The 112,354-nt window shown below is 71.9% G+C and carries 107 protein-coding genes, 2 tRNA genes, 2 rRNA genes and 1 pseudogene; 40 read left to right on the top strand and 72 right to left on the bottom strand.

Going from position 1 to position 112,354, the window contains the following annotated elements; genetic code table 11:
* The first annotated feature begins 331 nt into the window (after nt 1–331).
* Nucleotides 332–958 (top strand): hypothetical protein, encoded by a 627-nt coding sequence (locus tag ABD907_RS16650; RefSeq protein ID WP_345217571.1) that lies wholly within the window; start codon nt 332–334, stop codon nt 956–958.
* A 141-nt stretch (nt 959–1,099) separates the two neighbouring features.
* On the opposite strand, the gene ABD907_RS16645 is transcribed toward ABD907_RS16650, so the two are convergent.
* A complete protein-coding gene (locus tag ABD907_RS16645) occupies nt 1,100–2,578 on the bottom strand; it encodes an HNH endonuclease (protein ID WP_345217570.1) in 1,479 nt (492 codons plus the stop codon).
* Between the two features lie 336 nt (nt 2,579–2,914).
* Between ABD907_RS16645 and ABD907_RS16640 the strand changes: the two genes are divergently transcribed.
* Complete coding sequence (locus ABD907_RS16640; RefSeq protein WP_345217568.1) at nt 2,915–3,715, top strand: alpha/beta fold hydrolase; 801 nt, start codon at nt 2,915–2,917, stop codon at nt 3,713–3,715.
* A 16-nt stretch (nt 3,716–3,731) separates the two neighbouring features.
* On the opposite strand, the gene ABD907_RS16635 is transcribed toward ABD907_RS16640, so the two are convergent.
* The 6 genes from ABD907_RS16635 to rplU all read right to left on the bottom strand — a co-directional run bounded on the left by ABD907_RS16635 (nt 3,732) and on the right by rplU (nt 9,543).
* Nucleotides 3,732–4,139 (bottom strand): nuclear transport factor 2 family protein, encoded by a 408-nt coding sequence (locus ABD907_RS16635; RefSeq protein WP_345217566.1) that lies wholly within the window; start codon nt 4,137–4,139, stop codon nt 3,732–3,734.
* 70 nt (nt 4,140–4,209) lie between these two features.
* Nucleotides 4,210–5,343 (bottom strand): glutamate 5-kinase, encoded by a 1,134-nt coding sequence (gene proB / locus ABD907_RS16630; RefSeq protein ID WP_345217564.1) that lies wholly within the window; start codon nt 5,341–5,343, stop codon nt 4,210–4,212.
* A 108-nt stretch (nt 5,344–5,451) separates the two neighbouring features.
* Entirely contained in the window at nt 5,452–7,089 is a 1,638-nt protein-coding gene (locus ABD907_RS16625) for an ABC transporter permease (RefSeq protein ID WP_345217562.1), read from the bottom strand.
* Between the two features lie 143 nt (nt 7,090–7,232).
* On the bottom strand, nt 7,233–8,747 hold the full coding sequence (gene obgE, locus ABD907_RS16620) for a GTPase ObgE (protein ID WP_345217560.1): 1,515 nt from the start codon (nt 8,745–8,747) through the stop codon (nt 7,233–7,235).
* A 114-nt stretch (nt 8,748–8,861) separates the two neighbouring features.
* A complete protein-coding gene (rpmA, locus tag ABD907_RS16615) occupies nt 8,862–9,125 on the bottom strand; it encodes a 50S ribosomal protein L27 (protein ID WP_345217558.1) in 264 nt (87 codons plus the stop codon).
* Between the two features lie 94 nt (nt 9,126–9,219).
* Nucleotides 9,220–9,543, bottom strand: coding sequence for a 50S ribosomal protein L21 (rplU, locus tag ABD907_RS16610; protein WP_345217557.1), 324 nt, complete (start codon nt 9,541–9,543; stop codon nt 9,220–9,222).
* Nucleotides 9,544–9,733: 190 nt separating this feature from the next.
* On the opposite strand from rplU, the gene ABD907_RS16605 reads away from it, so the two are divergent.
* Nucleotides 9,734–10,471 carry a Type 1 glutamine amidotransferase-like domain-containing protein gene (locus ABD907_RS16605; protein ID WP_345217554.1) on the top strand — a complete coding sequence of 246 codons (738 nt, stop codon included), beginning with the start codon at nt 9,734–9,736 and terminating at the stop codon, nt 10,469–10,471.
* Between the two features lie 127 nt (nt 10,472–10,598).
* Here the strand turns inward: ABD907_RS16605 and ABD907_RS16600 are convergent, their stop codons facing one another.
* From ABD907_RS16600 to ABD907_RS16585, 4 genes are all read right to left on the bottom strand, one after another.
* Nucleotides 10,599–11,387 carry a carbohydrate ABC transporter permease gene (locus ABD907_RS16600; RefSeq protein WP_486334125.1) on the bottom strand — a complete coding sequence of 263 codons (789 nt, stop codon included), beginning with the start codon at nt 11,385–11,387 and terminating at the stop codon, nt 10,599–10,601.
* Nucleotides 11,388–11,484: 97 nt separating this feature from the next.
* Nucleotides 11,485–12,432 carry a carbohydrate ABC transporter permease gene (locus ABD907_RS16595; protein WP_345217551.1) on the bottom strand — a complete coding sequence of 316 codons (948 nt, stop codon included), beginning with the start codon at nt 12,430–12,432 and terminating at the stop codon, nt 11,485–11,487.
* Nucleotides 12,429–13,781: an ABC transporter substrate-binding protein gene (locus ABD907_RS16590; RefSeq protein ID WP_345217548.1), complete on the bottom strand. Its 1,353-nt coding sequence runs from the start codon at nt 13,779–13,781 to the stop codon at nt 12,429–12,431. The genes ABD907_RS16595 and ABD907_RS16590 overlap by 4 nt, the downstream gene beginning before the upstream one ends.
* Before the next feature lie 21 nt (nt 13,782–13,802).
* On the bottom strand, nt 13,803–14,870 hold the full coding sequence (locus tag ABD907_RS16585; RefSeq protein WP_345217546.1) for a glycoside hydrolase family 172 protein: 1,068 nt from the start codon (nt 14,868–14,870) through the stop codon (nt 13,803–13,805).
* Nucleotides 14,871–15,073: 203 nt separating this feature from the next.
* Between ABD907_RS16585 and ABD907_RS16580 the strand changes: the two genes are divergently transcribed.
* Complete coding sequence (locus tag ABD907_RS16580; protein WP_345217544.1) at nt 15,074–16,051, top strand: LacI family DNA-binding transcriptional regulator; 978 nt, start codon at nt 15,074–15,076, stop codon at nt 16,049–16,051.
* A gap of 81 nt (nt 16,052–16,132) precedes the next feature.
* On the opposite strand, the gene ABD907_RS16575 is transcribed toward ABD907_RS16580, so the two are convergent.
* From ABD907_RS16575 to ABD907_RS16550, 6 genes are all read right to left on the bottom strand, one after another.
* Entirely contained in the window at nt 16,133–16,789 is a 657-nt protein-coding gene (locus tag ABD907_RS16575) for an SDR family oxidoreductase (RefSeq protein WP_345217542.1), read from the bottom strand.
* 89 nt (nt 16,790–16,878) lie between these two features.
* The gene (locus ABD907_RS16570) at nt 16,879–17,565 is read right to left on the bottom strand and encodes an alpha/beta fold hydrolase (RefSeq protein ID WP_345217539.1); all 687 of its coding nucleotides are present in this window, start codon (nt 17,563–17,565) and stop codon (nt 16,879–16,881) included.
* A 91-nt stretch (nt 17,566–17,656) separates the two neighbouring features.
* Complete coding sequence (locus ABD907_RS16565) at nt 17,657–18,475, bottom strand: carbohydrate ABC transporter permease (protein ID WP_345217536.1); 819 nt, start codon at nt 18,473–18,475, stop codon at nt 17,657–17,659.
* Nucleotides 18,472–19,302 carry a carbohydrate ABC transporter permease gene (locus ABD907_RS16560; protein WP_345218896.1) on the bottom strand — a complete coding sequence of 277 codons (831 nt, stop codon included), beginning with the start codon at nt 19,300–19,302 and terminating at the stop codon, nt 18,472–18,474. Before ABD907_RS16560 ends, ABD907_RS16565 begins: the two co-directional genes overlap by 4 nt.
* Nucleotides 19,303–19,400: 98 nt before the next feature.
* The gene (locus ABD907_RS16555; protein WP_345217535.1) at nt 19,401–20,789 is read right to left on the bottom strand and encodes an extracellular solute-binding protein; all 1,389 of its coding nucleotides are present in this window, start codon (nt 20,787–20,789) and stop codon (nt 19,401–19,403) included.
* 136 nt (nt 20,790–20,925) lie between these two features.
* Entirely contained in the window at nt 20,926–23,874 is a 2,949-nt protein-coding gene (locus ABD907_RS16550) for an AfsR/SARP family transcriptional regulator (protein WP_345217532.1), read from the bottom strand.
* A 153-nt stretch (nt 23,875–24,027) separates the two neighbouring features.
* On the opposite strand from ABD907_RS16550, the gene ABD907_RS16545 reads away from it, so the two are divergent.
* Complete coding sequence (locus tag ABD907_RS16545; RefSeq protein ID WP_345217529.1) at nt 24,028–25,419, top strand: FAD-binding oxidoreductase; 1,392 nt, start codon at nt 24,028–24,030, stop codon at nt 25,417–25,419.
* A gap of 48 nt (nt 25,420–25,467) precedes the next feature.
* Here the strand turns inward: ABD907_RS16545 and ABD907_RS16540 are convergent, their stop codons facing one another.
* The 5 genes and pseudogenes from ABD907_RS16540 to ABD907_RS16520 all read right to left on the bottom strand — a co-directional run bounded on the left by ABD907_RS16540 (nt 25,468) and on the right by ABD907_RS16520 (nt 31,176).
* Nucleotides 25,468–28,794 (bottom strand): Rne/Rng family ribonuclease, encoded by a 3,327-nt coding sequence (locus tag ABD907_RS16540; RefSeq protein ID WP_345217527.1) that lies wholly within the window; start codon nt 28,792–28,794, stop codon nt 25,468–25,470.
* A 352-nt stretch (nt 28,795–29,146) separates the two neighbouring features.
* A complete protein-coding gene (locus ABD907_RS16535) occupies nt 29,147–29,725 on the bottom strand; it encodes a thymidine kinase (protein WP_345217525.1) in 579 nt (192 codons plus the stop codon).
* Nucleotides 29,726–29,776: 51 nt separating this feature from the next.
* Nucleotides 29,777–29,863: pseudogene (locus ABD907_RS21145) on the bottom strand (hypothetical protein); the annotation flags it as partial.
* 237 nt (nt 29,864–30,100) lie between these two features.
* Nucleotides 30,101–30,457 carry a phosphotransferase gene (locus ABD907_RS16525; protein ID WP_345218894.1) on the bottom strand — a complete coding sequence of 119 codons (357 nt, stop codon included), beginning with the start codon at nt 30,455–30,457 and terminating at the stop codon, nt 30,101–30,103.
* A 149-nt stretch (nt 30,458–30,606) separates the two neighbouring features.
* Nucleotides 30,607–31,176, bottom strand: a complete 570-nt coding sequence (locus tag ABD907_RS16520; protein ID WP_345217523.1) for a TetR/AcrR family transcriptional regulator — start codon at nt 31,174–31,176, stop codon at nt 30,607–30,609.
* Between the two features lie 110 nt (nt 31,177–31,286).
* Between ABD907_RS16520 and ABD907_RS16515 the strand changes: the two genes are divergently transcribed.
* On the top strand, nt 31,287–32,561 hold the full coding sequence (locus ABD907_RS16515; protein ID WP_345217521.1) for an MFS transporter: 1,275 nt from the start codon (nt 31,287–31,289) through the stop codon (nt 32,559–32,561).
* A gap of 49 nt (nt 32,562–32,610) precedes the next feature.
* On the top strand, nt 32,611–32,979 hold the full coding sequence (locus tag ABD907_RS16510) for a hypothetical protein (protein WP_345217519.1): 369 nt from the start codon (nt 32,611–32,613) through the stop codon (nt 32,977–32,979).
* A gap of 211 nt (nt 32,980–33,190) precedes the next feature.
* Here ABD907_RS16510 and mutM read toward each other — a convergent pair whose 3' ends face one another.
* Genes mutM through ABD907_RS16495 form a run of 3 tightly spaced genes read right to left on the bottom strand, consistent with a single transcriptional unit; the run spans nt 33,191 to nt 35,619 of the window.
* Nucleotides 33,191–34,216: a bifunctional DNA-formamidopyrimidine glycosylase/DNA-(apurinic or apyrimidinic site) lyase gene (gene mutM, locus ABD907_RS16505; protein ID WP_345217518.1), complete on the bottom strand. Its 1,026-nt coding sequence runs from the start codon at nt 34,214–34,216 to the stop codon at nt 33,191–33,193.
* Between the two features lie 9 nt (nt 34,217–34,225).
* Nucleotides 34,226–34,990: a ribonuclease III gene (rnc, locus tag ABD907_RS16500; protein WP_425555784.1), complete on the bottom strand. Its 765-nt coding sequence runs from the start codon at nt 34,988–34,990 to the stop codon at nt 34,226–34,228.
* Entirely contained in the window at nt 34,987–35,619 is a 633-nt protein-coding gene (locus ABD907_RS16495) for a YceD family protein (protein ID WP_345217517.1), read from the bottom strand. Before ABD907_RS16495 ends, rnc begins: the two co-directional genes overlap by 4 nt.
* A gap of 144 nt (nt 35,620–35,763) precedes the next feature.
* Between ABD907_RS16495 and ABD907_RS16490 the strand changes: the two genes are divergently transcribed.
* Nucleotides 35,764–36,582: an alpha/beta fold hydrolase gene (locus ABD907_RS16490; RefSeq protein WP_345217515.1), complete on the top strand. Its 819-nt coding sequence runs from the start codon at nt 35,764–35,766 to the stop codon at nt 36,580–36,582.
* 54 nt (nt 36,583–36,636) lie between these two features.
* On the opposite strand, the gene ABD907_RS16485 is transcribed toward ABD907_RS16490, so the two are convergent.
* The 4 genes from ABD907_RS16485 to ABD907_RS16470 form a co-directional block, all read right to left on the bottom strand.
* Nucleotides 36,637–37,176, bottom strand: a complete 540-nt coding sequence (locus tag ABD907_RS16485) for an SPFH domain-containing protein (RefSeq protein ID WP_345217513.1) — start codon at nt 37,174–37,176, stop codon at nt 36,637–36,639.
* Nucleotides 37,173–37,661 carry a pantetheine-phosphate adenylyltransferase gene (gene coaD / locus ABD907_RS16480; RefSeq protein ID WP_345217511.1) on the bottom strand — a complete coding sequence of 163 codons (489 nt, stop codon included), beginning with the start codon at nt 37,659–37,661 and terminating at the stop codon, nt 37,173–37,175. Before coaD ends, ABD907_RS16485 begins: the two co-directional genes overlap by 4 nt.
* A 159-nt stretch (nt 37,662–37,820) precedes the next feature.
* Nucleotides 37,821–38,384 (bottom strand): 16S rRNA (guanine(966)-N(2))-methyltransferase RsmD, encoded by a 564-nt coding sequence (gene rsmD, locus ABD907_RS16475; protein WP_345217509.1) that lies wholly within the window; start codon nt 38,382–38,384, stop codon nt 37,821–37,823.
* A 15-nt stretch (nt 38,385–38,399) separates the two neighbouring features.
* Nucleotides 38,400–38,807 carry a transferase gene (locus ABD907_RS16470; RefSeq protein WP_345217507.1) on the bottom strand — a complete coding sequence of 136 codons (408 nt, stop codon included), beginning with the start codon at nt 38,805–38,807 and terminating at the stop codon, nt 38,400–38,402.
* Between the two features lie 221 nt (nt 38,808–39,028).
* Between ABD907_RS16470 and ABD907_RS16465 the strand changes: the two genes are divergently transcribed.
* On the top strand, nt 39,029–40,018 hold the full coding sequence (locus ABD907_RS16465; protein WP_345218890.1) for an LLM class flavin-dependent oxidoreductase: 990 nt from the start codon (nt 39,029–39,031) through the stop codon (nt 40,016–40,018).
* Here the strand turns inward: ABD907_RS16465 and ABD907_RS16460 are convergent.
* Genes ABD907_RS16460 through ABD907_RS16450 form a run of 3 tightly spaced genes read right to left on the bottom strand, consistent with a single transcriptional unit; the run spans nt 39,970 to nt 44,541 of the window.
* The gene (locus tag ABD907_RS16460; RefSeq protein ID WP_345217505.1) at nt 39,970–41,511 is read right to left on the bottom strand and encodes a DUF6297 family protein; all 1,542 of its coding nucleotides are present in this window, start codon (nt 41,509–41,511) and stop codon (nt 39,970–39,972) included. The two genes, ABD907_RS16465 and ABD907_RS16460, sit on opposite strands and share 49 nt — an antisense overlap.
* A 13-nt stretch (nt 41,512–41,524) precedes the next feature.
* On the bottom strand, nt 41,525–42,217 hold the full coding sequence (locus ABD907_RS16455; protein ID WP_345217504.1) for an ABC transporter ATP-binding protein: 693 nt from the start codon (nt 42,215–42,217) through the stop codon (nt 41,525–41,527).
* A gap of 5 nt (nt 42,218–42,222) precedes the next feature.
* A complete protein-coding gene (locus ABD907_RS16450; protein WP_345217502.1) occupies nt 42,223–44,541 on the bottom strand; it encodes an ATP-dependent DNA helicase RecG in 2,319 nt (772 codons plus the stop codon).
* A 466-nt stretch (nt 44,542–45,007) separates the two neighbouring features.
* On the opposite strand from ABD907_RS16450, the gene rpmB reads away from it, so the two are divergent.
* A complete protein-coding gene (gene rpmB / locus ABD907_RS16445; RefSeq protein ID WP_345217501.1) occupies nt 45,008–45,199 on the top strand; it encodes a 50S ribosomal protein L28 in 192 nt (63 codons plus the stop codon).
* 83 nt (nt 45,200–45,282) lie between these two features.
* On the opposite strand, the gene ABD907_RS16440 is transcribed toward rpmB, so the two are convergent.
* A complete protein-coding gene (locus ABD907_RS16440) occupies nt 45,283–46,287 on the bottom strand; it encodes a thiamine-phosphate kinase (protein ID WP_345217498.1) in 1,005 nt (334 codons plus the stop codon).
* An 84-nt stretch (nt 46,288–46,371) separates the two neighbouring features.
* On the opposite strand from ABD907_RS16440, the gene ABD907_RS16435 reads away from it, so the two are divergent.
* Together ABD907_RS16435 and ABD907_RS16430 are read left to right on the top strand one after the other, a co-directional pair.
* Nucleotides 46,372–46,989: a GyrI-like domain-containing protein gene (locus ABD907_RS16435; protein WP_486334124.1), complete on the top strand. Its 618-nt coding sequence runs from the start codon at nt 46,372–46,374 to the stop codon at nt 46,987–46,989.
* 133 nt (nt 46,990–47,122) lie between these two features.
* Nucleotides 47,123–47,482, top strand: coding sequence for a GntR family transcriptional regulator (locus tag ABD907_RS16430; protein ID WP_345217494.1), 360 nt, complete (start codon nt 47,123–47,125; stop codon nt 47,480–47,482).
* Between the two features lie 3 nt (nt 47,483–47,485).
* Here ABD907_RS16430 and ABD907_RS16425 read toward each other — a convergent pair whose 3' ends face one another.
* On the bottom strand, nt 47,486–48,307 hold the full coding sequence (locus ABD907_RS16425; RefSeq protein WP_345217491.1) for an NAD(P)H-dependent oxidoreductase: 822 nt from the start codon (nt 48,305–48,307) through the stop codon (nt 47,486–47,488).
* A gap of 79 nt (nt 48,308–48,386) precedes the next feature.
* Between ABD907_RS16425 and ABD907_RS16420 the strand changes: the two genes are divergently transcribed.
* Both ABD907_RS16420 and ABD907_RS16415 read left to right on the top strand, forming a co-directional pair.
* The gene (locus ABD907_RS16420; protein WP_345217489.1) at nt 48,387–48,734 is read left to right on the top strand and encodes a winged helix-turn-helix transcriptional regulator; all 348 of its coding nucleotides are present in this window, start codon (nt 48,387–48,389) and stop codon (nt 48,732–48,734) included.
* Between the two features lie 65 nt (nt 48,735–48,799).
* Complete coding sequence (locus tag ABD907_RS16415) at nt 48,800–49,303, top strand: DUF3515 family protein (protein ID WP_345217488.1); 504 nt, start codon at nt 48,800–48,802, stop codon at nt 49,301–49,303.
* Nucleotides 49,304–49,419: 116 nt separating this feature from the next.
* Here the strand turns inward: ABD907_RS16415 and ABD907_RS16410 are convergent, their stop codons facing one another.
* The gene (locus tag ABD907_RS16410) at nt 49,420–50,565 is read right to left on the bottom strand and encodes a D-alanine--D-alanine ligase family protein (protein WP_345217486.1); all 1,146 of its coding nucleotides are present in this window, start codon (nt 50,563–50,565) and stop codon (nt 49,420–49,422) included.
* Nucleotides 50,566–50,644: 79 nt separating this feature from the next.
* Here ABD907_RS16410 and ABD907_RS16405 point away from each other — a divergent pair, with 79 nt between their 5' ends.
* Both ABD907_RS16405 and ABD907_RS16400 read left to right on the top strand, forming a co-directional pair.
* Nucleotides 50,645–51,814, top strand: coding sequence for a trans-sulfuration enzyme family protein (locus tag ABD907_RS16405; RefSeq protein ID WP_345217483.1), 1,170 nt, complete (start codon nt 50,645–50,647; stop codon nt 51,812–51,814).
* Nucleotides 51,815–51,894: 80 nt separating this feature from the next.
* A complete protein-coding gene (locus ABD907_RS16400) occupies nt 51,895–52,632 on the top strand; it encodes an AMIN-like domain-containing (lipo)protein (RefSeq protein ID WP_345217481.1) in 738 nt (245 codons plus the stop codon).
* 37 nt (nt 52,633–52,669) lie between these two features.
* On the opposite strand, the gene ABD907_RS16395 is transcribed toward ABD907_RS16400, so the two are convergent.
* The 7 genes from ABD907_RS16395 to ABD907_RS16365 all read right to left on the bottom strand — a co-directional run bounded on the left by ABD907_RS16395 (nt 52,670) and on the right by ABD907_RS16365 (nt 59,055).
* A complete protein-coding gene (locus ABD907_RS16395; RefSeq protein ID WP_345217479.1) occupies nt 52,670–52,879 on the bottom strand; it encodes a dodecin in 210 nt (69 codons plus the stop codon).
* A 64-nt stretch (nt 52,880–52,943) separates the two neighbouring features.
* The gene (locus ABD907_RS16390; RefSeq protein ID WP_345217478.1) at nt 52,944–53,780 is read right to left on the bottom strand and encodes a lysophospholipid acyltransferase family protein; all 837 of its coding nucleotides are present in this window, start codon (nt 53,778–53,780) and stop codon (nt 52,944–52,946) included.
* A gap of 93 nt (nt 53,781–53,873) precedes the next feature.
* Nucleotides 53,874–54,479 (bottom strand): response regulator, encoded by a 606-nt coding sequence (locus tag ABD907_RS16385; protein ID WP_345217476.1) that lies wholly within the window; start codon nt 54,477–54,479, stop codon nt 53,874–53,876.
* On the bottom strand, nt 54,476–55,759 hold the full coding sequence (locus ABD907_RS16380) for a sensor histidine kinase (RefSeq protein WP_345217474.1): 1,284 nt from the start codon (nt 55,757–55,759) through the stop codon (nt 54,476–54,478). Before ABD907_RS16380 ends, ABD907_RS16385 begins: the two co-directional genes overlap by 4 nt.
* A 94-nt stretch (nt 55,760–55,853) precedes the next feature.
* Nucleotides 55,854–56,708, bottom strand: a complete 855-nt coding sequence (locus tag ABD907_RS16375; RefSeq protein WP_345217472.1) for an ABC transporter permease — start codon at nt 56,706–56,708, stop codon at nt 55,854–55,856.
* Nucleotides 56,709–56,750: 42 nt separating this feature from the next.
* On the bottom strand, nt 56,751–57,713 hold the full coding sequence (locus ABD907_RS16370; protein ID WP_345217471.1) for an ABC transporter ATP-binding protein: 963 nt from the start codon (nt 57,711–57,713) through the stop codon (nt 56,751–56,753).
* Nucleotides 57,714–57,909: 196 nt separating this feature from the next.
* On the bottom strand, nt 57,910–59,055 hold the full coding sequence (locus ABD907_RS16365; RefSeq protein WP_345217468.1) for a serine hydrolase domain-containing protein: 1,146 nt from the start codon (nt 59,053–59,055) through the stop codon (nt 57,910–57,912).
* 80 nt (nt 59,056–59,135) lie between these two features.
* On the opposite strand from ABD907_RS16365, the gene ABD907_RS16360 reads away from it, so the two are divergent.
* The 5 genes from ABD907_RS16360 to ABD907_RS16340 all read left to right on the top strand — a co-directional run bounded on the left by ABD907_RS16360 (nt 59,136) and on the right by ABD907_RS16340 (nt 64,381).
* Entirely contained in the window at nt 59,136–59,675 is a 540-nt protein-coding gene (locus ABD907_RS16360; RefSeq protein ID WP_345217466.1) for a PadR family transcriptional regulator, read from the top strand.
* A gap of 89 nt (nt 59,676–59,764) precedes the next feature.
* Nucleotides 59,765–60,205, top strand: a complete 441-nt coding sequence (locus ABD907_RS16355) for an NUDIX hydrolase (RefSeq protein WP_345217464.1) — start codon at nt 59,765–59,767, stop codon at nt 60,203–60,205.
* A gap of 84 nt (nt 60,206–60,289) precedes the next feature.
* Nucleotides 60,290–61,918, top strand: coding sequence for a LuxR C-terminal-related transcriptional regulator (locus ABD907_RS16350; protein ID WP_345217462.1), 1,629 nt, complete (start codon nt 60,290–60,292; stop codon nt 61,916–61,918).
* A gap of 129 nt (nt 61,919–62,047) precedes the next feature.
* Complete coding sequence (locus tag ABD907_RS16345) at nt 62,048–63,151, top strand: flavin-containing monooxygenase (protein ID WP_345217460.1); 1,104 nt, start codon at nt 62,048–62,050, stop codon at nt 63,149–63,151.
* A gap of 135 nt (nt 63,152–63,286) precedes the next feature.
* Nucleotides 63,287–64,381 (top strand): hypothetical protein, encoded by a 1,095-nt coding sequence (locus ABD907_RS16340; protein ID WP_345217459.1) that lies wholly within the window; start codon nt 63,287–63,289, stop codon nt 64,379–64,381.
* Here the strand turns inward: ABD907_RS16340 and ABD907_RS16335 are convergent.
* From ABD907_RS16335 to leuC, 6 genes are all read right to left on the bottom strand, one after another.
* On the bottom strand, nt 64,348–65,007 hold the full coding sequence (locus ABD907_RS16335; protein WP_345217457.1) for a response regulator: 660 nt from the start codon (nt 65,005–65,007) through the stop codon (nt 64,348–64,350). The genes ABD907_RS16340 and ABD907_RS16335 overlap by 34 nt on opposite strands.
* A complete protein-coding gene (locus ABD907_RS16330) occupies nt 65,004–66,320 on the bottom strand; it encodes a sensor histidine kinase (RefSeq protein ID WP_345217455.1) in 1,317 nt (438 codons plus the stop codon). Before ABD907_RS16330 ends, ABD907_RS16335 begins: the two co-directional genes overlap by 4 nt.
* Nucleotides 66,317–66,823 (bottom strand): mycothiol transferase, encoded by a 507-nt coding sequence (locus ABD907_RS16325; protein ID WP_345217453.1) that lies wholly within the window; start codon nt 66,821–66,823, stop codon nt 66,317–66,319. Before ABD907_RS16325 ends, ABD907_RS16330 begins: the two co-directional genes overlap by 4 nt.
* Nucleotides 66,824–66,931: 108 nt before the next feature.
* Nucleotides 66,932–68,257, bottom strand: a complete 1,326-nt coding sequence (gene murA, locus ABD907_RS16320) for a UDP-N-acetylglucosamine 1-carboxyvinyltransferase (protein WP_345217452.1) — start codon at nt 68,255–68,257, stop codon at nt 66,932–66,934.
* 181 nt (nt 68,258–68,438) lie between these two features.
* Nucleotides 68,439–69,122, bottom strand: a complete 684-nt coding sequence (gene leuD, locus ABD907_RS16315) for a 3-isopropylmalate dehydratase small subunit (protein ID WP_345217448.1) — start codon at nt 69,120–69,122, stop codon at nt 68,439–68,441.
* 19 nt (nt 69,123–69,141) lie between these two features.
* Nucleotides 69,142–70,569, bottom strand: a complete 1,428-nt coding sequence (gene leuC, locus ABD907_RS16310; RefSeq protein WP_345217446.1) for a 3-isopropylmalate dehydratase large subunit — start codon at nt 70,567–70,569, stop codon at nt 69,142–69,144.
* A 108-nt stretch (nt 70,570–70,677) separates the two neighbouring features.
* On the opposite strand from leuC, the gene ABD907_RS16305 reads away from it, so the two are divergent.
* A complete protein-coding gene (locus tag ABD907_RS16305; protein ID WP_345217444.1) occupies nt 70,678–71,400 on the top strand; it encodes an IclR family transcriptional regulator in 723 nt (240 codons plus the stop codon).
* A gap of 15 nt (nt 71,401–71,415) precedes the next feature.
* Here ABD907_RS16305 and ABD907_RS16300 read toward each other — a convergent pair whose 3' ends face one another.
* On the bottom strand, nt 71,416–72,393 hold the full coding sequence (locus ABD907_RS16300) for a hydroxyacid dehydrogenase (RefSeq protein WP_345217442.1): 978 nt from the start codon (nt 72,391–72,393) through the stop codon (nt 71,416–71,418).
* 213 nt (nt 72,394–72,606) lie between these two features.
* On the opposite strand from ABD907_RS16300, the gene ABD907_RS16295 reads away from it, so the two are divergent.
* Together ABD907_RS16295 and ABD907_RS16290 are read left to right on the top strand one after the other, a co-directional pair.
* Nucleotides 72,607–73,743: a substrate-binding domain-containing protein gene (locus ABD907_RS16295; protein ID WP_345217440.1), complete on the top strand. Its 1,137-nt coding sequence runs from the start codon at nt 72,607–72,609 to the stop codon at nt 73,741–73,743.
* 375 nt (nt 73,744–74,118) lie between these two features.
* On the top strand, nt 74,119–75,834 hold the full coding sequence (locus ABD907_RS16290; RefSeq protein ID WP_345217438.1) for an acyltransferase: 1,716 nt from the start codon (nt 74,119–74,121) through the stop codon (nt 75,832–75,834).
* A 70-nt stretch (nt 75,835–75,904) separates the two neighbouring features.
* Here ABD907_RS16290 and ABD907_RS16285 read toward each other — a convergent pair.
* Together ABD907_RS16285 and ABD907_RS16280 are read right to left on the bottom strand one after the other, a co-directional pair.
* Nucleotides 75,905–75,977: transfer RNA gene (locus tag ABD907_RS16285), tRNA-Glu, on the bottom strand.
* Nucleotides 75,978–76,033: 56 nt separating this feature from the next.
* Nucleotides 76,034–76,105, bottom strand: a tRNA-Gln gene (locus ABD907_RS16280).
* A gap of 224 nt (nt 76,106–76,329) precedes the next feature.
* Here ABD907_RS16280 and ABD907_RS16275 point away from each other — a divergent pair.
* A complete protein-coding gene (locus ABD907_RS16275) occupies nt 76,330–76,977 on the top strand; it encodes a hypothetical protein (RefSeq protein WP_345217437.1) in 648 nt (215 codons plus the stop codon).
* Between the two features lie 54 nt (nt 76,978–77,031).
* Here ABD907_RS16275 and gltX read toward each other — a convergent pair whose 3' ends face one another.
* The 3 genes from gltX to ABD907_RS16260 all read right to left on the bottom strand — a co-directional run bounded on the left by gltX (nt 77,032) and on the right by ABD907_RS16260 (nt 80,196).
* Entirely contained in the window at nt 77,032–78,582 is a 1,551-nt protein-coding gene (gene gltX / locus ABD907_RS16270; RefSeq protein WP_345217435.1) for a glutamate--tRNA ligase, read from the bottom strand.
* 26 nt (nt 78,583–78,608) lie between these two features.
* Nucleotides 78,609–79,382 carry a fumarylacetoacetate hydrolase family protein gene (locus ABD907_RS16265; RefSeq protein ID WP_345217433.1) on the bottom strand — a complete coding sequence of 258 codons (774 nt, stop codon included), beginning with the start codon at nt 79,380–79,382 and terminating at the stop codon, nt 78,609–78,611.
* A 73-nt stretch (nt 79,383–79,455) separates the two neighbouring features.
* Nucleotides 79,456–80,196 (bottom strand): SDR family oxidoreductase, encoded by a 741-nt coding sequence (locus tag ABD907_RS16260; protein WP_345217430.1) that lies wholly within the window; start codon nt 80,194–80,196, stop codon nt 79,456–79,458.
* A 121-nt stretch (nt 80,197–80,317) separates the two neighbouring features.
* Between ABD907_RS16260 and ABD907_RS16255 the strand changes: the two genes are divergently transcribed.
* The 11 genes from ABD907_RS16255 to ABD907_RS16205 all read left to right on the top strand — a co-directional run bounded on the left by ABD907_RS16255 (nt 80,318) and on the right by ABD907_RS16205 (nt 91,820).
* Complete coding sequence (locus ABD907_RS16255; RefSeq protein WP_345217429.1) at nt 80,318–81,130, top strand: helix-turn-helix transcriptional regulator; 813 nt, start codon at nt 80,318–80,320, stop codon at nt 81,128–81,130.
* A 243-nt stretch (nt 81,131–81,373) separates the two neighbouring features.
* Entirely contained in the window at nt 81,374–82,252 is an 879-nt protein-coding gene (locus tag ABD907_RS16250) for a 3-methyladenine DNA glycosylase (protein WP_345218888.1), read from the top strand.
* Nucleotides 82,253–82,460: 208 nt separating this feature from the next.
* The gene (locus ABD907_RS16245; protein ID WP_345217427.1) at nt 82,461–83,006 is read left to right on the top strand and encodes an AMIN-like domain-containing (lipo)protein; all 546 of its coding nucleotides are present in this window, start codon (nt 82,461–82,463) and stop codon (nt 83,004–83,006) included.
* 96 nt (nt 83,007–83,102) lie between these two features.
* Nucleotides 83,103–84,371 (top strand): APC family permease, encoded by a 1,269-nt coding sequence (locus ABD907_RS16240; protein WP_345217426.1) that lies wholly within the window; start codon nt 83,103–83,105, stop codon nt 84,369–84,371.
* 9 nt (nt 84,372–84,380) lie between these two features.
* Nucleotides 84,381–85,595, top strand: coding sequence for a heparan-alpha-glucosaminide N-acetyltransferase domain-containing protein (locus ABD907_RS16235; protein ID WP_345217424.1), 1,215 nt, complete (start codon nt 84,381–84,383; stop codon nt 85,593–85,595).
* Between the two features lie 271 nt (nt 85,596–85,866).
* A complete protein-coding gene (locus tag ABD907_RS16230) occupies nt 85,867–86,715 on the top strand; it encodes a hypothetical protein (RefSeq protein ID WP_345217422.1) in 849 nt (282 codons plus the stop codon).
* The gene (locus tag ABD907_RS16225) at nt 86,712–87,167 is read left to right on the top strand and encodes a phage holin family protein (protein ID WP_345217420.1); all 456 of its coding nucleotides are present in this window, start codon (nt 86,712–86,714) and stop codon (nt 87,165–87,167) included. Before ABD907_RS16230 ends, ABD907_RS16225 begins: the two co-directional genes overlap by 4 nt.
* Nucleotides 87,164–87,793, top strand: a complete 630-nt coding sequence (locus ABD907_RS16220; protein WP_345217418.1) for a DUF3618 domain-containing protein — start codon at nt 87,164–87,166, stop codon at nt 87,791–87,793. The genes ABD907_RS16225 and ABD907_RS16220 overlap by 4 nt, the downstream gene beginning before the upstream one ends.
* A gap of 178 nt (nt 87,794–87,971) precedes the next feature.
* Nucleotides 87,972–90,632, top strand: a complete 2,661-nt coding sequence (locus ABD907_RS16215) for a DEAD/DEAH box helicase (protein ID WP_345217416.1) — start codon at nt 87,972–87,974, stop codon at nt 90,630–90,632.
* A 4-nt stretch (nt 90,633–90,636) separates the two neighbouring features.
* Nucleotides 90,637–91,146, top strand: a complete 510-nt coding sequence (ybaK, locus tag ABD907_RS16210; protein WP_345217415.1) for a Cys-tRNA(Pro) deacylase — start codon at nt 90,637–90,639, stop codon at nt 91,144–91,146.
* Between the two features lie 38 nt (nt 91,147–91,184).
* The gene (locus tag ABD907_RS16205; protein ID WP_345217413.1) at nt 91,185–91,820 is read left to right on the top strand and encodes a pentapeptide repeat-containing protein; all 636 of its coding nucleotides are present in this window, start codon (nt 91,185–91,187) and stop codon (nt 91,818–91,820) included.
* 102 nt (nt 91,821–91,922) lie between these two features.
* Here ABD907_RS16205 and ABD907_RS16200 read toward each other — a convergent pair whose 3' ends face one another.
* The 5 genes from ABD907_RS16200 to ABD907_RS16180 are packed head-to-tail and all read right to left on the bottom strand — an operon-like array spanning nt 91,923 to nt 94,330.
* Nucleotides 91,923–92,294, bottom strand: coding sequence for a fluoride efflux transporter FluC (locus ABD907_RS16200; RefSeq protein ID WP_345217411.1), 372 nt, complete (start codon nt 92,292–92,294; stop codon nt 91,923–91,925).
* Nucleotides 92,291–92,719 (bottom strand): DUF190 domain-containing protein, encoded by a 429-nt coding sequence (locus tag ABD907_RS16195; RefSeq protein ID WP_345217409.1) that lies wholly within the window; start codon nt 92,717–92,719, stop codon nt 92,291–92,293. Before ABD907_RS16195 ends, ABD907_RS16200 begins: the two co-directional genes overlap by 4 nt.
* Nucleotides 92,716–93,150 (bottom strand): fluoride efflux transporter FluC, encoded by a 435-nt coding sequence (locus tag ABD907_RS16190; RefSeq protein ID WP_345217408.1) that lies wholly within the window; start codon nt 93,148–93,150, stop codon nt 92,716–92,718. The genes ABD907_RS16195 and ABD907_RS16190 overlap by 4 nt, the downstream gene beginning before the upstream one ends.
* Nucleotides 93,151–93,170: 20 nt before the next feature.
* Entirely contained in the window at nt 93,171–93,752 is a 582-nt protein-coding gene (locus tag ABD907_RS16185) for an HhH-GPD-type base excision DNA repair protein (protein ID WP_345217406.1), read from the bottom strand.
* Nucleotides 93,749–94,330: a hypothetical protein gene (locus ABD907_RS16180; protein ID WP_345217405.1), complete on the bottom strand. Its 582-nt coding sequence runs from the start codon at nt 94,328–94,330 to the stop codon at nt 93,749–93,751. The genes ABD907_RS16185 and ABD907_RS16180 overlap by 4 nt, the downstream gene beginning before the upstream one ends.
* Nucleotides 94,331–94,389: 59 nt before the next feature.
* Here ABD907_RS16180 and ABD907_RS16175 point away from each other — a divergent pair, with 59 nt between their 5' ends.
* Nucleotides 94,390–95,349, top strand: coding sequence for an endonuclease/exonuclease/phosphatase family protein (locus ABD907_RS16175; protein ID WP_345217403.1), 960 nt, complete (start codon nt 94,390–94,392; stop codon nt 95,347–95,349).
* A 9-nt stretch (nt 95,350–95,358) separates the two neighbouring features.
* Complete coding sequence (locus ABD907_RS16170; RefSeq protein ID WP_345217401.1) at nt 95,359–96,087, top strand: YggS family pyridoxal phosphate-dependent enzyme; 729 nt, start codon at nt 95,359–95,361, stop codon at nt 96,085–96,087.
* 130 nt (nt 96,088–96,217) lie between these two features.
* Here ABD907_RS16170 and ABD907_RS16165 read toward each other — a convergent pair whose 3' ends face one another.
* The 3 genes from ABD907_RS16165 to cimA all read right to left on the bottom strand — a co-directional run bounded on the left by ABD907_RS16165 (nt 96,218) and on the right by cimA (nt 99,801).
* Nucleotides 96,218–97,009 carry a class I SAM-dependent methyltransferase gene (locus tag ABD907_RS16165; protein WP_345217400.1) on the bottom strand — a complete coding sequence of 264 codons (792 nt, stop codon included), beginning with the start codon at nt 97,007–97,009 and terminating at the stop codon, nt 96,218–96,220.
* 77 nt (nt 97,010–97,086) lie between these two features.
* Nucleotides 97,087–98,133 carry a lipoate-protein ligase LplAB gene (gene lplAB / locus ABD907_RS16160; protein ID WP_345217399.1) on the bottom strand — a complete coding sequence of 349 codons (1,047 nt, stop codon included), beginning with the start codon at nt 98,131–98,133 and terminating at the stop codon, nt 97,087–97,089.
* 138 nt (nt 98,134–98,271) lie between these two features.
* Nucleotides 98,272–99,801 (bottom strand): citramalate synthase, encoded by a 1,530-nt coding sequence (gene cimA, locus ABD907_RS16155; RefSeq protein WP_425555798.1) that lies wholly within the window; start codon nt 99,799–99,801, stop codon nt 98,272–98,274.
* A 548-nt stretch (nt 99,802–100,349) separates the two neighbouring features.
* On the opposite strand from cimA, the gene ABD907_RS16150 reads away from it, so the two are divergent.
* The gene (locus ABD907_RS16150) at nt 100,350–101,105 is read left to right on the top strand and encodes a class I SAM-dependent DNA methyltransferase (RefSeq protein WP_425555797.1); all 756 of its coding nucleotides are present in this window, start codon (nt 100,350–100,352) and stop codon (nt 101,103–101,105) included.
* A 9-nt stretch (nt 101,106–101,114) separates the two neighbouring features.
* Here ABD907_RS16150 and ABD907_RS16145 read toward each other — a convergent pair whose 3' ends face one another.
* Nucleotides 101,115–102,269, bottom strand: a complete 1,155-nt coding sequence (locus ABD907_RS16145) for a branched-chain amino acid aminotransferase (RefSeq protein ID WP_345217396.1) — start codon at nt 102,267–102,269, stop codon at nt 101,115–101,117.
* A gap of 169 nt (nt 102,270–102,438) precedes the next feature.
* Complete coding sequence (locus ABD907_RS16140; protein ID WP_345217395.1) at nt 102,439–103,494, bottom strand: 3-isopropylmalate dehydrogenase; 1,056 nt, start codon at nt 103,492–103,494, stop codon at nt 102,439–102,441.
* Nucleotides 103,495–103,671: 177 nt separating this feature from the next.
* On the opposite strand from ABD907_RS16140, the gene ABD907_RS16135 reads away from it, so the two are divergent.
* On the top strand, nt 103,672–104,103 hold the full coding sequence (locus ABD907_RS16135) for a DUF4870 domain-containing protein (protein ID WP_345217393.1): 432 nt from the start codon (nt 103,672–103,674) through the stop codon (nt 104,101–104,103).
* A gap of 153 nt (nt 104,104–104,256) precedes the next feature.
* Here the strand turns inward: ABD907_RS16135 and ilvC are convergent, their stop codons facing one another.
* The 8 genes from ilvC to ABD907_RS16095 form a co-directional block, all read right to left on the bottom strand.
* Complete coding sequence (gene ilvC, locus ABD907_RS16130; protein ID WP_345217391.1) at nt 104,257–105,285, bottom strand: ketol-acid reductoisomerase; 1,029 nt, start codon at nt 105,283–105,285, stop codon at nt 104,257–104,259.
* A 58-nt stretch (nt 105,286–105,343) separates the two neighbouring features.
* Nucleotides 105,344–105,871 carry an acetolactate synthase small subunit gene (gene ilvN / locus ABD907_RS16125; protein ID WP_345217390.1) on the bottom strand — a complete coding sequence of 176 codons (528 nt, stop codon included), beginning with the start codon at nt 105,869–105,871 and terminating at the stop codon, nt 105,344–105,346.
* 33 nt (nt 105,872–105,904) lie between these two features.
* Nucleotides 105,905–107,752: an acetolactate synthase large subunit gene (locus tag ABD907_RS16120; protein WP_345217387.1), complete on the bottom strand. Its 1,848-nt coding sequence runs from the start codon at nt 107,750–107,752 to the stop codon at nt 105,905–105,907.
* Between the two features lie 305 nt (nt 107,753–108,057).
* Nucleotides 108,058–108,732, bottom strand: a complete 675-nt coding sequence (locus ABD907_RS16115; protein ID WP_345217385.1) for a 4a-hydroxytetrahydrobiopterin dehydratase — start codon at nt 108,730–108,732, stop codon at nt 108,058–108,060.
* A 69-nt stretch (nt 108,733–108,801) separates the two neighbouring features.
* Complete coding sequence (gene ilvD, locus ABD907_RS16110) at nt 108,802–110,511, bottom strand: dihydroxy-acid dehydratase (RefSeq protein ID WP_345217382.1); 1,710 nt, start codon at nt 110,509–110,511, stop codon at nt 108,802–108,804.
* Nucleotides 110,512–110,737: 226 nt separating this feature from the next.
* Nucleotides 110,738–111,613 carry a potassium channel family protein gene (locus tag ABD907_RS16105; protein ID WP_345217381.1) on the bottom strand — a complete coding sequence of 292 codons (876 nt, stop codon included), beginning with the start codon at nt 111,611–111,613 and terminating at the stop codon, nt 110,738–110,740.
* A gap of 319 nt (nt 111,614–111,932) precedes the next feature.
* Nucleotides 111,933–112,049, bottom strand: a 5S ribosomal RNA gene (gene rrf / locus ABD907_RS16100).
* A 172-nt stretch (nt 112,050–112,221) separates the two neighbouring features.
* A 23S ribosomal RNA gene (locus tag ABD907_RS16095) occupies nt 112,222–112,354 on the bottom strand; the annotation flags it as partial.

Here is a 112,354-nt window from a genome sequence, read left to right as displayed (position 1 = left end):
CAGGGCTGACGCGTCGGCGCGCACAGAGGCGCCGGGGCGTCGCGGGAATGTCGTCAGGCGGACATTCGCGAACGAACACACATGGACATGCACATCATGAACTCAGCGCGGCGGGTCGACTGCCACTGCCTGGAGCTCACGAGCGTGTTCATAGGTCGTTCGGTTCCTTCGTGCTGGATGCACAGACATGCACAGGTTCACTGGCACCGCCGACGCTAAGCGAGCCTCATCGCCATGTCAACTCCCGGACACGTACCCTCGAGAACTGAGACGTATGCGCCGGCTACCCAGCTCGAAGCGGCACCCGCGAAACTACCCGTGGGGCGGTCCCGTGACGGCTCCGACCGTGATGGGGCCGGCGGGGGCGTCCGGCTCGTGGCCGTCGCCCACGAAGCTGGACCGGCTCACTGCCGTGGTCGCCGTCGGGTCGAACGCCTCCCCCGCGGTCCTGCGCGAGAAGTTGGCGGACCTGCTCGACGGTGGTGTGCCGCTGGCACCGGCCGCGGTCGAGGGGCTTGGCGTCGGGCACTCGTCGCACGTCAGCGCCGGCGGCTACATCGCCGCCGCACCGTTCCGGGACGACGACGCCCGCTCCGCCGTGTCGGTGTGCTGGCTCGACGGCGAACAGCTGGCCGCCCTCGACGCCACGGAGCCCAACTACAGCCGTCGGCGCGTGGCCGCCGGCGCGCGGTGCACGCTGGCGGACGGGACGCTCGTGCCGGATGCCGAGGTGTACGACTCCCGGCACGGCGTGCTCGGTGACGCCGGCCGGCCACTGTCCCTGGGCACCCAGGCCGATGTGCTGACGTGGCTCTGCGACCGGTTGCCGGAGGCGTCCCAGTACGGCCTCACCGGCACCGTCTCGGACCACGACGTACTTCTCGACGGCGACGTGCGCGAGAAGGTGCGCCGGGCCGTTCTCAGTCACAACCTGGTACGACTGTCGGAACTGGCATGACACACGCCTGGTCGCCGGTTCGTACGTGACGGACGAGGTCGCCGTCTGTACGTGATGGACCAGGTGGTGGCGGCCGGCGGGGACACTGCCGGAACAGCGCCGCGACGTGGCTAGGCGGATCAGGCCGCGTGGTCTTCCGGGTCAGGCCGCGCGGTCTTCAGCCGTGGGATCTCGTGCACCGCTTGCGGGTCCTTGCTGGCCGGCCGGCCGGTGCTGCGTCCCGGGCTGGGACGGGGCGACGGAATAGTAGGTATGCCCGGTCGGGGTGCGGGTCCTGACCGTGTGCCGGGTGTGCGTCGGCCGGTCGGGAACCTCTTCGCGCCAGCCCGGGGCCTGCTTGGCGTGGTTGCATGCGACGCAGGCGCCTTTGCCGTTCTCGCTGGTGGTCTCGCCATCCGCATCCACTGGCGTGATGTGGTCCAGATGGCGGATCGGCGCGTCGCAGTACGGCGTGCGGCAGGTGCCCGCATCGCGCAGCGCGAGATAGTCGCCAAGCCCACGGGGGAAGAACCGCTGCTTGGAGGTCAGCGCGACCAGCTGCCCACCCGGGTCGGTGTACAGACGCCGGATCCAGGCCGCCGCGGTCGAGTCGAGAGTGCTCGCGACGAGCAGGCGGGCCACCGCGGCCGGAACGGCCTGGGGCGGAACGCCGTCTGCACCGACCAGGGCGGGGTCATGCCCGCCGGCGAGCAGCGCCGTGTCCGAGAGAGTGATGTTGACGGTGACCGGCACCGCCGGCGGTCCAGGCACGTCGGGCGCAGCCGGAGGGCCCTGGACGCCTACGCCTGCGCCGCTGCCTGTTCGTGTGCCTGTACTTGCGCCTGCGCCGCTGCCTGTACCTGTACCGGGCGGTGCTGCGGGGTCGGCCGGTTCGGGCAGATCGAGGCCTGCTGCGCGGGCGGTGAGCAGATCCGCCATCAGTTGCCCCTTCCCGCGCGGGTCGCCGGACATGCCCATCGCCTCGGCGTCCTTGGTCAGCGCGGCATAGGCGGCCACGCCCTGGCCGACGGGCAGCAGGGCGGTCAGATAGCACATCGTGTCCGGTGCGGGCCGGATGCTGACCCGTCGTTCGTTCTCGGCCCGCTTCGCACGCTCGACCAGAGCGCCCTGGTCGAGCTCGACCGCTCGAGACCGAACCCGGGCAACCAGCTCACCCGTGCCGACGCCCGCGAGCGTGGCGGGATCGTCGCACAGCTCAGCATCGACCGCCTCGCGGTGCTCCCGGGTCAGGCATGCGGTCTCGCGGGCCAGCACCATGGCTCGCCACTCGCTGAGCTCCCCAGCTCGGGACCTGGCGAGGGTGTTCGGCATCTCGGTGCGCAACATCTTCGCCAGCGACAGCAACTTCTGCCCGCGGTTCGGCGACTCGCGCCGCGCCAGCGCGATCTCGGAGGCCACCCCGCGGCCCCGGCGCCGCGCGGGGACACCGAGCTCGGCCTCCTGCAGGCGGCGCCCGGCATCCAGCGCCACGGCGGCGTCCGCCTGAGGGGCGCACGCGGTGTCCTTCAACGCCTCCAGACCGCTCAGCAGATCGACCAGCTCGCCGGGGTGCTGGCCGATGTCGGCTTCGGCCAGAACCGCACGGAGCTCCTCGACCTGACCCGCGATCGTCGTCGTCATCGACACTCACCTCCCGCCCGGACCGATTCGTTCGTATGTTCGAATTGTGTCAGGCACCACTGACATGACCATGTCGCTGGTGACTGACCGGGCCGTGGGAGGGCACGTGAGCGCCCATCAGCCGCTCCCGGGCAACGCCCGACCGCATCCTCGCCCGACGCACGGTGAACTGGGGGCAACACTCGGTTGCGGTATCTGTCGCCCGCCGGTATATGCATGAGATGGCGGCCGGGGGGCCGGTCGGGTTGTGCGCGCGACCGGGGAACGGTTGACTCCGCTGAGGCACCGACGGCGGCACCGTCGCCGACCGCAGGGAACGACGACCGAGGAGCGACCATGCCCACCGTGGTGTCCCAGGATGGCACGCCCATCGCCTACATGGCGGGTGATACCGGCGGCCAGGCGGTCGTTCTCGTCGGTGGAGGCTTGGACGCCGGCGAGGAGAACGCCGGCCTCATCGACGAGCTGCCGGGCTGGACGGCGGCCACGTACGCGCGACGAGGACGGGGCGAGAGCGGCGACAGCCAGCCGTACGCCGTCGAGCGGGAGATCGAGGACATCGCGGCCCTCATCGAGGAGCTCGGCGGCACCGCTCACCTGTTCGGTGCCTCCTCCGGCGGCGCGCTGGCCCTCGCCGCGGCCGCCGCCGGCCTGCCGGTCCAGAAGGTCGCCGTCTACGAGGTTCCGTACATGACGGACGAGCCCATGGTGGCCGGCTGGGCCACCTACCGCGCCCACCTCGCGACGGCCCTGGAGGACGGCCGGCGGGGCGACGCCGTCGCCCTATTCATGGCCCTGGCGGGCGCCTCGGAGGCTGACATCGCGGGCGCGCGGGCGTCGGAATACTGGCAGCCTCTGGAGGCGCTGGCTCACACGCTCGCCTACGACGCGGCCTGCCTCGGCGACGGTCGGGTGCCGACCGAGATGCTGGCCCGTATCGGCAATCCTGTCCTGGTGGCGACCGGTGCCGCCGCGGACCCCGTGATGGGCGGTCTCCAGCCCGGCTTCTTCGACGACGCCGCGGACGCCCTGGTGGCCGCATTGCCCCGTGCGGAACGCGCCGTCATCCCGCTGTCGGGGCACCAGGTGGACCCGGCCGCGCTCGCACCGGTTCTCGAGGAGTTCTTCGAACGGTGACCGCCGGAGCCGGAAGCTACTTGTAGTCGTTCTCCTGCAGCGGCACGACGTACGCGCGGCGCTCGGCGATGAGGCCGTCACGCATGAGGAAGGCCGCGCCCATCGCCGCCCGCATGACCACGCCGTTCTTCAGGCGCTGCTGCAGAGTCAGCTCCGCCATCACGACGTCCGCCTCCTCGACGAGGGAGACGACCGTCAGGTGCGGCGGCTCGACGGCCTCCGGGTTCTCGATGTTGGCGTCGTAAGCCTCCTTACCCTGGATCCGGAACGCGCCGTAAACCGTCCAGCGGATGTCCTCGGTCAGGCAGGACAGAATCTGCTCGTGGTCGGACTTGTTGAAGCCGTCCAGGTATCGCTGGACGGTCCGCTTGTTCTCGGTCACAACGGTGTTCTCGGGCAAGGGCGTCAGGCTCGTCTCGGGCATCGTTGGGCTTCCGGTCAGGGTGCGTGGGCGATTTCGAGGTACAACCGGTCAAGGGTGTCCCCGGGGGACCTCAACGGGCAAGCGCCCGGCGATGCACCTGGGCCAGATCATCGCGGTGGACCACGGCTCGCGGCAGCGCGTCCCCGTCCTCGCGCAGCTGCGCCGAGGACTTGCCGAGCATGGCGGGCAGCTCGGCGGAACCGTAGGCGACGAGACCGCGGGCCACGACGCCGTCCGGCCCGACGAGCTCGACGGCGTCGCCGGCCTCGAACTCGCCGTCGAGGCCGGTGACGCCGGCGGCGAGCAGGGACCGCTTGCCGTCGGTGACCGCACGCGCTGCACCGGCATCGATGTGCAGGCGTCCGCGGATCTGGGCGGCGTGCGCGAGCCAGAGCCGCCGCGCCGAGGTGCGGCGCCCGGTCACGGCGAACCAGGTGCCGACGTCATCGCCGGCCAGCGCGCGCGAGGCGTTGGGCGCGGAGGTGAGCACGACGGGGATGCCCGACCCCGTGGCGATCGATGCGGCGTCGAGCTTGGTGACCATGCCACCCGTGCCGATGTCGCTGCCGCGGCCGGTGACCTCCACCGCGGCGAGGTCGGCCGGTGAGGTCACCTCCGGCACCAAACGGGTGCCCGGCTGCGACGGCGGACCGTCGTAGAGTCCGTCGACGTCGGTGAGCAGGACGAGGGCGTCGGCGCGCGCGAGGTGCGACACGAGAGCGGCGAGGCGGTCGTTGTCCCCGAACCGGACCTCGTCGGTGGCCACGGTGTCGTTCTCGTTGACGACCGGCACCACGCCCAGCGCCAGGAGCCGTTCGAGGGCTCGCTGGGCGTTCGCGTAATGCTGACGGCGGATCAGGTCCCCGGCGGTGAGCAACACCTGCCCGACGGTCAGGTCGTGCTCGGCGAAGGCCGCCGTGTACCGCGCGACGAGAAGTCCCTGCCCCACGCTCGCGGTCGCCTGGGCCGTGGCGAGGTCCCTCGGCCGGCCCAGCCCGAGAGGGCCGAGACCCGCGGCGATCGCGCCCGAGGACACGAGCACCACCTGGCGTCCCGCCCGGCGCGCCGTCGCCAGCACCGAGACGAGGTCACGCAGTGCCGCGACATCGAGGCGGCCGTCTGCTCCGGTGAGGGAGGACGACCCGACCTTGACGACGATGCGCCGGGCGCGCGCGAGGTCGGACCGGCTGGTGGGCGCGTTCACGCGCCCATCCTCCCGCACCGGAGAGATGTGGTGCCGAGGTGTCCGCGGCGCGGCTGCGGGCGCGACCGCCGTCGCTGCGGCGGCCGCACCCGAAGGCCGAGCAGGCCCTCAGACCTGACGTGGGCTGCGGTGGCCCTTGTCCGTGCCGCCGCTCGAGTCCTCCTCGGCACCGGCCGCGGGGTCGCCCCCGCCCTCGGTGCCGTGCACGTCCTCCGACGGCGAGAGCGCCTCGCCGGTGCGGTCGTCCTCGGAGGTCTGGGGCCGGGAGTCGGCCTCGGCACCACCTTCGCGCAGCCAGTCGCTCTGGGTGGGGTGCGGGTCGTTCTGCTCACTCATGGCGTCAACAGTGTCACCGTCGGACGCCTCGGGCACCTTGGCGGCGTCGGCCTCGTCGTCGTGCCCGTCCTCGTCGTCGCGGTCGGCGGAGTCCGCGGACGCGGTCGCGGTCGTGGTCGTGGTGACGTGCTCCTCGTCGTCCACCGCGTCCTCGCCCTCGTCGTCGTCCTCGTCAGCCTCGGCCTCGGCGGCAAGCGCCGCCTCGAGAGCGGCTGTCCGTGCCGCGGCGCGGCGTGCCCGGAGACCACCGAGCAGGACCAGGAGCACGCCGAGCACGGTCCAGCCCAGCAGAATGAGCGCGGGCTCCAGCGCGCCGCCACCGAAGTAGGCCGTGGCCTTCATCATCGTCCCGGTGGCGCCGGCGGGCAGGTACTGCCCGACCGTGCCCCAGATCGACGGGATCGCCTCGGGCACGGTCCAGAGACCGGCCAGGCCGATGCCCGGCAGGACGATGAGGAGCAGCACGATCGCGGCCCCTGCCATGCCGGCGAGGTTGATCAGCCCGACGGCGACGAGCGTCGTGGCGAGGAACCCGAGCCCGACAGAACCGGCGAGGCTCCAGAAGGCACCGGTGACCGAGCCGAGGCCGTGGAGGGCACCCGAGCAGGCGAGACCGACGACGACCGCGAGCGCGACGGCGCCGAGCGCCTGGGCCCGCACCCGGCCCCGAAGCTGCATGCGCAGGCCCACGGCTCCGGCCAGGGCCACGAGCCCCAGGATGACGACCGTGGCGGTGATGCCGACGGCGTCGGGGTCCTCAGACGTCGTTTCGGCGACGTCGGTGACGTTGGTCAGACCGAGCTGCGAGCCGAGGGACTGCAGGAACTGGGCCTGCTCCGGGCTCGCGCCCGAGGCGACGAAGAGCGCCGGGGCGTCCTGGTTCAGGACGAATCCGCCGTACACCTCGCGCTCCTGGGTCGCGGCCCGCAGTGCCTCGGCGTTGTCGAAGGTCTGCACGTCGTAGGCACCGGGCCGGGCCTGTCCGAGCACGTCCCTGAGCTGGGTGACGGTCTGCTCGGGACCGACCATGCCGATCGGCACGTCGCTGGGCGCCGAGCCGGCGGTCGGTGCCACGACCGCGAGGAGCGCCACGAAGACCGCGACGACGAGGCCGATGGCGAGGTTGAGGACCCGAGCGATCGTCTCCGACGGCGTGGTCTCGTCCACCTCGTCGTCGTAGTCGTCCTCGTCGTCCTCGTCGTCGAGCTCCGGCACCCCGTAGGACTCACGCTCGGGAGCCGTCTCGTCGGCGCCGGCCGAGTCGGAGTCGACGATGTCGACCTCGACCGTCTCGGTACCTGCGTCGACCGTCTCGGTACCTGCGTCGACCGTCTCGGTACCTGCGTCGTCGGGCGTGCGGGTCTGGGCGTCCTCCGGACCGGCGTCGGACCGGTCATCGCGAGTGGACATGCCTCTCCTTCGTGGTGCTGGACTGCTCCGCGGACGCACTGCTGCTCCGTGGTCGAGGTCGACCGTACGTCAACGACGCGGACTGCCGTGCTCAGCCGGCGCTCAGGTTCGAGACCTAACGGCACGGCCATCTGTGGTCAGAATCACACCGGATCATCGTCCGGGTCGCTCCAGTGGCCGGCCTCTCGCTCGGTCCACATCTCCTCACGCGTGGCGGTCCGAGCGTCCATGAGGTCGTGGTAGCCGCGGCGCTTGTCGACCCTGGTCGGCCTCGTGCCCTCCTCCACACGCAGGTCGGTGCCGCGCGGGCCGAGCATCTCGGCGCCGGTCTGCATGGTCGGTTCCCAGTCGAAGACGACGCCGCCCTCGTCGGGCCCGATCACGACCGTGTCCCCCGCGACGGCTCCGGACCTGAGGAGCTGGTCCTCGACGCCGAGCCGGGCCAGGCGGTCGGCGAGGTAACCGACGGCCTCGTCGTTGCTGAACTCGGTCTGGCGCACCCACCGCTCGGGCTTGGAGCCGCGAACCTGGTAGTAGACGCCATCCCCGCTGGTCCGGCGCATAACCGTGAACCCCGCGTCGTCGACGGCCTTGGGGCACAGCACGGTCCGTGGCGCCTCGGCCATGGGCGCCTCGGCGCGGGCCTTCGCGACGATCTGCGCGAGCGCGAAGGACAGCGGCCGCATCCCCTCGTGGGACGCCGTCGAGACCTCGAAGACCGACAGCCCGCGCGCCTCGAGGTCCGGTCGGACCATGTCGGCCAGCTCGCGGGCCTCGGGCACGTCGATCTTGTTGAGGACGACGACGCGCGGCCGCTCCCCCAGCGGCACGCCGCCGGAGAGGTCCGCCGCGTACTCCGCCAGCTCGGCCTCGATCGTGTCGAGGTCGGTGATCGGGTCGCGATCCGGTTCGAGCGTCGCGCAGTCGAGCACGTGGACGAGGACGGCGCACCGTTCGATGTGGCGGAGGAACTCCAGCCCCAGTCCCTTGCCCTGCGAGGCTCCCGGGATGAGGCCGGGCACGTCGGCGATGGTGTAGCGCTCGTCCCCCGCCTGCACGACACCGAGGTTCGGTACCAGGGTCGTGAACGGGTAGTCGGCGATCTTGGGGCGGGCCGCGGACATGGCGGCGATGAGCGAGGACTTGCCGGCGCTCGGGAAGCCCACGAGCGCGACGTCGGCGACCGACTTCAGCTCCAGGACGAGGTCGGCGCTCTCGCCCTCCTCGCCGAGCAGCGCGAAACCCGGTGCCTTGCGCCGGGGCGAGGACAGGGCGGCGTTGCCGAGGCCGCCGTTGCCGCCCCTGGCAGCGATGTACCGGGTGCCGGCACCGACCAGGTCGGCCAGGACCTCGCCGTCGGGGCTCTTGACCACCGTGCCCTCGGGGACGGTCAGGACCAGGTCGGAACCGGTCTTGCCGGCGCGCATGTCGCCGGCACCCTGGGTGCCCGACTCCGCCTTGCGGTACGGGCGGTGGTGGTAGCCGAGCAGCGTCGTCGTCTGCGGGTCGACGACGAGGACGACGTCGCCGCCCTTGCCGCCGTTGGCGCCGTCGGGACCGGCGAGCGGCTTGAACTTCTCACGCCGGATGGAGGCGCAGCCGTGCCCACCGTCTCCGGCGGCGACGTGCAGCACGACGCGGTCCACGAATGTGGCCATGTGCTCCTCCTGCCGTGTCGGCCGTGGTGGGGTGGTCCAGATGGGCCGCCCCAAGCATGCAGCAGGGGCGGACGGCTCGCGCCGCCCGCCCCTGCCAAGAATCTGTGGAGTGACTCAGACCGTTGCCGGCTCCGACACCACGTCGATCACCTTGCGGCCGCGGCGGCTGCCGAAGGCCACGGAGCCCGGCTCGAGGGCGAACAGCGTGTCGTCCTTGCCACGGCCGACGTTGTTGCCGGGGTGGAAGTGGGTGCCGCGCTGACGCACGAGGATCTCGCCGGCCTTGACGACCTGGCCGCCGAACCGCTTGACACCCAGTCGCTGGGCGTTGGAGTCGCGGCCGTTCCGGGAGGAGCTGGCGCCCTTCTTGTGGGCCATCTCGAACCTCTCTACTTCTTCGCTCGTGAGGAGGGCACCCGTCCGGGGACTCCTCGTGTCTGGTGCTGGGAACGGACCCGTACGGGCCGCTGGACTACTTGATGCCCGTGACCTTCAGCCGGGTCAGGCTGCTGCGGTAACCCTGGCGACGGCGGTAGCCGGTCTTGTTCTTGAACTTCATGATCGAGATCTTCGGGCCCTTCTCCTCCCGGACGACCTCGGCCGTGACCTTCACCTTGGCGAGGTCGTCGGCACCCGTGGTGACCTTCTTGCCGTCGATGAGCATGAGGGGCTCGAGCTCGACGGACTCGCCCACCTGTCCGTTCTTCAGACGGTTGACGACGACGACGTCGCCGACGGACACCTTCTCCTGTCGGCCGCCGGCCTTGACGATCGCGTAGACCACGTTGCTGCTCATCTCTGTCGCTTCTGGTCGAGCGGCCGGTACGCCGACGACAGCCGGCGAGGCGCTCGAGACTCACGGAACGGTGCACGCTCCCGCTACGGGAGGGCACCGACGCTCTAGGTTACGCGCCGCGGTGTCTCCGGGCAAACCTCCCGACGGCGCCGCAGGCCCAGAACATTGTGGCATCTGGCACAGTACGACCGTGCCCGCCGACTCCCCCACCATCCTCGCCACCTCCGGCGGATACGTGCCCGGCCGGCGCACGCGCGTCGAGCTCGGCCCGCTGGTGCGCCTCGCCGTCGAACTCTCCGGCGTCGACGGCCGCACGCCGCGCCTCGGCTACCTGGGTACGGCCAACGGCGACCAGGCGCACGCGATCGCGGAACGGTCGGAGGCGGCCCGGGTGGCCGGGTTCGAGCTGAACCCCCTGCGGCTGTTCACGATGCCGAACGTCGACGACGTCGAGGGCTACCTGCTCGAGCAGGACGTCGTCTGGGTCGACGGCGGGTCGGTCGCCAACCTGCTCGCCGTCTGGCGTGTGCACGGGCTGGACGCGATCTTCCGCCGGGTGTGGGAGGCGGGTGTGGTGCTGGCCGGCGTCAGCGCCGGCTCCATCTGCTGGCACACCTCCGGCACGACCGACTCCTTCGGCCCAGAGCTGCGTGCCGTCCAGGACGGCCTCGGCCTGCTCCCGTACGGCAACGGCGTCCACTACGACTCCGAGGACCGTCGTCGTCCCACCGTCCACCGGCTCGTCGCCTCCGGCGAGCTCGGGCTGACCTACTGCACGGACGACGGCGTGGGGCTGGTCTACCGGGGCACCGACCTCATGGAGGCGGTCACCGAGCGTCGCGGCAAGGGCGCCTACGTCGTCGCCCGGGGTGCGGACGGCGAGGCCGTCGAGGAGCGGATCGAGCCGCGCGTGCTACCCGGCGCCTGACCTACGACCGCAGACGCAGACGCAGACGCAGACGCAGACGCAGACGCAGACGAGAGTGTTGATCTGGTTGCTATAGCGACCAGATCAACACTCTCGTCCCGGTCCGGCGGCCGGACCGTGCCCGGGTCTACTTGAAGCCGGCCGTCTTGATCGACTCCACGATCTGCCGCTGGAAGAAGAAGAAGATCAGCAGCGTCGGAAGCGCCGCGACCGTCGAGGCCGCCAGCACGTAGTTCCAGTCGGAGGCGTACTGCTGCTGGAACGTGGCGATGCCGAGCTGCACCACGCGCAGGTTCGGGTCCGAGGTGATCGTCAGCGGCCAGACGAAGGAGTTCCAGTTGGCCAGGAAGAAGAACACCGCGAGCGCCGCGAGGATCGGGCGTGAGAGCGGCAGGATCACGCTGCGGTAGATCCGCCAGTAGCTGGCGCCGTCGACCAGCGCCGCCTCTTCCAGCTCCGCCGGCAACGAGACGTAGAACTGGCGCAGCAGGAAGATGCCGAAGGCGTTGAAGATCGCCGGGATGATCAGGCCCGCGTAGCTGTCGACCATGCCGAGAGTCCGCACCACGATGAACATCGGGATGAGGATCACCGGCAGGCTCACGAGCAGCGTCGAGAAGATCAGCAGAAAGACGGTCTCCCGTCCCCGGAACTTCAGCCGGGCCAGCGCGTAGGCGGCCATGGAGTGGAACCACAGGGCGATCACCGTGATCGTCGCGGAGACGAAGAAGCTGTTCCACATGTACCGCAGGAACGGCACCTGGGTGAACACGTAGCGGAAGTTCTCCACGGTTGGTTCCGCCGGGATCAGGTCGACGCTGTTGACCTCGGCGGGGCCCTTGAAGGAGCCGGAGACCATCCACACGATCGGGAAGACGGTCAGCAGCCCGATGACGAGCCCGAGGATCAGCAGCATGACGCGCCGTCGCGTCCACGGGCTGTCGCCCCTGGCGCGGCGATCCCGGCCGGTGGTCGCCGCCCCGGGCCGTGCCGGTGCGGTGGCGGTGGCGGTGTCACTCATTGTCGAATCGCCCTCCTCGGGTGACGGCGAACATCAGGCCGGACCAGGCGAGCATCACGAGGACGAGGACGGAGCCGACCGCCGCGGCGTAGCCCAGCTCGCCGAAGAGGAACGCCTGCTCGTAGACGTAGAAGATCAGCAGGGTCGTCGCGCCGGCAGGTCCGCCTCCCGTCAGGACGAACACGAGGTCCAGCCCGCCGGTGATGACGGCGACGGTGGCCGTGATGAGGACGAAGAAGCTCGTCGGGCGCAGCAGCGGCAGCGTGATGTGGCGGAAACGGTTCCACGCGCTGGCCCCGTCGATGCGCGCGGCCTCGTAGTACTCGCCCGGGATGTCCTGGAGCCCGGCGAGGAAGATGATCATGTAGTAGCCCATCTGAAACCAGACGGTCACCACCACCACGGCACCCAGCGCGAGGCTGGGGTCGCCCAGGAACGAGACGTTCTCGAAACCGAGCAGGCCGGCCAGCCGGCTCATCACGCCGGTCCGGTCGCCCAGCATGAACTGCCAGACCATCGCGACGACGACGAGGCTGATGACGTACGGGACGAACAGCATGCTGCGCACGAGCCCGACGAACGGGAACCTCTGCTGGACCAGCAGCGCCAGCCCGAGGCCGAGCACGAAGATCGCCGGGACCACACCGATGAGGTACAGCAGCGTGATGCGGACGCTGCTCCAGAAGGCCGGGTCACCCACCATGCGGACGTAGTTGTCCACGCCGATGAAGTCGAAGGACCCGAACCCGTCGACGCGGAAGAAGCCGAGCACGACGGCGAGGACCATCGGGATCGCGACGAAGATCAGCAGGCCGAGCGAGTCGGGCAGCAGGAACCAGAACGCGGCACGCCGCTCGCGCCTGGCCTGCTCGGCCTTGCCCTTCGGCGCTGCGGGAGCTGCTCGTCGCCCCGCGGTGCGAGAGACAGAGACGGCACTCATACGAGGGATCCTCCTTCGTAGGTCTCGAGGTAGCTCTCGATGGCGCCCTGTGCGATCTCGGCCTGGTCTCCCGGATCCGCCCCGGCGAGCATGGATTTCTGGATCGCGTTGGACACGGCCTTGTAGATCACCGGCGGGTAGCGCGGCTCGCCGCGTCCGGTCGGGAGGATCTCGTCACGGAAGCGCTGCAGGATGGGATTCTCGAATGCGCCGGTGTTGCCGATCGCCTCGGTCACGGACTTCCGGGCCGGGATGTTGCCCTTGGCGACGCCGTTCCACCGGACGGCCGCCTGGATCGACTCCTGGCTCATGGAGCCCATCAGGTCGACGGTGAACCGGGCCGCGGCGTCCGGGTCGACCCCGCGGCTGTTCACGACGAACGCCCAGCCACCGAGGATCGTGGTCGGCTCGCCACCGGGTGGCGTCGGCATGGGGAAGATGCCGTACGGGTGGTCGGGGGCGTTCTGCCGCATGGCCTCGACCTGCCAGATGCCGGTGTGCCACATGGCGGCGTAGCCATTCGTGAACGCACCCACCAGGTCGCCGCCGGCCGGCAGCGTGCGTGGCGACGCCCCGCTCTCGACCGCCTCCTGGTACATCGCCAGCGCCTGGACGCTCGCCGGCGAGTCGAAGACGGGCTGCTGCGTCTGCGGGTCGATGACGTCACCGCCGCCCTGCCACACCCATGGATAGAACGTGAAGTTCTGGTAGTAGCTCGGCGTGGTGTCGAGCACCAGCCCGGCGCGCTGCCCGCTGGAGAGGCGGCGCCCGAGCTCGAGCATCTGGTCCCAGGTCTGCGGGAGGTCGCCCTCTGACATGCCGGCCTCTTCGAAGGCGGGAATGTCGTAGAAGATCGCCAGGGGCTCCTGCTCCATCGGCAGGCCGTAGATCTTGCCGTCGACCGTGCGGGTCGCGAGCGCCTCCGGGTAGAAGTCGTCGATCGCCGCCTCGTCCATGTACGGCGTGAGGTCGGTGAGGACCCCACCGTTGTAGTAGCGGAGGAAGTCGCCGGGCGAGATGAGGAAGAGGTCGGGTCCGTCCCCGGAGGCGAACGCCGTCGTGATGCGGGTGTTCGTCGGGTCCGTGTACCCGGGGATGTACATCATCTTGACCGGGCGCTCGCCGCCCTCCGCCCACCGTCTGGTGGCATCGAGGAACCAGTCGCTCTGGGCGACGATGTTCGGGTCTCCCGACGACTGCGGCGAGTAGTTGTTCCAGAACTGCATGGGGGCACGCTCTGAGGCGCTGCTCGGCGAGCAGCCGCCGAGCGCCCAGGCCGTGCCCAGTCCGCCGGCGGCGGCGGCGCCGAGGCGCAGCGCCCCACGCCGGCTGAGGTTTGTCGATGTCATCGTTGTGGCTCCTCGGACGGTCTAGAGCACCTCGAGGGCGTCGGCGTCCGGTGTCTGGGGACGCTGCGCCGTCGGGCGGTCGAGGTAGAAGAACGCGGTCGAGGCGATGTCGTCGTGCAGCGGTAGGTAGCGGTGCCCGGACCGCCAGCCGAGCGCCTGGATGTCCACGCTGAGGTCCGAGGCGAAGTAGATCGGATCGGCCACGTTCCAGCGGTACATGCCGAACCGCTGCTGGGATCGGTAGAGGCCATCGGGCCGAAGGATCTGGTGCAGCCCGAGATAAGGGGTGGTGAACTCGGTGTATCCCTGTCCGGGGACGTCGAAGTTCCAGGCGCCGCCGAAGTAGTCCTCGGTGCCGGTGCCGCAGATCGTGGGAAACTCCGCGTCGCCGTCGAGGTAGTGCTTGATCTCGCCCTCGCCCCACCAGCCGGAGCTGTTCACACCCCAGGCCATGTACGTGCCGACATACTGGCCCTGCCCGCGGATGTCGCGAAGGATCGGGTGGGGCGTGCGGTCGGGAAGCGGGTTGGACCGCCGCCACTGGGCGTGGAGGTAGCCGGCGTCGTCCTGAGCCCGCTCGTCCCCGCCCGTCTCGTAGGTGACCTGGTAGTACACGACGGCGGGCTTGGCGCCGAGATTCTCGATCGTCAGCCGGGCACCGCTGCGGAAGGGCATCGGCCAGTAGCTGTTGAAGCCGCCGTGCGGGTTCACGGCCACCATCGCCGAGCTGAGCTGCGCGAAGGCGCCCCAGCCCTGGCCGAAGAAGTCGCCGACGGGCACCTCGATCGCCGGCTCGTCCGCCCCGTCCCAGTAGGCACGCAGCAGCAACGAGCGCCAGTGGTCGGTGTGCGTGGTCAGCCAGATGTGGGTGATCCGTCCCGGACCGTCGATCGCGGCGACGTCGAACGTCTCGCCCGCCGCGATCTCGACGCTCGGCGAGACCTTCCAGCCCTGCCCGAGGTCACGGGCCGGGCCTGCACCGGTGCCCTCGGTGGCACGGCCGCCGCCGCCCTTCGCCCCGGTGAAGTTCTCGGGGCTGATGGACCGGGTGGTGGCCGGTCGCAGCGTGGCGATGTCTGGTCGGATCATCACGCGTTCCTCTCGTTGCGGCATCGGGCGGAGCGGAGTCCGGATCGGCTCGATCAGGTGGCGATCCGCGCTTGCGCTGAAATCGATTACACGACCGTAAGTGCCGCCTCGAGCCGTGTCAACACGGCGGGCGACGCCGCATGGCGGACGTCTGGGCGAGCCGTTGCTGCCTAAGGTGAAGCCAGTTTCGGGGAGGGGAGAAGATGGCGAGGATCGTGGACGTGGCCGCCTTGGCTGGTGTCTCGACGGCGACCGTCTCACGGGTGCTCAACGGCAAGCCGGTGCGGGCGGACCTCGAGGCAGCGGTGCGGCGCGCGGTCGACGAGCTCGGCTACTCCCCCAACCGGACGGCACGTTCACTGCGGCGCCAGCACTCCGAGGTCCTCGCCCTCGTGCTGCCCGACATCGAGAACCCGTTCTTCACCTCGCTGGCCCGCGGCGTGGAGGACGTCGCGCAGGAGTCGGGACTGTCCGTGGTGCTTTGCAACACCGACGAGGACCCGGACAAGCAGGAGCAGTACCTCCAGATCGCGGAGGACGAGAACATGGTCGGCGTCATCCTCGCCCCGGCAGGGCGCTCGCCCCTGCTCGCGCGGCTGGTAGAGCGGGACCGCGCGGTCGTCATCGTCGACCGAGCGGTCCCCGACGACGTCGACCAGGTGACCTTCGACAACCTCGAGCTCGGGCGGCGCGCGACGCAGTCGCTCATCGACCGTGGATACACGCGGATCGCGTGCGTGACCGGCCCCGAGGAGACACCGACCGCCGTCGCCCGCGCCCAGGCGTGGCGGGAGACGCTCGAGTCGGCGGGGCTGCCGGCTCCCGACGACCTGCTCGTCCACGCGAACTTCCGGGTCGACGGCGGACAGTCGGCGATGACCGAGCTGCTGGAGCTGTCCAGCCCGCCCGACGCCGTGCTGGCGACCAACAACCTCGTCGGTGTCGGTGCGCTGCGGGTGCTCGCCGCGACCGAGCGCGGCGACGTCGGTCTGGGCATCATCGGCGACCTGCCGTTCGTGACCTCGAGCGTGGACAACGTCTCGCTGCTGCAGCTGCGGCCCCGGGAGATGGGACTGACCGCGGCGCGGATGCTCGTCGAGCGCATTCGTGGCGACGCGGGTCCCGCGCGCCGGGTGGTTCAACCGACCCTGCCGGTCACCCTCGGATCGCCCGGCACCTGATCGGCGAGCGAGCCGGCCGTCGAGCCACCATCGGAGGCCCTTTCAGGGCCACGGAGGGTGATCGGGCACCGTACGGGACGCTCAGCCCTTCTGGGCGGCGAGGGCGTCGGCGATCGGCTCGTTGCCCGAGATGACCTCGGTCACGACACCGGCGGTGCCCGGGTCGTCGAGGGCGACGCGCAGCACGGTGGCCACGTCCTCGCGCGGGATCTGGCCGCGCCCGGTTTGCAGCGCCATCCGCACCAGGCCGGTCCCGGGCTCGTCGGTCAGGCCGCCGGGCCGGATGACCGTCCAGTCGAGGTTCCGCGCCATGAGTTCGTCGTCGGCGGCCTTCTTGGCGTCCTGGTAGGCGGCGAACACCTCGTCCTCGATACCGGCCCCTCCGGTGGCCGCGCCCATCGAGGAGACCATCAGGTATCGGCGCACGCCGGCCGCCTCGGCCGCGTCCGCCAGCAGCACGGCCGCGCCACGGTCGACCGTCTGCTTCCGGGCGGTCCCGCTGCCCGGTCCGGCTCCCGCGGCGAAGACGACCGCGTCCGCGCCGGCTAGGACGGCGGCGACCTCCTCGGCACCGGCATGTTCGAGATCGAGGACGACCGGCTCGGCGCCGTCGTCGCGCAGGTCGGCGGCCTGGTCGGGATTGCGGATGAGTCCGGTGACGGAGTCCCCGCGTCCGGTGAGCTGACGAGTGAGGTGTCGGGCGATCTTGCCGTGCCCGCCGGCGATGACGATGCGCATGAGGACGACCGTACTTCCCGACGCCTGCGTCGGCACGGGCGCCCGGTCCGTTTCCGACCGCAGCGGAGTCCATCGGCCGCCGCCGATCGTCACGCCTCGTCGGCAATCCCCGCCAGCAGCTCCGCCAGGTCGGCCGGCACGGTGAGCATGGGCCAGTGACCGGAATCGATGTCGACGTAGGACACGTGCTTGGCCCTGGCGAGCTCGGGCACCTCGCCCGCCTCGATCCACCCCCGGGCGTCCGCAGGCGTGTACTCCGGGCACACGAGGACGACAGGGACGTCGTCGCGGCGTTCATCGGTGAGCCTGACGACTCCCTGCGCGACGCCCTGCGGCACCGGGATCGCCGCGGCCGCGAAACTCTCCTTCGTCGCGTCGTCGAGGTCCGCCGAGTCCGGCCCGACGAACGGCTCCCAGCCCGGGAACGCCATGGCACCGTCCTCGACGGGGAAGAAGTCGGCGTACCTCATGCCGTCCGAGGCCGGAAAGCCGCCGACGAGCGCGACCGTCGCGACCCTGTCCGGGCGTGCGTCGGCGGCGAGCCACGCCAACGTGCACGCCGCCGAGTGCCCCACGACCGTCGGTCGACCGTCGGCAGCATCGACTGCGGCGAGCACCGCCGCGACCTGATCCTCGAGCGTCGCCTGCGCGTTCCCGCCACCCTGACCGGGAAGCGTGACCGGTACCGCCCGGTGGCCGCGACGTTCCAGCTGGGCGGCGGTGTCCTCCCACACGGATCCGTCCAGCCACAGGCCGCCGATGAGCAGGAGGTCCATCTCTCAGGTCCTTTCGTGCGGGGCTGGTCGGTTCTGACGGTAGCGCCGGCCTCTGACGTGGGCGCTCACCGCCCTGGCATGTCGGCGCCCGTCACTCCCGCACGGCGCCGGAGAGCATGCCCGCGATGAAGTGCCGCTGGAGGAACAGGTAGAGCACCACGACGGGCAGCGCGACGAGCACGGCGCCGGCCGCGAGCAGGGTCGTGCCTTGGACGTACTGGCCCTGGAACAGGGCGAGCCCGAGCGGCGCGGTGCGCAGCTGCGCCGTCGGGGACATGACCAGCGGGATGAGGAACTCGTTCCAGGTCCACATGAACATCAGCAGGATCATCGTCACCATCGCCGGCCGGGCGACCGGGACCAGCACCTGCCACAGCACCCGGTGGTGGCCGGCGCCGTCGAGCCGGGCAGCCTCGATGATCGATCGGTTCGCGCCCCGGAACGTCGCGCGCATCCAGAACGTCCCGAACGCCACCGACTGGGCCACCTGCGGCAGGGAGATCGCCCACACGGTGTCGGTGAGGCCGAGGTAGCGCAGGTCGAAGAAGAGGGGCACCACGATCGCCTCGGTCGGCACCATGATGCCGAGCAGGAAGACGTAGAAGATCACCTGGGAGCCGGCGAACTCGAAGGCCCCGAAGGCGTAGCCGGCCATCACCGAGAGCACCGTGGCGAGGGAGACGACGATCAGCGCCACCACGACCGAGTTCCACATGTACTCGCTGAACCGGCCCTGCTCCCAGGCTCGGGCGAAGTTCTCCCAGTGCAGCGGCCCGCCGGTCTGCGCGTCGGCCGGCGTCTCCGGAGAGAACGCGGTGACCAGGATCGTGACGATCGGGGCCAGCGCCACCGCGGCGAAGGCGATGAGGATGACGTAGTTGGCGGTCCGCTCCCCCGCCGAGACCCTCACAGCTCCCGCTCCCCGATGCGGTTCACGGCCAGGTTCAGCAGGAAGATCATCCCGGTCAGCACGACGGCGACGGCCGCGGCCGAGCCCACCTCACCCAGCTCGAAGGCACGCCGGTAGACCTCGAAGCTGGGCACCGTCGTCGTGCTGCCCGGCCCGCCGCCCGTGGTGACATAGACGAGGTCGAAGGTCTTCAGGGCGGCGATGATCGTCAGGGTCAGGGCGACGACGATCTCCGCGCGTACCGAGGGCACGGTGATGGAGACGAACGATCGGACGGGGCCCGCGCCGTCGAGCGTGGCGGCCTCGTACAGCTCCGGCGGCACCCGGGACATGCCTGCCATCAGCAGGACGGTGACCAGGCCCGTGGACACCCATGTGCCGATCAGTCCGACGGCCGGCAGGGTCAGGGTGAAGTCACCCAGCCAGGTGCGGGTCAGAGCGTCGAGCCCGACGGCGCGTAGCGCGGTGTTGAGGTGCCCGTCGGGGGCGTAGATCTGCCGCCATGCCACGGCGACGACCACCATCGCCACGACCTGCGGCAGGAAGACGACGGTGCGGAAGAACCCGAGCCCACGCACCCGTGACCGGGTGAGCAGGGCGGCGAGGACGAGACCGACGCCGAGCGGCAGGACCGCGAAGAAGAAGATCAGCACGAAGGCATGGCCGAACGCCGCGCGCAACGCTGCGTCGGCGAGCACGTCGACGTAGTTGGCGAAGCCGGCGAACGTCGCGAGCGTGAGGCCGTCCCACTCGTAGAACGAGATCTGGACGGCCCGGCCGAGCGGGTAGAGCAGGAAGACCGCGTAGACCACGAACGCGGGCAGCAGGAACCAGTACGGCGTGGCTCCGTAGAGGCTGCGCCGCCGGCGCGACCGCCCGTTCTGCGGCCGCTCGTCTTGCGGCCGCCCGCTCTGCGGCCGCTCGCTCACTGGTTGGAGGCGACGAACTCGGCGTAGTCGGCCTGGACCGTCTGGGTGAACTCCTCCGCGTCCATCTCCCCGCCCATCAGCGCCTGCAGCGCCTGCCCGAGCGTCTCCCCCATCGTGGGGGTCGCCCAGTCGAGGTACGGGAGCAGCTCGCCCTCGGACACGGCACTGTCGTACGCCTCGTAGACGTCGGCGTTCAGGGGGTCGGGCGCCTCGTGCTGGCTGGTCTCGACCACCGGCATGTTGCCGGTCTCCGCGATGACGCCCATGGCCTCCTCGCTGGTGATGAAGTCGATGTAGGCCGCGGCGACGTCGGGATGCTCAGTCTGGGACGTCACGGCGAAGGGGATGCCGGTCGCCCCCGTGGTCGTCGGCCCGGCGCCCTCCTCGGTGGGCGGCGGCGCGAAGAACCCGGCGTCCTCGCCCATGGCGGCGTGGATGTCCGCGGCCAGCCAGGACCCGGCCATGAGGTAGACCCCCTGTCCCTCGGTGAAGGACTGCCAGACGGCGTCGTAGTCCGCACCGTTGAAGCCGTCGTTGAAGTAGCCGGAATCGACCCACTCACGAAGTGTGGTGGCGGCCTGCACGTTCGCGTCGTCGGTCCAGGTGGCGCCGGCATTGCCGAAGCCGAGGTCGCGGATCTCGGCGGCCGGGACGTACGCGCCCTGGACGGGCCCGAAGACGTGCAGCGCCGGCCACTGGTCGAGGTTGCCGAGCATCAGCGGGGTCTCGCCCGCCTCCTCGATGGTGGCGAGCTGGTCCTCGAACTCCGCCCAGGTCTGGGGCAGGTCGAGGCCGATCTCGTCGAGCTTGGTCTGGTTGTAGTAGACGCCGACCACCTCACCGACCTGCGGCAGACCGTAGATCGACCCCTCACCGAAGGTGACGCCGTCGGGGCTGTACCTGCTGTTCTGCAGGACCGACTCGGAGAACCGGTCGGTCCACCCGTACGCCTCGGCGTAGTCGTCGAGTGCCAGCAGCTGACCGGAGGCGACGTACTGGCCCATCTGGGAGCGGGAGTTGTTGACCTGGGTGACGTCCGGGGCGTCCTCACCGGACAGCGCGAGGCGCAGGGTGGCGTTGAGGTCGTCGGTGGACTGGGTCTGCCGGTCGATCTCGACGTTCGGGTACGTCTCCATGAACTGCTCGTTGAGCTGTTCGATCTGCTCGTTCTGCCCGCCGCGGACCTCCTGGTCCCACACGGTGAGGGTGACGTCACCGACGTCCGAGATGTCCGTCCGGACCTCGGCGGGTTCGCTCGTGCCCTCCGTGGGGGTCTCCTCGGGGGCGTTGTTCGAGCCAGGCGTGCACGCGGCGAGGGCGAGTGCGGCGGTCAGGGCGAGCGCGCCGAGTCCGGCGGCGCTCCTCCGGCGCGGTGACGTGGTCATGTGGGTCTCCTGTGTGCGACGACCCCCTCATTGTGGCGGACGAGGGGGTGCGGGCACGCATCTGCCCGCTCCGTGGCGGAAGGTCGCGGGGCGAGAGCCCGTCGCGGGCGCGCCCATGAGGTCGGGCGAACGGTGGTCAGTCGGTGGAGGGAGAGGCCGCAGGCCCGACGATGCCAGCCGTGCCGGCGATCGTGCGATCGTGCGACGCCGCCCGCGCCCGGTCGACGACCTGTGTCCGGGGCAGCATCGCGGCCAGCTCCGTGATCCGCCCGAACGCGGCGGGATCGATCCTGGCGCGCAGGGTCGCCGTGAGCTCCGCGTAACGCACGACGTCCGCACCGGTGACCGCGGGTGCCGAAGGGGCGTGGTCCGCGGCCGCGAGGAGCAGCATGGCGAGCTCCGGCCGGTCCCGCGCGAGCAGCTCGGCGAAGATCCGTAGCGTCGTCCACAGCTGTGGCCAGACAGCCAGCCGCAACCAGCGATCGAGCAGCGGCCGCACGACGGCGAACGCCTCGTCCCGGCGGCCGAGCCTGATCAGCGCGGCGAGGCGGGCCGTGTTCGCCAGTCCCCCCACGAACCGGGCGCCGACGGCGTCGGCGTCCTGCGTGGCTGCGGCGAGCAGCGGGACGGCCGCCGCGAGGTCCTCGCCGGAGACCACCTCCGCCGCCGCGTACCGGGCGTAGCCGCGGTGGGCGACCGCACCGGCGATCTCGCCCGCCGACAGGGCCCGGGCGGTGAGCTCCTGGGCCCCGGAACGGTCGCCGCCGTAGTGCGCCACCAGCGCCAGCGACGCCTGGGCGGTGGACAGGCGCGCCAGCGGTAGGCCTTCGAGCCCGAGGATCTGCTGGAAGGAGCGACGGGACTGCGAGTGGTTGCCGCCGTACAGGGTGCTGACTCCGAGCGCGCCGAGGGCGAGGAACCGCTCGTCGACCGTCCGCGCGAGAGCGAGCGCTGACCGTGCCGCTCGCTCACCCTCGGCCACGTCGCCCTTCGCGGCCGCGACCATGGCGCCCGCGGCCTGCGCCAGCCGGCCCGACGCCGTCGCCCGAACGCCCTCGTCGCCCGCCACCTGCCGGACGACCGCGGCGATGTCCGGCCGCACCTGCCACATCGTCGACGCGAGCGTCAGGGTCCCGGTGATCTCTCCCGCCAGGTCCGCGCGGTCGTTCTCGAGCGCCCACGTCACCGCGGTCCGGATGTCGACTGCGTGCGCGTCCAGGTCGGCGGCCGCGGCGGCGTCCTGCGGACCGGACGACGCGGCCTCCACGGCGGTGACCAGAGAGCGGACCCAGTACGCGTGCGCCCGACGGATGTCCGCCTCGCCGTCGAGGCGCAAGCGTTCGAGGGCGAAGGACCGGACGATCTGCAGCAGGCGGTACCGCCCGTGGCCGTTGCCGGGGCCCACCACGAGCGAGGCGTCGACGAGACCGGCGAGCTCCCCGGCCACGGAACCGGCGGCTCGCTGTGTCGCGACGTGCTCGACCGCCGTCAGGTCGAAGGGACCCTCGAACACGGCGAGCGCGCAGAGCAGGGCCTGCTCGGAGTCGCTCAGGAGGTCGTAGGACCAGTCGAGGGCGCTCCGCAGCGACCCGGTGTCCGGGTCCTGGAGCAGGTCGAGGCAGCGATCGAGGCGTTCCTGCACCGCCTCGACGCCGAGCGTGGCGGCGCGAGTGGCGGCCAGCTCGATGGCCAGCGGCAGCCCGTCGAGGGCCTGACAGATCGCCCTGACGACCTCGCGCTGGCGGCGGCCGATCGTGAGGGTCGGGCGCAGTCGGCGTGCCCGGTCGACGAAGAGAGCGGTCGCCGGGTCGGCGCTCACGTGGTCGGAGGTCGCCGAATCCTCCGGACGCTCGGCGCCCACCGCGAGCGGCGGCAGGGGAAGCACCTGCTCTGCGTGGATGCCGAGACGACGGCGGCTCGTCACCAGCAGACGCGCCCGCGAGCAACGCCGCAGGAGGATCGCGGCGAACGCGGCGACGGCGTCGCGGGCGTGCTCGCAGCCGTCGAGGACCAGGAGCATCGGGGTGACCTCGAGGTACTCGACCACCGCCGAGGTCACGTCGTCGCCGACGTGGCCGATGCCCAGCGCCGCAGCCACGTCGAGGTCGATCCGCCCCAGGGCTCCGACCTCGACGACCGTCACGGGCAGGGCGAGGCGCCGGCTCAGCGGGCCGATGGCCTCGGCCGCGAGCCGTGACTTCCCGACGCCGCCGGTACCGGTGACGGTCGTCAGGCGGTTGGCCACCATCGTGTCCGCGAGCTCGGCGAGCGCGTGCTCACGGCCGACGAAGGTGGTGTCGTCGGCGAGCCAGCGGGGCACGTGGTGCCGCTCCGTCGGCCGGACGCTCCTGGGGATGCCGTGGTCGAGGATCTGCAGCTGGAGGTCGCACAGCTCCGGCGATGGGTCGAGGCCGAGCTCGTCGGCGAGGAGGCTGCGGTGCTCCTGGAATCGCTCCAGCGCCTCGCTCGGTCGGCCGGCGAGGTACAGGGCTCTCATCAGCAGCGCGCAGGCACGTTCGCGCAGCGGGTGGGCGTGGACCATCGCCGTCATCCCCGCCACCGCGGCTTCGACGTCCCCGAGCTGGATCTGCAGGGCGGCACGTTCCTCCTGGGCCACCAACCGGCGTTGAGCCAACCGTGAAGCCTCGGCCTCGACGAACTGACGGTCGGCAAACTCCGTCAGGACGTCGTCACGCCAGAGCCGCAGCGCTCGGTCGATGAGACCGGCGGCCTCTCCGGGCGGCGCGTCCGCCGCCCGGTCGCACAGGGTCTCGAAGATCTCGGAGTCGAGCGCCGCGCCGTCCAGCACGAGCCGATAGCCGTTCGGTGCGCTCTCGATCACGCCGGGACCCAGGAGGCTGCGCAGCCTCGACATAACGGTGTGCAGTGCGGCGCGAGGAGCGTTCGGGAGGCGCCCTTCCCAGGCGGCCTCGACCAGGTGGTCGACGTCGATCACCTGGTCGTGACGAAGCAGCAGCGCCGCCAGGACGGCGCGCTGCCGTGTGCTCGGCACCGCCACCTCGGCACCGTCACGGTGCACCTGGAGCGGCCCGAGCACACCGAAGGTCCGGCCGTCCGCGGCCATCTGCCCAGGGTAGCCACGGACCGGCTCGCACGGTGCCTTTCGGCACCGCCGCCCGCGACGGGCAAGCAAGCGGGGTGAAAGAGCTGTGAAAGGGAGGTTCGCCATCGTGAGACCTGGCCGGCAGATCCCTCGACGTCCCGAAAGGGGAGACCCATGAGCGCTCCGATCCACCACCAGAGCACGACCACGAAGCTCGACGCGTTCACCGACCTCGACACGAGGCTCGGTGGGCGTGCGTTCCGGCCGGGTCACCCGGAGTTCGAGTCCGCCGTCCGCCTGTGGAACGGCATGATCGAGGACCGGCCCGCCGTCGTCGTCAGACCCACCACGACGGCGGACGTCTCGACCGCAATCCGCTACGGGCGGGAGAACGACCTCGAGATCTCGATCAAGGGCGGGGGGCACAACGTCGCGGGCTTCGCCACCAACCGCGGCGGCATGATGATCGACCTCGAGCACATGCGACAGGTGCAGGTCGACGCCAGTGCCCGATCCGCCCGGGTCGGGGCCGGCGCCCGGTGGTCCGACGTCGACGCCGCGACGGGCGCTTTCGACCTGGCCACCACCGGGGGCGTCATCTCGACCACCGGGGTCGCGGGAGTGACGCTCGGCGGCGGCGTGGGCTGGCTGGTGGGCAAGCATGGGCTCACCATCGACAACCTGCGGGCGGTCGACCTCGTCACCGCCGACGGGCAGGCCCTCACCGCCAGCGCGGACTCGCACCCGGACCTGTTCTGGGCACTGCGCGGCGGTGGCGGGAACTTCGGCGTCGCCACGTCCTTCGAGTACGAGGTCCATCCGCTCCGGACGGTCTTCGCCGGCATGGTCGCTCATCCGCCGTCAAGAGCACGCGAGGTGCTGGAGTTCCACCGTGAGATCACAGCACAGGCACCGGACGAGCTCACCGTCTACTGCGGGCTCATGGCGGAGCCCGAGCACGGCAGCCGCGTCGCGGCCCTGGCGTTCTGCTGGTCGGGTGACCCCGCCGACGCCGAGGCGGTCGTCGGACCGATCCTGACGTTCGGCCCGCCGATCATGACGATGGCCGACACCATGCCGTACGCCGCCTGGAACGGCGGCAACGACCCGCTCTTTCCATACGGCCGCCGGTACTACTGGAAGGGCGCGCTTATGCGCGACCTCGACAACCGGGTGCTGGACGCAGTCGCCGCGTTCGCCGCGGACCCGCCGCTGCCCTGGCTCAACGCCACGATCGAGCACTACGGCGGCGCGATGAACCGGAAGCCCACGGGAGCGACCGCGTTTCCGCACCGCGACGCCAGGTACCAGCTGGTCATCGTCGGCGCGTGGGACGAACCGCACCAGGACGCGACCGGGATCCGCTGGGCACGTGACCTGCACGCGGCCGTAGAGCCCTTCGGCACGGCGGGCGACTTCCTGAACTTCACCGCCGGGGACGGCGCGGACGCCGAGCGCGTGGCCCGTGCCGGCTACGGCCCCAACTGGGAAGCGCTCACCCGGGTCAAGCGCGAGTACGACCCCGACAACATCTTCCACCGGAACCACAACGTGACGCCGGCCTGACCTGACCTGCCGACGGCCGTGGCCGTCGGCAGGTCACGCCGGAGGCGGTCAGTCGCCGGTCGACCCCGCGCTCGACCCGGAGCCGCCCTCCGACCCGTCAACGGTGGTGATGCTTGTCTGGCCCGGGGTGACCACGCCGGTGGAGACGGCCCGGCGGCTGCGGCGTGGGCGCCGCGCCGGGGTGCCGGGCTGAGCCGGTTCGGCCGTCTCGGCGGCCTCCTCGGCGTCGGTGGGCACGACGACGGAGCCGCCCGACGGTGCACCGACGACGCCGGTGGCCGGCGGCTCGTCGGGGGTCGCGGGCGCGCCCTGCTGATCGGCCTGATCGGCCTGGGCGACCTGACCGCCCTCGGCATCGCGAGTCGAGCCCTCGTCGGAGCCGTCATCCTGATCGTGGGCGTTGGCCGCCGCAGCGGCGATCGTGGCGAGGGTGGCCTTGACCGCCTCGCGGGCCGCCGCGCTCTGCGGGTCCTCGGCGGTGGCCTCGGCCGGCGACGACGGCGACTGCGACACCGCGGGCTGCCCGCCGCCACGGCGCCCCCCGCGGCGGCGCGATCCGCCGTCGTCCTGGCTGGTGCGGCCGCCGTCGGAACCGCGCTCGACCGGCTGGTCGTGGACGACGAAGCCGCGGCCGTTGCAGTGCTCGCACGTGGACGAGAACGCCTCGATCAGTCCCTGGCCGACCCGCTTGCGCGTCATCTGGACCAGGCCGAGTGAGGTCACCTCGGCCACCTGGTGGCGGGTGCGGTCTCGGCCGAGGCACTCGAGGAGGCGCCGCAGCACGAGGTCACGGTTGGACTCAAGCACCATGTCGATGAAGTCGATGACGATGATGCCGCCGATGTCCCGCAGGCGGAGCTGGCGGACGATCTCCTCCGCGGACTCCAGGTTGTTCCGGGTGACCGTCTCCTCCAGCGTGCCGCCGGAACCGGTGAACTTGCCGGTGTTGACGTCGATGACGGTCATCGCCTCGGTCCGGTCGATGACCAGCGAGCCGCCGGAGGGCAGCCACACCTTGCGGTCCATGGCCTTGGCGAGCTGCTCGTCCACGCGGTGCTCGGCGAAGACGTCCTTGTGGGAGGTCCAGTGGTGCATGCGGTCGGCGAGCTCCGGGGACAGGTCCTCGACGTACGTCGAGATGGTCTTCCACGCCGTGTCGCCGGCCACGGTGAGGGACTCGAAGTCCTCGTTGAAGACGTCGCGGACCACACGCACCGCCAGCTCCGGCTCCCCCTTGAGGAGCGTCGGGGCGGCCTTGGTGTTCTTCGCCTTCGCCTCGATGTCGGCCCACTGCTTGGTCAGTCGATCGACGTCCGCACGCAGCTGCTCCTCGGTGGCGCCTTCGGCCGCGGTGCGCACGATGACGCCCGCACCGTCCGGGACCATCTCCTTGAGGAGCTTCTTCAGCCGGCTGCGCTCGTTCTCGGGAAGCTTGCGAGAGATCCCGGTCATGGCGCCGGACGGGACGAGCACCAAGTGCCGGCCCGCCAACGTGATCTGCGAGGTCAGGCGGGCACCCTTGTGACCGATCGGGTCCTTGGTGACCTGGACGAGCACGGTGTCGCCCGACTTCAGCGCCTGCTCGATGCGGCGGGGCTGGCCCTCCATGCCTGCGGCGTCCCAGTTGACCTCGCCGGCGTACAGCACGGCGTTGCGGCCCTTGCCGAGATCGACGAACGCCGCCTCCATCGAGGGCAGCACGTTCTGCACGCGCCCGAGGTAGACGTTTCCGACCATCGAGGTCTGCGTGTGCCGGGCCACGTAGTGCTCGACGAGCATGTCGTCCTCGAGGACCGCGATCTGGTTGAGCCCGTCCTTCTCGCGCACGATCATCTTGCGATTCACCGACTCGCGGCGCGCCAAGAACTCCGACTCGGACAGGCTGGGGCGGCGACGGCGGCCGGCCTCGCGACCCTCACGGCGGCGCTGACGCTTGGCCTCCAGCCGCGTGGAGCCCTTGAGCGCGGTGACCTCGTCGCGTGCGGTGCGCCCCTCGCTCTCGTTCTCGCTTCGGGAGGAGCGGCGGCGACGACGACGCCGGCGGGAGCCGGAGCTGCCCTCGCCCTCGTCCGACGAGCTGTCCTCGCCCTCGTCGTTCTGCTCGGGGCGCTCGCGGTCCCCGTCCTGCTGCCGGTCACGGTCCCCGGTCTTGTCCTTGGCGGGACGGTCGGACTGGCCCGCCTTCTCGTCCTGGCCGTTGTCGTCACCCTGGCGGGCGTCGTCGCCGTTCTCGTCGGAGTCGTTCTGCGCGCTGCGGTTCCGACGGCCGCGGCCGCCGCGACGGCGACGGCGACGCGACTGCTGCTCGTCGCTCTCGCCCTGGTCGGCCTCCTGCTCGTCCGGCTTCTCGCCCTGGCCGGCTGCCTGCTCGTCCGGCTTGTCGGCCTGGTCTGCGGCCTGGTCGCTGCTCACGGGCAGCGGGGTCGGCTCGCCGGCCGGCGCCTGGGCGCGACGGCGGCGGGGACGGGCGGCCGTGGTGTCGGGAGCCTGGAACAGCAGGGCCGCGGCCGGCAGACGAGGACCATCCTCGGCGTTGTCCTCGTCAGCCCCCTCCTCGTCGGGCTCGTCCTCGCCGGTCCCGGACTCGGCGGTCTTGTCGCCCGTGCCGACACCAAGCTCGGCGAAGACGTCGAGCTCCTGCTCCTGCTCGCGCTTACGCTGCGCCGCGCTGGTGCGGCGGCCGCGGCCCGAGCGCTTGGGGGCCTCCGCCTGCTCCGTCGACGCGTCACCGGCCTCCGTCGACGCGTCACCGGCGGCCCCGGCCTCGCCTTCGATCTCGACCTCGGACTCGGGCTGCGCCTCCGTCCGGACCTCGGTCTGGGCGTCGGCCGCCGGGCTGTCCACGGCCTCGGGCGCGCTCGCCTCGGTCTCGGCGGCCGGCTTGGCGGTCTTCTTCGCGGCCGGCCTCCTGCCGCCCTGCTTCTTGGCCTTCGCTGGGGCCTGGGCCTCGGCGGCCGGCTCCTCGGTGGACGTCTCCGTGGCGGCTGGCTCGGCGGGCTCGTCGGCGTCAGGGGTGCTTGCGGTACCGCTGTTTGCTGCGTCTGCTGCGTCTGCGGTGTCGACGGCCTTGCGGCTCCTGCGCTTGGCCGGTGCCTTCCGGGCCCGGGCGGGCTTCTCGGCGACGGCCTCGGCTGGCTTCTCGGCCGCGGCCTCGGCGGCCTTCTCGGCGACGGCGGTCAGCGCCTCACCCTCCGGCGAGCCGACCGTGGTGGCCTCGCCGGTCTCGGGCTGCTGCGCCGTCGTCGGCTCGGTGGCGGGGGCCGGGGCGGTCGTCGGGCTGGTGGCACGGCGAGAGCGGGAGCGGCGCGGCTTCTGCTCGGGCGCCTGCTGCTGGTCGTCCTGGGCGCCGGATTCGGTGGTGTTCTGCTCTTCCATGGGGTGTGCCCCTCCACCCAGGGCGCCTCCACACCCTGCGGCGCCCATGGGCGATTCGTCATCCCCGGCTTCGCCGAGGACGGAAGTCCTGTGTGTACGACCGACTGATCGGCCGCCGACCGACGGGCGGCCTGCCGCGCCCTGCGCGGTGACCCCGAACTACCGGCCTCTGCTGCAGCGCGTACACCAGGCTGGTGAAGCGGCGCGAGATGGACCGGGTTCGAGGAGGTCACGTCGTCGTTCGGACCGGAGAAGCGGGGTGTGGTACAGCCCCTCCGGCCTCGTTCAGTATCGCACAGGGACAGGCACCATCCGTCCGGCGACGCACCGTCCGACTGGTGGGACAACCGGGTCAAGGGCTGTACCGGTGGCTGCGGCACCGCGCCTCGTACGCCTCCGACCCGCCGACGTGCGCGGCGACCGGGTGCAGCGCGTCGGGGGTCGGCTCGTCCTGGACCCGGACGTGGTACGCGGCGTCGCGGCCGCACACGCCGCACACGGCGGTGAGCCGATTGACGTCCTCTGCGAGTGCCATGAGCGCCGGCAGCGGTTCGAACGGGCGTCCGTCGAAGGTGACGGACAGGCCGCCGACGACGACCACCAGCCCGTCGTCTGCGAGCCGCTGCACCACCTCGACGAGGTCGTCACCGAAGAACTGCGCCTCGTCGACCGCGACCAGCTCCGTGCTCGGCTCCAGCAGGGCGGGGATGTCGTGGGCGGACCGCACAGTCCGCGAGGCGACTCCCAGGCCCGAGTGCGACGCCACACGCCCCGTCCCGCCGCGCGTGTCGAGGTCGTGGCTCACCACCAGCACGCCCCGGCCGGCCACCTGCGCCCGGCGCACGCGGCGCAGCAGCTCTTCGGACTTGCCGGCGAACATCGGCCCGGCAATCACCTCGAGGCGTCCGGCGCCCAACCCGTCGTCCCTCATACGGTCCAGTGAAGCACCGGGCGCCGACATCGCGTCGCGAACGACCACGACTCACCGTGCGGCGGGCCGCCGCTGGCAGCGCGGGCAGGAGAACGAGCCGCCGTTCATGAACTCCTCGCGCCGGATGATCGCCCCGCACCGTGCGCACGGCCGGCCGGCCCGGCCGTAAACGGCGAGCGAGCGGGCGAAGAATCCCTTTTCCCAGGTTAGATACGTTGACCTTCAGCAGGGAGGCGTCGTCGCCGCTGGGACGTCGCGCAGTCGTCGCCACGTCTGACGGACCCTTCGGGGATCGAACACGTCGGACAGACGATCCGCCACGTCGTCAGCCCATCCGTAGATCGTGTCGGTCATAGGCTCGCCGGAGCGGTACCCTCAGTGCTCGGCACCCTCAGGGATGCCGGACCTGCCGACCGCGTGCCGGCTTTGCATGAACTGGCCGAGCGTCGTGGCGAGTTCGGCCTGCTGCGAGCGCTGCAGGCCGACCGGCGAGTCACCGGGCACCCACGACACCACTGCCCATGGCCGGGGAAACAGGTCCGACGCCTCGCCGACGAACTCGATGTTGGGCACGGGCACAGATGCCGCCGGGCCCAGTCGCAGGAGCCAACGAACCTCCTTGAGGAAGTCGTGCGTGTAACCGTCCGAGCGAGGCAGGCGCACAGCATGGGCATCACCGAGGCGAAACACCCAGTTGCTGCTCCCTGACGCATGGCTGGGTCTGACCGTCATGTCGGCGAGATGCGGTGCCTGCTCGCGGAGCAGTCGAACAACCAGGTCGCAGTCCGGGACCACATCGCGCAGAGCGGCACATTCCTGATTCATCTTCCTCACCGCAGATGCGCACTACGCCGACGCACCAGGTTTGAGCGTGCCAGACTTCAGCGCCGGACGATCGCGGCCACGGTCTGCGGGACCCAGATGGTGGCGTCCTGCTCTGACACTCGGCCGGTGCGCACGTCGCCGGCCGCGCCGTGCACGATCGCGAGATAGCACGACGTCAGCCAGTCCGGGGACTGGTCCGTGCGGAACGCTCCCCTGGCCTGGCCGCGTTCGACCACACCTCGGACGCGGCCGAGCGCGTGCTCCATGTGCGCGCGGACGGCGTCGTCGCCGAGCTCGTCGCGCGCCGCGCCGAGCAGCGCGTGCAGCTCTGCGACGATCCGCCACGAGGACCGGGTGAGCTCATCCAGAGCATGGGCGGGCTCGCCGTCGAGCGGCACCGACTCCAGTGCCGCGTCGGCCTCGGCAACGGTACGGGCGAACAGCGCCGCGACGAGGGCGTGCCGCGTCTCGAAGTGACCGTAGAGCGTCATTCGCCCCACACCAGCGGCCCGCGCGATCGCCGCCATCGTCGCGTTCGGATCATCGGCCAGGGCCCGCAGTGCCGCCACGAGGATCTTCTCGCGGTTCCGGGTCGAGTCCGACCGCAGCGCGCGCTGTCGCGGCATCTGTCACTCCTTTCAAACGGTGCGCCCCGGTGCCGAGGCTTGCTTTTCTCGTACATCAATGTATACGTTAGCGGCACTACATCAAACATCCCTGTACGAGTTAGGAAACCGTGACGCAGTCAACCCACGGCCTGGCAACTGCCGCCAACCACCCGCCCCCTCGTCCGCAACCGGCGGGAGCGCGGCGCTGGTGGGCGCTCGCGCTGATCTGCGCGGCGCAGTTCATGTTGATCCTCGACGTCACCGTCGTGAACGTCGCGCTGCCCACGATCGACGCCGAGCTCGGCCTCGGCGCGCAGCTTGGCTGGGTCATCGCCGCGTACTCGCTGCCGTTCGGCGCGCTCCTGATCGTCGGCGGGATCATCACCGACCGGATCGGGCTGCGCACCTCGTTCCTGATCGGACTGGCCGTGTTCACCCTCGCGTCCCTCGGCGCGTCGGCGGCCAGCGCCGCCGGCGTGCTGATCGCGGCGAGGGTTGCCCAGGCGTTAGGCGCGGCGCTGCTGTCGCCGGCTGCTCTCAGCATGGTGATCTCGCTGTTCGAAGGCGCGGCGCGCCATCGCGCGTTGGCGGTCTGGGCAGGGATCGGCGGTGCGGGCGCGGCCATCGGCGCGGTCGTCGGTGGGGTGCTCACCCAGTTGGGAGGCTGGCGCTGGGCATTCCTGGTCAACGTCCCCGTCGGGCTGCTGATCGGTGTGCTGGTGCTGCTCGTCATCCGCACCGCGATGCTGGTCCGCTCCGAGCACGGCGGTGCGCCCGCGCACCCCGTTGTGTCGACGCTGCGGCTGCTGGGCACCCGCTCGGTGGCCGGCGGGGCGATCACGATGCTGCTGGCGAGCATGTTCCTGATCGGCTCGTTCTTCGTTCTTACGATCGCGCTGCAGGACGGTGCGGGCGTCGACCCGCTCGGAGCGGGTCTGGCGTTCCTGCCCGCCGCCGTCGCCGTCGTGCTCGGCGCGCAGCTGGCCGCGCACCTGCTGGGCCGGATGACCGCGAGGGCCGTGGGCGCGATCGCCTTCGGCACCGTCGTGGCGGGCTTCGCGATCGCCTGGTTGCTGCCGGACAGCCTGCCCGCCCTCATCATCGGCGTCGGCGTGGCCGCACTCGGGATCGGTCCCGCACTGGTCACAGCGACCGCCACCGCGACCACAGGGGTCTCGCACGGCGAGTCGGGCGCGGCCTCGGGAGTCGTCAACACCATGCACGAGATCGGCGGCGGCCTCGGAGTGCTCATGGCCTCGATGCCGATGCTCGTCGCGCTCAGCGCCGCAGGCGATACCGCCGTCTTCGGCTACGCCGCCGCCGGAGCGGTCCTGGCCGGCGTCATTGTCGCACTCGCGCTGCCCCACGGCCGCATCCACGCCTCCGGCGGGATGCACCACTGACCGGGATCGCCGCACCCTGCGGCGTTCTCACCCAAGAAAGGAAGAACCCATGTCCACTCCACTGATTCTCACCACCACGCACCGCGCACACGACGGCAAGCGCGACGAGCTTCGCCGCGCCGCCGACGCGTACGCCGCATTCGTCGAGCACTCCGAGCCGGGCCTGGTCGCGCTCGCCGTCACGACCGACGACGCATCAGTCACGTTCGAGCACGTGTTCACCGACGCCACGGCGGCCGACGAACACCTGACTACCTCCTCGGGGCACATCGCCGACAGCTTCGCGATCGCCCAGACCGCGCGCATCAGCGCCGTTGGGACCCCGGGCCCGCGGGTGACCGGACTGCTCGCGGCGAATCGGGAAGCCGGAGTCCCCGTCGACGCGGTCGACTCCGTGAACGGTTTCGTGCGCGACTGACCCCTCAGCACGCTACGAAGGCTGGCCCGGCCGCAGGAGCGGCCGGGTCAGCGGCGTGCTGCTGGAGCTCCGCGACCACTGACGGACCCAGCCTCTCCGATCGCGCGTCGATCGGTTCACGCGACTGGATCGTCGTCCAGGCTGGGATGTCGGCTTCGCGACGTGACTGAGCGGACACGGAAACATGTGCCCGGCGTCAGTCAGTCGTCGACTAACGTTCTCGCTGGCACTGCGGGCAAGAGTGGCTCGAGCGGTTCATGAAGCGCTCCCGTACGATAGGGGTGCCGCAGCGCTTGCAGGGATGGCCCTCAAGCCCATAGACACTTAGGCTCCGCTCAAAAAATCCGGACGCTCCCTCCACGTCGACGTACAGCGCGTCGAAGGACGTCCCGCCGACCGCGAGCGCGTCGCGCATCACAGCGGCGGCGTGGTCGTAGAGCGCGCGCAGCCGCGCCGGGCGAAGCACGTCGGTGCGCCGCGTGCCGTGCAGCCTGGCGCGCCAGAGCGCCTCGTCGGCGTAGATGTTCCCGACGCCGGAGACCAGGGTCTGGTCGAGGAGGGCACGTTTGACCTCGGTTCGGCGGATGCGGGTTCGGCGCACGAGGGCGACGGTATCGAGATCGGGGTCGAGAAGGTCGCGGGCGATGTGCGCGACCGGCTCCGGGAGCACCGGTGCGTCGGATCCCGCGCCGCCGGGGGCGCCGTCGCCGCTGGGCACCGTGTCGACGGCCATGACGTGGCCGAAGGTGCGCTGATCGACGAACCACAGCTGGCCGCCGTCGTCGAAAGTAATGCGCACCCGCAGGTGCGCTGTGGTGGCCGGGATGTCGCGGACCGTGGTGGGCAGCCGGGCGGCGGTCAGGTCCATCGGGGGCCCGCCGTCGGCGGCGAGCACGGGCGCGGGATGCATGAGGTCGAGGACGTCGCGTCCGTCGCGGGCTTCACGGGCGCGAGACCCGGGCGGTTCCTGCACGAGGAGCTGGCCGCTCATGCCGAGGTGCGCCAGGAGCGCCTCGTCGGGATGCGGTCCGGGCCCCACGGTCAGCCACAGGTACTTGCCCCGACGCACAGCGGCCGTGAACGAGCGCCCGACGAGGCGGGCCGCCAGCTCGTCGGCGCCACCGGACTGGCGGCGCACGGCACGCGGGTGGCGGACCTCGACTGCGGCGACGGGCCGGCCGAGGACGCGGCGGGCCAACCCGGCGCGGACGGTCTCGACCTCGGGCAGCTCGGGCACGGCGGTCGGTCAGGCCCGGTGCTCTGCGGACGAGGTGCCGTCGTCGGCGGGGGCGGCCGCCAGGCGGACGTAGGTGTCCTCGGCTGCGTTCTGCTCCGCGAGCTTCTTGGAGCTGCCGGTGCCGAGACCGTACTCGTCGCCGTCGAGGACGACCGTCGCGGTGAAGGTTCGGGCGTGGTCGGGGCCTTCGCCGGTGACCAGGTAGCTCGGCATGCCGAGGCCACGCTCCGCCGCCAGCTCCTGCAGGGAGGTCTTCCAGTCCAGGCCAGCACCGAGGTCGGCGGCGCGCGAGAGCAGCGGGCCGACGAGGCGCTCCACCATCGCCCGCGTCCGCTCGAGGCCGTGGCACAGGTAGGTCGCGCCGATGATCGCCTCGACCGTGTCGGAGAGGATCGAGTCCTTCTCCCGCCCGCCGGTGACGAGCTCGCCGCGGCCGAGCAGGATGTAGTCGCCGAGCCCGAGCTCACGGGCGACGGACGCGAGCGCCTTCTGGCTCACCGTGGCGGCGCGCATCCGGGCCAGGTCGCCCTCGGGCTCACCCGGGTGCGTCCGGTACAGGTGCTCGGTGACGATGACGCCGAGGACCGCGTCTCCGAGGAACTCCAGCCGCTCGTTGGTCGGGATGCCGCCGGCCTCGTGCGCGAACGACCGGTGGGTGAGGGACAGCACGAGGAGCTCGGGATCGATGGGGGTGCCGAGCGCGCCGGTCAGGGTCTCGACGTCGGTGCGGGCCGGTTCGGCCTCGGCTTCCGACTTCCGGCGGCGCCCGCTCACCGGGTGCCGTCCTCGTCGGTGCGGGCGCGCTCGTCCGTGCGGGCGGGCTCCCTGCGGGCGGTCTCGCCCGTCAGACCACCGGAGCCGTCCTCCAGCAACGAGCCCAGGGCGGACCAGCGCGGGTCGAGCTGCTCGTGGTGGTGGCCCTCCTCGAGGTCGTCCATCCGCTCGCCGCACACGCTGCACAGCCCGGCGCAGTCCTCCCGGCACAGCGGCTGGAAGGGCAGCGCCGGCACGATGGCGTCGCGCAGCACGGGCTCGAGGTCGATGTGCTCGGCCTCCACGGTCGGCAGCTCTTCGGCCTCCTCGTCACCCTCCTTGACCAGCGAGTTCTTGACGTCGGCATAGTAGAAGAGCTCGGAGACGTCGACCTCGAGGTCCTCCTCGAGGTCACGGAGGCAGCGCACGCACTGGCCGCGAGCGACCGTGTCGGCGGAGCCGGTGACGAAGACCCCGTCCATGACGGAGTCGAGCCGCAGGTCGAGCGCGACGTCGGAACCCTCGGGAACGCCGATCACGGCGGTGCCCAGATCGGCCGGGGCGGGCACCGTGCGGGCGAAGGCGCGCGTCGCCCCGGGACTGCGGCCGAGCTCGTGCGTGCTGACGACGAGCGGCGAGCGGGTGTCCATGACACTCCTTCTGCGGCGCCGGAGGGCGCGGAACTTCTCGGGGACTGACGGCGGCCCCGGGCATTGCCGGGGCGCGATAGATGCTACCCACGGCTGCCGGTACGAAGGCCACCCGGCAGCGCGCCTACCTGGCACGATGGGGCTGTGCAGGTGGACCGGACACTGAGCTGGCGGGGTCGCCGGGTGGCCTGGAGCTGCGCCGGTTCCGGACCGGCCGTGGTGCTGTGCCACGGTACGCCGTGGTCCTCGGCGCTGTGGGCACCGTTCGCCGAGGCGCTCAGCCGCGACCACACGGTGTACCTGTGGGACATGCCCGGGTACGGGGCGTCCTCGATGGACCCGGAGCATCCGGTGGACCTGGGCCTCCAGGGCGAGCTGCTGGCGGACCTGCTGGGCATCTGGGGCCTCGAGCGCCCGCACCTGGTGGCGCACGACTACGGCGGCGCCGTCTCGCTGAGGGCGCACCTCCTGCACGGTGCGCCGCTGGCGTCGCTGTGTCTGGTCGACGTCGTGGCGCTCTCGCCGTGGGGCTCGGACTTCTTCCGGCTCGTCCGCGAGCACGCGGACGTGTTCACCCGGCTACCCGCACCGGTACACCGCGGCGTCGTGGAGAGCTACATCGCGGGCGCGAGCCACCGCGGACTGCGCCAGGAGGACCTGGATGCCCTCACCGCGCCGTGGCTGACGACGGCCGGGCAGGCCGCGTTCTACCGGCAGATCGCGCAGGCGGACGAGCGGTTCACAGACGACCTCGAGCCGCGGCTCGGTGACCTCGCGGTCCCGGTGCAGGTGGTGTGGGGCCGGGAGGACGCGTGGATCCCGCTCGACCGGGCGCACCGCCTCGTACGCGCCATCCCGGGGGCCGGTCTGAGCGTGGTCGACGACGCCGGCCACCTGATCCAGCTCGACGCTCCGGTGATGCTCGCCACCGAGCTCGGCAGGTGGCTCGCCTCCGTCCGGTGAGCTCGCTCGCCTCCGTCCCGTGCGAGTGGCCCGCCGGCGCCGACCAGCCGACGCTCAGGCCTCCGAGCTCTCCTCGTCGGCCGCCGCCTCCCGGCCGGCTCGGGCCGCGAGCGCCTCGCGGCCGGCACGCACCTGGGTGGCGATGGAGTTGAGGTCGACCTCGAACTGGCCGAGCTTGCGGTCGCAGTAGTCGTTGGCGTCGGCGGCGAGCCTGGCGGCCTCCTTCTCGGCGTCGGCCACGATCTGCTCGGCCCGCTGGGTGGCGAGGGCGACCACGTGCTCGCTGGACACGAGCCGCTCGGCCTCGGTGCGGGCCTCCTCGACGATCTTGTCGGCGCGGCGCTTGGCGCGCTCGATCATCGCCTCGACGTCGGCGACGATGTCGTCGGCCGTGCGGATCTCCTGCGGCACGACGGTGCGGGCTGCGTCGAGCAGGTCGAGCGCCTCGGCCCGGTTGACCAGCACGGAGGCCGACATGGGCATGGTGCGGGCCTGGGTGACGAGCTCGGAGAGCTCGTCGAGGATGGAGATGAGCGACGCACCGTCCTCGGCGTGCCGCTCCGCGGCGGTGGTCGGGTCTTCGATGGCGGTCATCGTGTCTCTCCTATGGACGGCGCCTCGCGCAGGGCGGCGGCGACGGCGGGCGGGACGAGTCCCGTGACGTCGCCGCCGTAGCGGGCGACGTCCTTGATGAGCGAGGAGGCCACGTGCGCGAGGGCGGGGTCGCCCAGGACGAACACGGTCTCCACGCCGGTGAGGTGGCGATTCATCAGGGCCATGGACTGCTCGGCGTCGAGGTCGGCCGGGCCGCGAATGCCCTTGACGACGGCCGACGCGCCGACGTCGGCGCAGTAGGTGGCGAGCAGCCCGGGAACGACGTCGACCCGCACCCCGTCCAGCCCGCCGAGTGCGTCACGGGCGAGGTCGGCGCGCCGCTCGACGTCGAGCAGGTACTTCTTGGCGGGGTTGTGCGCCACGGCGACCACGACCTCGTCGAACATGACGCGTGCACGCCGCACCACGTCGACGTGACCGACGGTGATCGGGTCGAAGGACCCAGGGCAGACGGCCAGGCTCATCGCCGTTCTCGCAACATGCAGAACATGTCGTCACGCTAGCCCGCAAGGCGCCGATGCTGGCGTTCCCACGCTGGGGCGTGCCGCGTCGGCCCGTCGGCGAGCGCGACGCTGTCTCCGTCGCCGTCGCCGGGACCGCGGTAGGAGGCCTCGGTCGTGGCGTCACGCGGGGCGGCCGGGCGAGGGCTCGGCGAACCACATGCGGGTGTCGCCGTAGGTGCGCTCGTCGAGGCGGGCGAGCCCGAGCGGCCACGCCGGCTCCGGGCTGCGGCGGGAGCGTTCGACCACGACGACCGCGTCGTCGGTCAGCCAGCCGTTCGCGAGCCGGGTCAGGACCTCGCCGAGCCGGCGCTCGTCCAGGTCGTACGGCGGGTCGAGCAGGGCCAGGTCGGCCGGGCGTGCGGCGCCGCCGAGGAAGGTCTCGACCCGCGAGGCGGCGACCTCGACACCCGCAAGGCCGAGCGCCGCGACGTTGCGCCGGATCAGCGCGGCAGAGGGCCGGGAGTACTCGACCAGCGTGACCCGCGCGGCCCCACGGCTCGCCGCCTCGAGGCCCAACGCGCCGGAGCCGGCATAGAGGTCGAGCACCTCGGCGCCGACGACGACACCGAGGTGCTGCAGCCGCGAGAAGAGCGCCTCCCGGACCCGCTCGGATGTCGGTCGGGTACCGGAACGCGGCACCTGCACGGTGCGGCCTCCGGCTGCGCCGGCGACGATCCTGGTCACCGGGACAGCCTAGGGTCAGGCCGCCCGGCTGCTCCGGGCGTCCTCGAGCGTGCCACCGTCCGCCACGACGTCGTCCGCCACGATCCTCGCGCCCTCACCGATGCGGGCCTTGGCCCCCACGGTCGCGCGAGCGCCGACCACGGCGCGGCTGCCGACGAAGGCCGCCTGGCCGACGTGAGCATTTTCACCAACTTCTGCGCCGGGTGCGATCACGGCGCTGTGGTCGATCCACGCGCCGGAGCCGATGCGGGCACCGTGGTGCACGCGTGCGGCGGGGTCGACGTAGGCGGAGGCGTGAACGTAAGCCGTCGAATCGACGACGGCGGAAGATTCGACGAGGCCGCCACCGTTGCTGTGGTGGAAGTACCGACGGGTGATCCCGTGGTCGTCCTCGAACTCCACATAGTTCTTCTTCCTGCGCATGTCTGCCTCCTCTCCCCTCCGGTGATATCCCGGTCGGGCAAAAACCGTACAGATGTACAACGCGCAGGTCGAGGGAATGATTCCATCGTCTACCTCACACCCGCCGAACACCCACCGAGCAGCGAACCGATCCCCGGAGGTCCACCGTGCCCCACGCCACCAACCACCCCATCACCGACGCCGCCGGCGCGGAGTCCGAGCTGCCGCAGGCGGTGCGCGCCCTGCCGGTGTCCGTCCTGGACCTGGCCACCGTCCGGCCGGAGGAGGGGGTGCGGGCGACGTTCGAGGCCAGCGTGGCCCTGGCCCGCGACGCCGAGCGCTGGGGGTACACGCGCTACTGGTTCGCCGAGCACCACAACATGGCGACGGTGGCCTCGTCGGCGACGGCGGTCCTCATCGGCCACATCGCGGAGCACACATCGACGATGCGGGTCGGCGCGGGCGGGATCATGCTCCCGAACCACTCCCCGCTGGTCATCGCCGAACAGTTCGGCACCCTCGAGACGATGTATCCGGGCCGGATCGACCTGGGTCTGGGGCGCGCGCCGGGCGGCGACATGGCGATGCTGCGGTCGCTGCGCCGCGAACCCCACGACTCCGACCGGTTCCCGCAGGACGTCGCCGAGCTCCAGTCGCTCCTCGGACCCGAGCGACCCGGTCAGGAGGTCCGTGCGACACCCGGCACCGGCACCGAGGTCCCGCTGTACATCCTCGGATCCTCACTGTTCGGCGCCCGGCTCGCGGCCGCGATGGGCCTGCCCTACGCGTTCGCCTCGCACTTCGCGCCGGCCGCGCTGGTCGACGCCGTCACCGCCTACCGCACGGAGTACCAGCCGTCGGAGAAGCACCCTGAGCCGTACGTCATCGCCGGCCTGAACGTCTTCGTCGCCGACACCGACGACGAGGCGGCCGACCTGCACCACGCCGCCCTGCGGACCATGGTGACCCGCCTCGTGCGCCGAGGGACCGAGCTGTCGGAGGCCGACGCCGACGCGATCCTGTCCTCCCCCGCCGGCGACCAAGTGCGCACGATGCTGCGCTACTCCGCCGTCGGCTCCCCCGCCGCGCTGCCGGAGCAGGTGGCGAGCTTCGTCACCCACGCGCAGGCGGACGAGGTCATCGTCACCTCGAACACCCCGACGGCGCAGGCTCGGCACCGCTCCTACGAGCTGCTCGCCGAGGCGCTGGGTCTGGAAGCCCGCGACGCGTAGCCCGCGATGGCGAGCGCCACGACGGCGAGACCCGCCTGGACCCCGATCAGCACCGGTGAGACCGTGCCGATGAGCACGGCCACCAGGCTGGGGGCGGAGAACAGGATGGCGATGTCGGGGCCCTTGCTGAACGCGGCGGCGGCGCCGGGCGGGACGGCACCCATCGGGGTGTGGATCAGGCCGCCGCTGAAGTCCGGCGGCTCGCGGTACGCGGCCCGGACAGCGCCGGCAGCCCACACCGGTGCCGCGACCATCCCGAGGACCAGCCACTCGGGCCCGGTGTAGCGCCACGCCAGCACCGCGAACACGACCACCGACCAGCCGGCGTGCGCCATCGAGGGGACGAGCAGGCGCAGGAGGCGTACCTGTTGCGCCCCGAGCGGCAACAACGCATCGAGCATGGGCGCGTTCTCCGCCCGGCGCGCTCCCTCGGTGACGGCCAGCGCCGCCGTGTAGGCCCCGACCACCAGCAGGATCAGCGTCACGAACGGGACGGGCTGCGCGACGCTCAGCGCCAGCGCCGGCAGGCAGGCGGCGACCACGAGCTGGACGAGGTGGCGGCGGCTGCGCAGGAGCAGCAGGGCGTCGGACGTGACGACCGCCGCCTGCGGCGCCAGGCGTCGCGGGACCGCACGCAGCCACCGCATCCGCGCCGTTCGAGCTCGCTCGGGCGGGCTGGTCGCGGCGCTCAGCGCGCGGCCGAGGGCACGGGTGTCGGCCGACATGGCGGCGCCGAGCGCCTCGCCGGCCACCGCGCCGCGCTCATGCAGGCCGGAGTCCGCCAGCGAGCCGAGTCGCCGGTCCAGGGCGATCCCCAGCGCGGCGGCGAGGACCATGACCAGGACAGCCGTCGCCGTCATCGCGGTGTCGGGCATGGCCGGCACCGGCGGGTCGAGGACGACCAGGACGAGGGTCAGGACGGGAAGCGCCGCCAGCGCGACGTCAGCAGTGAGACGGGCGCGCCGGTGCGCGACGGGCGAGACCTGGGTCAGGCCGACGGCGAGCACGCACGAGGTGGTCAGGCCGGCACCGGCCGCGGCGCCCGAGACCAGCGGCGCCGAGACGATCAGGCTGACGGCCGTCCCGAGGATGGTGCCGAGCGCCGCCGCCGCGAGTGGCCACAGCACGGCCGCGGGACGGAGCAGGCCGCGGCGGTCCACCGGCAGCGGCAGCCACCACGCGGTCTGGGCCGGCGACAGGGCGACCGGGCCCAGCCGGGCCGCAAGCCCGGTGACGGCGGCGATGCACGCGAGCACCGCCAGGACGGCCAGCCAGGTGACGTGCAGCCCCAGGCCCGATCCCACGGTCGACGGCCCGGTGGCGAGGTCGGTGCCGATCCGGTCCGAGGCGGCCAGCACCATGGACGCCGAGATCGCGACGGCGAGCATGCCGCTGTAGAGGTCGTAGAGCAGGTCCGACGGGCTGGCGGGGTCTCGCAGCCGGGTGCGGCGCCTGGTCCAGCGCCGGACGTCGCGGCCCCTCGGGGCGCTCACAGGTGCCCCACCCTCACAGGGCCGCGACGGCGGCCGCGCCGGCGTCCCGGCCGAGGGTGCGCACCTCCGCCTCACCGATGTGCAGCACGCCGGTGGCCGCACCGGTCACGACGGCGGGGTCGTGGGTGGCGAGCAGGACGGCGCCGCCGGCCTCGCGCTCCTCGGCGAGCCGTTCCACGAGGTGTTTGCGCATGCCGACGTCGAGGCGCTGCTCGGGCTCGTCGAGGACCAGCAGGGACCGGGGCCTCGCCAGTGCGGCGGCGAGCAGCAGCCGGCGGCGCTGACCCGAGGACAGCGCGGCGGGCAGCGCGGCGGAACGCTCGAGCAGGCCGAACTCCTCGAGCAGGCCGTCCACCACGTCGGACGCCCCGGTGACGCGGTGGCCGTAGCAGGTCAGGAGGAGGTGCTCGCGCACGGTCAGCGCCGGGAAGAACGCATCGTCGCCGAGATCCTGGGCCACCGCCGCACGCACCTCGACCGAGCGGGGGTCCACCTCGACGCCGAGCAGCTCGGCGTGCCCGCCCAACGGTTCGAGATGGCCCAGGAGCGTGCGCAGCAGCGTGGACTTGCCGGTGCCGTTCGCACCGACGACGGCGAGGACCTCCCCCGGCCGCACGGCGAGGTCCACGGGCGGGCACACGGGAAGGCCGTAGCCGACCACGAGGCCACGGGCGGCGAGGAGGGGCTGAGGGGGTGTCGGTGGCATGCAGGTCAGGTCCGTTCGAGGTAGGCCGCGGCCTCCTCGTCGAGCGAGTCCGCGACCATCCGGGCCAGCCCGGCCTCGCCGGTGAGGCCCGGATCGCGGGCGACGAGGTCTCGTGCGGCGGTGCGCGCGGCCTCGATGATGGCGGCGTCGGTCAGCACGCGCAGCAGTCGCAGCGAGCTCGACCGGCCGGACTGGGAGGCGCCGAGGATGTCGCCCTCGCGGCGCAGCCTCAGATCGGTCTCGGCGAGCTCGAACCCGTCGTTGGTGCCCGCGAAGGCCGAGAGGCGCTCGAAGGTCGTCGAACCCGGCGCCGCCGTGGTCACCGCGAGACAGATGGCCGGCCTCGTGCCCCGCCCCACGCGGCCCCGGAGCTGATGGAGCTGGGAGAGACCGAACCGGTCGGCGTCGAGGATCACCATCATCGTGGCGTCCGGCACGTCGACGCCGACCTCGATCACGGTGGTCGAGACGATGACCGGGGTGCGGCCCGACGAGAAGTCCGCCATGGCGACGTCCTTCTCCTCGGGGCTGAGACGCCCGTGCATCTGTCCGACCGCGACCCCCTGCAGCGCCGGGAGCGCCCGGAGCATCGGGAGGACGTCCTCGACGGCGGACATGGTCGGCCGGTCCTGCTTGGGCGTCTGGACGTCGGCGACCACCTGCTCGGCGCCGCCGACCATCTCGACGGCGAGCTCCGCGACGTCCTCGCCGTCCGGGTCTTCCCCGCTCACGACCGTCCCGGTCGAGGTGATGCGCGGGCAGACGACGTAGGCGCGTCCGCCGTCGTCGATCTCCTGGCGGAGCCGCTCCCACGTGCGCTCGACCCAGCGCAGCTTGTCGGCCGGCACCACCGTGGTGGTGGTGACGCCGGCGCGGCCGCGGGGCAGCTCTCGCAGGGTGGAGGTCTCGAGGTCCCCGAAGCTCGTCATGGCCACGGTGCGCGGGATCGGGGTCGCGGTCATCACGAGCAGGTGGGGCGTGACGTCGGCCTTGGCGCGCAGCGCGTCCCGCTGCTCCACGCCGAAGCGGTGCTGCTCGTCGACGACCACCAGGCCGAGGTCGGGAATCTGCACGACCTCGCTGAGCAGGGCGTGGGTGCCGATGACGATGCCGGCTTCGCCGGACGCCGCCGCCGCGAGCGCCTTCCGCCGGGCCGACACACCCATGGAACCGGTCAGGAGGACCACCCGGGTGCCCTCGGCGGCGCCGCCGAGCATGCCGGCCTCGGCGAGCGGACCCATCAGCGCCATGACGGTCCGCAGGTGCTGCTGGGCGAGGACCTCGGTGGGTGCCAGCAGGGCGGCCTGGCCTCCGGCGTCGACCACCTGGAGCATCGCCCGAAGCGCGACGACGGTCTTGCCCGACCCGACCTCGCCCTGCAGGAGCCGCATCATCGGTACGGGTTCGCCGAGCTCCTCCTCCAGGACGGCGCCGACGTCGCGCTGGCCGGCGGTGAGGTCGAACGGCAGCCGTGCGTCGAACGCCTCCCTGATGCCTCCGGAGCGTGCCGGCCGGGCGACGGCGGGCTCGGCCAGGGCGGCTGCGCGGCGCTGCGCGAGCGCGGCCTGCAGGACGAAGGCCTCCTCGTGCCGGAAGCGCTTCATGGCCTGCTTCCACTCACCGTCGGTGCGCGGGGCGTGGATCTGGTGCAGGGCAGTGAACGCGTCCGGCAGCCCGTGCTCACGGCGGTAGTGCTCGGGGAGCGGCTCGGGGACGTCGTCGGCGTCGAGGGTGTCCAGCACGGCCGCGACGCTCGTGCGGATCTTCCACGTGGGGATGGACTGCCCGGCGGGATAGATCGGGATGGGCCGCTCGGCCCGGTCGACGGCGGCGAACTCGGCGTCCAGATCCTCGAACGTCTCGTAGTCGGGATGGAGAAGCTGGCGGCTGCCGCGGTAGTTGCTCACGTCTCCGGTGAACATGCCGGTGAGGCCCGGGCGGAGCTTCCTCGCATGGAACTCGAGCGAGCCGCGGTGCTTGCCGAAGAACGTCAGCGTGACGACCTCGGTCCCGTCGGTGATCTGGACGGTGAGGATGGCGCCGCGTCGGTTCCGCATGGGCCGGATGTCGGACCTGGCTACCTCGGCGATCACGGTGACGTGCTCGCCGAGGCGCAGGTCCCGCAGCTCGCTCAGGCGTCCGCGGTCGGCGTACCGGCGCGGGTAGTGGCGCAGCAGGTCGCCGACGGTGCGGATGCCGAGCTTGCCGAGCGCCTTCGCGGTCTTCGCCCCGACCCGGCGTTCGACGCTCTGGGCCAACGGCCCACCCCCGGTACCGACGACGGCATGGTCGTGCCGGGTCTCGCGCGCTACCGGCTCGCCCATCTCACCTCCGCCCCGTCGGTCCTTGGTCCGAAGTTCCTCTCGGTGCCCAAGCTGGCCCTGAGCTGGCCTCAAGGCTAGCGGCGACGGCCCACACCTCCGGTCCCGTCCACAACAGCCATGCGTCCCAGCCCTCGCGCGTCCAGCCCCGCCCGCCGACTTGTCACGCGCGCGCCGACTCGTCACGCGCGCGCCGACTGGTCAGTCTCGTGGCGAGACCTCCCTTCCGCGGCGACACGCGTCGGCCCCGGCCCAGATCTGTGCGAGGAGGCAAGCTCCACGACGGCCGTGTGGCGGATGCCACCCGGCGGCGAGAAAGGCCCGATTGAGTCCTCGAGCGTGTCTCGGGTACTCTTGAGCGGTTGCCCGAGGCCCGCGGAGCGGTCCGCGACCGGGCTCACCGACCAAATTCTGACAGGCACCTGCCCGACCAGGGCGGTGCGTCAGCGAGAAGATCAGGAGAACGACCGTGGCTGCCACCTGCGACGTTTGCGGCAAGCACCCGAGCTTCGGGAAGCGCGTCTCGCACTCCCACGTGCGGACCTCCCGCCGCTGGAACCCCAACATCCAGCGGGTGCGCGCCCTCGTCAACGGTGCCCCGAAGCGACTCAACGTGTGCACCTCGTGCCTCAAGGCAGAGAAGGTCACCCGCGCGGTCTGACTGACCGACGCTGAAGGCCGTCGTCCCGAACGGGACGGCGGCCTTTGTCGTGCACTGATGACGACTCGGCCGGGAATGACGACTCAGCGGCGGAAGTGGTCCCAGCCGGTCGACGCCACCTCCGGGACGGCACCGCCTATGAGCACCGTGCCCGCCGGACGGGCCTGGCCTGCGACCTGCCACGCACCCGGAGCGCGCACCGTGCCGAGGCGGCGGAAAGGCTCCGGTAGCGGCGTGCCCTGCGGGAACGTGGCCAGCATCCCGTGGTCCTCTCCCCCGGTCAGCACCCAGGTGGCAGGGTCCTCGCCCATACGCGCCGCAGCGTCGGCGAGTCGTGCCACGTCGTCGGGGACCGAGGTCTCCGGCCGCTCGAGATCCAGGACGACGGCGGAGGCCAGGGCGAGCCGGCCGGCGTCGCGCAGCAGGCCGTCCGAGACGTCCATCATGGCGGTGGCCCCGGCGTCGGCCGCGAGGGGCCCTGCCTCGAGAGCCGGCACGGGCCGCAGGAACGCCGCCACGAGCTCCTCGTCCGACCCGCCGCGCCGCCCGGACTCGAGCAGCGCGTAGCCGGCCGCCGCAGGTCCGAGCACGCCGGCGTGAGCGACGACGTCTCCCGCCCGGGCGCCCGAGCGCAGAACCGGCATGCGTCCGCCGAGGTCACCGTGGACGGTGACGGCGACAACGATCTGCTCGCCGGCGGACAGGTCGCCGCCGTCGACGCCGATACCGAGCGGCGCGCAGATCTGGGACAGCCCGCGGCACATGTCGTGGACCCATGCGACCGGCGTCTGCGGCGGCAGCACGAGCGAGATCACGATGCTGGTGGGCGCGGCCCCCATGGCGGCGACGTCGGCGATGTTCTGCGCCGCGGCCCGCCAGCCGACGTCGGCGCCGCTGCCCCAGTCGGTCCGGAAGTGCCGACCCTCGACGAGGACATCGGTGGAGACGCAGAACCGGCCGTCCGGCGCGGCGACGACCGCGGCGTCGTCGCCGGTGGGCACGACCGTGCTGGACCCGCGCGGGAGCAGGGCCACGAAGGAGGCGATGAGCTCGTCCTCGGAGAGGTCGGCGACGCTGCGCTGGTCCACGAGGGTCAACCTATCGGCGCGGACCGCTTGGCGAGCGTGGACAGGCCTCCCGACCGGTGGGAGTCTCGGCGCGTGGAGCAGAGCGTGGAGAAGTACGACGTCAAGAAGGTCCACCGGGACCTGTACTCGCCGCGACGGGGCGACTTCGCCGTCGTCGAGGTGCCGCCGATGCGCTACCTGGCGATCGACGGCCACGGCGACCCCAACACCTCCGAGGAGTACGCCGACGCCGTCGGTGCGCTGTACGCCGTCGGCTACACCCTGAAGTTCGCGGATAAGAAGGCGACGGGACGAGACCTGGCCGTCGGACCGCTGGAGGGCCTGTGGCGCGCCGCCGACCCCCAGGCGTTCGTGCGCCGGGACAAGACCAGCTGGGAATGGACCATGCTGGTGCCGCTGCCCGAGTGGATCGGCTCCGAGCAGGTCGAGCAGACCGCTGCCGCCGTCCGCGAGAAGAAGAACCTGCCGGCCGCCGCTGCCGTGCGGGTGCTGGCGCTCGCCGAGGGCACCAGCCTGCAGATCCTGCACGTGGGCTCCTACGACGACGAGGGTCCGGTGCTCGCGCGCCTGCACGACGAGGTCATGCCCGACGGCGGGTGGACGTTCGGCGGCGACCACCACGAGATCTACCTCAACGATCCCCGGCGCACCGAGCCGTCACGACTGCGGACGATCCTGCGGCAGCCCGTCCGACCGATCTGAGGCTCCGACACCCGTCGCGTCCCCAAAAAGTGCAGTCTTTGCTGCTCGCAGCCGCACAGACAGCACACTTTGTCACCTCGCTCCAGGTGCGGTTGTGAGGCAGCGCCGGGTATCGCCGTGATGGACTGTCGCGATGGACCCGATCGTGATCGACGCCGCCTCGGCGACGCCGCCGTACGAGCAGGTGCGCGCCCAGCTCGCGGGTCAGATCACGGCCGGGACGCTCGTGGTCGGGACGCGGTTGCCCACGGTGCGCGGGCTCGCCGGTGATCTCGGGCTCGCGGTCAACACCGTCGCGCGGTCCTACCGGCAGCTGGAGGAGGCCGGGCTGGTGGAGACCCGCGGGCGCGCCGGCACAGTGGTCAGCTCTGCCGGTGTCCACGCCCTCGATGTCGCCGAGGCGGCCGCACGCCGCTATGCCGAGACGGTCCGCGGCGTGGGCCTGGACCGGGAGCAGTCGCTGCAGATCGTGCGCACCGCGCTCGAGGCGTGAACCTCACGCGTCCTGCAGGTGCACCGACAGCCCGGACTCCCCCGGTCTAATGTGCGGGACCAGCTCCCAGTCGGCGGTGTAGTCACCGGTGAACTGCGGCCGGTACGGGATCGGTCGCTCGTCGAACAGGTCGGCGAGCCGGCCGAGCAGGTCCGCGCTCGCCGCCTGGTACTCCTCCGGCGTCGTGAAGTCGGCGCTCGGGAGTGCCCACGGGCGCAGCACGCTCATCCCGGTGTACGCGAAGGTCCCGTGCAGCAGCCCGAAGAGCGTCTCCGTGAGCTCGCCGCTCTTGCCGCGCGGCCCGATCGAGCCCTCGCGGTCGCCCAGCGTGGTCACGACGAGCGCCCGCTTGCCGGTGAACGGGCCCTGCTCGAAGCGCAGGCGCCGCCCGGTGTACGGGTCTTTACCGAAGGCGAAGCCGCTGACGAAGACGCGGTCGATCCACCCCTTGAGGATCGCGGGCAAGCCGTACCACCACAGCGGGAACTGGACGACGACGGCGTCCGCCTCGCGCAGCTTGTGCTGCTCGGCCGCCACGTCCGGCTGTTGCTCCCCGGCTAGGTAGGCGCGCCGGGTGTCCTGACTGACGCGGAAGCGGCCCTCGTGCTCGCCGCGGGCACCGTTGTCCGCGGAGACGGCACCGTCGCGGGGACGTAGGACGGGGTCCCACCGCATCGCGTACAGGTCCGACTCGATGACCTCGTGCCCCCGCTCGCGCAGGAACGCGATGCCGTCCCGTCGCAGGCTCCCGGAGAGCGAGCGGGGCTCGGGATGGGCGCTGATCCAGTGAACTGTGCTCGGGTGAACTGTGCTCGGGTTCTTCATATGTCCATCTTGGACCGTTAGGATCGGATGCACTAGTACGGACATTTTTGTCCCTATCCCTCAACTCGAGGAGTCGACCATGCGCCTACCGGTCCAGCGGGCGATCCAGGTGTGCCCCGTCGAGGTCGCCGTCTCGGTGCTCGGCGGCGCCTGGAAGCTCACGGTCGTCAAGCACCTGCTCGGCGGCACCAGGCGGTTCGGCGAGCTGCAGCGCCTGGTGCCGCTGGCGAACACGAAGACCCTCACCCGGCAGCTGCGGGAGCTGGAGGAAGACGGCATCGTCCGCCGCGTCGTCTACCCCGAGGTGCCGCCGAAGGTCGAGTACTCGCTCACCTCCCTCGGGGCGAGCCTGGAGCCGATCGTGGCGTCGATGGATGTCTGGGGCGCGCAGTTCTCCGCCCAGCTACCGGCGGAGCAGCCAGCCTGACGACGGCCCTCCACGCCGCCCGCGGACGTGTTCGACGCCTGCGTGCCGGGTCGTAGAGTGACCGGGTGCCACGTCCGCCTCGGCCACGCCTCGCCGCTGTCGTCGTCCTTCTCGTGCTGATGGCGGGCTGCTCCGCACCGGTCGACGTGACGGCCGGCCCGCACGCCGCCGCCCCGGCCTGCGGCCAGGTCATGGTGGCCAGCCCGGACACCCTGCTGGGCGCTGATCGCCGGGACACCGCGTCCCAGGCGACGACGGCGTGGGGAGACCCTCCCGTGACGCTGCGCTGCGGCGTCGAGGTCCCGGGCCCGACGACGGACCGCTGCATCAGCGTCGAGACCTCTGGCGGCAGCTCCGTCGACTGGGTCTCGCTGCAGCAGACCGACGAGCTGGAGGACGGTGGCGAATGGACCTTCGTCACCTATGGGCGCGAGCCCGCCATCGAGGTCGTCGTGCCCGTCGAGCAGGTGGGTGGAGGCCAGGTGACGGCGTACCTGGCCGAGCTGGGCGAGGCGGCGAGCCTCGTCCCGGCGGAGCGCTCCTGCGTCGGCGCGGAGGACGTCAGCTGAGGCGCCGGCAGCGATGTCAGCTGAGGCGCCGAGCGGTGGCTACTCGCAACACCGAGGGCTACTGGTGCAACTGTGGCCTTCGGCGCGGGGGGTAGCCCTCGCTCGCTGCAGCCGGGCTACCGCAGGCCTGCCGGCCGCTCGCGTGCGAGGGCGATGAGCTCGTCGACGAGGTCTGGGTAGCTGAACCCGCTCGCACCCCACAGCGCCGGATACATCGAGAACGGCGTGAACCCGGGCATGGTGTTCACCTCGTTGACGACGACCTCACCGTTGTGGGTGTAGAAGAAGTCGACCCGCGCGAGTCCCTCGCAGCCGAGCGCCTCGAACGACTGCGCGGCCAGGTCCCGGACCTGGGCGGTGACCTCCTCGGGCAGGTCGGCCGGGATCGCCATGGTCAGCGGCGCGGTGTCGAGGTACTTGGTGTCGTAGTCGTAGAAGCCGGAGCCCGGGTCGTCCAGGACGATCTCTCCCGGCACGGAGGTGCGCGGCGGGTCGTCCCCACGGCCCTCGAGGACCGCGCACTCGATCTCGCGGCCGTTCAGGGGGGCCTCGACGATCACCTTGGGGTCGTGCTGCTGCGCGGAGACGACGGCGGCCTCGACGTCCTCCGCGCGGTCGACCTTCGTGACGCCGAGGGAGGATCCGGCGCGCGCGGGCTTGACGAAGACCGGCAGCCCGAGCGAGGCGACGGCGTCGAGCACGGCGGGCCGGTCGGTGCGCCACCGCCGCGGCGTGATGACCGTGTACGGCCCGACGGGAAGGCCGTGCCCGGCGAGCACGATCTTCATGTAGTGCTTGTCCATCGCGGCGGCCGAGGCGAGGACGCCGGAGCCGACGTAACGGGTGCCGGCCATCTCCAGCAGCCCCTGGATGGTGCCGTCCTCGCCGAAGGGTCCGTGGAGCAGCGGCAGGACGACGTCGACCGCTCCGAGCTCCCGCGGGACCTGGCCTGACTCGGCCACGATCAGCGGGGCGGGGCTGTCGCCGAGAGGCACGAGCACCTGCGAGGTGTCGGCGTCGATCTCGGCACGGCCGCCCTCGAGCAGGGCCGGCTCGTCGGGGGCGAGCACCCACCTGCCGTCGCGGGCGATGCCGACCGGTACGACGTCGTAGACGTCCCGGTCGATCGCGCGCAGCACGCCGGCAGCCGTGGCGCAGCTGACCGAGTGCTCGCCGCTGCGGCCGCCGAAGACGACGGCGACGCGCACCTTGCGGCTGCCGCCGCTCTCGCCGGGGTCTGTCGTTCCGTGCTCGCTGTCCATCGCCGCGACACTACCGCTCGCCCGGGCCGCAGCCCGGCAGCAGCGCCGAGGGGCCTCGCGCGCGGCCTAACCTTGGCCCGTGACCACTCCTGACTCGCGCCAGCACCGCCTCTCCCCCGCCACGATCGCCGTCGCCGGCGGCCGGCCGGCGCGCACCCAGGGTGCGCCGGTCAACCCGCCCGTCGTGCTCTCGAGCACGTACACCTCCACGGGCGAGCCCGGCGACGACCGGTTCTACGCCCGGTACGACACGGAGACGTGGGGGCCGCTCGAGCAGACCCTTGCCGCGCTGGAGGAAGCCACGCTCCCGGCGCTGGTGTTCTCCTCGGGGATGGGCGCCATCGACGCGGTGCTGCGGCTCGCCGAGCCCGGGAGCGCGATCGTGGCTCCACGGCACGCCTACCTCGCCACGCTCACGGCGGCCCGGGAGCAGGCGGCACGGGAGGGGTCGGTGGTGCGCGAGGCCGACATCGCGGACACCGACGCCGTCGTCGCGGTCCTCGCTCCCGAGGGTGAGCCGGCCGCGAGCGTGCTGTGGGTCGAGTCGCCGACCAACCCGATGCTCGAGGTCGCCGACGTCCCCGCCCTGGCTGCCGCGGCCCACGAGGTCGGAGCCTTGTGCGTCGTCGACAACACCTTCGCCACCCCGCTGGGTCAGCGGCCGCTGACCCAGGGCGCCGACGTCGTCGTCCACTCGGTGACCAAGCACCTCGCCGGCCACTCCGACGTCGTGCTCGGCGCCGCGGTGACGAGCGACGGCGAGATCCGCGCGCGCCTGCACGCACGGCGCACCTCCGGCGGGGCTGTCCCGGGACCGTTCGAGACGTGGCTGGCGCTGCGCGGGCTGCGCACCCTGGCGCTGCGGGTCGAGCGGTCGCAGGCGAACGCCCTCGAGCTGGCGCGGCGCCTCGGCGACCACCCGCTCGTCGTGGCGGTCGGGCATCCGGGCCTGCCGACGCACCCTCAGCACGAGCGCGCCGCCCGGCTGATGGACGGGTTCGGATCGATCCTCACGCTGCGCCCGGCGGGCGGGACGGCGGCCGCCGAGGCACTGAGCAGGGCCGTCGAGGTGTGGCTGCCGGCCACCAGCCTGGGCGGGGTGGAGTCCAGTCTGGAGCGCCGCCGTCGTCTCGCCGCCGAGGCACCCACCGTGCCGGAGGACCTGCTGCGGCTGAGCGTCGGCGTGGAGGACGTCGAGGACCTGTGGATCGACCTCGACCGGGCGCTGCGGGCGACGGCAGCCGGCTGAGGCGCCCGTCCCAGCGAGAAGCACTGTCGACCGGCCACTAGCCTGACCAGGAACGACGCATCCGACCGGAGGAGGCAACCGTGAGAAACGCACGTACCGGGCTCGCGGGCGCCGCCGTCGCACTGCTGCTCGTCTCCTGCACGGACGAGCCGACGACGGACCCGGGGACCGACGACCAGACCACCGAGGCGTCGGAGGAGACCACGACCCCATCGGACGGGACCACCGAGCCGTCGGAGGAGACCACGACTCCCTCGGAAGACCAGACCGCCGAGGACGGCGACGGCGACGACGGGGCCAGCGACGACGGCAACGGCTCCGCCGCCCCGGAGGACCCCGCGACGATCGACGTGCCATGGGGAACGGACACGAGGAGGGACCCGGACTGGCCGTCGGGCGGCGGGGACCTGCTGCCCACGAACGTACGCACCGGCGCCCACCTGGAGGAGGAGCACCCGGAGCCGTTCGAGCGGGTGGTCTTCGAGCTCGAGGGCAGCGGCGAACCCGGCTACCAGGTCGAGTACGTCGACTCCGCCGTCGAGCAGGGACGGGGCCGGGAGATCGACGTCGAGGGCGACCACGTCCTCGAGGTCGTCATCACCGGCACGCGGTACCCGAGCGAGGACGAGAGCGACCGCATGGCCCAGGGGTCGTACGCGAGCGAGGACACCGACCTCGTCGAGGAGGTCGTCGTCACCGGCGTGTTCGAGGGCCAGACGCAGGCCTTCATCGGCACGGACGAGGCCGCGCCGTTCCGGGTCCTGACGCTCACGGACCCGGCCCGGCTGGTCGTCGACGTCCGAACCGGCGAGGGCTGACGCGCGACGCACGCACGCGCCAGGGCGCCCGCGCGGGTCAGGCGAGCTTGAAGCCGATCTTCATGGTGACCTGGTAATGGGCGATCTGGCCGTCCTCGAGATGGCCGCGCACCGAGACGACCTCGAACCAGTCGAGGTTGCGCAGCGTCGCGCTCGCCCGTTCGATACCGCTGCGGATGGCGTCGTCGACTCCCGTCGGGGACGTGCCGACGATCTCGCTGACCTTGTACGTGCCGTGCTCGGACATGCCTGACCTCCTCGTCGTGGTGACGCCAGTCTGGTCCCGCAGGGGCGGACCGACAAGCGCTGGGCTACGACCGGCGACGGCTGCCGGGCCGGAACCGGCCCAGCCTGCCCCGCAGGCCGCGGCGCCGGACGGGCGCCGCGCCGCCGTGCCCGGTGGCCGGCTGCCCTGCCCGCCGTCTGGTCGCGGCCACGGGATCGCCGTCGAGCCGGATGTCGAACGGCTTCGGCGGCGGATCCTCGCCGCGGATCTCGGCGAGCTGGCCGGTGATGGCCGCCATGATCCGCTCGGTGGCCTCGCGCAGAACGTCCGGATCCAGCGGCCGGTCGTACAGGTCGTCCAGGTCGATCGGCGGCCCGGCGACGACGGTCACCGGCTTCGGCGGGAAGGGCCGCAGGAGACGGCCGTACCGGGGCAGGACGCGGTGCGCGCCCCACTGCGCCACGGGAACGACCGGGACGCGGGTCTTCAGGGCGAGACGGGCGGTGCCGGTGCGTGCGGTCATCGGCCACAGATCGGGATCGCGGGTGAGCGTGCCCTCGGGGAACAGGCCCACGCAGGCTCCAGCCGCGAGCGCCTCCTCGGCGGCCACGAGCGAGTCGCCGGCGTGCGTGGTTCCCCGGTGGACCGGGATCTGCTCGGCGTTGGCGAACATGCGGCCGAGCACCGGGATGTCGAAGAGAGAGTGCTTCGCCAGAAAATGTGGCGGCGCGCCGTTGTCGAAGAGGAAGTGCCCGAGACTCAACGGGTCGAGGTGGGTGACGTGGTTGGCTACCGCGATGAAGCCGCCGGAGGTGGGGAGGTGCTCGCTGCCGCGCCAGGTGCGCCTGGTGACTGCCGACATGAAGGGCAGCAGCACACGGATGAAGACCATGTAGGTCCTGGTCACCTCGCGTCCGGCCACCTCGCGATGCTATCCGCGCGGATGCGTCGTCGCGCGGACGTGTCGCCGCGCGGGTGCCACGTCGCGTCCGCGTCGGGCAGGACCAGCGGCCGGTCAGATCCAGCCGTGACGGCGGGCGACCTGGACCGCCTCGTGCCGGTTGGCCGCACCGAGCTTCGCCGCGGCGGAGGACAGGTAGTTCCGCACCGTGCCGGGGCTCAGGTACGCGCGCTGGGCGATCTCCTCGGCCGGTGCGCCGTCGGCCGCGAGCTCGAGGACGTCGGCCTCCCGCGGCGTCAGCGGTGACTCGCCGGCGCTGATGGCCTCGGCGGCAAGCTCGGGATCCACGTACCGGCCGCCGCCGTGGACCTGGCGCACGGCATCGGCGAGGACGCGTGCCGAGACGGTCTTGGGCAGGAACCCGGCCACGCCGGCCGCCAGCGCCCGCTTGAGATACCCGGGGCGCCCGTGGCTGGTCACGATGACGGCGCGGCAGCCCGGTACCTCGGCCTCGATCCGACCAGCCGTGTCGATGCCGTCACCGTCGGGCATCTGCAGGTCGAGGACGACGACGTCGGGCGTGTGCTTGCGGGCCGCGGCGAGCGCCTCGACCCCGGATGCGGCGGTGGCGACGACCGTGATGTCCTCCTCGAGCCCCAGGAGACCCGCGAGCGCGTCACGGATGAGCATCTCGTCGTCCGCGAGCAGGATCCGAATCATCCCGGCATGGTGTCAGAGGCGGGTGGTCCCGACGTTGTTCGGTCCGGCCGGTCGCCCGAGTGGCGTGCCCCGAGCGGGACGACGGCCGTCAGGACGAACGTCTCCCCCTCCACAGTCGTCAGCTCGCCCCCGAGCGGCGCAAGGCGCTCCCGCAGACCGACGAGGCCGGAGCCGCTGCGGACCCGCGGGTCTGCGGTCACGCCGTCGTTGGCAATCGTCAGACGTGCCGTGCTCGTACCCCGGCCGCGCCCGTCACCATCGATCTCGAGATCGATGGTGCAGCTCGTGGCCCTGGCGTGCCGGATCACATTGGTCACTGCCTCGCGCACCACCCAACCGAGCGCCTCCTGGACCAACGGGGGCAGCGCCGCCTCATCGCCGGTGACCCGGGTGCTGACGCCGGCCGAGCGCAGGACGGACCGGGCGCCGTCGAGCTCGGCGGCGAGGTCCGCGGTCCGGTATCCGGCGACGACGCCGCGCACCTCCTTGAGGGTGTCCTGCGCGAGGCTGCGCACCTCGGTCATCTGGTCGGCGGCACCGTCCTGGCCACGTCTCGCGAGCTCGGCACCCAGCTCGCTCTTGACGGCGATCGCCGACAGCGCGCGGCCGACGACGTCGTGCAGGTCGCGGGAGAACCGCAGGCGTTCCTCGGCGACGGCGAGGCGGGCATGGACGGCGCGCGTACGCTCCTGCTCCCAGACCACGTTGAGCATCCAGGCCGAGACCCGGACGCTGAGCACCAGGCCACCGCTCATGGCCCCGACACTGATGAACGTCGCGACGGGATGCAGGTACTGCTCGTCCGGCTCACGCACGGCGGGGACCTCGCCGGCGGCGACGGCTGCCGTGACCGTCGCGACCAGTACGGCACCGGCGGCGATGACGCCCGGGCGGAGGACCGCCGACACGGCGACGAGAGCGAGGGCGAGGGCAAGCGCCACGGCGCCGATCCGGCCGGACAGGCTGTCGGTGACGGGCAGCTGCAGCGCCGTCACGACGAGCGCGAGAGCAAGGACGAGCAGGGCAACCAGCCACCCGCGGTTCATCCGCCGCCCACCGGTTGCCTCCGTGATCGCCTTGGCCGTGACGACGAGCGCAAGCGCGGCCTCGACGACGCTGCCGAGGCCGAACACCGCGGCCGGCGCGGCATCCGCGCGAACCGGGGTGACGATGGCGAGCGCCAGCAGCGGGACCAGCAGGTAGATGGTGTAGATGGACCACCGGGTGTACGTGTCGAAACGTTCGGGGTCGGTCCGGCGCCCGGTCGTCAGTGTTGTCACGGTCCTCAACTCTTCCAGGGTTCGGGGCTCTTCGTGGTTCGTCGACGCAGTGGGCCGGGGCGCCCGTCCTGCGCCCCGGCCCGGTCCGACGCCGTCAGCGGCGCGGCTCCCAGCGCATCCAGCGCCGCGTGGCGGCGAGACCGATCAGCGCCCACACCGCCAGACAGGCGAGCGGCTGCGCGACGTCGACGAGGTCACCGGAGGCGACCGTGCCGTCCGGTCGCATGGTCCCGAAACCGTGCTGGACGAGCGCGACCACCGGGTGCAGCGGCGTCCACGACGCCACCTGTGACACGACGTCGGGCATGAGCTGCAGCGGCAGGGTGAAGCCCGAGAACAGCATCGCGATCCCGAGCATCGGCATCGTGGTCAGCTGGGCCGTCTCCACCGTGCGGGTCAGGCCCGAGCTCGCGACGGCGAGGAGCGCGAAGACGGCTGTCCCGCCGGCCAGCGCGGCGAGGAGCCAGAGAGCGTTCTGTACGGCGACGGGCTCGAGGAGGAGGGCGGCCGCCCCGTAACCGAGGGCCAGCTGTGCCAGGGTGATGAGCAGGCCGGGGAAGGCGTAGGCCATGACGATCTCGGGCCGCGTGACCTCGCCCGTGATCAGCCGCTTGAGAACGAGCTCCTCGCGGCGGGCCACGAACGTGGTGGTGAGGTTGTAGTAGACGACCATGAGCAGCGCGATGCCTAGCAGCGTGGCCACGATCGACGCCGCGGCGGTGGCGGGGTCGTTGCCGAAGAAGTTTCCTCCGACGAGGGCGAGGAACGCGACGAGGCCGGGCGCGAGCACGACCGCGTTGAACAACGCGGTCTTGTTGCGGACAAGGAGTATCAGCTCGGCGCGGGCGAGGGCGAGCAGGCGGCCGGTGCGGCTCGCGCGTACGGCGGCCGGCGGTGCGGATCGGCCCGGCGGTGCGGTCGGTGACGTCTGTGCAGAGGTGGTGGTCATGTCGAAGGTCTCCTTGGTCGTGTGCGTCGTGGTGCCAGCCGGTCAGGCGGCGGCCGCGGGGACGCTCTCGGCGTCGCGGCCCTCGGCGATGGCGAGGAACGCCCGCTCGAGCGACGCCGGGCTCGCCTCGAGGTTCTCCAGGGCGCTGCCTCTCTCCCGGGCGCGCAGCAGCAGTGCGGTGAGGGTGGCCTGGAGGTCGGTGGTTTCGAGGTCGACGGTGGTTGCCTCGGAGCGCGGGCGTCCGGTCAGTGCCGGCAGGGCCGAGAGGGCGACCGGGTCGGAGAGCTCGGGGTCCGTCGTGCGGTAGCGCACGCGGGCCGGCTCGGCGGCGACGACGTCCGCCACGGTGCCGGTGCGCACCACCTGACCCTCGTTCATGATCGCGAGTCGGTCGGCGAGCTCCTCGGCCTCCTGCAGGTAGTGGGTGGTCAGCACGACCGTGGTGCCCTCGCCGAGGAGCGTCCTGACCAGGTCCCAGGCGCTGCGCCGGGACTGCGGGTCCAGGCCGGTGGTCGGCTCGTCCAGGAACAGGATCTCCGGGCGCCCCATGATCGCCAGGGCCAGGTCCAGTCGGCGCCGTTCCCCGCCGGAGAGGGAAGAGACGCGCACACCCGAGCGGTGGCTCAGCCCCACCATCGCGAGGCACTGCTCGACCGGGCGCGGCTTGCCGAGGGTGCCGTGCCACATGCGGGCGGTCTCGGCCGTGGTCAGGTCGGCGGGGAAGCCCGCCTCCTGCAGCATGATGCCGGTGCGTGGACGGACCTCGAAACGCTCCCGGTACGGGTCCTTGCCGAACACCCGGACGGTGCCGCCGGTGGCCGGTGCGATGCCCTCGACGATCTCGAGGAGCGAGGTCTTGCCGGCACCGTTGGTGCCCAGGAGGGCGAACAGCTCGCCGCGGCGGATCGACAGGTCGACGCCGCGCACGGCCTCGAAGGTGTGCTGGCCGGTGCCGTAGGTGCGGCGCAGGCCCTGGACGCTGATGACGGGCTCTTCGGAGTTCATGTCTCAAGCCTCTACCCGGTTCGACACCGGCGGCAGTGCAGCCGGTCATCGGTCCGGGTGAGGGGTGCACCCCCCACCCATGACAGATGTCATCTCCGTCCGGCGAGGCGCTCCCGCGCCGAGACGTCGCTCCCGCGCCGAGGTGTCTTGGGCGGCGCGCCGGGTCGACACCTCGCGCGGGTGGATTGCCGCGACTTCAGGCCAGCCAGGCGTCCAGGCATCGAGCCATGAGCCGGAAGGGCGCGGCCTGCCCCTTGGTCTGGTCGACGGTTCCGGTCAGGTGGAGGTCCACCTCGGGGCAGTGGAAGAGCCACGTCCCGGTGACACCCGAGTGACCGACGAGCGTGAGGCGCCTCGGCGACCTGAGCCGGCGGTACGTGAAGAACATCGTGCCCAGCCCGTATCGCAGGACGGGGATGTTGCGCAGCCGGTTACATCGCTCGGTGAGCGCTTCCAGCGAGCGTTGCTCGCGAAGGAGCCGGCCGTCGAGGAGCCCTCGCTGGAAGGTGAGGAGGTCTGCGGTGGTGCTGAACAGGTCGTTGGAGGCCTCCATCATCGAGCCCAGGTCGGTACGGCGCCGCCGTGCGTAGATCGGTGAGGGCGCCGGCGTCGTCGGGTCCGGCGCAGCCCGCCCGGGCTGCCAGGTTCGTGTCAGGTCGAGCGGGGCGAGGATCCGGTCGGTGAGCAGGTCGGCGAACGAACGGCCGGTCACGACCTCCAGGATGCGGATGAGGAGCTGGAAGCCGGTGTCGGAGTAGCGGGCCTTCTGATGCGGCCTCGTGAGGTCCTGGGGCACGAAGTGCGGCCGCTGCTGCTCGCGTGTCATGCGGACCATGTCGTCGAAGGTCCAGCCCTCGTCGTGCCCGGCAGCGAGGTGCTCGTACCGGCTGGGGCCGCCGCGGCGCCTCTCGAAGTGGTCGGGCAGCCCGGAGGTATGGCCCGCGAGATGGCGCACCGTGATCGCCGACGTCCGGTCGACCCCGTGCAGCACATGGAGCCCGACAGTCGCGTCCGCGGGCAGGTGCCTGCCGATCGGCGCGTCCAGATCGAGCTCGCCGCGCTCGTGCGCCTGCAGCACCAACGTGATGACGAAGCGCTTGGTCACGCTCGCGATGAAGAACGGCGTGCCCGGGTGCAGCGTGCCTTCGTCGGTGCCGGTGCCGGTGCGGCAGGACGCGGCGGACCAGCGCCGTTCGCCGTTGCCGCTCACGAGGGCGACGTTGGCGTGATGCATGCCGCGCCGCGCGACGTGCCTCTCCAGCAGCCTCGTCAGACGTCCGTCGACATCAGCGGGTACGCGGTTGTCTGGGGAGGCGGTCGTGCTGGGTAGTGGCGACTCCATGTGGATGCTCCCGGTGCTCGATCACAGGTAGACATACCTACTAGACATATCTAGAAGAGTCAATGCCCTAGTGTCGTCCCATGGCGCACGTTGTCCTTGGGCTCCTCCTGATCGCCCAGCGGAGCCTCTACGACCTCATCAAGGGATTCGAGGGCGGCGTCGCGCTCTTCTACAGCGCCAGCTCCGGCAGCATCAAGAGAGCGCTGGACGTGCTGCTGGAGCGCGGGCACATCGAGGTGGCCAGCGTCGAGACCGGCGGCCGGGGCAAGAAGATCTACCGCGTCACCGCCGCCGGCCACCGTGAGTTCCGCGCCTGGATGACCGGCGAGCTGACCGGCACCGACCTGGAGACCGCGGCGCTGTCGCGGCTGTACTTCCTCGGTCTGCTGGAGCCCGCCGAACGCGAGCCGGTGCTTCGCCGCATCACGGCTCGCATGGAGTCGGACCTTTCCCGGCTCACGAGCCTTGATGAGCACCTCGACACCCTCGAGTTCCCCGAGGAGGTCCGGGGCGTGCTCGCCTACCAGCGGGCCACGCTCGACTACGGCATCGCTGCGCAACGTTTCGCACTCGACTGGTTCCGCCAGCACCTCGAGCGCCAGTCGCCACCAAGCGGCTGAGCCACCCGCGCTGAGCCGCTGAGCAGGCACGTCGTCCCGGCACGTCGCTCCTGCGCCGGGATGTCGCCCTGCCGCCGTAGCCTGTCGCGGTGACTACCCGCACCACGCTCCGCATCGCCGCCGCCTGCTTCCGTGACGGCGACGGCCGCGTCCTGACCGTGCGCAAGCGCGGGACCACGGCGTTCATGTTTCCGGGCGGCAAGCTGGAGCCGGGCGAGACGGCGGTCGAGGCCGCCCGCCGGGAAGTCCGCGAGGAGATCGGCGTCGAGCTCGCCGCCGAGGACCTGAAGCATCTGGGGTCGTGGACAGCGACGGCGGCGAACGAGCCCCAGACCGACGTCGTCGCCCAGGTCTTCACGACGACGGCCCGCATCGCACCGGTGGCCGCGGCCGAGATCGCCGAGCTGCGGTGGACGACCCCGGACGCGACGGACCCGACGGACCCGACGGACACGGCGCCGACCCTGGCGCCGCTGCTGCGCGAGCACGTGTTCCCGGCCCTGCGGCGCGTCAGCACTCCCACAGGCTGAACGAGACGCGAACCGCGTCCGGCACCCGATCCGCCGTCGCCCGGCCCGCTCCCCGACTATCGTCGGACGCGGAGAGGATGCCAGATGGGCGTGCTGGAGGATCTCGTCCGGGCCCGCGAGGCCTACGAGCGCCGGGAGTGGGTCTCGGCGTACCGCGCCCTGTCCGACCTCGACGACGAGGCCCTCTCGCCCGACGACTTCGTCGCGCTCGCCTCGTCGGCGTACCTGCTCGGACGGCGCAACGACAGCGTCCAGGCGTTACAGCGGGCGTTCCAGGCCTACCTCGACCGCGAGGACGTCCTCGGCGCCGTCCGGGCGGCGTACTGGCTGACGACCGCGCTCTGGTCCGGCGGCGAGACGGCCATCGGCAACGGCTGGCTGGCCCGCGCCACGCGCCTCCTCGACGGTGTCGAGAAGGACGTCGTCGAGCGCGGCTACCTGCTGGAGCTCGAGGCGTTCGGGCACGTCCTGCGCGGCGAACCGGGAGCCGCCCTCGAGCTTGCTCCCGGGGTCACCGAGTACGGCCGGCGTTTCGATGACCGAGACATACTCTCTCTCGGACTGATATTGGAGGGCCGCCTGGCGATCTACTCCGGACGAGTCCCGGAAGGCGTGCGGATCCTCGACGAGGCGATGGCCGTCGTCATGGCCGGCAGCCTGTCCGAGGTGACCGCCGGGCAGGTCTACTGCGCCGTCGTCGAGGCGTGCCAGGAGATCAGCGACTTCGGCCGTGCCGGCCAGTGGACGCACGCCCTGACCACCTGGTGCGACGACCAGCCCGGCCTCGTCGCCTACACCGGGCAGTGCGCGGTCCACCGCGGGCAGCTGATGCGGCTGCAGGGCGCCTACGCCGAGGCGCTGGAGGAGCTCCGCCGAGCCGTGGAGCGGTACGCCGCGACGGGAGGCGGCCCCGCCGTCGGGCTCGCGCAGCGGGAACGCGGCGACGTCCTGCGCCTCATGGGCCGCTACGACGACGCCGCGCACGCCTACGCGGAAGCGGCTGCCGCCGGCGACGAGGCACAACCGGGACGAGCGCTGCTCCGGCTGGCACGCGGCGGCACCGAGCCCGCCGCCGCGAGCGTCCGGCGTCTGCTCGACGAGGTCAGGGACCCGATCGGGCGTAGCCGGCTGCTGCCGGCCGCGGTGGAGATCCTGCTGGCGGACGCCGCGGTCGACGAGGCCGATGCCGCCGCGACCGAGCTGTGCGGTATCGCCGAGGCGTTCGGCAGCCCGGCCCTCCACGGCGCCGCCGGTTACGCAAGCGCCGCGGTGGCCCTGGAGAGGGGGGACGGCGGCGGTGCGCTGGCGGCCGGCCGACCCGCGCTGACCGCCTGGCAAGGGCTCACGGCACCGTACGAGGTGGCCCGGTCCCGTGTGCTGATCGGTCGCGCCCTGCGCCTGCTCGGCGACGAGGAGTCGGCGACGGCGGAGCTGACCCAGGCACGTGAGGCCTTCACCGCGCTGGGTGCCCGGCCGGCCGAGCGCGCCGTCGCAGGCCTGCTAGGGGAGCTCCGGCCCCCGGGCGGGCTCAGCCCGCGGGAGGCCGAGGTGCTGCGGCTCGTGGCGGCGGGCCGGACCAACCCGGAGATCGCCGCCGCCCTCGTGCTCTCGGAGAAGACGGTCGCACGGCACCTGTCGAACATCTTCACCAAGCTCGACGTCGGGTCGCGGACCGCGGCGGCGGCCTTCGCCTACGAGCACCGCTTGGTCTGAGCTTCGTCTGCAGCGACATGGGTGTTCTCACCCACTGCCCCCCGCCCGCAGATTGGGCATCGTGCCCGATGTGGCGTGCACCACGCCGCTCCTAGCGTCGAGGCCTCACCTCAGAGAAGGAGCGGAACCATGAACACCTATGTCGAGACCCTCGTGATCGGGGCCGGACAGGCCGGCCTCGCCACCGGCTACCACCTCCAGCGTCTCGGTCGTGATTTTCTCGTCGTCGACGGCAGTGAACGCGTCGGCGACGGGTGGCGGAGCCACTGGGACTCGCTCACGCTCTACTCCCCGGTCCGGTACGACGCCCTGCCGGGCATGCCGTTCCCGGGCGAGCCGTGGTCCTTCCCGGGCAAGGACGTGGTCGCGGATTACCTCGAGCAGTACGCGGTCGAGATGGATCTCCCGGTTCGGCTGCGAACCCGGGTCGAGAGCCTCCGTCGGCTCGACGACGGCACGTACACGGCCACGATCGGTGAGGAGACGATCGCGTGCGACAACGTCGTCGTCGCCACCGGATCGTTCGGCCGCGTGCCGGCCGTGCCCGACTTCGCCGGTGATCTCGATCCAGGGATCTTGCAGCTCCACTCGAGCCGTTACCTCCGCCCGAGCCAGCTCCAGGACGGCCCGGTGCTCGTCGTCGGTGCGTCGCACACGGGCTGTGACCTCGCGTACGAGCTTGCCGCCGATCGCCGCACCATCCTCGCCGGCCCGGACCGCGGGCAGCTCCCGCTCTCCTGGGACTCCCCGGCCCTCAGGATTGCGCTCCCGGTCATCGTCTTCGCGTGGAAGCACGTGCTGACCCGGCGCACCCCGATGGGCCGCAAGGAGCTGCCCAAGGTGCGCCACCACGGCGCCCCGATGCTGCGGGTCAAGCGCAAGCACCTCGCCGAGCGCGGGGTGGAGCGGATCACCGGGCGGGTGAGCGGTGTCTCGGGCGGGCTGCCCCGGCTCGACGACGGACGCGTCCTCGACGTCGCGAACGTCCTGTGGTGCACCGGTTACGAGCAGGACTTCGACTGGATCGAGCTGCCGATCATCGGCGCGGACGGCTGGCCGCGGGAGTACCGCGGAGTGGTGGCGGACGCCCCGGGACTGTTCTTCTGCGGGCTGTCCTACCAGTACGCGTTCTCCTCGATGGTGCTGCCCGGCGTCGGGCGCGACGCGGCGTACGTTGCTGCCGCGATCGCGGACCGTGCCGGCGCGCGTGCACCGGCGGCCACGCACCGGTGACCGAGATCCGCCAGGGTCATCCTCGAGGCGTACGTGATGTCGACTCGCGGGCGATGACCGGCAGCCCGGCCTCGCCGGACGCTGGACGCGATCCCGGCACCACGCCGGGCAGTCCGGAACCCAGGAGTGCCTGCCATGTCGTCATCAGCCGCCATGACCCGCCCCACCACCGAGCGCGTCGCGGTCCGCTCTCGATGGGTGGTCCTCGCCCGTGCCGTCGCTGCCGGCTGGTCCTTGGTCTACCTCGTCCTCGGTATCGGCTGGCTCGCCGGCGCACGCGGCAACCCGGCCGACCCGGCCGTCGACCAGGCGGCGGTGCTCAACCTGCTCGGCATGCTCGGCCCGACGGCGGGCGCCGCGACGCTCACGGTGCTGGCAGCCGCCGGCGTGGTGCTCACCGTGTTCATCTCTCGCCGGCACCGCTCAGCACGCACGGACAGGATCGTGGGGACGGTCGCCGTCGCGCTCGGTCTGGTGCTCGCCGTCGCCATCCCCGACTCCCGCGTCCTGCAGAGCCTCGGCTACGCGCCGATGGTCCTCGTTCTGGCCGTCACCGGGCAGCTGCCGGAGGGCGCCGAGGTCATGAACTGGGGAATGGCGAACCTGCTGATCCTGACCGCCGCCGGGGTGGCGTGGGCCGGCGTCGGAGCCGCCAGGCTGACGGCGGCCTACCGGAGCACCGGCCGACCGGGGTGGACGCGACCGGAGTCGGTGGCGCGGTGGGGTAACTGGGTGACGTGGATCGCCATGGCAGTGCCGCTCGGTTACGCCGTCACGCGGTACGCCTGGGCGCTCGGCATCCCGCTCGGCCTCACCCAGGAGACCTTCGAGGACGTCCGGCAGATCGCCGGCATCGGCGCGGTTCTGGCGACCGGCGGGGTCCTCGGCGCGTTCCTCACGTGGGGGCTCACCCGGCCGTGGGGCGCGGTCTTCCCCCGCTGGGCCCCCGGTGTCGGTGGTCGGCGGGTGCCGGTGGCGCTCGCCGTCGTACCCGCGGGCGCCGTGGCCGCCGCGGTGACGTCGGCCGGGTTGATGTTCGTCCGGGTGGCCATCGACGGTCGACTCGCCGACTTCTTCCCCGTCGGGATGGACGACGTCGCGGGCTGGCTGCCCGAGATGTTCTGGCCGCTGTGGGGCGTGGCGCTGGGCGCGGCGACGCTGGCGTACGTGCTGCGCCGCATCGACGAGGACACGGATCAGCGGCCCGGCCGCACCAGCCCGCTCTCGTAGGCGAGCACCACCGCCTGGACCCGGTCGCGCAGCCCGAGCTTGCCGAGCAGCCGACCGACGTGGGTCTTGACGGTCGCCTCGGAGAGGTAGAGCCGCTGGGCGATCTCCGCGTTCGAGGCGCCGGTGGCCACCTCGAGCAGGACTTCACGCTCCCGCTCGGTGAGCCGGGCGAACGGGTCCGGTCCGGCCCGTGGGCCGGGCAGGTCCTCCACGACCCGCTCCACGAGCCGCCGGGTGGTCGAGGGTGCCAGGACGGCGTCGCCGTCGCGCACGGCCCGGATCGCCGCGAGGACCTCGGCGGCCGGGGCGTCCTTCAGCAGGAAGCCGCCGGCACCCGCCTTGAGCGCGGCGTAGGCGTAGTCGTCGAGGTCGTAGGTGGTCAGCACGATGACCCGCGGCCCGTCGGGGTGGCGCTCGAGGATCCGGCGGGTGGCGCTCACGCCGTCCAGGCCCGGCATGCGCACGTCCATGAGGACCACGTCGCAGGGTGTGGTGGCGACGAGGTCGAGCGCGGCCGCACCGTCCGCGGCCTGCCCGATCACCCGCATGTCCTCCTGGGAGTCGACGACCATGGCGAGCCCGGTGCGGACCAGCTCCTGGTCGTCGACCAGACCCACTCGAATCATGAGTCGTCCTCCTGCTCGTTCCGCCGGCGTCGGTCGGCACCCGAGGGTATCGACGCGCGCACGACGAAACCTGGCTGTCCGTCGTCGGCCGGACCGGTGGCCAGGTTCCCGCCTTCGAGGGTGACCCGCTCGCGCATGCCGAGCAGCCCGTGCCCGGCGGCACCGGTCGACGAAACGTCTTCGGCCGCACCACCGAAGTCCCGGACGGCGACGTCGGCGCCGCCGCGGGCGTAGGCGATACGGACCTCGGCCCGCGCGCCGGTCCCGGCGTGCTTGACCACGTTCGTCAGCGACTCCTGCACCACGCGGTAGACCGCCAGCGACGCGGTCCGTGAGAGCCCCGCGGGTGTCCCGGCGATCTCGAGGTGGACGGGCAGGCCGGCCTCCTCGACCCCCGCCACCAGGACCGGCACGTCCTCGGCGCCACGCTGAGCCTCACCGTCGGCGCCGTCGCCGCGCAGCCGGCCGAGGACGGAGCGAGTGTCGTCGAGCGCCTCCCGACCGGTTCGGGCCACGGTGTCCAGGGTGCTCAGCGCGACGGCGGGCTCCCGCTCGCCGGCGAGCCGGCCGCCCTCGGCCTGGCGGACGATGACCGCGAGCGCGTGCGCCACGACGTCGTGCATCTCCCGGGCGATGCGGGTGCGTTCCTCGGCGGCGACCCGGGCGGCGTGCCGCTCCCGGTCGGCCTCGGCGCGCACCGCCCGGTCCTCGAGCTGCGCCAGGTACGCGACCCGGACGCTGCGGTACCGCCCGAGCGCCCATGCAGCCAGCACGAGGGCGGCCAGCACGCCGAGCACGGCGCTGCGGGCGACCAGCGTCGTCGGGTCGAAGCCGCCGAGACCGGGAGCCGGCCACACCGGGGAGAACCAGAGCCGGACCGCGGTGAGCACCGCCCCGGACAGCCCGAGGACCAGCCCGACGGTCGGCCAGGGGCGCGGCGCGTGCGCGGCGACGGAGTACAGCACCACCAGGAAGACCAGCGAGCTGGGCAGCAGGATGGCCGGGAACGGGCCGAACGAGCCGGTCTCGGACGAGACGGGCCCCAGCCCGGGGACGGCGACCAGCACCGCCATCGCCGCCGAGCACAGCGCGAGCCCCGCAGGGTGGCGCCGCAGCAGCACGCTGAGGTGGGCGACGACGAGCGCGGCCGTCGTGACCGGCCACCACGCGCCGTTCGTCCCCGGGGCGGTCGCCAGCGAGCTGGGCAGGAGGACGACGGCGAGGGCGCCCGCGAGGAGAACCTCGACCGGCCACTCCCGACGCACCGCTCCCGGTGGCGGACGCTCCCGGCCGCCGTGCTGGGCTTCGGTCACATCCGCTCGATCAGGCCGCGCACGTACGCGGCCTGGCCGAGGTGCTGCAGGTCGTCACCGACGATGCTGACGAGCCGCACGCCGAGAGTGACGGGCGGGTCCCAGGCGTCGTCGACGACGCGGTCGAGGTCCTCCTCGGCGAGGGTGGCGAGGAACTCGATCGAACGGTGGTGCACGTCGTCGAGATAGCCGAGCAGATCCTCCGCACCGACCCGGATCTGGGCGACCTGGGCGCTGGTCTGGCCGAACCCGGTCTCGGACGCGTCGAACGGCAGCCCCATGCGGGCCGCCCAGCCGTCCGCCGTCCACGCCTGCTCGGTGCCGGCGACGTCGGCCACCTGGGCGTCCTGGCCGCGGGCGAGGTGCCAGATCAGCCAGGCGATCGAGTTCGCCTCGGCGTCGGGCCGGTAGGTCAGTGCGCTCTCGTCGAGGCCGTCGAGGACACGGGCCGCCTCGTCCGGGACGCGGGAGTAGGACTCGATGAGGAGCTCTGCGACGTTCATGGCCACCAGTGTGGTCCGCCCGTCAACGGGGCGCACGTGACTTTTGGCGCCGGACGCTTCCGCGGAAGCGTCGGAGGCGGACCGGGCGTCCGATCGCGCCGGTCGAGCTCAGGCGATGGCCACCATCGACGCCCGCGCGTCGAGCGCCTCGAGCTTGCCGAGGAAGTTCTCGTAGCCCCGGTTGATGATGCTGATGCCGCGCACGCGTGACGTGCCCTCACCCGCGAGCGCCGCGATGAGGTGGGAGAAGCCGCCGCGCAGGTCCGGCACCTCGATGTCGGCGGCCTGCAGCGGCGTCGGGCCGGAGACGACGGCGGAGTGGAAGAAGTTGCGGCGCCCGAACCGGCAGGACAGCCCGCCCAGGCAGTCGCGGTAGATCTGGATCTTGGCGCCCATGCCCCGCAGCGGATCGGTGAAGCCGAACCTGTTCTCGTAGACCGTCTCGTGCACGATCGACAGACCGTTCGCCTGGGTGAGGGCGACGACGAGCGGCTGCTGCCAGTCCGTCATGAAGCCGGGGTGCACGTCGGTCTCGAGGACGATCGCGTCGAGGTTGCCGCCCGGGTGCCAGAACCGGATGCCGTCGTCGCGGATGTCGAAGGCGCCGCCGACCTTCCGGAAGGTGTTGAGGAACGTCATCATGTCGGGCTGGGAGGCGCCGCGCACGAAGATGTCGCCCCGGGTGGCCAGCGCGGCCGATGCCCAGGAGCCGGCCTCGATGCGGTCCGAGAGCGCGGTGTGCCGGAACCCCACGAGGTGGTCGACGCCCTCGATGCGGATGACGCGGTCCGTGTCGACGGAGATGAGCGCGCCCATCTTCTGCAGGACGGCGATGAGATCGGTGATCTCGGGCTCGATGGCGGCGTTGCGCAGCTCGGTCAGACCCTTGGCGCGCACGGCGGTGAGCAGGGTCTGCTCGGTCGCGCCGACGGAGGGGTACGGCAGCTCGATCACGGTGCCGCGCAGGCCGCGCGGGGCGGAGATCTGGATCCCCTGGCTGCCCTTGTCCACAACGGCACCGAAGCTGCGCAGGATGTCGAGGTGGTAGTCGATCGGCCGGTCGCCGATGCGGCAGCCGCCCAGGTCGGGGATGAAGGCCTCGCCCAGGCGGTGCAGCAGCGGTCCGCAGAAGAGGATCGGGATACGCGAGGACCCCGCGTAGGCGTCGATGTCGGCCACGTGCGCGGACTCGACCTCGCTCGGGTCGAGGTGCAGCACACCGGCCTCGGTGTCGTGGTCGACCGTCACCCCGTGCAGCCGCAGCAGATCGGCGACCACGTCGACGTCCCGGATGACCGGGACGTTCGACAGCCGCGACGGCGTCTGCCCCAGGAGGGAGGCGACCATCGCCTTGGAGACGAAGTTCTTGGCTCCTCGTACGGTGATCTCGCCGCTCAGCGGCGTGCCACCCTCGACCGTCAGCAGCCCGTCCATACACACCTCACCCGCCCGGCCGGTGCCGGGGCGTCTGGTCGCGGACCCGGCCGGGTCCGCGCCCGGCCAGGATACGGTCGCCGGCTCGGCAGCCTGGGCAGGTGCACGTGTCGCCTCGGACACGGCCGCCGCCGGCCACGCGTCCCGGCTGGTCAGGGACGACGACGAGTCGCCGCTGCGGTCAGCTCAGGGGTGCGTCCGCGTTCGCGGGCAGCCCTTCACCGTCGACCCCGACCGGACGGGCGGCCATGATGTTCACGGGCGCCAGATGCTTGGCCGGCAGGGTCTTCGGCCGCCAGCTCGACCGCGTGGCCTCGTACGCGGCGATATCGTCCGCGCTCTGCAGCGTCAGGCCGATGTCGTCGAAGCCCTCGATGAGACGCCAGCGGGTGTAGTCGTCGATGTCGAACGTGCAGTGCACGTCCCCCGCGACGACGGTGCGCTGCTCGAGGTCGACGGTCACCTCCGTGCCGGGGGACGTCTCCAGCACCTTCCACAGCATCTCGGCGTCCTCCTGGCTGATGGCTCCGGCCACGAGGCCCTGCTTGCCGGCGTTGCTGCGGAAGATGTCCGCGAACTTCGGCGAGAGCACCACCTTGAAGCCGTAGTCCTTCAGTGCCCACACGGCGTGCTCGCGGGAGGACCCGGTGCCGAAGTCGGAGCCGGCGACCAGGACGGAGCCGCCCGAGTACGCGGACTGGTTGAGGACGAAGTCCTCGTCGCCGCGCCAGGCGGCGAACAGCGCGTCCTCGAACCCGGTGCGGGTGACCCGCTTGAGGTAGACGGCCGGGATGATCTGGTCGGTGTCGACGTTGCTGCGGCGCAGCGGGACACCGACGCCGGTGTGCTGGGTGAACTTCTCCACGACGGTTCTCCTCGGCGCTTCAGGCGAGAGCCGGCTCGCGCGCCGGCTCCAGGTCGGACGGGGCGGACAGGGTGCCGCGCACCGCCGTCGCCGCGGCGACGAGCGGGGACACGAGGTGGGTGCGTCCACCCTTGCCCTGCCGGCCCTCGAAGTTGCGGTTCGACGTCGAGGCGGCCCGTTCCCCCGGCTTGAGCTGGTCGGGGTTCATGCCGAGGCACATGGAGCAGCCGGCGTTGCGCCACTCGGCGCCGAAGTCGAGGAAGATCCGGTCCAGGCCCTCGGCCTCGGCCTGGAGGCGGACGCGCGCCGAGCCGGGCACGACGAGGACGGTGACGTCGTCGTGCTTCTTCCGGCCCTCGATGATCTCGGCGACGGCGCGCAGGTCCTCGATCCGGCCGTTGGTGCACGACCCGATGAACACGGTGTCGACCGCGATCTCCCGCAGCGGGGTGCCGGGGGTGAGCGCCATGTACTCCAGGGCACGCTCGGCGGCCTTGCGGGCGGACTCGTCGGCGATGTCGACGGGGTCGGGCACGCGGCCCGAGAGCGGCAGGCCCTGACCGGGGTTGGTGCCCCAGGTGACGAACGGCTCGAGGTCGTTCGCGTCCAGGTGGACCTCGGTGTCGAAGACGGCGTCCTCGTCGCTGCGCAGGGTCTTCCAGTACTCGACGGCGGCGCCGAAGTCCGCACCCTCGGGCGCGTGCGGGCGGCCCTCGAGGTAGGCGAACGTGGTCTCGTCCGGGGCGATCATGCCCGCGCGCGCACCGGCCTCGATGGACATGTTGCAGATGGTCATCCGCGCCTCCATCGACAGGCTCCGGATGGCTTCGCCGCGATACTCCAGCACGTAGCCCTGGCCGCCGCCGGTTCCGATCTTGGCGATGACCGCCAGGATGATGTCCTTGGCGGTGGTGCCCTCCTTCAGGGCGCCGTCGACGTTGATCGCCATCGTCTTGAACGGCGTCACCGGCAGCGTCTGGGTGGCGAGCACGTGCTCGACCTCGGAGGTGCCGATGCCGAACGCGAGCGCACCGAAGGCGCCGTGGGTAGAGGTGTGGGAGTCGCCGCACACCACCGTCAGGCCCGGCATCGTCAGTCCGAGCTGCGGACCGACGACGTGGACGATGCCCTGGTCGGCGTCACCCAGGGAGTGGAGCCGGATGCCGAACTCCTCGGCGTTCGTGCGCAGGGTCTGGATCTGGGTCCGGCTGGTCGGGTCCGCGATGGGGCGGTCGATGTCCAGCGTGGGGGTGTTGTGGTCCTCGGTGGCGATCGTCAGGTCCGGGCGGCGAACCGTCCGCCCCGCCAGACGCAGCCCCTCGAAGGCCTGTGGGCTCGTGACCTCGTGCACCAGGTGCAGGTCGATGTACAGCAGGTCCGGAGCGCCGTCGCTGCCCTTGCGCACGACGTGCGCGTTCCAGACCTTCTCGGCCAGCGTTCCGCTCATCTGACTTACTCTCTCCTCGGCTCGGCCTCCGGGGCCGGCCTCCTGCTCGTCCGTACTCGCTCGTCTGTCTCGCTTGCATCTCATTGGCTGAGATGACAATATCGCCTCATGGACAACTCTAGCGGAGTCGGCGTCCTTGACAAGGCCGCGACAGTTCTCGGCGCTCTGGAAGCGGGGCCCGCCACCCTCGCCCAGCTCGTGAGCGCCACGCACCTTGCTCGCCCGACGGCGCACCGGCTCGCCGTGGCGCTGGAGCACCACCGCCTGGTGGCTCGGGACATGCAGGGCCGGTTCATCCTCGGCCCGCGGCTGGCGGAGCTGGCCTCGGCGGCCGGCGAGGACCGCCTGCTGAGCGCCGCCGGGCCCGTGCTGCAGGCGCTGCGCGACCACACGAACGAGAGCGCGCAGCTCTACCGCCGTCAGGGGGACCAGCGCATCTGCGTGGCCGCCTCCGAGCGCCAGGTGGGCCTGCGGGACTCCATCCCGGTGGGAGCGACGCTGACGATGGCGGCCGGCTCCGCCGCGCAGATCCTGCTGGCCTGGGAAGAGCCCGACCGCCTGCACCGCGGGCTGCACGGCGCGAGCTTCACCGCGACGATGCTCTCGGCGGTCCGCCGCCGCGGATGGGCGCAGTCCGTGGGCGAGCGTGAGCCCGGCGTCGCCTCGATCTCCGCGCCCGTGCGCGGGCCTTCCGGCCGGGTGCTGGCCGCGGTCTCGGTCTCGGGGCCGGTCGAGCGGATGGGACGTCAGCCGGGCCGGATGCACGGCGCCGCCGTGGTCGCCGCGGCCAACCGGCTCACCGAGTTCCTCAAGCGCACGGACGAGGGCTGAGTCCTCCCACTCCGGCTACGCCATGGTCGGCAGGTCGGCGAGCCTGACCTCGTGCCTGAGCGGAAGACCGCCGGCATAGCGTTCGGCCTCGTTCAGCACGCTGTCCCCGAGCCGTTGCAGCTCGTTGCCGAGCGAACCCGCAATGTGCGGCGTCAGGAATGCCCGGGGATGGTCGTAGAGCGGATGCCCGGCCGCGAGCGGTTCGGGCTCGGTCACGTCGAGGATTGCGTACAGCGGCCGCCGGTCGAGCTGCGCGAGCAGCGCGTCGTGGTCGACGAGCGAGCCACGCGCCGTGTTGATCAAGGTCGCCCCGTCGCGCATGGCGGCCAGCTCGGTCGCGCCGAACATGTGTCTCGTCGACGCCAGCGCGGGCGCGTGCAGCGAGACGATGTCGCAGCGGGCGGCGAGCTCGACCAGCGAGGTGACCCGCGCGCCCCACCTGGCCGCCTCCGCGTCCGAGAGGAACGGGTCGTAGACGGCGATGTCGACGTCGTACGGAGCCAGCATGTCCATGACCCGCCTGCCGGTGCGGGACGCGCCGACGATGCCGACGGTCCTGCCGTAGTTGCCCACGTCCTGGCGAAGCTGCCAGCCGTTGCTGCCCTGTTGGTGGCGCAGCTCCGCGGCCGCCTGGAGGACGCGCTTGCCGGCGAGGGTGATCATCGCGACCGTGTACTCCGCGACGGGCTGCGCGTTCGCCGCGGCAGCGCTCGACACGCGCACGCCTCGCTCCCACACGACCGGGTCCACCAGGCCCTTCACCGTCCCCGCGCTGTGGATCACCACTCGCAGGCCCGGCGCGGCCTCGAGGACGGACGCATCGATCCGGGGTGAGCCCCAGCCGGTGATGAGCAGCTCGGCGTCGGCCAGCGCAGCACGGGAAGCGGGGTCGTCCAGGTCCGTCACGACGTGCCCGTCGAGATCGGCGACACCGCCGAGTCGTTCCAGGGACGCCGGCCCGAACAGGGACTCGCGAAGCTGCGCGGGCCGCATGGCGAGAACCGCACGAGGCCTCGTCGACGATCCGCTACGTCCGGCTCTGGGCGGTGCTGCGGTGGCGGCATCGCTGCGCTGATCTGTCACGCGGTCATTGTGGGCCGGTGACGAAGCCCGAACGGTCAAAGCGGACACAAAACGACTTGTCCGATCAAATTTCGCTAGGCTGCACCGCGTCAGCGCCCGCCAACGAGGTCCGGGAGGGCCGTCATGCTGCCCCGCGCACGACATGAGTACCTGCTCCGCCAGCTCGAGCTGCACGGGAGCATCCGAGCCAGCGCTGTCGCCGACGACCTCGGCGTCTCCCAGGTCACGGTCCGCCGCGACATCTCGGAGCTCGACGCGAAGGGTCTGCTCGCGCAGGTCCACGGCGGCGCCCTCCCGGTGCGCAGCGCCACCAGCAAGCCGAGCGCCGCCCGGACCCTGATCGGCGTAGTGGTCCCGTCGGCGACCTTCTACTACCCCGAGGTGCTGGCCGGCATGGAGGCAGTCGCACCGCGACTACGCACGCGACTGGTGCTCGGGTTCTCGAACTACCGGCCGGACGTGGAACGGGCCCGGGTGGAACGGCTGCTCGCGCTCGGCGCCGAGGGGCTCGTACTCACGCCGACGATCGATCGTGACCAACCGGACGACCTGGCGGCATGGCTCGAGTCCATCCCCGTCCCGGTCGTGCTGATGGAACGCCGCGTCGACGACAGCCGGCTCGTGCGTGAGCTCGACAGCGTCCGCACCGACCACATGCACGGTGCCCTGCTCGCGGTCGACCATTTCGTCCGGCTCGGCCACCGACGCATCGCGTTGGCCATCTTCGACGGGACGCCCACGGCACGCTGGGTCCGTGCCGGCTACGAGGAGGCCGTCGACCACCTGGGACTCGAGCCGGGTCCGGTGGCGATCCTGCCGAACGGCACGGAGGACGAGGAGGACACGGCGGCCCTCGGCCGGGCGGTCGATGAGCTGATCGAGAGCTGCCTCGAGCGCCGGATCCACGCGGTCCTCGCCCACTCGGACTTTCACGCCACCCAGATCGTGGAGATCGCGCACCTGCGGGGCTTGCGCGTCCCCGAGGATCTGGCCGTCATCTCCTACGACGACGTGATCGCCGAGCACGCCGCCGTGCCGCTCACCGCGGTGACACCGCCCCGGCGCGAGCTGGGCCGCGAGTCGCTGCGGCTGATGGCCGGCCGGGTCGGCTCTCCCGACCAGCCCGGAGCCCCTCGCCACGTCCAGCTGCTGCCCCAGCTCACCGTCCGCGAGTCGTGCGGCGCAACGGAAGCAACCGCTGCGACTGCTGCTGACGGGAAGTCCGGGGCGTCCAGAAGCTCCAGAGCACCGAAGGCCTGAGCGCGCCTCCGCCGGCGGGCCTGCTGGCCAGACCTGTCGGCACGCCTTGGGCCAGGCGTGCCGACAGCCGATATCGCTCGGAGTTGAACGCTTTTGTCCTGTTCGTGCGGGACCGCGCACGGTGAAGGACCCCAGCACCCGCCGGCAACGCGCCACGGGCGACGGTGAAGAGGGCAGTTGCGGATGCTCGAGGTACACGGCCTGACCAAGCACAACACTGTCGGTCGGTTGCGGGATGTACCGTCGTCAGACCGGGACGATGCGTGCCGTTGACGGGATCGACCAGCCGCCACGACGCCGACCACCACCCCGCCGGCCACCGGAGAGCCGCCCGGGTGACGCGTTGATGACGTCCGGTGCGGAAGGATCGTCCCCGTGAACGACAACCATTTCGACTACTCGCCCTGGGCCTTCTGGAACGAGGCCACCGACGACGAGCGCGCACACCAGCTCGAGCTCCAGCGCAGGCTGACTCGCCGGGGATACGAGATCGCCGAGCGCTGCTTCTTCTCGGAGCTGGCGTCCGTGCAGAACGAGGAGCTCTCCGTCGGACCGCGAAGCTACGTGGCCGCGGGCGCATACCTCACGGGCTCCCTGCGCGCCGGCCGGGACTGCACCGTGAACGCCTACTCGGTCGTGCGCGGTGACGTCGCACTCGGAGACGCCGTGCGGATCGGGGCGCACACGTCCGTGCTCGCCTTCAACCACACGATCACGGACCCGGCGGCCGAGGTCCATCGCCAGCCACTCAGCGTGCGCGGCATCCGCATCGGTCACGACGTGTGGATCGGCTCCAACGCCGTCGTGCTCGACGGCGTGACGGTCGGTGACAGGTCGGTCGTCGCCGCGGGTGCGGTGGTGACCAGGGACGTGCCCGGCGGTGCCGTCGTCGGCGGGAATCCCGCCAGGGTCCTGAAGTGGCGCGTGCCGGAGCTCGCCGCGACGGCGCCGTCAGCGTCAGCCGTGCCGACGGGGCCTGCGTCGCCCACCGACGATCTCGCGACGGCGGTCGGTGCCTTCGCCGACGACGCGCGCGGGCGAGCCGAGGAGATCCTCGACCGGTGCTTCGACGCCGATCCCGACTCTGTCGGCGCTCCCGACCTCGGCGACGGTGGCCTGTTCGTGGACCGGCCGGGCGAGCCACCCACCGTCCGGGCGCAGTGCGACGCGGTCGAGATCGCCGACCTGCTGCTCGCACGGGCGCCGGACCAGCTGCCCGCGCGGGACCAGCTCCTCCGGTTGCGCGGCTGGCAGGACGCCGAGACGGGCATGGTCGGTCCGCTCGCGCCCGGAGACGGTCAGCGCCGGCCCGCTCCCGTGCTCTTCGACCCGGACGCCGCCTACCACGTGCTGTGCGTCGGCTATGCCCTCGACCTCCTCGGCAGTGCCTTCCGGCACCCCGTACGGGTGGTCGCCGAGGCGGACGCGGCCGGCGTCCTCGCCGGCCTCGAGGCACAACCGTGGGAGACGAACGCCTGGGGCGCCGGGCACTGGGTCGACGTCCTCGGCACGGCCCTGCACTGGAACGCCACGCTCGGTGTGCCCGACGACTCCGGAGTCGGCGAGACTTTGCTCGGTTGGTTGCTCACGCACGCCGACCCGCAGACGGGCATGTGGGGCCGCTCTCGGCCCGACGACGGTCTCGTCCAGCTCGTCAACGGCTTCTACCGGGCGTCCCGGGGCACGTTCGCCCAGCTCGGCCTCCCGGTCCCGTACCCGGAACGGGTGATCGACACGGTGCTGAGGCACGCGCGCGACCCTCGGGTGACGGCGCCTCAGCAGCAGAACGCGTGCAACATCCTCGACATCGCCCACCCGCTCTGGTTGACGCAGGGAACGGGGTACCGCCGGCAGGAGTGCGTCGCGCTGGCCGAACGCCTGCTGCGCGACGCGCTCGAGCACTGGACCGACCGGGGATTCGCCTTCCGGCCCGGCCGGAGCGCGGCGGGCTCGCCGTCGGGCGTTCCCGGCCTGCAGGGCACGGAGATGTGGCTGGCGGTCGTCTGGCTCCTGGCCGACCTGGCGGGGGTGAGCGACGCGCTCGTCTACCGGCCTCGTGGAGTGCACCGCCCGGAGCCGGCCGTCCCGTGAGGCCGGCCGTCCGGTGAGACGAAAAAACGCCTCCCACCGACGTTTCCGCAGGTGAGAGGCGCTTATCGTGTAGCCCCGACCGGATTCGAACCGGCGCCGCCGCCTTGAGAGGGCGGTGTCCTAGGCCGCTAGACGACGGGGCCCTCTTGGCAATTTTGCCTGGTTGAGCCTACCCGACGTCGCAGGCCTGCTCAAACCGCTGGGGTACCAGGACTCGAACCTAGACTAACTGAACCAGAATCAGTCGTGCTGCCGATTACACCATACCCCATGGGGGTAAAACCTCCGTGACTCCGCAGGTGCGGGGCGGGGGTTGTACCGACGAAGAAGATACCCGAGGGGGCGGTCCGCACCAAGCCGATGCGCCCTGTCGTGACAGTTCTCACGGACCCGCGTCCGCCAGCACCCGGCCGAGCGGCCGGATGCCGGGCCGAGCGCGGTGATCGGGTAGGTTCACCGTCGTCACCTCCCCGGACGCCGGAGAACCCGCCGCACATGCCACGCCCTGCCAGGTCACGTCGCGCCGCGTGGTTGCTGGCGTCCGGCTCCTTCGCGGGCGCGATCCTGCTCGGCGGGTGCACGGACAGCACGCCGGACGAGCCGATCAGCACCAGGCCCGGCACTGTGGCGTCCGACACCGAGCGGGCCGAGGAAGCGACGACCCGTCCGACGATCGCGTGGGACTACCCGCAGGTCGACGGGTACTCGCTCTCGGACGAACCGCCTGCCGAGACGGTCGTGGAGCTGAAGAACCCGGATGCGGGCTGCGTCCTGCAGCTCGGTCACGAGCGCCTCCCCGACCAGGTGGCCGACGACGCCGCCTATACCCGCACCGCAATCGAGAACGTGATGTCCTCGCTCGGGGCGACCGGCGAGGCCGACCGGCAGCGCGGCACCATCTCGACCGGCGCCGGCCCGCTCGCCGCCACGGAGGTGTCCTTCACGGCCGCCTCGGGCCCGCAGGAGCTGGACGTGCGGCTGATGCTGCGGGCCTCGGCGGACGACGGGGTGCTCGTCGGCATCGTCCACATCTGCCCGACGGGCGGGATCGACGAGGCCGTGTGGTCCAGGTTCGTCGACGGCGTCACGCTGCACGGCACGACGGCGACCGGGTTGTCGGCAGGAAGCCCCCGCCAGCCGTAGCCGCGTACCGGCGAGCCATACCGGCGGGCCGGCACCGTCCCGCCGTCGGGGACCTCAGGCCGACTCGGCGAGCCGTGCTCGCAAGGCGCGCAGCCGAGCGATCGCGGACTCGGCGCCGAGAATCTCCATCGACTCGAACAGCGGCGGCGAGACCCGACGGCCGGTCACGGCCACCCGGAGCGGTGTGAAGGCGTGCCGCGGCTTGATGCCCATGCCCTCGACGATGGCGGCCCGCAGTGCGCTCTCGACGGACTCGGTGGTGAACTCGTCCATCGGCTCGAGCACCGCGAGCGCCGCGTCGAGGACGTCGGCCGCCTCGGGTCGCAGGGCGGCGACTGCATCCTCCTCGAGGACGAGCTGGTCGTCGGTGGCGAAGAGGAACCCGAGCATGCCCGGCGCCTCGCCGAGCAGCGTCATCCGCTCCTGGACGAGCGGCGCGGCCTTTTCCAGGATCTCCTGGTCCGGCTTCCCCAGGTCGCCCCAGCTCGGCGTCGAGACCACGTCCGCGGCGTGCAGGTACGGAACCAGCCGCGCGCGGAAGTCCTCCGGCGCGAGGAGGCGCACGTGGGCCCCGTTGATGGCCTCGGCCTTCTTGAGGTCGAAGCGGGCCGGGTTGGGGTTGACGTCCGCGACATCGAAGGCCGCGACCATCTCCTCCTTGGTGAAGATGTCATTGTCCGGCGAGATGCCCCAGCCCAGCAGCGCGAGGTAGTTGAGCAGTCCCTCCGGCGTGAAGCCCCGCTCGCGGTGGATGAAGAGATTCGACTCCGGAGCGCGCTTGGACAGCTTCTTGCTGCCCTCCCCCAGCACCATCGGCAGGTGCGCGAACACCGGCACCACCTGGGCGATACCGATCTCCAGCAGCGCCCGGTAGAGCGCGATCTGGCGGGGGGTGGAGGAGAGCAGGTCCTCGCCGCGCAGGACGTGCGTGATGCCCATCAGTGCGTCGTCGACCGGGTTGGTCAGCGTGTAGAGCGGCTGCCCGTTGCCGCGGACGATGACGAAGTCCGGGATGGAGCCGGCCCTGAAGCTCACCTCTCCGCGCACGAGGTCGGTGAAGCTCACGTCCTCGTCCGGCATGCGCACGCGCAGCACCGGCTCGCGCCCCTCGTCGCGGAAGGCGGCCTTCTGCTCGTCGGTGAGGTCGCGGTCGTAGCCGTCGTAGCCGAGCTTCGGGTCACGCCCGGCGGCGCGGTGACGTGCCTCGACCTCCTCCGGAGTGGAGAAGGACTCGTACGCGTAGCCGCCCGCGAGGAGCTTGTCGGCGACCTGGCGGTAGATGTCCATGCGCTCGGACTGGCGGTAGGGTCCGTGCGGCCCGCCGACCTCGACTCCCTCGTCCCAGTCGAGCCCGAGCCAGTCCAGCGCGTCCAGCAGCTCGCGGTAGCTCTCCTCCGAGTCCCGGGCGGTGTCCGTGTCCTCGATGCGGAAGACGAACCTGCCGCCGGTGTGCCGGGCGTGCGCCCAGTTGTACAGCGCGGTGCGGATGAGGCCGACGTGCGGGGTGCCGGTCGGCGAGGGGCAGAAGCGCACGCGCACGGCGGGGCCGGCGGAGTCGCTCGCGGTCGTGGGGGCGGCGGTCGCGGCGCCGGGGTTGTCGCTCATGATCGCGGGCAAGTCTACGGCGCGGGTCAGTCGCGCCGGAGCACCGGGTTGGAGAACGACCCGATGCCCTCGACCTCGATCTCGACCCGCTGGCCGACGTCGATCGGGCCGACGCCGGCGGGCGTGCCGGTCAGGATCACGTCACCGGGCAGCAGGGTGAAGATCGAGGAGACGTAGGCGACCAGCTCGGGCACGGACCGGACGAGCTGGGAGGTGCGCCCGTCCTGGCGGAGCTCGCCGTCGACCCGGGCGCGCACCGCCAGGTCGGAGATGTCGAGGTCGAGGGCCAGGTACGGGCCGATCGGGCAGGAGGTGTCGAAACCCTTGGCACGCGTCCACTGGCCGTCCGTGGCCTGGACGTCCCGCGCGGTGACGTCGTTGGCGGCGGTGTAGCCGAAGATCACGTCGTCGGCCTTCTCGGCGGGCACGAACTTGCACAGCCGCGAGATGACGACGGCGAGCTCGGCCTCGTGATGGACCTCGTTCGTCCAGGCGGGCAGGACGATCGGGTCGTCCGGGCCGACGACGGAGGTGTTCGGCTTGAGGAACACCAAGGGCTCCTCCGGCACCTCGTTCCCGAGCTCGGTGGCGTGCTCGGCGTAGTTGCGGCCGATACCGATCACCTTCGAGCGCGGGATCACCGGCGAGAGGAGACGCACCTCGTCCAGCGGCACACGCTGGCCCGTGGTGTCGAGGCCGCCGTAGATGGGGTCGCCGCGCAGGGCGATGAGGTCCTCCGCCTCCTCGTCGAGGATGCCGTACTGCGGGTTCTCGCCGGTGATGAAACGTGCGATGCGCATGCTCGCCACCCTAGCCAGCCCGGTGGTGCGCCGCCCGGCCGTCTCGGCGCGGACGGCGCAGCCCACGACGGTGTCACCGCTGTGCGGCCGGGCGGACGATCACCTCGTTGACGTCGACGTCGGCCGGCTCGGCGATCGCGTAGGAGATCGCCCGGGCGATCGCTTCCGGCGCGATGGTGTGCGCCCGGTAGGCAGCCATCACGGAGCGGGTCTCGTCGTGGGTGATCGAGTCCGCGAGCTCGGACTCGACGACGCCGGGGCTGACCGTCGTCACCCGCAGCGAGGGGTCGCTCTCCAGTCGGAGCCCTTCGGTGACCGCCCACGCGGCGAACTTCGTCGCGCAGTACACGCTCGCCGTCGGCGACACCTCGTGCGCGCCGATCGAGGCAACGGTGACGACGTGCCCGCCGCCCTGGTCCCGCATGACCGGCACCGTTGCCGCGATGCCGTGCAGCAGCCCGCGCACGTTCACGTCGATCATCCGGTCCCACTCCTCCACGTGACGCTCCGCGAGCGGGGAGAGCGGCATGATGCCGGCGTTGTTGACGAGCACGTCCACCCGTCCGTGCTCGGCGACGGCGGCGTCGACGAAGGCCTGCACGTCTTGGGCGTCCGTCACGTCGAGGCGTCGCGCCGACGCCCGACCGCCGGCCCGCCCGATCGCCGAGACCACGTCGGCCAGGCGGTCGGTGCGGCGGGCTCCCAGCACCACCGTGTGGCCGTCGGCCGCGAGGCGCTCGGCCGTCGCACGCCCGATCCCGCTCGAGGCGCCGGTGATGAGGACGATCTTGTTCTGGCCGTCTTGCTCGTTCATGGTGTTCCTTTCGAGGTCGGTCGCTCCAGCCTCGAGGCGGCGAGCCTGCCGACCCAGGCCGCCGCCTACCTGGGTGTGCCAGGGCCAGGCACACCGGAGTGCCCAGGCCTACGCTGCTGGCATGTCCCTCGCCGACCACCTCCGTGCCCTCCGTGGTCGCACCGGTCCGGAGCGGGTGGGACTGCCCTTGGGCGGCCCGCGCCGCGTGACAGGGTTGCGCCGCGAGGAGGTGGCGGTCCTCGCCGGTGTGAGCGTCGACTACTACACGCGCCTGGAGCAAGGCCGGGAGGACCACCCGTCGGCTCAGGTCGTCGATTCCCTCGGGCGCGCGTTCGACCTGCACGGGGACGAGCGAGACCATCTGTTCCTGCTCGCCGGGCTCGTCCCGCCGCCGACTCGTACGGTCCATCACGTCGCACCGCACCTGACCGGCCTGCTCGACCGGTGGAGCGACCAGCCCGCCTTCGTGCTCTCGCCCCTGCTGGACGTCCTGGCACGCAACGAGCTCGGCGCCGCACTGTTCGCGCCGCTGCGCCATGCCGACAACCTCGCTCGCGCGGTGTTTCTCGATCCCGACGCTCCCGCGTTCTACGACGACTGGCACCGGGCCGCCGAGTCGACGGTCGCGCACCTGCGGCACACGACCGCGACGCTTCCGGAGGAGCAGGTACGTGACCTCGTCGACGAGCTGAGTGCCGCGAGCAGGGTCTTCGGCCGCTTGTGGGGTCAGAGCCGCGTCCAGGGCAAGACCGAGGACTCGAAACGATTCCACCACCCCGAGGTCGGTGTGCTCGACCTCCGGTACCACACGTTCACGGTCAACGGATCGCGCGGTCAGCAGCTCCTCGTCTACGAGGCGGGACCAGGCAGCGACACAGAGCGGTCCCTGGCGCTGCTCGGCAGCCTCGCGGCCACCGATCGACCCGTCGGCTGAGCGTCAGCCGCACGACCCAGCCGTCCGCCGGCCGGGGCCCGTCCCGTTGCCGAACCGTCTGGGACCACGATCCGGTGACCCTCTCGGCCCGCAGAACTGGCCGGGAGCCCAGCCAGTGGTGGTGATCCCGCAGGAATCGCCTGCCGGATGCACGCCAACGGGTCGCACCCGACGACCGTGGGCGCGCCCGGTGGAGCCCAGCCCTCCTACCCTGGTCCGGTGACCGTCACGATCACGACCCGCATGCTCGCACCCACCGAGTGGCTGGAGCGCGCCGCTGCCCATGCCGAGCGGGCCGACGCGCTCACGGCCGCGCGGCGCGAGCGGCGATCCCGTGGCGAGAAGGACCCGGTGGAGGACTTCCTCTTCGAGTACTACCCGATCCGGCCTGGCAAGCTCGCTCGCTGGCACCCCGGCGCCGGCGTCGTCCTGAGCGACGACGGCGACACCGCAGTCCGCCAGGAGCTCGCCGTCCGGGCCGGCTGGCGCTGGCACACCCGCACGCCCGACGGCGGGGTGACGCTGGACCTGCCCGCCTACCTCGCCGACCGGGACGCCGGCGTGCGCTGGCTGGACGACCTGCTCCGCCGCACCGCCGAGCGGCCGGCGCACCTCGGGTGCCTGGGGCTGCACGAGTGGGCGATGGTCTACCGGCAGCGCGAGCACCGGCACGAGCTACCGCTGCGGCTCGGACAGGAGCGCACGGACGCGGTGGTCGAGTCCCACCCGGTGCGCTGCTCGCACTTCGACGCGTTCCGCTTCTTCACCGAGCCGGCACGGCCGCTCAACCGCACGCAGCCGACCCGGGCGACGCAGCCGGACCTCGAGCAGCCGGGCTGCCTCCACGCCAACATGGACCTGCTCAAGGCCGGAAACCTCCTCGGACCCGCCTGCCCGGGCGAGCTGATGCTCGACTGCTTCGAGCTGGCCCGCGACATCCGCGTCCTGGACATGCGTGCGTCCCCGTACGACTTCCGCGAGCTCGGCCACGAGCCGGTCGCCATCGAGACCACGGCCGGCCGGGCGGAGTACGTCGCGCAGCAACGCGCCTTCGCCGAGCGTGCGGCGCCGCTGCGGACGCGCCTGCTGGAGGTCACCGGCCTCCTGCTGCACGCGGACTGATCGGCGCCAGATCGCCCCAAAAAGTGCCGAACTTGCGGTTGCGCACGGCAAGTTCTGCATATTTTCCGGCCATCGCCCGGCGCGCGCGGCAGTGCTAGCAGGGCTGGGCGATCGTTACCAATTCGCTCCCGTGCACGACCGCCGAAGGTCAGGGACCGGGGTAAGGTCGCCCGCACAGGGGGGACGGTCCCTGAAGACGGAGCATGCGATGAAGCGTCTCTTCCGTTCGGTCCTCATGCTGTTGCTCGGGCTCGCCCTGGTGGGCCCCACCGCCGCCGCGGCACAGGCCACGCCGTACTGCGGCATCCACTGGGGCTCGCTGCGCGAGAGCGCCTCGGCCCAATCCGCCGCGACCGTCGAGAACGTCCGAACCGGTCGGCACACCTGCTTCGACCGGATGGTCGTGGACGTCCTCGGTGATGTCCGCGGTTACGACGTGCGCTACGTGAGCGCGGTCCGGACCGACGGAGCCGGCACGGTCGTGCCGCTCCGCGGCGGTGCGCAGCTCGCCGTCGTCGTCCGCGCGCCTGCCTACGACGACTCCGGGCGCGCGACGTACCGCCCTGCGAATCCGCGTGAGCTGACAGACGTGACCGGCTACCGCACGTTCCGCCAGCTCGCCTCGGCCGGCACCTTCGAGGGCCAGACCACCATCGGGCTCGGTGTCCGTGCGCGGCTGCCGTTCCGGGTGTTCGTCCTGGACGGCCCCGGCGACTACTCACGCATGGTCGTCGACGTCGCCCACCGCTGGTGAACGTCTCCCCGGCGGCCGGCACGTCGGCCGGCGGGAAGATCCACCACCGCCCGACCCGCACCGGGATGTTCACCAGGCACCGATAGCCTGCGCGCCGTGACCAACGCGCCCCTCGCCCGGCGGCTCGGGCTGACCGACGCCGTCGTCATCGGCGCCTCCGCGATGATCGGCGCCGGCGTGTTCGCGGTCTTCGCCCCCGCCGCCAAGGCCGCCGGGACCTGGCTCCTCGCGGGCCTGGGGCTCGCGGTCGTCGTCGCCCTGTGCAACGCCACCTCCTCGGCACAGCTGGCCGCCGTGCACCCGACGTCGGGCGGGACGTACGTCTACGGCCGGAAGCAGCTCGGGCACTGGTGGGGGTTCGCGGCCGGCTGGTGCTTCGTCATCGGCAAGACCGCCTCCTGCGCGGCCATGGCCACGACGTTCGCCGCCTACACGGTGCCGGAGGCGTGGCAGCGCCCGGTCGCCGCGGCCGCCGTGGTGGCCCTGACGCTGGTGAGCCGGCGAGGGGTCACCCGGACCGCCGGCCTGGCGCGCGCGATCCTGGCCGTGGTCGTCCTCGGGCTCCTCGTCGCGCTGGCCGCGGCGCTGCTCGGCGGCGGTACGCCCGCCGCGCGGTCCGGCACGGCCGTCCTGACCCTCGAGCCGCCGGTCACCGCGCTCGGGGTGCTGCAGGCGGCCGGTCTCATCTTCTTCGCGTTCGCCGGCTACGCGCGCATCGCCACCCTCGGCGAGGAGGTACGCGACCCGGCCAGGACGATCCCGCTCGCCATCGTCGCGACGCTGCTGGCCGTGGCCGTGCTGTACGTGGCGGTGGCGGCCACGCTGCTGTCGGTGCTGGGGCCGGACGGCCTCGCGGCGTCGGATGCGCCGGTGGCCGACGCCGTGGCCGCCGGCACATGGGCGTGGGCGGGTCCCGTCGTGCGCGTCGGCGCCGCGGCCGCGTGCCTGGGCGCGCTGCTCGCGATGCTCGCCGGCGTCGGGCGCACGTCGCTGGCGATGGCCCGCGAGCGGGACCTCCCCCGATACCTGGCCGCCGTGCACCCCCGGTTCGGCGTGCCGCACCGCACCGAGTCGGCGGTCGCGGCCGTCGTGGTGGTGGCCGTGCTGGTGGCCGACCTGCGCGAGATCATCGGCTTCTCCTCGGTCGGCGTGCTGCTCTACTACGCGATCGCCAACGTCTCCGCACTGACGCAGCGGCCGAACGAGCGCCGCTACCCGCGCTGGGTGCAGGTCCTCGGCGTGATCGGCTGCCTGGTGCTCGTGGTTACCCTGCCGACCGTCTCCGTGCTGACCGGGCTCGGCGTGCTCGCCGTCGGCCTGCTCGGGCGGCTGCTCTCCCGCCGCACGCGCCCCGCCACGCCGTAGTCTCGGTGCGTGACGTCCTCGCCGCAGCCCGGCAACCCGCCGCACGGCGCCCCGGTCGACGCAGCCGGGGTGCCGACGTCGGGCGGGTACGCGGCCGGTGGACCGCGTGAGCCGCAGCCGTCCGACCAGGCGTCCCGGCGGCTGACCGGGATCGATGTCGCCCGGGGGCTGGCGATCCTGGGCATGTTCGTCGCACATCTGGGTGCCGACACCGCCGACGGCGGCGCCGACCCGGGATGGCACATGATCGCCGACGGCCGCTCGGCCGCCCTGTTCGCGTTCCTCGCCGGCGTCTCCCTCGCCCTGTCGACCGGCCGGCGGGACCCGCCGACCGGGCTCGTGCTGGCCCGGGCACGCCTGAAGATCTTCTACCGCGCCGGCCTGCTGCTGATCCTCGGCCTCGTGCTGGTCGCGCTCGGGACGCCGGTGCTCGTGATCCTGCCCGCGTACGCGGTGATGTTCGTCCTCGCCCTGCCGTTCCTGGCCGCCGCCCGCCGCTGGATCCTGCTCGGTGCCGGTACCGCCGCGTTCGTCTCCCCCGTCGTGATCTTCCTGCTCACTACGCCCCTGAGCCCCGGGGACCGCAGCTACGTCGGTGAGCTCACCGGTCTGGCGGACCCGGTGGAGATCCCGATGGACGTCTTCGCGACCGGCCACTACGCGGCGCTGATCTTCTCCGCCTATGTGCTGCTCGGGCTCGCGGTCGGCCGTTCCGACCTGACCTCGGCCCGCTTCCAGGCCGGCATGGTGGCCGTCGGTGCCACCCTCGCCACCGTTGCCTGGGGCAGCTCACGCCTGCTGCTGGACGCCGGCGTCTCCGAAGCGTCGCCGTACCTGCACCGGCTGATCAGCGGCGGCCCGCACGAGTACAGCCCGGTCGAGGTCGTGGGGAGCTGCGGCACGTCGCTGGCCGTGACAGGGCTGCTCCTGCTGTTCACCCGGCCCGGCGCAGCCGGCCGCGTGGTCTCCGCCGTGCTCTCCCCCGCGGCGGCGGCAGGTGCGATGAGCCTGACCGTCTACTCGGTCCAGATCGTCGCCATCGCGATCATGGGCAACGACATCGTCTGGTACCCGGAGTCGAACGCCGTGCTCGTCTGGTTCATCGTGATCGCGCTGGCCTTCGCGTGGCTGTGGCGACGGTTCCTCGGCCGTGGACCGATCGAACGGCTGCTCACCGCCCTGGTGGGCTCCACGACCGGACCCGCGCCCGCGTCCGCTCACTGAGGATCCGGACGGAAGCGCCCACGTCTGCTCGCGCTGCGGAGCACAGTCGAGGATCCGCGGTGGCCTACGGCCTGCAGCTTTGTCACCGCCCAGGTTCACTTCGCGTCAGGATCGATGCAGAACCGCTTCGCCGGCGCGCGACAGACCGGCGCCGCGACGCGCCAACCGCACGCGCGCTGCGAGAAGCGGTGTGTTTCACTAGCGCTTCAGTACCGATTCAGGCAGGGCGAGCCGATGCCTCGCCGACGAACCGGAAGCGAAAGGACGCACGATGACTGAACGTTTCAGCCGTCCGCAGGACGGGACGTCCGCAACGCCCGGAGCGGCCCCGCCGGCAGGCGCCAACCCACCGCCTCCCCCCGGTGCCGGGTCCAGCGGCGCCCAGCAGCCTCCGGACACCCGGGACGCCGCCAAGCAGGAGGCCACCGGCGTAGCGAACACCGCCCGTGACGACGCCCGTCAGGTGGGCGACACGGCCAAGCAGGAAGCGACACAGACCGCGGAGGTCGCCAAGGACCGCACCCGGGAGACAGCCGAGGAGGCCAAGACCCAGGCACGCGATCTCTACGACCAGGGTCGGCGCGAGATCACCGAGCAGGCGGGGTCCCAGCAGCACCGGCTCGCCGGCGGCCTGCATGACTTCTCGAGCGAGATGGGCAGCATGGCGGAGAACAGCTCGCAGCAGGGCGTGGCGAGCGAGTGCGTCCGTCGTGCGGCCTCGTACGCGGACCAGGTGGGTGACTGGCTGGACCAGCGTGAGCCCGCCGACGTGCTCGACGAGGTCACCACCTACGCCCGGCGGCACCCGGGAACGTTCCTCCTCGGTGCGGCGGCGCTGGGGCTCCTGGTCGGCCGAACAACCCGGAGCCTGAAGGACGCGTCGTCCGAGGAGTCCGGGGAGGGACGCCACGCCGGGACCCCTGCGGACAGGAGCACTCAGCCGGGCCAGGGCGGCGAGGGTCGCTACGCCGGCGGGTCGACGACCGAGTACGCGCCTTACGGCACGCCCACCGGCGACCAGAGCGGCGTCGGCGGGACCACCGCCGGCACGGCCACGGCCGGCGCGTCGAGCACGCCCGGCTCCACCACCGATCCGAACCGTTCGGGTGAGGTTCGATGAGCGAGCAGACGCAGCGGTCGCAGAGCGACAAACCCGCACAGCGTGATGTCTCCGAGGCCTCCGTGGGCGAGCTGTTCTCCGAGATCAGCCGCGACCTCTCCACGCTGATCCGGCAGGAGATCGCCCTCGCCAAGGCCGAGACCACGCAGTCCGCCAAGGAGGTGGGCAAGGGCGCCGGGATGTTCGGGGGCGCCGCCTGGGCAGCCCACTTCCTGCTGCTCTTCCTGTCGCTGGCCCTGTGGTGGGCGATCGGCGCGTGGATCGGTGACGGAGGTGACGAGCCGGCACTCGGGTGGTCGGCTCTGATCGTGGCCGTCATCTGGGGGATCGTCGCCGCCGTCCTGGCCGCCCGAGGCAAGAAGGAGACCCAGCGCGCCCGGAAGGGCATGCCGCAGACGGCCGAGACCGTCAAGAAGATCCCGGACGCTCTCAAAGGACAGGAGTCATCATGACGACGAACGACCCGGACCAGATCCGCGCAGACATCGAACGAACTCGTGCCGAGCTCAGCGACGACGTCGACGCACTGGGCGAGAAGTCCAGCCCGAGCCGGATGGCCGAGCGCCAGACGGAGAAGGTGAAGGACGCCGCCACAGGTGCGAAGGAAAGGGTCTTCGGCGCCGCCGAGGACGCCAAGGAGAACCTGTCCGAGACCATGTCGGGGACCGGCGACAAGGCGAAGGAGAGCCCGCAGCGGGCGCGGCGCAAGGCCGAGGGCAACCCGCTCGCCGCCGGCGTGATCGCGTTCGGCGTCGGCCTGCTGGCCTCCTCGCTCGTGCCCTCCTCACGCAAGGAGCGGGAGATGGTCCAGCAGGCGAAGGGCAGCGACCAGGTGCAGCGTGCCACCCAGGAGGTCAAGGACACCGCCAAGGAGACGGCGGACCACCTCCGTGAGCCCGCGCAGCAGGCCACGCAGGACGTCAGGGAGACCGCCACCTCCGGCGCCCAGGAGGTCAAGGACACCGCCCGGTCGGGCGCCGAGGGCGTCAGGTCCGAGGGCCAGCAGGCCCGGGACGACGTCGCCGGTCGCACCCAGGAGTCCAAGGAGCGGATGCGCGATGCCCGCAACGGCAGCTGACTCCTGCACCTGATGCGACCTGACGCCACCTGATCGTCGGCCGGTACCCGATCCCCGGCGTTCAGGTTCGTCGGCAGGCCCCGGATACGTCCGGGGCCTGCCGTGTGCCGGCCGACAGGCACCGGTCACCGCCGAACCGGGCGCCCCGACCGCACCGCCCGGGTGAGAGGATCGACGGATGCCGGACGCGACCCTCAACCTGGCCCTGGACGAGCTCGAGGACGCCGGCGACAGCCACGACCCCGACGCGCTCTACGCCGCCTACGAGCGGTGGGTCACCGGGTCCGGGCTGAGCCTCTACCCGCACCAGGAGGAGGCGGTGCTCGAGCTGATCACCGGCTCGCACGTCGTCCTGTCCACGCCGACCGGGTCCGGCAAGTCCCTCGTCGCCGTCGGGGCGCTGTTCACGGCGCTGGCGACCGGCCGAACCGGCTACTACACCGCCCCGCTCAAGGCGCTGGTCTCGGAGAAGTTCTTCGACCTCGTCGAGCACTTCGGGTCCGACAACGTCGGCATGGTCACCGGTGACACCGCCATCAACGCCGACGCACCGATCATCTGCTGCACCGCGGAGATCCTCGCCAACCAGGCGCTGCGGGACGGCGCCGACACCGACGCCGACGTCGTCGTCATGGACGAGTTCCACTTCTACGCGGACCCCCAACGCGGCTGGGCCTGGCAGGTACCGCTCCTCGAGCTGCCGCGCGCGCAGTTCCTCCTGATGTCCGCCACGCTCGGTGACGTCACCTTCTTCCGTGACGACCTGCGCCGCCGCACCGGCATCGAGGTCGCCGTCGTCGACGACGCGGAACGACCCGTGCCGCTGTCCTTCTCCTACTCCCTCGAACCGGTCCAGGACCTCGTGCTCGAGCTCGTCCAGACCCACCGCGCCCCGGTCTACGTGGTGCACTTCGCCCAGCGGGACGCCGTCGAACGGGCCCAGGCCCTGACCTCGGTGCAGGTGGCGACCCGCGAGCAGCGCGACCGGATCTCCGACGCCCTCGGCGACTTCCGGTTCGGCCCCGGCTTCGGGCAGACGCTCTCGCGACTGCTGCGCCACGGCGTCGGGGTCCACCACGCCGGGATGCTGCCGCGCTACCGGCGCCTGGTCGAGCGGCTGACCCAGGGCGGCCTGCTCGGCGTCGTGTGCGGGACCGACACCCTCGGTGTCGGGATCAACGTGCCGATCCGCACGGTGGTGCTCAACGCGCTGGCCAAGTTCGACGGCGAACGGATGCGGCACCTGAGCGCCCGGGAGTTCCACCAGGTCGCCGGGCGGGCCGGCCGCGCCGGGTTCGACACCACGGGCGAGGTGGTCGTGCAGGCACCCGAGCACGAGGTCGAGAACGCCAAGGCGCTGGCCAAGGCGGGCGACGACGAGAAGAAGCGCAAGAAGGTCGTCCGCAAGAAGCCGCCGGCCGGTGCGGTCAACTGGACCGAGAAGACGTATCTGCGGCTCCGCGACGCCGCGCCCGAGCCCCTCACCAGCCAGTTCCGCGTGACCCACACCATGGTCCTGGCCGTCCTGTCGCGTCCGGGCGACCCGGTCGCCGCCATGTACCGGCTGGTGACCGACAACCACGACCCGCGGCGCGACCGCAACCCGCACCTGCGCCGCGCGATCGAGATCTACCGCTCGCTGCGCAGCGGTGGGATCGTCGAGCACCGCGGGGCGCAGTGGCGCCGCGAGCACCCCGGCGAGCCGTACGTCCGGCTCACCGTGGACCTGCCGCGGGACTTCGCCCTCAACGCGCCGCTGTCACCGTTCGCGCTGGCCGCGATCGACCTGCTGGACGTCGAGGACCCGGACTTCGCGCTCGACGTCGTCTCCATCGTCGAGGCGACGCAGGAGGACCCGCGGCCGGTGCTGTACGCGCAGGCCCGGGAAGCCCGCGGCGAAGCCATCGGTGCCATGAAGGCCGAGGGCATCGAGTACGAGGAGCGCATGGCGCTGCTCGAGGACGTCACCTGGCCGCGGCCGCTCGCCGAGCTCCTCGAGGCGGCGCTGGCCACCTACCGGCAGACGAACCCGTGGGTCTCCGACTACGAGCTCAAGCCCAAGTCGGTGGTCCGCGAGATGGTCGAGCACGCGATGACGTTCTCCGAGCTCGTCTCGCGCTATCAGCTGGCCCGCTCCGAGGGCGTGGTCCTGCGCTACCTGACCGACACCTACCGCGCACTGCGCCAGGTGGTCCCGTCGGCGGCCCGCACCGAGGAGGTGGAGGCGATCATCACCTGGCTGGGTGAGCTCGTGCGCGCCGTCGACTCCTCCCTGCTGGACGAGTGGGAGGCCCTTTCCGCCGGCGCGGCGGCCTCCGCGGGGGCGACGGCGCCGCCGGACCCGGCCGACTCCGAGCCCGCCGCCGAGCGCCGCTTCGGCGAGGGACCCGATGGCGAGCTGTCGCTGACCCGGAACCGGCACGCCTTCCGGGTGGCCGTGCGCAACGCCGTGTTCCGCCGCGTCGAGCTGCTGGCACGGGAGGCGTACGACGCCCTCGCCGGGCTGGAGGCCGCACCCGCCGACGGCGGACCGGGTGCCTGGGACGCCGCCCGGTGGGAGGCCGCGATGGATCCGTACTGGGGCGAGTACGAGTGGATCGGCTTCGGCCCGGAGGCCCGGGCCGCGTCGCTGGTGACCGTCACCGAGCAGCCCGGCGCGGCCGATCTTCCCGACGGCGTGCCGGAGGACGTGCTCCGCCCGCGTACCTGGCTGGTGCGCCAGACCTTCGACGATCCGGAGGGCGACCACGACTGGGGCCTGACCGCGATGGTCGACCTGGACGCCTCGGACGAGGCCGGAAAACCGGTGGTCCGCACACTCGCACTCGGGACACGCTGAGCGCATGAAGCAGAAGGCGGGCGGACGCTCCGGAAGCACGACGGTGGGCACCCCTGCCCTGCGGGTGCTCGCCGAGGCCGGCGTCCCCCACGACGTGCGGCCCTACGACCACGACCCGAGGGCCGCCGAGTACGGCGCCGAGGCCGCGGCAGCGCTCGGCGTCGACCGCGCCCGGGTCCTCAAGACGCTCGTGGCGAGCATCGACGGCACGCTCGCGGTCGCCGTCGTGCCCGTAGCGGGACGGCTGGACCTCAAGGCGCTCGCGGCCGCGGTCGGCGGCAAGCGGGCCGAGATGGCCGATACGGGCGCGGCGGAGCGGGCAACCGGGTACGTCGTCGGCGGGATCTCGCCGCTCGGCCAGCGCACCACGCTGCCGACCGTCGTCGCCGTCTCCGCGATGGAGCACCCGACGGTGTTCGTCAGTGCCGGCCGGCGCGGCGTCGACGTCGAGCTCGCTCCGGCGGACTTGGTCACCCTGACCGGTGCTCTCGTCGCACCGGTGGGGCGCTCGTGAGGCCGGCTGGCCGGGGCGGGCCGCCGGCGGCACCGAAGGTGCCCGAGCCGGACGTCGCGGCGCACCTGATGCCCTCCTCCCCCGCCGACCTGGACGCGGGCAGCACCCTGACCGGCGTCGATCTCAGCGGAGCGGTCCTGTCCGGCGCGGAGCTCGACGAGGTGCAGGTGGAGGCCTCTGCCCTCGAGCGGATGCGTGCCGCCGGCGCGACCTGGCAGCACACCGTCCTGGTCGACTGCCGCCTCGACGGCACGGACCTGGCGAACCTGCGCGCCCCGGGACTGTCGCTGGTCCGTTGCTCGCTGCGGGAGGTCCGGCTGGTCGGCGGGCAGCTGACGCGTGCGCGCCTGCGGTCCGTGCGGATCGAGGGCGGTGCGGCGAACCTGACCGGCTGGCAGGACGCCACCTGGCAGCACGTCGTCCTGCGCGGTTGCGACCTGCGGGAGGCCGACCTGACGGGCGCGTCACTGACCGACGTGCTGCTTCAGGACTGTGACCTCACCGGCGCTCAGCTGTCCGGACTGCGGTGCGAGCGCGTGCGCCTGTCCGGGTGCCGGCTCGGCGGCATCGGCGGCGTCGAGGGGCTGCGCGGTGCCAGCATCGGCGAGCCGGACGCCTACGAGCTGCTGCCGGCGATGGCGCGGTCGTTGGGCATCCGGATCGAGTCGGCGTAGTCGGACGTACCGTTCGGGACGCCTGTTACTTATGTGCCCGATGTGGCAGCACCTGGGTCGCATCGAGGGCAGTCGGTCCGTTCGGCTACGGCGGACCCGCCGTCACCAGATCAGTGCAGCCGCTCCCAGCCCGGCCCAGGCGGCCAGCAGGCCCGCCGCCAGGCTGAGCAGCACGTTGCCGAGGGCGTACAGCCACGACCCCGACTCCGTCAGCCGGACCGTCTCGTAGCCGAAGGTGCTGTAGGTGGTCAGTGCACCGCAGAATCCGGCGCCCGCGCCGTGCAGCACCTCCGGGGCCACCCCGCCCGCGGCGGCGCCACCCACGAGAAGGCCGAGCAGGAGGGAACCCGCCACGTTGACGCCGAGCGTCCCCCACGGGAACGCCGTGCCGAGGCGGCCCTGGATCGCGCGGTCGGTCCAATAGCGCAGCGGCGCACCGACGGCGGCGCCCACCGCGACGAGGATCGGCGTCACGAGCCGCCCTGCTCGGTGGCGGCAGGGTCGATGCCGGTTCCGGTGCCCGCTTCCGTGCCGCCGGTTCCGGTGCCGGGGTCCACGTCGCTGCGCCGCTTGCCGAACGACCGGACCACCTCAACCTCGTCGACGGTCGCCAAGCCGGCCGTGACCAGGCCCTCGAGCTGGGGGAGGAAATCGCGGACCTTCGCCGGCTCGTCGACGATGACGATGGCGACGGGCAGGTCCTCGCCGAGACTGAGGATGCGGCTGGTGTGGACGCGGTTGAGTGCGCCGTAACCCTCCAGGCCGCGGAACACGGCCGCGCCGGCCAGACCGAAGTCGTGGGCGCGGTGGACGATCTCGGAGTAGACGGGCCGGTGCTTCCACTGGTCGGCCTCCCCGACGAAGACAGTCAGCCGCAGTGCGGTCCGAGTGCCCGTCATGACGTCTGCCTCCGTGGTCGTGTCGCCCACCGGGTCAGGGCCAACCCCGCCGCGACAGCGGCCAGCGCGGCCAGCACGGTGCCGGCGAGGTAGGCGAACGCCGTCGTCAGGGCTCCGGCGTCGAGCAGCTCGTGGACCTCGACCGTGTAGGTGGAGAAGGTGGTGAACCCGCCGAGCAGCCCGACGCCGAGGAACGGGCGGAGCAGCCGGTGGGGCCGTCCGGCGACGTCGATGGCGCCCATGAGGACACCGACGAGCAGGCAGCCGACGACGTTCGTCACCCAGGTGGCCCACGGGAACGCCCCGGCGCCGTGGGGCAGGGCGAGCGCTAGGCCGTACCGCGCCAGGGCGCCCACGGCGCCGCCCAGGGCGATGACGGTGAGCACGTCCGCCGTCGGGCGGTGTGCGGCCGGTGCCTGGGGAGGGGCCATGAGGGGCGTGGAGCGGGGCGTCAGGCCTTGGCGGCCTTGGCCGCCGCCTTCGCGGCGCGCTTGGTCTCGCGGACCTTGGTCAGCGAGCCCGGATCGACGATGTCCGCGACGGAGCGGTACGCCCCCTCCTCGCCGTAGGCGCCGGCCGCCTCGCGCCAGCCGGGTGCCGTCAGGCCACGCTGCTTGCCCAGGAGCGCGAGGAAGATCTGGGCCTTCTGCGGCCCGAACCCGGGAAGGGCCTTGAGGCGGCGCAGCACCTCGCGACCGTCCGGGTCGCCGCGCGTCCACAACGCGGCCGTGTCGCCGTCGTAGTCCTCGACCAGCGCAGCGCACAGCGCCTGGATGCGGCCGGCCATCGAGCCCGGGTACCGGTGCACGGCCGGCGGGGTGCGGCAGACCTCGGTGAGCCTGTCCGGGTCCATGGTGGCGAGCTGGCGCACGTCCAGGCCGCCGAGCCGGTCGGCCAGCTTCTTCGGTCCGGAGAAGGCGGTCTCCATCGCGATCTGCTGGTCGAGCAGCATGCCGATCAGCAGCGCGAGCGGGTCCTCGCTGAGGAGCTCGTCCGCGGCATCGTCACCGGTGATGTGCAGGTCTTCGGTCATGCCCCGAGTCTGCCACTGGTGCGCCCGCCGTCGATGACCTCCAACCGGTCCAGGAGAAACAGGAACGCGAGGGCGTAGGGGTTGTCGCCCACTCTGTCATGGACCATCGACCAGTCGACCTGCTCGCGCAGCGCCCGCGCGACCGGCAGCAGGTCGGAGAAGTTGCAGCGCTGCTCGGTCAGGACCCGCAGCTTCTCGGACAGGATGTCGGTGGCCCGCAGCACTGACATGGGGACGCCGAAGACGTCGAAGGAGTCGGTGCGCTCGAGCAGCTGGTCGTCCACGGGGTCGCCGCCGAGCCGGAAGATGATGTCGACGAGCGCGTCGCCGTGCCACGCCTTGAAGAGCCAGTTCTCGGCGGGGTCCTCGACACGGAGCACGCTCGCCCGGAGCGCCTCCTGGGCGGCGTCGGCGTCTCGCTCGCGAACGACGAAGTCCGCGTCGTGGTCGGACTGTGGGGCGCCGTGCACCCACGCGGCGAACCCGCCCGCGAGCGCGAACGGGATGTCCGCGTCGCCCAGGGTCGCCCCCACCAGGCGCATGGCCTCGTGCAGGTCCTCGCGGTCCTGATCATCCATGTCCGCGTGTGTACACGACGACGGGCACAGCCGCACCACGAGGGGCACAATCGAGCCCCATGCGGATTGCGACGTTCAACATCCTCCACGGCCGCTCGCTCAGCGACGGCCAGGTCGACCTCGACCGGTTGGCCGACGCCGTGCGGTCGCTGGACGCCGACGTCCTGGCCCTGCAGGAGGTGGACCGGGACCAGCCGCGCTCGCACGGGGCCGACCTGACCCACGTGGCGGCCGAGGCGATGGGTGCTGATGAGCACCGGTTCGTGGCCACGATGAGCGGGCTGCCGGACGTGTGGACGGCCGCGACCGGCGACGAGCAACCGGAGTCCTCCGCTTACGGCGTCTCACTGCTGAGCCGGTTCCCGGTCTCCTCGTGGAAGGTGCTGGCGCTGCCGAGCCCGCAGCAGCGGGTGCCGGTGACGTTTCCCGACCGGAAGCGCCCGGTGCTCGTCAAGGACGAGGCGCGCACGGCACTGGCCGCGCGGGTGGACACCCCGGAGGGGCAGGTGACGGTGGTCGGGACCCACCTGACGTTCATCCCTGGCTGGAACGTCGCGCAGCTGCGCCACATCATGCGTGCGACCCGGGGCATGCCGCGTCCGTTCCTGCTGATGGGTGACCTCAACATGGCAGGTGGCGAACCGTCCCGGCACAGCGGCCTGCGACCGCTCGTGACGGCGACGACATTCCCCCTCACCGAGCCGACCGAGCAGCTCGACCACATCCTCGTCGACGGCGAGGTCCGCACCACCGAGCCGGGGCATTCGCGCAACCTCGGGATGTCGGACCACCGTGCCCTCTCGGTGGGCGTCTCGCTGGGCCGCACGGCGGTCCCGCAGGAGACCGACGGCGGCAAGGTCGCCAGCCCCTCCGACGGTGCGGTGCCGGCCACGCAGCAGCCAGCCAGGCAGCAGCCGAGCACGGAGGATGCGGCCAGTGAGGAAGCGGCCGTGGCGGAGGCGGCCCGTGAGCGGCCGACCAGGGAGCAGGCCACCACCGAGGCGGCCAGGCGCCGGTAGGGTCGAAGCGTGGACCAGGGTCTCGCCGGGAACCTCGCTGCGGTGCGCCGGCGGGTGGCAGCGGCCGCGCGTGCGGCCGACCGGGACCCCGACGAGGTGCGTGTCCTGCTCGCCGTGAAGACCCAGACCCCCGAGACGGTGCGCGCGGTGGTGGAGGTCGGCGCGGACCTCCTCGGGCACAACCGCGCGCAAGAGCTGGCCGCCACCGGACCGGTCCTGTCCGAGGCGGACGTGCCGGCCCACGAGATGCACTTCATCGGGCACCTGCAGTCCAACAAGATCAACCAGGTGCTGCGCTGGTCCAGCTGCGTCCAGACGGTCGACAGCCTACGGCTGGCCGAGAAGCTCGACGCCGCGGTGGCCCGCCGAGCCGGCGATGAGGAACCCGAGCCGCTGGACGTCATGGTCCAGGTCAACACCTCGGGTGAGAAGACCAAGACCGGTGTCGGCCCGGCCGAGGGGGTCGAGCTGGCGTCCGCCGTCGGGGCGCTGCCGCGCCTGCGGCTGCGCGGTCTGATGACGATCGGTGCGAACAGCACGGAGGAACGGCTCGTGCGAGCCTCGTACGACGTCCTCACCGGGCTGCGCTCGGACGTCCTCGACTCCGGCGCGCCGGGCACCGCGGAGGCACGGGAGCTGAGCATGGGCATGAGCAGCGACCTCGAGATCGCGGTGGCCGCGGGCGCGACGATGGTGCGCGTCGGCACGGCTGTCTTCGGCGCCCGCCCGGGAGCCTGACCGCGCCATCCCAGACAGCGCCGGGAGAGATATCGCTTCCTGGGCCGGCGCACGAACGGCGTGTCGCGAGACGTCATCTACGCGCCGAGACGTCAGCTACTCGCCGAGATGTCAGTTCCGTGCCGGAAGGTCACCTCGGAGCGGTTCGTGGTGAGACGGGCCGCGTCCGGCGGGCCTCGACGAGGTGCCGCGTCGAGTGAGCGACGAACGAGCCGCCGGCCCGGATCTGCTCGTCGAGCGCACGGAGGGTGTCGCGGTATCGGTCGACGGTGAAGTCCGGGACCCACCAGACGCACCTGCGTAGCGTCCACACGACCGCGCCGATGTCGAAGAACTCCATGTGCAGCCGTGCGGTGCGCAGATCGACGATCTCTAGCCCTGCGGCGGCCGCTTCCCCGGCCTCGCGCTGCGGGTCCCGGCCCGAGCGCTGCTCGGGCAGCGGCCCGAGGAAGTACTCGATCAGCTCGAAGGCGGACCCCGGCCCCACATGCTGGGCCAGGTACGTCCCGCCGGGCATCAGGACGCGAGCGATCTCGGACCAGTTCGGGCGGACCGGGTGTCGGCTGGTGACCAGCTCGAAGCTGGCGTCGGGAAGGGGGAAGGGCTCGGCGGAGACCGGATCCGCCGCCTCGACGACCTCGACGCCGCGCGGCCTCAGCAGGTCGCGGGCCCTGCTGACGTTCGGCGGCCAGCTCTCGGTGACGACCATCCGCGGCGGCAGGACCGGCGCCTCGTTCAGGACCTCGCCGCCACCGGTGTCGACGTCGAGCGCGGACCCGACCGTAGGCAGGCGCTCGGACAGGAGGCGGGCGTAGCCCCACGGCGGCCGCTCTTCGGTGGCGCGTCCGTCCAACCAGCTGAAGTCCCAGCCGGAGACGTCCGCTCGCCCGGCCTCGTCGACCAGCTCCTCGAACGCGCGCACTCGGCCATCATCGCCGCGCCGTCAATCCGATTTGCCGCTCGCACACGTGGCGTCCCGCGGGACGGGAGCTGCGCGGGTCAGGGGACGCGGTTGACCCACTCCTCGGAGAGGAACTTCGTCTCCATGAGCTCCTGCGCGCGGGCGAGCTCGGCCTCGGTGTAGTCGGACTCGCGCGTACGGTAGCGGCTCCGGAAGTGCTGGAGGAACGCCTCGATGATCGCCTCGCGCGCCATGCCCGTCTGCGAGCGCATCGGGTCGACACGCTTGTCGGCGCTGGTGGTGCCCTTGTCCGAGAGCTTCTCGCGGCCGACCCGCAGCACGTCGAGCATCTTGTCGGCGTCGATGTCGTACGCCATCGTCACGTGGTGCAGGACGACGCCGGAGGCGAACCGCTTCTGTGCCGCTCCCCCGATCTTCCCCTGCTCGGACGCGATGTCGTTGAGCGGCACGTACCGCGCGCGCACCCCGACATCCTCGAGCGCCCCCAGCACCCAGTCGTCGAGGAAGGCGTAGGACTGCTCGAACGTCAGTCCCTCCACGAGCGAGGCCGGCACGACGAGCGAGTAGGTGATGCAGTTGCCGGGCTCCATGAACATCGCCCCGCCGCCCGAGAGGCGGCGCACCACCAGTATCCCGTGGCGGTCGAGGCCTTCCCGGTCGACCTCGTTGCGGACCGACTGGAAGGAGCCGATCACCACCAGCGGTGCGTCCCACTCCCAGATCCGCATCGTGGGGCCGCGCCGCCCGGCGGCGACCTCCTCGGGGATCACCTGGTCGAGTGCGACGTTCAGGGCCGGGTGGATCGGTGCCCCGTGGATGACGTCGAAGGTGTGGTCGCCCCAGCCGGTCGCGCGCCCGAGCGCCCGGCGCACCGCGATGCCGACGGCCTCGGGGCCGAAGCCCACCATCGCCGCGCCGTCGAGCGCACCAGAGATCGCGTGGGCGAGCTGGGTCGCCGTCGCCGTCTCGGGCATGCCGGTCAGCGCGGCGTCGATGTCCTCCAGAGCGGTGTCGGGCTCGAGGAAGAAGTCGCCCGAGATGCTGACGCGCGCCAGGCGGCCGTCGGAGACGTCGACGTCGGCCACGACGAGCTTGCCACCGGGAACCTTGTACTCACCGTGCACGCCACCAGCCTACGACTCGGCGCGGTCCCGCCGCGGCCGCGCGAGGGCTACTCCGCGCGCCGAGGGCTACACGCGCAACAGGCGCCCTCGCCGCGGGGAGTGGCCCTCGGGCGCGATGACCCTCGCACCGGACTCAGGTCAGCGCGGCTCGACGCCGTGGTGCAGCAGGCCCCAGGTGATCGACTCGGTCAGGGCCTCCCAGCTGGCCTCGATGATGTTGGTGCCGACGCCGACGGTGGACCACCTCTGGACGCCGTCGGAGGTGTCGATGAGCACCCGGATGGTGGCGTCCGTGCCCTGCTGAGAGTCCAGGATGCGCACGCGGTAGTCGATGAGCTCGAAGTCCTCGATCTCCGGGTAGGTGCCGACCAGCGCCCCGCGCAGGGCGTGGTCGAGCGCGTTGACGGGGCCGTTGCCCTCGCCCGTGCTGATCATGCGGCCCTGGCCGGTGCGCAGCTTGACCGTCGCCTCCGCATCGATGGTGTCGGCGCCGTTCCCGCTGGGCCGGTGCTCGACGAACGCCCGCCAGCTCTCGACGTCGAAGAAGTGCGGCCCACCGCCGTCGAGCTCGGAGCGCAGCAACAGCTCGAACGAGGCGTCCGCGGCGTCGTAGGTGTAGCCATCCGCCTCGGCGGCCTTGACCCGGTTGGTCACCCGGGCGAGCAGGTCCGCCTGCCCGGAGAGGTCGAAGCCGAGCTCGCGGCCCTTGAGCTCGATCGAGGCCCGGCCGGCCATCTCGGAGATGAGCATCCGCATGTCGTTGCCGACGGTGACGGGGTCGATGTGCTGGTACAGGTCCGGGTCCACGCGGATGGCGCTGGCGTGCAGCCCCGCCTTGTGCGCGAATGCCGAGGAGCCGACGTAGGGCTGGCGGGTGTACGGCGGGATGTTGGTGATCTCGGAGACCGCGTGCGCGATGCGGCTGGCGTCCCCCAGGCCGGGCAGCGTGACCGCGGACTGCTTGAGCTCGAGGTTGGCCGCACAGGTGACCAGGTCGGCGTTGCCGGTGCGCTCGCCGTAGCCATTGATCGTGCCCTGCACGTGGCCCGCCCCGGCGGCCACGGCGGCCAGTGTGTTGGCGACGGCGCAGCCGGAGTCGTTGTGAGCGTGCATGCCCAGCCGGCCGGTGGTCCGGGCGCGGACGTCCGTCACGACCCGCGCGACGACGTCGGGCAGCATCCCGCCGTTGGTGTCGCACAGGACGACGGTGGCGGCGCCGGCCTCGAAGGCGGCCCGCACGCACGACAACGCGTACTCCGGGTCGAACCCGTAGCCGTCGAAGAAGTGCTCGGCGTCCACGACGACCTCGCGGCCGAGGCCGACGAGGTGGCGCACGGTCGCCGAGATCATCCGCAGGTTCTCCTGCCCGTCGGTTCGCAGGGCGCGCTCGACGTGGCGGATGTCGGACTTGGCGACCAGCGTGATCACGCCGGCCTCGGAGTCGACCAGGGCCCGGACCTGGGGGTCCTCGTCCGGCTGGGCGCCAGCACGGCAGGTGGAGCCGAACGCGGCGAGCCGGGCGTGGCTGAGGTCGAGCTCCTTCGCGGCCCGCGCGAAGAACTCGGTGTCCTTCGGTACGGCGCCGGGCCATCCGCCCTCGACGTAGTCGACGCCGAGCTCGTCCAGCAGGGCGGCGATGGCCAGCTTGTCCGCGACCGAGAGGTTCATCCCCTCCTGCTGGGCGCCGTCACGCAGGGTCGTGTCGTAGACCTGGACGGTGCTCGCCCGGGCGGCTGCGCCGTCGGCCTGGGCGGCGCTGGCTCGCGTGTCGGTCGTGCTCATGGGTGCTCCTCGGGACGGGTTCGCGACGCTGCCCGGCTCGCCGGCGGGGTGGTGCCAGTATCGGTGTCGACAGGACCCTCCTGCCGGCGACGCTGCCGGGTGTGGGTGGTCCCGGCAACAAAAAGACCCCCCGAGGTTACGGGAGGTCTGCGCATCGAGCGGGTGTGCTCGATGCGCTAGCCGATAATGAGCCGGAACTGCGTCACGAGGCCGAGTATGCCACATCGTCCACGTCCCGGACCATGGGTCCGCCGATCGGACATCCCGACGGCGGTGGGCCGGCGTCCGGTTCCCCGGCGGCGTGCGTTCGTCCGCGGGCGCCCGCCAGGCGCCCGCGCGGGCCGGAAATACGTCGACAGCACGACGGCGGAGGGGCACCCTGGCCGGTCGTGACCAGCAACCAGGCCGGCGACCGGCCCAGCAACCGGGCCGACGTGACAGATGACCGACCCAGCAACGCGCCCAGCAGCCAGGTGTGGGGCGAGGAGACCGCCCGCCGGTACGACGAGACGTCGGCCGAGATGTTCGCGCCCGAGGTGCTCGGGCCGACCGTCGAGCTCCTCGCCCGCCTCGCCGGCTCGGGCCGGGCGCTCGAGCTGGCGGTCGGGACCGGGCGGGTCGCCGTCCCGCTCGCCGAGCGCGGCGTGCCCGTGGCCGGGATCGAGCTGTCCGAGTCGATGGCCGCCCAGCTGCGGACGAAGGTCGACGCCGATCGGCTGCCGGTCGTCATCGGCGACATGGCCACCGCGCGGGTGCCCGGTGACTTCTCCCTCGTCTACCTGGTCTTCAACACGATCTCGAACCTCCTGACCCAGGACGAGCAGGTGGAGTGCTTCCGGAACGCCGCCCGCCATCTGGCACCGGGCGGGCGGTTCGTCATCGAGCTGGGGATCCCGCCGCTGCGCCGCCTCCCGCCGGGTCAGCTCAGCGCCCCGTTCGACGTCTCGGAGAAGCACCTCGGCTTCGACACGGTGGACCCGGTGACCCAACGACTGACGTCGTTCCACTACTGGCCCGAGGACGGCCACCACGGCAGGTCTGAGCACCGCTATCTCTGGCCGTCGGAGTGCGACCTCATGGCGCGCATGGCGGGCCTGGAGCTCGAGCGGCGCCTGGCGGACTGGGACGGCAGCCCCTTCACCGGCGAGAGCACCAGCCACGTCTCGGTGTGGCGCAAGCCCGCCGAGTAGCTCGCCGCCTCAGAGCAGGCGGTACATCCAGTCGTGGGTGTCGGGGCGCAGCCCGTACTGGATGTCGGTGAGCTCGGTGTACAGCTCCCTCGTGACCGGTCCCGGATCGCCGTCGGCGACGACGACGTCCCAGTCCGCGCCGGCGAGGCGCCCGATCGGGGTGATGACGGCGGCGGTGCCGCACGCGAACATCTCGGCGACCTGTCCCGAGCGGATCTGCCGGCGCAGCTCCTCGAGGTAGATGGTCTCCTCACGCACCTCGCGGCCGGCGCCGCGCAGCAGCTCGAGGATCGCGCCGCGGGTGCCACCCTGGAGGATCGTCCCGGTCAGGGACGGCGTGCGCACGGTGCCGTCGGCGTCGACGATGACGACGTTCATGCCCCCGAGCTCCTCGAGGTAGGTGTTCGTCGCGGCGTCGAGGAAGCAGACCTGCGCGAACCCCTTCTCGGCCGCCTGCTGCTGCGGCAGCAGGGACGCGGCGTAGTTCCCGCCGGTCTTGGCGGCTCCCATGCCGCCTGCGCCGGCGCGGTGGTGGTCCTCGGAGACCCAGATGCCGACCGGCTGGAAGCCCTCCACGAAGTACGGGCCCACCGGTGAGGCGATGGCCAGGTACTCGACCTCGTGCGCCGACCGCACGCCCAGGAACGCCTCGGTGGCGAACATGAACGGGCGCAGGTAGAGGCTGGACCCGGGCGTGCTGGGGACCCAGCGGTCGTCCGCGGCGACCAGTGCCGCGAGCGAGGCCACGAAGTCCTCCTCGGGCAGCTCGGGCAGTGCCAGGCGGTTGGCGGAGGTGTTCATCCGGGCGGCGTTGAAGCCGGGCCGGAAGGTCCAGACCGAGCCGTCGGCGTGCCGGTAGGCCTTGAGGCCTTCGAAGACCTCCTGCGCGTAGTGCAGGACCGCGGCGGCCGGCGAGAGCGTCAGCGGCGCGTACGCCTCCACGCGATGGCCCTGCCATCCCGCGTCGACGGTCCACGTGGCGCGGGCCATGTGGTCGGTGAAGTCGACGCCGAAGGAGAGCCGGTCCATGACGGCGCGGTAGGTTTCCTCGTCGGCGGGCGACGGGTTCACGGTGAGAGGGAAGCGGGGTGCCAGGTCGCGCGCAGCCGGCAGCTCCGCGGCTGACGGACCGGTGAGGACCTGAAGGTCGGGCCGGGTGCTCATGGGGCAAACCCTTCTCGGGTACGACGTCGTGCTGCATGGACGGTATCGCCGTCACCGCGCCGACGGCAGTCCTTCCGTGCCGCAGGCGTCGGTTCAGGTCGCGGGCGCCGCGGCGCCCGCCGTGCCGACGAGCGGGTTCCGGCGGCTTCGCCGGACCGGTGGCCCGTCGTCAGCCGGCTACTCGAACACCCAGCCGCGCGGCCAGCGCGTCCCCGATCTGCGTCGTCGTGCGGGGTGTGCCGTCGCGCTCGCCGATGTCCTCGGCGACGGCGGCCGAGACGCGCGCCGCCTCCTCCGTGAGCCCCAGGTGCTCGAGCATGAGGGAGACGGACAGCACCGTGGCGGTCGGGTCGGCCGTGCCGGTGCCGGCGATGTCCGGCGCCGAGCCGTGCACCGGCTCGAACATGGACGGCGCGCTGCGATCGGGATTGATGTTCCCCGACGCCGCGAGCCCGATGCCCCCGCTGATGGCGGCGGCGAGGTCGGTGATGATGTCACCGAAGAGGTTGTCCGTGACGATGACGTCGAAGCGCGCCGGGTCGGTGACGAGGTAGATCGTCGCCGCGTCGACGTGCGCGTAGTCGACGCTCACCTCGGGGTACTCCGCGCCGACGGCCTCGACGGTGCGGCGCCACAGGTGGCCGGCGTGCACGAGGACGTTGTGCTTGTGCACCAGGGTGAGCTGCTTGCGCGGACGTGCCTGGGCCCGCGCGAAGGCGTCGCGCACGACCCGCTCGACGCCGAACGCGGTGTTGACGGAGACCTCGTTGGCGACCTCGGCCGGCGTACCGACGCGGATCGCGCCGCCGTTGCCGACGTACGGACCCTCGGTTCCCTCACGGACGACGACGAAGTCGACCTCGCCGGGATCGGCCAGCGGGGTGGGCACACCGGGGAACAGCTTCGAGGGGCGCAGGTTCACGTAGTGGTCGAGCGCGAAGCGCAGCTTGAGGAGCAGGCCCCGCTCGAGAACGCCGGAGGGGACCGTCGGATCGCCGATCGCGCCCAGGAGGATGGCGTCGTGCCCGCGAATCGTCTCGAGGTCGGCGTCGGTTAGCGTCTCGCCCGTGGCGTGCCACCGCTTCGCGCCGAGCTCGAGCTCGGTCCGGTTGACGGTGACGCCGGAACCGGCCAGCACCGCGTCGAGCACCTTCAAGCCCTCGGCCACGACCTCGGGGCCGATTCCGTCACCCGGGACGAGTGCCAGGTCAATGGTCCGCGTCATGCCCGCCAGCCTATCCATCGTCCCAAGAACCAGGACGCCGATCTCATTATGCGGTCCAAGCAAGGTCGGCGCGTCCGGTCGCGCGTCGACCACTCGACAGTGACGCCGGAATGCGGGAGGCTCTGCGACTGGTACCGGCGGTGAGTCCCGCGGTTCACAGAGCACGAGGAGAGCCACATGAGCAACCAGCCGCCGGAACCCTACCGGCAGGAGCCCTCCCCGGGCGGGCCCGCCGACCGCCACCAGCCACCGTCGAGTCGCGACGACCAGGCCATCGCGGTGCTGGCACACCTGTCCCCGCTCATCGCCATGGTCCTGACCGCCGGCTGGCTGAGCTTTGTCGGCCCGCTCGCGATCTGGCTGATCTTCCGCGACCGCGGCCCGCTGATCCGCAATGCCGCAGCGAGCGCTTTCAACTTCAACCTCACGGTATGGATAGCCACCATCGCCGCGTGGATCTGCTTGTTCACCGTGATTCTGATCCCGGTGGCTATCGTGCTCTGGATCGCCGCGTTCGTCCTGCAGGTAGTCTTCTCCATCATCGGAGCCGTGCGGGCCAGCCGCGGAGAGATCTACCGCTACCCGATGCAGATTCCCATCTTGAGCTGAGGCGCCGACGGTTCCCGAGTGGAGTGACGCCGGCCCACCCCGCCACCGAGAGCAGGCTTCTCCACCGATTGCTGGTGCTTAAACACCCACATTCGGTGCGGCTGCCTGCTCTCGGCGGGTGGGTCAGCGCGCTTCACGGCCGGGGGTGGCTGGTCATCGCGCGACGCTTCCCTCGGTGTAGTCGGCGTCGCGGGACTCGGTCCATGCGAACAGCTTGCGCAGCTCACGGCCGGTGCCCTCGATGGGGTGCTGCTCGCCCTGCTCGCGCAGCTGGTTGAACTCGGGTCCGCCGGCGTCCTGGTCCTTGATGAACCGGTCCGCGAACGCGCCGGACTGGATGTCGGCCAGCACCGCCTGCATGCGCTCCTTGACGTCGGGTGTGATGACGCGCGGCCCGGAGACGTAGTCGCCGTACTCGGCGGTGTCGGAGATCGACCAGCGCATCTTGGAGATGCCGCCCTCCCAGATGAGGTCGACGATCAGCTTCATCTCGTGCAGCACCTCGAAGTAGGCGACCTCCGGCTGGTAGCCGGCCTCGGTGAGAACGTCGAAGCCGCTCTGGATCAGGTGGGTCACGCCGCCGCACAGGACGGTCTGCTCGCCGAAGAGGTCGGTCTCGGTCTCCTCGGTGAACGTCGTCCGGATGCCTGCTGCACGCAGCCCGCCGATGGCCTTGGCGTAGCTCAGGGCGGTGTCCCACGCCTGCCCTGAGGGGTCCTGCTCGACGGCGACGATCACGGGCACGCCGCGGCCGGCCTCGAACTCGCGGCGCACGGTGTGGCCGGGGCCCTTGGGGGCGACCATGCACACGTCGTGACCGGCGGACGGGGCGATGTAGCCGAAGCGGATGTTGAAGCCGTGCGCGAAGAACAGCGCGGCGTCGGGCTTGAGGTTGGGCTCGATCTCCTCGGAGTACACGCCGCGCTGGACCTGGTCCGGGGCGAGGATCATGACGATGTCGGCCACCTTGACGGCCTCGGCCACGGTGGCCACGGCCAGACCCTGCTCCTCGGCCTTGTCCCGCGAGGGAGACCCCTCGCGCAGGCCGACGACGACCTCGACCCCCGAGTCGCGCAGGTTCAGGGCGTGGGCGTGCCCCTGGCTGCCGTAGCCGACGATGGCGACCTTCTTGGACTGGATGAGCGACAGATCGGCGTCGTCGTCGTAGAACAGCTCGGCCACGGTGGTTCTCCTTCGGTTGGGTTGTGCCGCCCGGTCGGCACGGCAGGTCACGGGGTGGTCAGGCGGGTCGGACGGCGCGATCGGGTGCCCGGTCCGTCATGGAGCGCGAACCACGCGCGATGGCGACGACGCCGGACTGGACGATCTCGCGGATGCCGTGCGGCTCGAGGGCCGCGAGCAGCGCCTTGATCTTGCCCTCCGAGCCGGTCGCCTCGATCGTCACGGCGTCCGGGGCGACGTCGACGACGTGCGCCCGGAAGAGCTCGACGACCTGGAGGACCGCCGTGCGGGCGGCGTCGTCGGCACGGACCTTGACGAGCAGCAGCTCTCGCTGGACCGAGGCCTCGGGTTCGAGGTCGACGATCTTGAGGACGTTGATGAGCTTGTGCAGCTGCTTGGTGACCTGCTCGAGCGGCAGGTCGGCCGCGTCGACGACCACGGTGATGCGCGAGATCTCCGGGTGCTCGGTGGGCCCGACGGCCAGCGAGTGGATGTTGAAGGCGCGCCGGGCGAAGAGTGCGGACACGCGCGTGAGCACGCCCGGCTTGTTCTCCACCAGCACGGACAGGGTGTGCCTGGTGCTCATCGGATGCTCCTGGATCGGTCGGTCGCTCGCCTGTCACTCATCGCGGTCCCACTCGGGGGTGATGCCCTTGGCGTACTGGATGTCGTCGTTGCTGACCCCGGCCGCAACCATCGGCCAGACCATGGCGTCCCGGCTGACGACGAAGTCGACGACGACGGGCCGGTCGTTGATCTCCATGGCCTTCTTGATCGTGTCATCGACGTCGGCCGTCGACTCGCAGCGCAGGCCGACGCAGCCGTACGCCTCGGCGAGCTTCACGAAGTCCGGGATCTGCCGGCTCTGCTGACCGGTGTGCAGGTCGGTGTGGGCGTAGCGGCCCTCGTAGAAAAGGGTCTGCCACTGCCGCACCATGCCGAGCGAGGAGTTGTTGATCAGGGCGACCTTGATGGGGATGCCTTCCAGGGCACAGGTGGCCAGCTCCTGGTTGGTCATCTGGAAGCATCCGTCGCCGTCGACCGCCCAGACGGTGGTGTCCGGGCGTCCGACCTTGGCACCCATCGCAGCCGGGACGGCGTAGCCCATGGTGCCCAGACCGCCGGAGTTGAGCCACGTCCGCGGATGCTCGTACCTGATGAACTGGGCGGCCCACATCTGGTGCTGGCCCACGCCGGCGACGTAGACGCTCTCCGGCCCGGAGATCTCTCCGAGGCGGGAGATGACGTGCTGGGGCGCCATGAACCCGTCCTCGGTCGGCGTCCAGCCGAGCGGGTAGGTGGTACGCAGCTCGTCGAGCTGGTGCCACCAGCCCTCGAGGTCCGGCAGCCCGTGCTGGGCGTGCGCGGCCTTGAGCGCGACCGCCATGTCGGTGACGACCTCGCGGAGGTCGCCGACGATCGGGACGTCGGCGGTGCGGTTCTTCGAGATCTCCGCCGGATCGATGTCGGCGTGGACGATGGTGGCCTTCGGCGCGAAGCTGTTCAGCTGGCCGGTCACGCGGTCGTCGAAGCGCGCGCCGAGTGCGACGACGACGTCGGCCATCTGCAGGGCGGCGACGGCCGGGACGGTCCCGTGCATTCCGGGCATGCCGAGGTTCTGCGGGTGCGAGTCGGGAACCACTCCGCGTGCCATCAGCGTCGTGACGACGGCGCCGCCGGACAGGTTCACCAGCTCGAGCAGCTCGGGCGCCGCGTTGGCGCGGATCGCTCCACCGCCGACGTAGAGCACCGGCCGGCGTGCCGTGGCCAGCAGGCGCGCGGCCTCACGGATCTGCCGGGCGTGCGGCTTGGTCACCGGGTGGTAGCCGGGTAGGTCCATCTCCGGCGGCCACACGAACTCCGACGTCGCCTGCTGCGCCGACTTCGCGACGTCGATGAGCACCGGTCCGGGCCGGCCCGTGGACGCGATGTGGAAGGCCTCGGCGATGCGGGCGGGGATCTCGTCGGCGTCCGTGACGAGGAAGGAATGCTTGGTCACCGGCATGGTGGCGCCGACGATGTCCGCCTCCTGGAAGGCGTCGGTGCCGATCGCCGCCGCACCGACCTGACCGGTGATGGCGACGACGGGCACGGAGTCCATGTGGGCGTCGGCGAGCGCGGTGACGAGGTTCGTCGCACCCGGGCCCGAGGTGGCCAGGCAGACACCGACCCGGCCGGTCGCGGCCGCATAGCCGGTGGCGGCGTGGCCCGCGCCCTGCTCGTGGCGCACCAGGATGTGGCGCAGCTTGGTGGAGTCGAACAGCGGGTCGTAGGTCGGGAGGATCGCGCCACCGGGCATGCCGAAGATGGTGTCGACGCCCTGCTCCTCGAGCGAGCGCACGATGTTGCGCGCTCCCGTCGAGGGTTCGGTGATGCGAGCGGGCGGGGCGGCTACCGACGGCGCCACCCTGGCAGGCGCCGCTGGGGCGGCGGGACGCGGCGGCGCCGGGTGCGGTGCCTTGGCCATCGGGGCCTCCTGGTGGTGGTCGGTCCGTATCGAGTCTTCGCGGGCATGAAAAAACCCCTCGTCCCGGTTCGCGGGTCTCGAGGGGTGCGCGCAGCCGTCGTTCAGCGGGCGGCCGCGCGCCCGGTAAGTACTACGAGGTGCTTGTGCTGCATACCACCACCATAGCCGCACCGGACCCGCGAGTCACCCCGCCCGCCGGACGTCTCACATGGTGGAGCATGGATCCGCGTTCTGGACGCTGGTCGGCGGAGCGGCAGACGGGCGGCCGGTGCCTCTGGATAGCGCCCGCGGCCTGGCGAGCGGTGTCAGTCGTGCTCCCGCCAGGTGCACACGCACGCCTCGTTGCCCTCGGCGTCGGCGAGGACCCACCACGACGGCGAGTAGACGTCGCTGACGACGTGGCCGCCGGCCTCCAGGGCGGCAGCCACCCGGGCCTCGGCCTGCTCGTGCGGGACGTGCACGTCGAGGTGGATACGGCCCCTCCCCGGCCGCGGCGCGTCCATCTGCTGGAACCACACGCCGGGCAGGCGCCCGTCGGGGTCGCTGAGCTCGGTGACGTCAGTGAGGTCGTCCCGGGTGCCGCCGACCGGCCGGTGGCCGAGGACGGCCCGCCAGAACGGCACGACGGCCGGGATGTCGGTGGCATCGATGGCGATCTGCAACCCACGCGGGCGTGCGGGCTCGACCGGCGCCTCCAGCTCGGTGGCGATGGTCGAGACCCGCTCCGCCAGCGCGACGTCCCGCTCGGTGATGCCGCCGGCCGAGTGCGTGACCAGCGCGACGTGGACCCGCGCGTACCGCAGGTCGACGTCGGGGTGGTGGTTCATGTCCTCGGCCTCGTCGACGACGCGCCGCACCAGCTCGACGCCCCGGGGCATCGCCTTGGTGCGGAACGTGGCCACGAGACGCTCGTCGATGATCTGCCAGCCCGCCAGTGACGGCCGGGACTGGACGTCGGCGTGATCCAGCACCTGTGCCATACGGGCATGTTGGCACGACCCGCCCGGTGCGGCGAGGCGAGGCGGCGGGTCCGGTGAGGCGAGCGGCGCCTACTCGAGGATGGCGCCGCGGGAGGCCGACTGCACGAGCTTGGCGTACTTGCCGAGCACGCCGCGGGTGGCGACGGGCGGCAGGGGCGCCCAGCCGGCCGTACGACGTTCGAGCTCGGCCGGGTCGACGAGGATGTCGAGGGTGCCGGCGCCGACGTCGAGCCGGATACGGTCCCCGTCCTGGACGTAGGCGATGGGACCGCCGTCGACGGCTTCGGGGGCGATGTGCCCGACGCACAGGCCGGTGGTCCCGCCGGAGAAGCGGCCGTCGGTCATCAGGAGCACGTCCTTGCCGAGAGCCGCGCCCTTGATCGCGCCCGTGATGGCGAGCATCTCGCGCATGCCCGGCCCGCCCTTGGGGCCCTCGTAGCGGATGACGACGACGTCCCCATGGGTGATGGAGCCGTCCTCGAGGGCGTCGAGGGCCGCGCGTTCACGGTCGAAGACCCGGGCGGTGCCCTCGAAGACGTCGTTCTCGAAACCGGCGGACTTCACGACCGCGCCTTCCGGGGCGAGCGTGCCGTGCAGGACGGTCAGGCCACCGGTGGGTGCGACGGCGTCGGCGGGGGTCCGCAGGACCTCACCGTCGGGCGCGGCCGGGGCGAGGACCTCGAGGTTCTCTGCGACGGTCTTGCCCGTGACGGTCATGCAGTCCCCGTGCAGGATGCCGGCGTCGAGCAGCTGCTTCATGACGACCTGGATGCCACCGACCCGGTCGACGTCGGTCATGACGTACCGGCCGTACGGCTTGAGGTCGGCGATGTGCGGCACCTTGGCGCCGATACGCGCGAAGTCGTCGAGGGTGAGGTCGACTTCTGCCTCGTGGGCGATGGCGAGCAGGTGCAGGACGGCGTTCGTGGAACCACCGAAGGCCTGGACGACCGCGATGGCGTTCTCGAAGGCCTCCTTCGTCATGATGTCCCGGGCCGTGATGCCCTTCCGCAGCATCTCCACGACGGCCTTGCCGGCGCGGCGCGCGTCGGTGTCCCGTCGCCGGTCGGCGGACGGCGGGGACGCGGAGCCCGGGATCGACATGCCGATGGCCTCCGCGACGGTGGCCATGGTGTTGGCGGTGTAGTAGCCGCCGCAGGCGCCCTCACCCGGGCAGATGGCTCGCTCGATGCGGTCGACGTCCTCGCGGCTCATCAGGCCCCTGCTGCAGGCGCCGACGGCCTCGAAGGCGTCGATGATCGTCACGGGCTTCTCGGTGCCGTCCGAGAGCTTGACCCAGCCAGGCATGATCGAGCCGGCGTAGACGAAGACGCTGGCGAGGTCCAGGCGGGCGGCTGCCATGAGCATGCCCGGCAGCGACTTGTCGCAACCGGCGAGAAGCACCGACCCGTCCAGACGCTCGGCCATCATCACGGTCTCCACGGAGTCGGCGATGATGTCGCGCGAGACGAGCGAGAAGTGCATGCCCTCGTGGCCCATCGAGATCCCGTCCGAGACCGAGATGGTGCCGAACTGCAGCGGGTAGCCGCCGCCGGCGTGGACGCCATCCTTGGCCGACTGAGCCAGGCGGTCGAGCGAGAGATTGCACGGCGTGATCTCGTTCCACGAGCTCGCGATGCCGATCTGCGGCTTCGAGAAGTCCTCGTCGCCCAATCCGACGGCACGCAGCATGCCGCGGGCAGCAGTGGCCTCGAGGCCGTCGGTGACGGTTCGGCTCCGGGGTTTGATGTCGGTGGTCGACGTGGGCTCCGTGGTCATGCCGCGATTCTAGAGCCCGTGCGGGACAGCGAAGCGCGGACGGCCGCAGTGCGGACGCCGCACGGGCCGCCCGCGTGACCGGACCTGGTCCGGCCGCTTCCAGGAGCTCACCGGGAGAAGTGCCTCAGCTCCTCCTTGGAGAGCTCGAGGGCCCCCTCGTCAGGCGGACTGTGCTTCAGGCGCTGGCGTCGCCTTACCAGGGACGCGGGACGCAGCCCGGGGGCCTCTAGCCGGTCCCGGTCTGACCGTGGTCGTTGGCGTAGGCGGCGAAGATCTCCTCGACGCTGTCGCCGGTACTGACGAAGTCCGCCCTGAGCTTCTGCGCGAGATGATCGAGTGCCTCGGACAGCTGCTGCGCACCGAGCCGGACCTCGGGGGCCGGCGTGGCAGCGGCGGCATCCCGCAGCTCCAGTGCGTGGAACAGCTGGTGGGCCAGAGAGAGTTCCTGGTCCCGCTCACGGAAATAGAACCCCTCGCTGTGCTGGGTCAAGTCGATCCGCACATCGCTGACCTCGGCAGCGAGTGTTTCGAGAGTCCGGTTGAGCGTGGCCGCCTCCACCTGCCCGACGGCCTGGATGTAACCCACGTCGGCCAGCCGCTTCAGTTTCAGGGCCAGTGACCGGCGCCGCGCCATCGCAGGGTATATCTGCGTGAACCACGTCAGCGCGGCGGTGAGCAGAGCGAACCCGGTCAGGGCCTGTACCGGAGCGGCGAGGCGGATCCAGGGATCGGTGGGTACCACATCACCGAATCCCAGCGTTGAGAGGCTCGTCAAAGAGACGTAGAGCGCCCCGGCGAAGTCGGGATAGTCCGCCGGGTCCACCCCGGCGGAATACATGAAGCCACCCGGCACGTGGGGCAGATAGATCAGCGCCCAGCCGACGCCCTGCAGCACCGCCCACATGAGAACGACCGTGGCCATTCCCAGGGGTCCGACGGTCGAACCGGATCGGTGACCGATCGCCTTCGAAAACTTCCACACCGCCGCCATGACCCGGCTGCTCAGCGGACCCTGTCCGCTCGGATGCAGCAAGGTGTGGAAGATGTCGTACAGCCCGACGGCAATGACGAGAATCCCCGCAATTGTCAGCAGTACGCCCACCGCTCGATCCACCCTCCGTCTGGACGCCTCTCCAACCATGTCATGGTCGATGAGCGCACGCGACGCGGCCCGCGACGATCGAACCTTCACGTGCTCATGAGGCATGCCGACCCCGATCCGCCACGCTCGCTTCCGAACCTCGACCCCGCGGCGCACACGGGTCGGGCAGCCACAACCGCGCGCGCCGAAACTCGCTGCGACCGGCGCCGCGGCGCCCAGAGCCAGAAGGGTCAGCAGTCAAAAGGGCGGAGGGACCGTATCGGCGCTGTCACGCAGAAATGGCCCCCACCAAGCGGTGGAGGCCATTTCTGGAATGGGTGTTCGGCGGTGTCCTGCTCTCCCACAAGGTCGCCCTTGCAGTACCATCGGCGCTGAGGGGCTTAGCTTCCGGGTTCGGAATGGGACCGGGCGTTTCCCCCTCGCTGTGACCGCCGTAACTCTGTCGAGTCACACACTATTCAGTTCACACCACCCACCCCCGCGAATCGGTCTTGGGGGTGTTGTGGTGGTTCCCGCGTGTGTGTTGCTCGGGAACCGTACAGTGGACGCACAGCAACTTGGCTGTTGATTGTTGTTTCGCGTCTTACCGCGCCCCAATAGTGTTGGGTGGTGGCAAGTTGTCGGCCAATTAGTACCGGTCAGCTTCGCACGTTGCCGTGCTTCCACGTCCGGCCTATCAACCCAGTGGGCTACTGGGGGCCTTCCCACCACAAGGGTGGTGGAAACCTCATCTTGAAGCAG

The sequence above is a fragment of the Georgenia halophila genome (assembly GCF_039541595.1).
Note: the sequence above shows the minus strand (reverse complement) of the source record. Positions and strands in the feature narration are given on the sequence as shown.

Coding starts and splice junctions, on each gene's coding strand:
- ABD907_RS16645 (WP_345217570.1), bottom strand. CDS start 2,578: ATGACGACGACGATCGCGGGTCAGGTCGAGGAGCTCCGTGCGGTTCTG.
- ABD907_RS16640 (WP_345217568.1), top strand. CDS start 2,915: ATGCCCACCGTGGTGTCCCAGGATGGCACGCCCATCGCCTACATGGCG.
- ABD907_RS16635 (WP_345217566.1), bottom strand. CDS start 4,139: ATGCCCGAGACGAGCCTGACGCCCTTGCCCGAGAACACCGTTGTGACC.
- ABD907_RS16625 (WP_345217562.1), bottom strand. CDS start 7,089: ATGTCCACTCGCGATGACCGGTCCGACGCCGGTCCGGAGGACGCCCAG.
- obgE (WP_345217560.1), bottom strand. CDS start 8,747: ATGGCCACATTCGTGGACCGCGTCGTGCTGCACGTCGCCGCCGGAGAC.
- rpmA (WP_345217558.1), bottom strand. CDS start 9,125: ATGGCCCACAAGAAGGGCGCCAGCTCCTCCCGGAACGGCCGCGACTCC.
- rplU (WP_345217557.1), bottom strand. CDS start 9,543: ATGAGCAGCAACGTGGTCTACGCGATCGTCAAGGCCGGCGGCCGACAG.
- ABD907_RS16600 (WP_486334125.1), bottom strand. CDS start 11,387: ATGCTGCTGATCCTCGGGCTCGTCATCGGGCTGCTGACCGTCTTCCCG.
- ABD907_RS16595 (WP_345217551.1), bottom strand. CDS start 12,432: ATGAGTGCCGTCTCTGTCTCTCGCACCGCGGGGCGACGAGCAGCTCCC.
- ABD907_RS16590 (WP_345217548.1), bottom strand. CDS start 13,781: ATGACATCGACAAACCTCAGCCGGCGTGGGGCGCTGCGCCTCGGCGCC.
- ABD907_RS16585 (WP_345217546.1), bottom strand. CDS start 14,870: ATGATCCGACCAGACATCGCCACGCTGCGACCGGCCACCACCCGGTCC.
- ABD907_RS16580 (WP_345217544.1), top strand. CDS start 15,074: ATGGCGAGGATCGTGGACGTGGCCGCCTTGGCTGGTGTCTCGACGGCG.
- ABD907_RS16575 (WP_345217542.1), bottom strand. CDS start 16,789: ATGCGCATCGTCATCGCCGGCGGGCACGGCAAGATCGCCCGACACCTC.
- ABD907_RS16570 (WP_345217539.1), bottom strand. CDS start 17,565: ATGGACCTCCTGCTCATCGGCGGCCTGTGGCTGGACGGATCCGTGTGG.
- ABD907_RS16555 (WP_345217535.1), bottom strand. CDS start 20,789: ATGACCACGTCACCGCGCCGGAGGAGCGCCGCCGGACTCGGCGCGCTC.
- ABD907_RS16550 (WP_345217532.1), bottom strand. CDS start 23,874: ATGGCCGCGGACGGCCGGACCTTCGGTGTGCTCGGGCCGCTCCAGGTG.
- ABD907_RS16545 (WP_345217529.1), top strand. CDS start 24,028: ATGAGCGCTCCGATCCACCACCAGAGCACGACCACGAAGCTCGACGCG.
- ABD907_RS16540 (WP_345217527.1), bottom strand. CDS start 28,794: ATGGAAGAGCAGAACACCACCGAATCCGGCGCCCAGGACGACCAGCAG.
- ABD907_RS16535 (WP_345217525.1), bottom strand. CDS start 29,725: ATGAGGGACGACGGGTTGGGCGCCGGACGCCTCGAGGTGATTGCCGGG.
- ABD907_RS16525 (WP_345218894.1), bottom strand. CDS start 30,457: ATGACGGTCAGACCCAGCCATGCGTCAGGGAGCAGCAACTGGGTGTTT.
- ABD907_RS16520 (WP_345217523.1), bottom strand. CDS start 31,176: ATGCCGCGACAGCGCGCGCTGCGGTCGGACTCGACCCGGAACCGCGAG.
- ABD907_RS16510 (WP_345217519.1), top strand. CDS start 32,611: ATGTCCACTCCACTGATTCTCACCACCACGCACCGCGCACACGACGGC.
- ABD907_RS16495 (WP_345217517.1), bottom strand. CDS start 35,619: ATGGACACCCGCTCGCCGCTCGTCGTCAGCACGCACGAGCTCGGCCGC.
- ABD907_RS16485 (WP_345217513.1), bottom strand. CDS start 37,176: ATGACCGCCATCGAAGACCCGACCACCGCCGCGGAGCGGCACGCCGAG.
- coaD (WP_345217511.1), bottom strand. CDS start 37,661: ATGAGCCTGGCCGTCTGCCCTGGGTCCTTCGACCCGATCACCGTCGGT.
- ABD907_RS16470 (WP_345217507.1), bottom strand. CDS start 38,807: ATGCGCAGGAAGAAGAACTATGTGGAGTTCGAGGACGACCACGGGATC.
- ABD907_RS16455 (WP_345217504.1), bottom strand. CDS start 42,217: ATGCCACCGACACCCCCTCAGCCCCTCCTCGCCGCCCGTGGCCTCGTG.
- ABD907_RS16450 (WP_345217502.1), bottom strand. CDS start 44,541: ATGGGCGAGCCGGTAGCGCGCGAGACCCGGCACGACCATGCCGTCGTC.
- ABD907_RS16430 (WP_345217494.1), top strand. CDS start 47,123: ATGGACCCGATCGTGATCGACGCCGCCTCGGCGACGCCGCCGTACGAG.
- ABD907_RS16425 (WP_345217491.1), bottom strand. CDS start 48,307: ATGAAGAACCCGAGCACAGTTCACCCGAGCACAGTTCACTGGATCAGC.
- ABD907_RS16420 (WP_345217489.1), top strand. CDS start 48,387: ATGCGCCTACCGGTCCAGCGGGCGATCCAGGTGTGCCCCGTCGAGGTC.
- ABD907_RS16410 (WP_345217486.1), bottom strand. CDS start 50,565: ATGGACAGCGAGCACGGAACGACAGACCCCGGCGAGAGCGGCGGCAGC.
- ABD907_RS16395 (WP_345217479.1), bottom strand. CDS start 52,879: ATGTCCGAGCACGGCACGTACAAGGTCAGCGAGATCGTCGGCACGTCC.
- ABD907_RS16385 (WP_345217476.1), bottom strand. CDS start 54,479: ATGATTCGGATCCTGCTCGCGGACGACGAGATGCTCATCCGTGACGCG.
- ABD907_RS16375 (WP_345217472.1), bottom strand. CDS start 56,708: ATGACCACCACCTCTGCACAGACGTCACCGACCGCACCGCCGGGCCGA.
- ABD907_RS16370 (WP_345217471.1), bottom strand. CDS start 57,713: ATGAACTCCGAAGAGCCCGTCATCAGCGTCCAGGGCCTGCGCCGCACC.
- ABD907_RS16365 (WP_345217468.1), bottom strand. CDS start 59,055: ATGGAGTCGCCACTACCCAGCACGACCGCCTCCCCAGACAACCGCGTA.
- ABD907_RS16360 (WP_345217466.1), top strand. CDS start 59,136: ATGGCGCACGTTGTCCTTGGGCTCCTCCTGATCGCCCAGCGGAGCCTC.
- ABD907_RS16350 (WP_345217462.1), top strand. CDS start 60,290: ATGGGCGTGCTGGAGGATCTCGTCCGGGCCCGCGAGGCCTACGAGCGC.
- ABD907_RS16345 (WP_345217460.1), top strand. CDS start 62,048: ATGAACACCTATGTCGAGACCCTCGTGATCGGGGCCGGACAGGCCGGC.
- ABD907_RS16340 (WP_345217459.1), top strand. CDS start 63,287: ATGTCGTCATCAGCCGCCATGACCCGCCCCACCACCGAGCGCGTCGCG.
- ABD907_RS16335 (WP_345217457.1), bottom strand. CDS start 65,007: ATGATTCGAGTGGGTCTGGTCGACGACCAGGAGCTGGTCCGCACCGGG.
- ABD907_RS16325 (WP_345217453.1), bottom strand. CDS start 66,823: ATGAACGTCGCAGAGCTCCTCATCGAGTCCTACTCCCGCGTCCCGGAC.
- murA (WP_345217452.1), bottom strand. CDS start 68,257: ATGGACGGGCTGCTGACGGTCGAGGGTGGCACGCCGCTGAGCGGCGAG.
- leuC (WP_345217446.1), bottom strand. CDS start 70,569: ATGAGCGGAACGCTGGCCGAGAAGGTCTGGAACGCGCACGTCGTGCGC.
- ABD907_RS16305 (WP_345217444.1), top strand. CDS start 70,678: ATGGACAACTCTAGCGGAGTCGGCGTCCTTGACAAGGCCGCGACAGTT.
- ABD907_RS16300 (WP_345217442.1), bottom strand. CDS start 72,393: ATGCGGCCCGCGCAGCTTCGCGAGTCCCTGTTCGGGCCGGCGTCCCTG.
- ABD907_RS16295 (WP_345217440.1), top strand. CDS start 72,607: ATGCTGCCCCGCGCACGACATGAGTACCTGCTCCGCCAGCTCGAGCTG.
- ABD907_RS16275 (WP_345217437.1), top strand. CDS start 76,330: ATGCCACGCCCTGCCAGGTCACGTCGCGCCGCGTGGTTGCTGGCGTCC.
- gltX (WP_345217435.1), bottom strand. CDS start 78,582: ATGAGCGACAACCCCGGCGCCGCGACCGCCGCCCCCACGACCGCGAGC.
- ABD907_RS16265 (WP_345217433.1), bottom strand. CDS start 79,382: ATGCGCATCGCACGTTTCATCACCGGCGAGAACCCGCAGTACGGCATC.
- ABD907_RS16260 (WP_345217430.1), bottom strand. CDS start 80,196: ATGAACGAGCAAGACGGCCAGAACAAGATCGTCCTCATCACCGGCGCC.
- ABD907_RS16255 (WP_345217429.1), top strand. CDS start 80,318: ATGTCCCTCGCCGACCACCTCCGTGCCCTCCGTGGTCGCACCGGTCCG.
- ABD907_RS16250 (WP_345218888.1), top strand. CDS start 81,374: ATGCTCGCACCCACCGAGTGGCTGGAGCGCGCCGCTGCCCATGCCGAG.
- ABD907_RS16245 (WP_345217427.1), top strand. CDS start 82,461: ATGAAGCGTCTCTTCCGTTCGGTCCTCATGCTGTTGCTCGGGCTCGCC.
- ABD907_RS16230 (WP_345217422.1), top strand. CDS start 85,867: ATGACTGAACGTTTCAGCCGTCCGCAGGACGGGACGTCCGCAACGCCC.
- ABD907_RS16225 (WP_345217420.1), top strand. CDS start 86,712: ATGAGCGAGCAGACGCAGCGGTCGCAGAGCGACAAACCCGCACAGCGT.
- ABD907_RS16220 (WP_345217418.1), top strand. CDS start 87,164: ATGACGACGAACGACCCGGACCAGATCCGCGCAGACATCGAACGAACT.
- ABD907_RS16215 (WP_345217416.1), top strand. CDS start 87,972: ATGCCGGACGCGACCCTCAACCTGGCCCTGGACGAGCTCGAGGACGCC.
- ybaK (WP_345217415.1), top strand. CDS start 90,637: ATGAAGCAGAAGGCGGGCGGACGCTCCGGAAGCACGACGGTGGGCACC.
- ABD907_RS16195 (WP_345217409.1), bottom strand. CDS start 92,719: ATGACGGGCACTCGGACCGCACTGCGGCTGACTGTCTTCGTCGGGGAG.
- ABD907_RS16190 (WP_345217408.1), bottom strand. CDS start 93,150: ATGGCCCCTCCCCAGGCACCGGCCGCACACCGCCCGACGGCGGACGTG.
- ABD907_RS16185 (WP_345217406.1), bottom strand. CDS start 93,752: ATGACCGAAGACCTGCACATCACCGGTGACGATGCCGCGGACGAGCTC.
- ABD907_RS16180 (WP_345217405.1), bottom strand. CDS start 94,330: ATGGATGATCAGGACCGCGAGGACCTGCACGAGGCCATGCGCCTGGTG.
- ABD907_RS16175 (WP_345217403.1), top strand. CDS start 94,390: ATGCGGATTGCGACGTTCAACATCCTCCACGGCCGCTCGCTCAGCGAC.
- cimA (WP_425555798.1), bottom strand. CDS start 99,801: ATGAACCTCTCGGTCGCGGACAAGCTGGCCATCGCCGCCCTGCTGGAC.
- ABD907_RS16145 (WP_345217396.1), bottom strand. CDS start 102,269: ATGAGCACCCGGCCCGACCTTCAGGTCCTCACCGGTCCGTCAGCCGCG.
- ABD907_RS16140 (WP_345217395.1), bottom strand. CDS start 103,494: ATGACGCGGACCATTGACCTGGCACTCGTCCCGGGTGACGGAATCGGC.
- ABD907_RS16135 (WP_345217393.1), top strand. CDS start 103,672: ATGAGCAACCAGCCGCCGGAACCCTACCGGCAGGAGCCCTCCCCGGGC.
- ilvN (WP_345217390.1), bottom strand. CDS start 105,871: ATGAGCACCAGGCACACCCTGTCCGTGCTGGTGGAGAACAAGCCGGGC.
- ABD907_RS16120 (WP_345217387.1), bottom strand. CDS start 107,752: ATGGCCAAGGCACCGCACCCGGCGCCGCCGCGTCCCGCCGCCCCAGCG.
- ABD907_RS16115 (WP_345217385.1), bottom strand. CDS start 108,732: ATGGCACAGGTGCTGGATCACGCCGACGTCCAGTCCCGGCCGTCACTG.
- ilvD (WP_345217382.1), bottom strand. CDS start 110,511: ATGACCACGGAGCCCACGTCGACCACCGACATCAAACCCCGGAGCCGA.